The sequence below is a fragment of the Methylobacterium sp. CM6241 genome, from assembly GCF_054817845.1.
This window is the reverse complement of sequence record NZ_CM139246.1, coordinates 1,952,526-2,065,263: the sequence shown is the minus strand read 5'-3', so window position 1 is coordinate 2,065,263 and position 112,738 is coordinate 1,952,526. Positions and strand designations below refer to the sequence as shown.

Sequence of the window (112,738 nt, the reverse complement as noted above, 5' to 3'; positions counted from 1 at the left end):
CGACGTCGATGGGCGCGCCAAGCTGGTCGGCCTCTGTTTCGGGCACCAGATCCTGGCGGCGGCATTCGGCGGCACGGTGGAGAAATCGGCCAAGGGATGGGGCATCGGCCTCCACACCTATGACCTGTTCGAACGGGCGGACTGGATGGACGACGCGACCCGCATCTCTGTGCCGGCGATCCATCAGGATCAGGTCGTCGTTCCTCCGGCGGATGCCCGCATCCTCGGCGGCAACGCCTTCACGCCCTACGGCATCCTGTCTTACCCGCAACACCGGGCGATCTCGTTCCAGGTCCACCCGGAATTCGAGAGCGAGTACGCCACGGCCCTCATTGCAGGACACCGACCCGCTGTGCCTCATGACGAGGCGTTCCAGGCAGCAGCCGTTTCGTCACTGCGCGGCGAAAGCGATGCTCCCCGCGTGGGCGGCTGGATCCGCCGCTTCCTGCAATCGAGATAATCACCGTCCGGGGCTGGCTCACGAGCCGCGTTGCCAGGACGATTGGTGCGGGCGGTCGGAATCGAACCGACACTCTGTCACCAGAACCGGATTTTGAGTCCGGCGCGTCTACCAGTTCCACCACGCCCGCAACATCCGCCTCATGGCACAGGATCGCGCCGACGGCCAGAGGGGTTTTACAGCGAGACCGCGCCGCGGTGGTTCCCGCTCGCAAGTCCGGCCGGGTTGTGCTCAAAGGGCCTCGCGCCCTCCCCTATCGGATAGAAGCTCTTCATGATCCGCCGCCTTTACGAGTGGATACTCGCGCTCGCGGGCAAGCCATCGGCCCCCTACGCGCTCGGTGCGGTGGCGTTCTCGGAGAGCTCGTTCTTTCCGGTCCCCCCCGACGTGATGCTGGTGCCGATGGCGGTGAGCCGGCCCGACAAGGTCTGGTTCTACGCGACGATCACCACCCTGTCGTCGGTGGCCGGCGGGCTGCTCGGCTACGCCATCGGCGCGCTGCTCTACGATTCCATCGGGGTCTGGCTGTTCTCGCTCTATGGGTTGAACGAGAAGGCGGCGAGCTTTCAGGCTTCCTACGCTCAGTACGGTCACTGGGTGATCCTGCTGAAGGGCCTGACACCGATCCCGTTCAAGCTGGTGACCATCACGTCGGGCTTCGCCCATTACGACCTGTTCTGGTTCGTCCTGCTCTCGCTCATCACACGAGGCGCGCGCTTCTTTCTCCTCGCTGGGCTTCTGAAGCGCTACGGCGTATCCATTCGCGCCGTCCTCGACCGGCATCTGAACGTCGTCGCGGCCATCACGGTGGCCGTCATCATCCTCGGCTTCGTCCTGTTCAAGGTGCTGCTGTGATCGATTACTCCACCCTTCTCCGTCTTCGCCGGGCCGCGCTGGCGGTCCTGATCGGGTCTGTCCTGGCGATTGCCGGCGCGTTCTATTTTCAGTGGGTTCTCGGCTACGTGCCGTGCAAGCTCTGCCTGACGGAGCGCCTGCCTTATTACGCGGCCATTCCGCTGGCCCTGCTGGCCCTGTTCACCCCGGAGCGCGTGACGCGGCTGATCCTCGGGATCGCTGCTCTCGGCCTGCTCTATGGTGCGGGCCTCAGCGTCTATCACGCCGGTGCGGAATGGGCGCTCTGGGCCGGGCCGTCCGATTGCGGCGGCGGCAGCGGTGCCAATCCCAGCGATGTCGGGGATTTCCTCGATACCCTAAAGGCGACACGAGTCGCCGATTGCTCCACCGCTGCCTGGCGCTTCCTCGGCATCTCGCTGGCCGGCTGGAATGCGGCCATCGCCTTCATCCTGGCCTCCATCGCCGGAACGGCCGCCCTCAAACGCTGAACGGGCGGCGGCGAATCTTCAGTTGAGGTCGCCGGGCAAGGCAGGGAGCGGGGCGACGTCGATCCCCTCCTCCACGAGGGCACGGGCCTCGGAAGGGCTGGCGACGCCGTAGATCGGGCGAGACTCGGCCTCGCCGTAATGCATGCGCCGCGCTTCTTCGGGGAATTGCGGACCGACATTGTCGGCCGTCCGGATCACGTGCTCGCGGACCGCTCGCATCAGTGCGCGCAGCTGCCGCTCTGGCTCCGCCATCGGCAGTCGCTCAGCCGACGGTGCGGCGGCAGGATCGGTGGGCGACGCTTCTGCGAGGGCGCGGTTCGGACCGGGCAGCTGAGCCACGGTCTTCGCCAGCGCCGGCGCCATCATGGCCTTGGCGACCCGGGTCGAGCCGCAAGCGAGACATTCCACGAGACCGTCCGCCGCCTGAGCGTCGTAGGAATCGCTCGAGCGAAACCAGCCCTCGAAATCGTGTCCGTTATCGCAGACGAGCGTGTAGCGGATCATGGGCGGGATTGGACCGGACGCATGGTCACCCAGCCCGCCCGACGCGCTCGACCGTGAAGGGGCGCGCATGTTTGAGGGCTGGAATCCGCCCCCTCGCCTCTATGACGCGGGCAAGGTCGATTTCGGCAAGGATCACGCCGGGCTCGGCACCGCCGGCATCCGCCAGCACCTTGCCCCAGGGATCGACGATGATCGAGTGGCCGTAGGTCTCGCGTCCGTCCTCGTGGCGACCGCCTTGAGCGGCCGAGATCATGAACGATCCGGTCTCGATGGCGCGGGCGCGGTGGAGGACATGCCAGTGCGCCTCGCCCGTCTGCTTGGTGAAACAGGCCGGAGCGCTGAGAATCGTCGCACCGGCTTCCGCCAGAGCCCGGTACAGGGCCGGGAAACGCAGGTCGTAGCAGATCGCGATCCCGAGGGGCGCCCAGGGCGTTTCGGCGACGACCGCGCAGGCACCGCCGGTATAGGTGTTCGATTCGCGCCAGCGCTCGCCATTGGGAAGGTCCACGTCATAGAGGTGGAGCTTGTCGTAGGAGGCGGTGATCGCGCCTTCCGCATCGATGAGGAAAGCGCGGTTCGCGATCTTGTCGCCGTTCCGCACGGCCAGCGAGCCGATATGGACGACGATGCCGCGCTCGCGGGCCACATCGCGCAGGGCGGCGAGGGTCACGTCCTCGTCCTGCTCGCGCACATTGGCAAACAGGCTGGCTTTATCCCGCTCCACCAGCGAGGTCATTTCCGGTGTCTGTACGTAGTCCGCCCCCTGGGACGCAGCCTCTCGCACAAGGGCGACGGCGGCATCCCGATTGGCAAGCGGATCGCGCCCGGACCGCATCTGGACACAGGCCGCGACGAAGCGAGGCTCGGTCTTGTCCTGTTCCGTCGGCGAACCGTCGCTCATGATTGCGGCGCCTGGGTCGACAGAAGCGGATCGAGCTTGCCCGACCGGTCGAGGGCGTAGAGGTCGTCGCAACCACCCACATGCGTCTCGCCGATGAAGATCTGCGGCACGCTGGTTCGGCCGCCCGCACGCTGGGTCATGGCCGCACGGGAGCCGACAGTCTTCTCGACGTCGACCTCCGTGAAGGTCACGCCCTTCTCGCGCAGCAAGGTCTTGGCGGCGGTGCAGTAAGGGCACCAGGCTGTCGTGTAGATGGTCACCGGAGGCATGGTTTGCAGACGTCCCGCTTCGCTCCCCTGAGCATATAGGGGAATGGCGGACGTCTTCCTACCGCGAAGGCGTCATTGCGCCGACGCGCGAATCGGTTTCAGGCCGCCAGCAGCTTCTCGACCTCGTTGACGAGGTCACGCAGGTGGAAGGGCTTCGACAGCACCTTCGCGTCCTTCGGAGCCTTCGAATCCGGGTTCAGGGCAACCGCCGCGAAGCCCGTGATGAACATGACCTTGATGTCCGGATCGAGTTCGGTGGCGCGGCGCGCCAGCTCGATCCCGTCCATTTCCGGCATCACGATATCGGTCAGGAGCAATTCGAAGGGCTCCTCGCGCAGGCGGTTATAGGCCGAGAGGCCGTTATCGAACGACAGCACGTCATAGCCGGCATTCTGCAACGCCTTGGCCAGGAACCGGCGCATGTCGTTGTCGTCTTCGGCCAGGAGGATCTTCATCGGTCGGTGTCCCGCACCCTTGAGTCGCTGTGTTCTTTTCATAAAGCGCAGACTTGGTAAACAAGGTGTTGAGATTGGCACCCGGACCGGGTGCAGGACGGCACACCGATCACTTCGCGACGGGGGGTGTCGCAGTGGACACGCACCGTCACACGCCGCAAAGTGTGGCCATGCGTTTCCCTTCCAGCACCTGGGCGCACACGCCGCGATGACCGAGCCTAGCCCTCGCTGGAATGCAGCGAATCCGGGAGACTTCGTACCGCCCTTCGCCATCGACGAGCCGGGCGAGCACACGCTTCCGTTCGTGTTCAACACGCCTCATTCCGGGGCGGTCTATCCGAAAGCCTTCCTCGCGGGCTCACGCCTCGACCCGTTGGCGCTCCGCCGCTCGGAAGACGCCTATGTCGACCGCCTGTTCGCGCCCGTGGTCGATCTCGGCGCGCCGCTCATGCGAGCGAACTTCCCACGGGCCTATCTCGACGTGAATCGCGAGCCCTACGAGCTCGACCCGCGCATGTTCGACGGGCGGCTTCCGCCTTTCGCCAACACGCGGTCCATGCGTGTCGCTGGCGGCCTCGGCACGGTGCCGAGGGTGGTGGCCGATGGTCAGGAGATCTACCGCACGCGGCTCCCCGTGGAGGAAGCGGTCGCGCGGATCGAGGAGCTCTACAAACCGTATCACCGTACCCTGCGCGGCCTCATCCAGCGCACCGCACGTGCCTTCGGCCACGCCATCCTGATCGATTGCCATTCGATGCCGTCCTCGAGCCTCCCCCGCGACGAGGATGCGAAGGCCGATTTCGTGCTGGGCGACAGGTTCGGGACGAGCTGCACGCCGATCCTGATCGCCGCGTTCGAGCATCATCTGCGCGCGCGCGGTTTCCGCACCCTACGCAACAAGCCCTATGCGGGCGGGTTCATCACCGAACATTACGGAGAGCCGAATATCGGCCGCCACGCGCTTCAGATCGAGATCAACCGTGGGCTCTATATGAACGAGAGCAACCTCGCGGTGACGCAGGGGTTCGCGGATCTGGTCTGGACGCTACGCGAGGTGGTGAAGGCGGTGGCCGAGGAAATGGACAGCCTGACACTCCGCAGGATCGCCGCCGAGTAGACGGGATGGGTTCTGCCGCGCGTATCGCGCGAGCAGACGTCCCAAATCACAAACCGCCAAATCACAAACCGATTTCCCAAGAAAAAAGGCCGCTCCGAAGAGCGGCCCGAAGTCTAGGGAGGAAACGCCCAAGAAGGGCTACGGGACCGCGACGCCATCGCGATCTCGCAATGCACAAAGTACAGTGCGCCGCACAAAGCGCAAGAGTGTTTCGCCGTCGAAAGTCTGCACTCGGTGCATGCCATGCCCGCGTCGCACGCACCGTACGGCGCAGCTTGCAGGTCTTGGCTCGACAGTCCCGGTTTGCGCGTACTCCTCCCGAGCCTTCCCTCAATGTTCCTTGAGCAGCCGGGCGATCTCGGCCTTGAGCGGCTCGGCGAGTTCCTTGCGCTGCAGTGCGTAGGCGATGTTCGCCGTGAGGAAGCCGAGCTTGGAACCGGTATCGTAGGTCCGGCCTTCGTAATGCATGCCGAAGAAGGATTGCTTCTCGGCCAGCCTGATCATCGCGTCGGTCAGCTGGATCTCACCGCCGGTCCCCTTCTCGCCCTTCTCCAGGATCGAGAAGATCTCTGGCTGCAGGATGTAGCGCCCGGAGATGATGAAGTTCGATGGCGCGGTGCCCTGTTTGGGCTTCTCGACCATGCCGTTGATCTCGAAGGTCTGCCCATAGGTCTCACCGACGCCGACGATACCGTATTGATGCGTCTCCTCCGGCTTGACCTCCTCCACGGCGATGACGTTGCCGCCATGGCGCTCGTAGGCGGAAAGCATCTGCTGCATGCAGCCCTTGCTCAGCATGTCGGGCAGCAGCACGGCGAAGGGCTCGTCGCCGACGATCTCGCGGGCACACCAGACCGCATGGCCGAGGCCGAGAGGAGCCTGCTGGCGGGTGAAGCTCGTTTGCCCGGCAGGCGGAAGATCCTGCTTCAACTCTTCGTAGATCGCCTCCTTGCCGCGCTCCTGCAGCATGCGGTCGAGTTCGAAGGCGATGTCGAAATGATCTTCGATCACGGCCTTGCCGCGGCCGGTGACGAAGATGAAATGCTCGATCCCGGCCTCGCGCGCCTCGTCCACCACATGCTGGACGACCGGCCGGTCGACCACGGTGAGCATTTCCTTCGGGACGGCCTTGGTGGCGGGCAGGAAGCGGGTACCCAACCCTGCGACAGGCAGGACGGCTTTACGAATCGGTTTCATCAAGCGGGACCCGGTCTCTTAAAATGCGGTGGGAACAACCCGGAGGCGAGGGACGATAGCACGTTGTCGTGATGGAGCGAGCAAGAACAAAACCATTTCCACGCCCGACTCAGCCTAAAGCGCCACATGATCACACGGAGGGTTTGAGGTATATCTTCCGCGACGTGCGCGGGAATGGAAGTGGGGCCATGGCGATTCTGGTGACGGGCGGCGCGGGATATATCGGCAGCCACATGGTGCTGGCGTTGCTGGATGCCGGCCACAAGGACATCGTCGTCATAGATGATTTGTCCACCGGCTTCGATTGGGTGCTTCCCCCCGACGTGACGCTGGTGGTGGGCGATGTGGCCGATCAGGCCCTGGTGAAACGGGTCATCGCCGAACACGGAATCGATGTGCTGGCGCATTTCGCCGCTAAGATCGTGGTGCCGGATTCGGTGGCCGACCCGCTCGGCTACTATCTGGCCAACACGGTCAAGACCCGGGCGCTCATCGAGGCTGCGGTGCATGGCGGGGTGAAGCACGTCATCTTCTCCTCCACTGCCGCAATCTACGGCGAGCCCGAAATCGTCCCGGTGCCGGAGGACCTCGTGGCCGCGCCGATCAACCCCTACGGCCGCTCGAAACTCATGAGCGAGTGGATGATCGACGACGCGGCCAAGGCCCACGGCTTCAGCTACGTCATCCTGCGTTACTTCAATGTCGCGGGTGCCGATCCTCGCGGACGCAGCGGCCAATCTTCAAGCGAAGCCACCCATCTCATCAAGGTCGCCACTCAGGCGGCGCTGGGCCGGCGCAGTCATCTGAGCGTGTTCGGTACGGATTACCCCACCCGCGACGGCTCGTGCCTCCGCGATTACATCCAGGTTTCCGATCTCGCCGATGCCCATTGCGTCGCCATCGATCATCTACGTTCGGGTGGCGCGAGCAAGACGCTCAATTGCGGCTACGGGCGCGGTTACTCGGTCCTCGAGGTGATCGAGGTGGTCAAGCGCATTTCGGGCCGTGATTTCGACGTGAGGCTGTCGCCGCGCAGGCCCGGCGACCCGGCGCAGATCGTGGCGAAGGCCGACCGGATCCGCGCTGAATTGGGCTGGCAGCCACGTTACGACGACCTCGACGGGATCGTGGCCCAGGCCCTCGCCTGGGAAGAGACCCTGGCTCGGCGCAACCGCCTATGAAGACGGCCCTCCGCGCCGCCATCGCCCTCTGCGCATTTCTTGCAACGGAGAGTAGGGCCCAGGATTCTGCCCGGCCGGCACCGCCTGCCAAACCGGATGCGGCGGTAAACGCCTCGTTTCGCAGCTTCGTCGATGCCCTACGGCCCGATGCCGAGGCGCGCGGGGTCAGTGCCGCGACCTTCGACGCGGCGTTTCGCGGCGTGTCTTCGCCCGATCCCGGCATCCTCGCCAAGTCCACCGCTCAAGGGGAGTTCGGACGCCCCGTCTGGGACTATCTCGTCGGTGCGGTCTCGACCGGGCGGATCGCACGGGGCCGCTCACAAGCGGCCCGTCTGTCCACCACGCTGGCGGCGATCGAAGCCCGGACGGGCGTCCCGCGCTGGATCGTCCTCGCCTTCTGGGGGGTCGAGTCGGATTTCGGAGCGAGCGGCGGGACCGTTCCGACCATCCGTGCCCTCGCGACCCTGGCGCAGGCGCGCTTTCGCGGCACGCTGTTCCGGAACGAGCTCCTCGACGCATTGACCATTCTGCAGCGCGGCGACATCGCCCCCGAGGCGATGAAGGGATCCTGGGCCGGCGCCATGGGCCAGACCCAGTTCCTCCCATCGACCTTTCTCAAACATGCGGTGGATTTCGATGGGGACGGTCACCGAGACATCTGGCGATCGGAGCCGGATGCCCTGGCTTCCATCGCCGGCTATCTCCGGTCTCTCGGCTGGAACCGCGACCTGTCCTGGGGCTATGCCGTGACGCTTCCCGGCGGATTCGACCTGACGACGTATCGGGCGGACCTGTCGGACTTCGCCAGACGGGGCGTCCGCAGGATCGATGGCGAGGCGCTGCCGGGATCGGGTGCGGCCAGCCTGTTCCTGCCCGGCGGCTCGGGCGGCCCGGTCTTCCTGATCACCGACAATTTCGAGGTGATCAGGGGCTACAACACCTCGGATTCCTATGCGCTCGCCGTCGGCCATCTCGCCGACCGTCTTGCCGGCGGGCCGCCACTGGCGGCACCTTGGCCGACCGGCGCGCCACGCCTCGACAAAGCGGGCCTGCAGGCCCTGCAGAAAGCCCTGACGACCCGAAACCTCTATGCCGGCGATGCGGATGGCCGCGCCGGGCCAAAGATGCGGGAGGCGGTCCGCCAATATCAGATCAAGGAAGGTCTGGTGGCCGACGGCTACGCCACGCCCAGCCTTCTGGAGCACATCACGGCGCGCCCCTGAGGCTTCGCCTCGTGAGGCGGATTTAGACGCGGGGCCGATCGTCCGATAGGATGGCACGGTCTCGTCCTTCGACGATCAGCAGGCAGGTCGCAGCGTGGCACCAAGGACAGTCAAGAACGTAGCGTACGGGGTGGCCGTTGCGGGGCAGGTGAGGGACGCTCTTCTCCGTGTCTGCCTCCTCACCTTGTTCGCGACGCCCCTGCTCTTCGCCTCTGGCCCGTTCGCCGCGGCGCAATGGGGCGATTCCTACGATACCCCTCGCGGCGATTCCTACTACGCGCCGCGCCGCCGGCCGCGCGAGGAGGGAGATTACGGTGGCCGCCAAGCCAACCGGCGCTACGCCCCTCCCCCGCAGGAGGCGCCGCGTCAGTTCTACTGGCCCTGGGAAGATCGTCCGCAGCAGGTACAACCGACCCCGGCCCCGGTGCCATCGGCCCGACCCACCCGGCCGCGGCCACCGACGATCGGGGAGAGCCAGCGCTCCTATACGAGGCGGCCGCGTCCGGCCCCCGTGGTCGCCCAGCCGAAACCGGTCCAGCCGAAGGCGGAGCCGTCGATCCGCATCGCGGTCTTCGGCGATTCCCTGGCGAACTCTCTCGGCCGTGGCCTCGATGACGTGTTCGAGGACAATGCCGACGTGGCGATCCTCGACCGTTCGAAGGCCGATAGCGGTCTCGTCCGGAAAGACGTGGTCGACTGGCCTAAGGCGGCGGAGGATTTTCTGAAAACCAGCCCGAAAGTCGCCTACGCGGTCGTGATGCTCGGCGCCAACGACCGCCAGCCGATCAGGGAGGGGAACGAGACCGTGGAACCGGGAACGGAACGCTGGCGCGAGATCTACCGCGACCGCGTCGATGCCCTGGCCAAGGTCTTCGCCGCCCAAAAGATTCCCTTTATCTGGGTCGGCGCGCCGCCGATGCGCAGCGAGCCGCTGACGAAGGACATCGCCACCATCAACGACCTCATCCGCGACCGCGTGGCGAAGGCGGGCGGGACTTATGTCGACATCTGGCCGGGCTTCGTCGACGACCGCAACCGCTTCACCATGACGGGCCCCGACCTGGAGGGGCAGGAGGCCAAGCTGCGGACATCGGACGGCGTGCATTTCACCAAGGCGGGCTCCCGCAAGGTCGCGCATTTCGCCGATGTCGAGCTCAAGCGTCTCATGGGCACGAACCCCACGGAGGCGCCGACGGTGGCGCCCGTAGCGACGGTTCCGGGTCCCCTCCTGGACGGTGAGGCCCCGAAGCTCGATGACACCGCGGCGATCGATCGCCAGATCACCTCGATGCTGCCGAGCCTGCCGGAGCCCCCGGGCATCCCCGCCCTGCCGGTGAAACCGGCGGCTGGCCCGGTCATTCCCCTCGGCCGTGCAGAGGTGACGCCGGGCGGGACTCTAATGAGCGGGCGGCCGCGCGACGGCGACGCATCGGGGAACGTGGAGCGGGTGCTTCAGCGTGGCTCGGCGCCGATGCCACAGCCGGGCCGGGCCGACGATTTCAAATGGCCGCCGGGCTGATCCCGGCACGTCTGCGCCGGGTAGTGCGAAGAGATCCGGTGCCGGGGCTCGGCATGGAGCCGGCCCCGGACCTTGGTTTCAGCGCGGCAGGACGCTCGATCCCATCAGGGCTTCGTCGATCGAGCGAGCCGCCTGGCGACCTTCGCGAATCGCCCATACGACCAGGGACTGGCCACGGCGCATGTCACCGGCGGCATAGATCTTCTCGTTGGACGTCCGATAATCGAGTTCGTTGGCGGTGACGTTGCCGCGCTTGTCCATGACGACGCCGGATTCCTCGAGTAGGCCCTTGCGAACCGAACCGGCGAAACCGATGGCAAGGAACACCAGATCGGCCGGCAGGGTGAACTCACCGCCGGGGATGGGCTGGCGCTTCTCATCCACGCGGGTGCAGACCACGCCGGTGAGCTTACCCTTCTTGTTGCCTTCCAGGCGCAGGGTGGCGGCCTGGAACTCGCGCTCGGCGCCTTCGGCCTGGCTCGAAGAGGTCCGCATCTTGGTCGGCCAGTAGGGCCAGACCGAGAGCTTGTCCTCGCGCTCGGGCGGGCGCGGTCGGATGTCGAGCTGCGTCACCGAGAGGGCGCCCTGGCGGAAGGACGTGCCGACGCAATCCGACGCCGTATCGCCGCCACCGATCACGACGACGTTCTTGGCGGTGGCGAGGATCGGCAATTCGCCGTTGCCCGGCATCGGCTCGGCGCCGACACGCCGGTTCGATTGGACGAGGAACGGCATCGCGTAATGCACGCCGGCGAGTTCCTGGCCGGGGAGCTGCGGGTTGCGCGGATCTTCGGCGCCGCCGGCGAAGAGCACCGCGTCGAACTCGGCGGTGAGTTCGTCGAGCGGCTTCGTCACGCCGACATTGACGCCGTAATGGAAGGTCACGCCCTCCGCTTCCATCTGCTTCACGCGCCGGTCGATATGGCGCTTCTCCATCTTGAAGTCGGGGATGCCATAGCGCAGCAGACCACCGGCCTTCGGCTCACGCTCAAAGACATGAACGTCATGGCCGGCGCGCGCGAGCTGCTGCGCAGCGGCCATGCCTGCCGGTCCCGAGCCGATGACGGCGACCTTCTTGCCGGTGCGGGACGCAGGAATTTCCGGCTTCACCCAACCGTTGTTCCAGGCGCGGTCGGCAATGGCCTGCTCGATCGTCTTGATCGCGACGGGCTGGTTCTCGAGGTTGAGGGTGCAGGCCTCCTCGCACGGCGCCGGGCAGACGCGGCCGGTGAATTCGGGGAAATTGTTGGTCGAATGGAGGTTGCGCGCGGCCTCCTCCCAATCCGACTGGAAGACGAGCTCGTTCCAGTCCGGGATCTGGTTATGCACGGGGCAGCCAGTCGGCCCATGGCAGAACGGGATTCCGCAATCCATGCAGCGCGCGGCCTGCTTCTTCAGGTCGTGCTCATCGAGGGGCAGCGTGAACTCGCGGAAGTGCCGCACGCGGTCCGCTGCGAGCTGGTACTTCTGCTCCTGCCGGTCGAACTCGAGGAAACCCGTGATCTTGCCCATCGTGATCGTCTTTCGCGAGTCTGTCTGATCCGTCGAGCGGCGGTTGACCGGCCCGGTCCGCCTCAGCTCGTCATCCCTGTTGTGCCGCCCGGTGCCGCCGACTAACCCGTCTTCAGCCTGTGGTCGACGTGCTCGAAAACATTCGTGCAACGGGTGAGCCACGCCCTTATCGACGGTCTCGCCGCGAGGTCGAATCCGCCCTCATCGGCCCATTGCGTATAGGCGAAGAGCGACACGTCCGCGACGCTGGGCTCTTCTCCAACCAGCCACTCGACACCGCCGAGATGGCGCTCCATCACATCCAAAGCCGCTTCGCCGCGTGCCACACGGGCCGGATCGCGCGCCTCCTTCGGCTTGCCGAGGTAGCGCATGTCGAACCGGCAGACCGCGATGGCGGGCTCGTGGCTGTACTGTTCCCAGAACAGCCACTCGTCCATCTTCGCCGCGAGGAACGCGTCACACGGGATCAACGCGCTCCCGCGGGAAAGATAGCGGATGATCGCGTTCGATTGGGCCAGACACCGGCCGTCCTCGAATTCGACCCCCGGCACCTGCCCCGCCGGAAAGCGGGACAGGTAGTCGAGTGTTCGGCTTTCGCCCTTCAGAATGTCGATCGGCACCCAGCGATAGGAGAGGCGGAGGTAATCGGCGACGATCTTGACCTTGAGACAATTGCCCGAGACGAGATCACCGTAGATCCGCATACCGGCCTCACTCAGCCGCCACCGGCATCCGCGCCATCTCCATTTCGCGCAGGGCGCGGCGGTATTCCACCGGCATCACCTTCACGAACTTAGTGCGGTAACCCGCCCAATCATCGAGGATCGCCTTGGCACGCGGGGACCCCGTGTACTTCAGGTGATTGGTGATGAGCTGGCTCAGCCGCTCCTCGTCGTGCCCGGACATGTCGGCCAGGATATCGACGCGGCCCTTGGTCTCGAGGTCGCCATCCTGGTGGAAGCGACGCATGACGTCGTCCTCCTCCTCGATGGGCTCCAGATCGACCATCGAGAGATTGCAGCGCGCGGCGAAGGAGCCGTCCGCATCCAGCACGTAGGCGATGCCGCCCGACATGCCGGCCGCGAAGTTACGCCCGGTTTCGCCGATGGACACCACGACGCCGCCGGTCATGTACTCGCAGCCATGGTCGCCCATGCCTTCGACCACCGTGATGGCGCCGGAATTCCGTACGGCGAAGCGTTCGCCGGCCGAACCGCGAATGTAGCATTCGCCCGCGATGGCCCCGTAGAGCACCGTGTTGCCGGCCATGATCGTCCGCCCGGCGGGTGACCGCAACGCGTCGCTCGGCCGGATGATCAGCTTACCACCCGAGAGCCCCTTGCCGACGTAATCGTTGGCATGACCCGTCAGAACCACGGTGATACCGGCGGCCAGCCATGCCCCGAAGCTCTGGCCGGCGGTGCCGGACAGGTTCACCGTGATGGTGTCGTCGGGCAATCCCTCATGGCCGTAGCGCTTGGCGACGACGCCCGAGAGCATCGCCCCAGCCGTGCGGTCCGAGTTCCGGATCACCTCGTTGAGCACCACCGGCTCGGCGGTCTCGATGGCCGCCTTGGCGCCCTCGATCAGGCGGCGGTCGAGTACCGTGTCGATCGGGTGCTTCTGCTTCTCCGTATGGCGGATCGCCACGTCGGGGCCGACATCGGGACGGTGGAAGAGCTTCGAGAAATCGAGGCCCCGCGCCTTCCAGTGGTTGATGACCTCCAGTGTGTCGAGGAAGTCGGCGCGACCGATGAGGTCTTCGAGCTTGGTGTAGCCCATCTCCGCCATCAGCTCGCGCAACTCCTCCGCCACGAAGAAGAAGTAGTTCACCACGTGCTCCGGCGTGCCCTTGAAGCGCTTGCGCAGGACGGGGTCCTGCGTCGCCACGCCCACCGGACAGGTGTTCAGGTGGCACTTGCGCATCATGATGCAGCCGGCCGCGATGAGCGGCGCGGTGGAGAAGCCGAACTGGTCGGCGCCGAGCAGAGCCGCGACGAGCACGTCCCGGCCCGTGCGGATGCCGCCATCGGCCTGAAGCACGACACGACCGCGCAGATGGCTGAGCACCAGGGTCTGCTGGGTCTCGGCGAGACCCGTCTCCCATGGCCCGCCCGCGTGCTTGATGGAGGTCAGCGGCGCCGCGCCGGTGCCGCCGTCGAAGCCCGAGATGGTGATGTGGTCGGCGCGCGCCTTGGCGACGCCGGTGGCGACCGTGCCGACACCGACCTCGGAGACGAGCTTCACCGACACATCGGCGGCCGGATTGACGTTCTTCAGGTCGAAGATCAGCTGGGCGAGATCCTCGATCGAGTAGATGTCGTGATGCGGCGGCGGCGAGATCAGGCCGACGCCAGGAGTGGCGTAGCGGACCTTGGCGATCTTGGCGTCGACCTTGTGGCCGGGCAGCTGGCCGCCCTCACCGGGCTTGGCGCCCTGCGAGACCTTGATCTGCATCATGTCGGCATTGACGAGATACTCCGTCGTCACGCCGAAGCGACCGGAGGCCACCTGCTTGATCGCCGAGCGACGCGAACGGCCGTCGGCCATCGGCTTGAACCGCTCGACCTCCTCGCCGCCCTCACCGGAATTCGAACGGCCGCCGAACGAGTTCACCGCGATGGCGAGGGTCTCGTGGGCTTCCTTGGAGATGGAACCGTAGGACATCGCGCCCGTGGCGAAGCGCTTGACGATGTCCACGGCCGGCTCGACCTCGGAGATGTCAACGGGCGCCCGGCCGAGCTCGGCCGCCTGCTTGATGCGGAACAGGCCGCGGATGGTCTTGAGGTGGTTCTCCTGCTCGTTCACGAGCCGGGCATATTCACGGTAGCGCTCGGGCAGGCCGAGACGCACCGCATGCTGCAGGGTGGCCACCGAATCCGGTGTCCAGGTATGGCTCTCACCGCGCAGGCGGTAGGCATATTCGCCGCCGACATCGAGGGCGTGACGGAACACCGGAGCGTCGCCGAACGCGTCGGCATGGCGACGGGCAGTCTCCTCGGCGACCTCGGCCATGCCGATGCCTTCGATCGTGGTCTTCGTGCCGAAGAAGTCACGGGCCACGAAGGACGAGTTCAGGCCGATCGCGTCGAAGATCTGCGCGCCGCAATAAGACTGGTAGGTCGAGATGCCCATCTTGGACATGACCTTGAGCAGGCCCTTATCGATCGACTTGATGTAGCGATAGACGATCTCGTCGTCGGTGAGATCCGGCGGGAACTCGTCCTTCATCGCGATCACCGTCTCGAAGGCGAGATAGGGGTTGATCGCCTCGGCGCCGTAGCCCGCGAGACACGCGAAGTGATGCACCTCGCGCGGCTCGCCGGACTCGACAACGAGACCGACGGAGGTCCGAAGTCCCTTGCGGATCAGGTAGTTGTGCACCGCAGCCGTGGCCAGCAGGGCCGGGATCGCGATACGGTCCGGCCCGACGCCGCGGTCGGTCAGGATGATGATGTTGTAGCCGCCGCGCACCGCCGCCTCGGCCCGGTCGCACAGCCGGTCGACCGCGCCTTCCATGGCGACGGCGCCGGACTCGGCCGGGAAGGTCATGTCGAGGGTCTTGGTGTCGAAACGGTCCTCGAAATGGGAGATCGAGCGGATCTTCTCGAGGTCCCCATTGGTCAGGATCGGCTGACGGACCTCGAGGCGCTTCTTGCGGGAAGCCCCCTCCATGTCGAGCAGGTTCGGGCGCGGCCCGATGAACGAGACGAGGCTCATCACGGCCTCCTCGCGGATCGGGTCGATCGCCGGATTGGTGACCTGCGCGAAGTTCTGCTTGAAATAGGTGTAGAGGGGCTTGGGCTTATCGGAGAGGGCCGAGAGTGGCGTATCGGTTCCCATGGAGCCGACCGCCTCCTGGCCGGTGACGGCCATGGGGGCCATCAGCAGCTTGAGGTCTTCCTGGCTGTAGCCGAACGCCTGCTGCCGATCGAGCAGCGACACGTCGGAGCGCGAGGCGCGCGGGATGACGGGCTTCAGGTCCTCCAGAACGATCTGGGTGTTCTTGACCCATTGTGCGTAGGGATTGGCCGCGGCGAGCTCGCTCTTGATCTCCTCGTCGGAGATGATGCGACCCTTCTTCAGGTCGATGAGCAGCATGCGGCCGGGCTGCAGGCGCCAGGATTCGACGATGCTCTCGTCCGGGATCGGCAGAACGCCTATCTCGGAGGCCAACACGACGAGGCCGTCTTCCGTGACGATGTAGCGGGCGGGGCGCAGGCCGTTGCGGTCGAGGGTCGCGCCGATCTGGCGGCCATCGGTGAAACAGACGGCTGCGGGGCCGTCCCACGGCTCCATCAGGGCGGCGTGATACTCGTAGAACGCCTTGCGCTCCTCGCTCATGAGGGGATTGCCGGCCCAGGCCTCCGGGATCAGCATCATCATGGCATGGGCGAGCGAGTAGCCGCCCTGCACGAGGAATTCGAGCGCGTTGTCGAAACAGGCCGTGTCGGACTGGCCCTCGTAGGAGATCGGCCAGAGCTTCGAGATGTCGTTGCCGAACAGATCCGAATCGACGCTGGCCTGACGCGCCGCCATCCAGTTCACGTTGCCGCGCAGGGTGTTGATCTCGCCGTTATGGGCGACCATCCGGTAGGGGTGCGACAGCTGCCAGGTCGGGAAGGTGTTGGTGGCGAAACGCTGGTGCACGAGGGCGAGGCCCGAGACATAGCGCTCGTCCTGCAGATCCTTGAAGTAATGGCCGAGCTGCGTGACCAGAACCATGCCCTTGTAGACGATGGTCCGGGTCGAGACGGAGACCGGGTAATAGGCCTTCACGCGCGGATCGTTGAGGCCGTAGACCTTGTTCGAGATGACCTTGCGCGCGATGAACAGACGGCGCTCGAAAGCGTCTTCGTCCGTGATCGCGGCCGGGCGGCCGATGAAGACCTGCTTGTGGTGCGGCTCCGTCTCCTTGACGCGCACACCGAGGTCGCTCGAATCCACCGGCACGTCGCGCCAGCCGAGGAAGGGGAGCCCTTCGTCCTGGAGGGACTTCTCGACGATCTCCTCGACGATGCGGCGGCCTTCCTCGTCCTTCGGCATGAAGAACTGGCCGACACCGTAATGGCCGGGCTCGGGCAAAGCGATGCCGAGGCCCTCGCACTCTTCCTTCAGGAGGAAATGCGGGATGTGGGTGAGGATGCCGCAGCCGTCGCCCATCTTGGGATCGGCGCCGACGGCGCCGCGATGGTCGATGTTCTCGAGGATGAGCAGGCCCTGAGCCACGATGGCATGGGTGCGCCGGTCATGCATGTCCGCGACGAAGCCGACACCGCAGGCATCGCCCTCGCGGGCCGGATCGTAAAGACCCTGCTTATGCGGCAGGGCGGAATCGCGAACGACGAGCGGCGCGACGCCGTCCCGCGTGGCGGGGATCGGGTTCTGGACGATCCCGGCAACCTCAGATGCGGCCATGCTCATAACCCCTCAGCCTCATTCGTCCGTGCCCGCATGCGAGCATGTTTCATGCCCGAATGCCATCCGGCACTCAGGCCCCTACCTCGACGCGGTCGGATTCGTGCAGGATCTTCGGTAAGGAAGCGCCCGCACTCCGCGGGCTCAACGCCGGCTTGAGTTCAAGCCGTGCGGGCCCGGATCGCCGTAATGGCGACCGGCTTGGAATCTCGTTTTTTCGTGAGATTCGACACCCGCTCGAGACCTTCCGCGTTCCTCGACGGCAATTGTCCTCGGAGACGAATCGCCGCCGGAACACCCTGCCAAAAATGGGACAGCCGTACTGTCCTAATTACGGAAGGTGACAGATTTTAAACGCTCCAGCAAGAGGCTCACGCGCGTGATGGACAGGTTTGATGTGCGCTGCGACCATGCATACATTTTGAGGTCAACAACACGGGCTGATGCTGACAGCGGGATCGGTGACAGGGCCGAGAAACCGACGGATACCGATCGCCCGCGACTTGCCGCGCTTCACCCGCATTCCCGCCCCAATCGGGCGCTCTACAGGGCTCGCCAAGCACAAGCGGCATGCGGGGTGATGGACCGCACGGAGACCTCCATAGACCTGCGTCAACAGTAGGCTACGGAACGAACGACCAAGCAAGACGAGGCACCATGGAATCGAGCCGCAGGGCGCCTGTGCGCTCCCATAAGTTCAGCCGGTCTCAGATCGGCCTGACCATGCTGGCGGGGTTCATCTCCATGTCGGCCCTCGGGACTGTCACCGCTCAAGCGCAATACGGTTACGAGCCCGACCTTATCCTTCCCCCTCGCGCCGTCGTATGGCGCCTGAACGACCGCGGCTTCACCGAGGTGACGCGGCCACGATTCGACGGCCGTGCCTATATCGTCGAAGCGACGGGCCCCTATGGCGACAGGGTGCGGCTCTTCGTGGATGCACGGGACGGCGCGGTCCTCGACCGCCAACGTCTGGGTGCACCGTTGCCGCCTGCGCCGATTCCGGTCGCCCGTCCGGCGGCGCCCGGCTATGGCTGGACCGAGGCGGACGAGCAGCCCCGTCAACCGATGCGCGAGGCGGCAAGGCCTGTTCCCCCCGGCAGGATCCCGAACGGAGATGGTGTGAGCCGGCAGCCGCGATTCGACGTGGCGGCGCGCCCAGACGCCCCTGCCCGCGCGGAACCCGCCGATCGCAACCCGTTGGGGCTGAACCCCGATGCCCGCACCGGCGACGCGAGACGCCCGGTAGAACCGGCGCCTGCCCGCAAAGTCACCAGGTTGGCCCCGCCGGCGAAGCCGGTAGCGCCCCGGCTCGCTCCGGAAGCCCCCTCCCCGGCCGCGACGGACGCAACGTCCGATGCCCGGACCACCACGCCTCCGGTTGCCGCCATCGAGCAGCCGAAGGTCGAACCCTCGACACCCGCCGCGAATCAGCCCCGCCGAGACGCCGCGCAGGCTCCCTCGCCCAAGGCTCAGGCGTGGAGCGATCCGCCTGCGGACAGGAAAGCCGTTCGGGTCATCGGTGGCGCGACGGTCGTACCGGGATCGACCGACAAGGATCAGCAAGGCGACCGTCCGGCCGAGTAGCCGACGTCATCATCGCTACCGAGACGAACAAAGGCGTCGAGCGACGAAGGCTCGGCGCCTTTTTCTTGAACACGCTCGCGGCCAATCAGCCAGCATCGCTCGCGCCGGCGCCCTGTAGATGGGGGTCGTTCGTGGCCGCCCGGACGGGGCTGTCGCTCTGGCTCGGCGAAGTCGTGATCGCCTTCAACGCCAGCGGGTCGAGGTTGCTTCCCTCGGTCGGGCCATAGGCTTCGAGGGCACGGCGCATCTTCGGCGTCCAGAATGCCACGATGTGCTTGTGGATACCCGCCACGGCTTCGTCATCCGGATAGGATCTGAAAAAGCCGGCGATCTGGTTCGCCATGCGGACGAGCTTGTCGTTGGTGGTCAGGGCGCTCATGGGACTGGCTCTGTCGACGGGTGAAGGATCGGCCGCGCGCGACTTAGCGTTCGGCGGCAAGACGAAGACGTTCACGGCCGGAAAAGACCGTGAGGGTGTCCGACCGGGCGATGGCGCAGAGCGTGATGTCGTGCAGTCGCGCCCGGTCGATGGCCAGGGAGGTCGGGGCGGAGATCGCCACCAGAACGGCAGCGCCGAAAGTCGCAGTCTTCTCCACCATCTCGAACGAGCAGCGGCTGGTGATGACGACGAAGCCATCGTTGGGATCGGTCCCGGCGCGCATCAGCGCACCGATCAGCTTGTCGAGACCGTTATGGCGCCCGACATCCTCGCGGACGGCGAGAAGATTGCCGTCCCGATCCGCCCAGGCCGCGGCATGGACGGCGCGGGTCGTGTGGTTGAGTACCTGCGCATCGCCCATTCCGAGCAGGGCGCGCTGGATCGATTCGATCCCGACTACCTGCATCGCATGAGCACGCGGCTCCGCCTTCGGCAGGGCCGCGAGATCGTCGATGCCGCAGACGCCGCATCCGGTGCGACCGCTGATGGCGCGTTTCCGGGCAAGATGCTCGCGCAGTCGCCCCGGAGCGAGATCCACGACGAGGCGCAATCCCCCGTCTCCGTCCTCGACCTGGACCGACCTGATCTCGTCTGCGGACTCGACGATCCCCTCGGTGAGGCTGAACCCGTAGGCGAAATCCTCGAGGTCGGACGGGGTCGTCATCATGACGGCGTAGGGCACGCTGCCAAAGACGAGGTTGATGGGCATCTCGACGGCAAGATCGCGATGCCCTTCGCGGGCCATGGGATCGTCGTAGGCCACGACCATGGTCGGCACACGCCGGCTCGTCGGAGCCGGCGTGTCGGTGTCGTTCAGATCGTTCCGTTCACTCGGCAGCATTCAATTGCGTCGCGATTCTCGTGAGCGAGAAGTCCTCCTCGAAGAACTTCGCCTGCCAATCCGACGGACGGTTCGTCCGCCGCACCTGTACCGCCGTCACCTTATACTCGGGGCAGTTGGTGGCCCAGTCCGAGTAGTCGGTGGTGATGACATTGGCACCGGTCTTGGCATGGTGGAACGTGGTGTAGACCACGCCCGGCTGCATCCGCTCGGAGACGATCGCCTTCAGGGCGATGTCGCCGGAGCGGCTCTCGAGAGCCACGAGATCGCCGTCGAGAATGCCGCGAACCTCGGCATCGAACGGGTGGATCTCCAGCACGTCCTCCTCGTGCCAGCGCGAGTTCTCCGTGCGGCGCGTCTGTGCGCCGACATTGTACTGCGACAGGATGCGGCCGGTGGTGAGGATGAGCGGGAAGCGCGGTCCGGTGCGCTCCTCGGTCGCCACGTACTCGGTGATCATGAACTTGCCGAGGCCGCGAACGAACCGGTCCACGTGCATCATCGGCGTACCGTTGGGAGCGGCGTCGTTGCACGGCCACTGGATCGAGCCGAGTTCGTCGATCTTGGCGAAGCTCACGCCCTTGAAGCTCGGGGTGAGCGAGGCGATCTCGTCCATGATCTCGCTCGGATGCGAGTAGTTCATCGGATAGCCGAGGGCGTTCGAGAGCAGCATCGTGCCCTCCCAATCACCGACGCCCGAGAGCGGAGGCATCACCTTGCGGACGCGGGAGATGCGACGCTCGGCATTGGTGAAGGTACCGTCCTTCTCAAGGAACGACGCGCCCGGCAGGAAGACATGGGCATATTTCGCCGTCTCGTTCAGGAAGATGTCCTGAACGACGATGCATTCCATCGCCATCAGGCCGGCGGTGACGTGGTGCGTGTCGGGGTCCGACTGGGCGATGTCCTCGCCCTGGATGTACATGCCCTTGAAGGCGCCATCGACGGCCTCGTCGAGCATGTTGGTGATGCGCAGGCCCGGATCCTTGTCGAGGGAAACGCCCCAGAGCGATTCGAAGGTCTCGCGGGTGGCGTCGTCCGACACGTGGCGGTAGCCCGGCAGTTCGTGCGGGAACGAGCCCATGTCGCACGAGCCCTGGACGTTGTTCTGTCCGCGCAGCGGGTTCACGCCGGCGCCCAGCATGCCGATATTGCCGGTGGCCATGGCGATGTTGGCCATGCCCATGACCATGGTCGAGCCCTGGCTGTGCTCGGTGACGCCGAGACCGTAATAGATGCCCGCGGCCCCGCCGGTGGCGTAGAGGCGGGCGGCGCCCCGGATGTCCTCGGGGTTCACGCCGATCTTGTCGGCCTGGGCCTCGGGCGAATGACGCTCCTCGGCGATGAAACGAGCCCAGGATTCGAAATCGTTGAGGTCGCAGCGCTCCCGCACATAGGCCTCGTCGATCAGCCCTTCCGTGACGATGACATGCGCCATCGCGTTGATGAAGGCGACGTTGGAGCCGGGCTTCAGCGGCAGATGGTAATCGGCCTCGATATGGGGCGACTTCACCAGGTCGATTCTGCGCGGATCGGCGACGATGAGCTTGGCGCCCTCACGCAGGCGCTTCTTCATCCGCGAGCCGAAAACCGGGTGACCGTCGGTCGGGTTCGCGCCGATGACGAGGATCACGTCAGAATGCGCCACCGAGGCGAAATCCTGCGTGCCGGCCGACGTGCCGAGCGTCGACATCAGGCCGTAGCCGGTGGGCGAGTGGCAGACGCGGGCGCAGGTATCGACGTTGTTGTTGCCGAAGGCAGCGCGCACGAGCTTCTGGACGAGGTAGGCTTCCTCGTTGGTGCAGCGCGACGAGGTGATGCCGCCCACGGAATCCTTGCCGTACTGGGCCTGGATCCGCTTGAACTCGGACGCGGCGCGATCGATCGCGACCTCCCACGACACTTCCTGCCAGGGGTCCGTGATCTTGTCGCGGATCATCGGCTTGGTGATGCGGTCCTTGTGGGTGGCGTAGCCGTAGGCGAAGCGGCCCTTGACGCAGGAATGGCCGTCATTGGCCTTGCCGCCCTTGTAGGGGACCATGCGTACGATGCGGGTGCCCTGCATCTCGGCCTTGAACGAGCAGCCGACGCCGCAATAGGCGCAGGTGGTGATCTCGGAATGGTCCGGCTGGCCATGCTCGATGATCGACTTCTCCTGAAGCGTCGCCGTCGGGCAGGCCTGGACGCAGGCGCCACAGGAGACACATTCGGAGTTGAAGAAGTCGGTGGGGCCGGCGGCCACGCGGCTGTCGAAGCCACGGCCCGAAATCGTGAGCGCGAAGGTGCCCTGCGTCTCTTCGCAAGCGCGGACGCAGCGATTGCAGACGATGCACTTCGACGGATCGTAGGTGAAATACGGGTTGGACGTGTCCTTGGCCAGGTACTGGTCCGAAGACGGCTTCACGTGATTGGCGCCGTCATAGCCGTAGCGCACGTCGCGCAGGCCGACCGCGCCGGCCATGTCCTGCAACTCGCAATCGCCGTTGGCGGCACAGGTCAGGCAGTCGAGCGGGTGATCGGAGATGTAGAGCTCCATCACGCCCTTGCGGAGCTTGGCGAGCTTATCCGTCTGGGTCGAGACCACCATGCCGTTCTCGGCCGGGGTCGTGCAGGAGGCGGGCGTGCCGCGCCGCCCCTCGATCTCCACGAGACAGAGACGGCAAGAGCCGAAGGCTTCCAGCGAATCGGTGGCGCAGAGCTTGGGGATCTGCGTGCCGGCATGCATCGCCGCCGCCATCACCGAGGTGCCGGCGGGAACGGTCACGCTCATGCCGTCGATGGTGAGCGTGACGGTCTGCTCGTTCACCCGGATCGGGGTGCCGTAATCGATCTCTTTGATGAGGGCCATGGGTCGCGCCTCCTTATTCAGCGGCCACGGACATCGGTCCGCGCTGCTGGAAATCCTCGGGGAAATGGGTGATCGCGCTCATGACGGGCATCGGGGTGAGCCCGCCCATGGCGCAGAGCGACCCGTCGGTCATGACGTCGCAAAGGTCGGCCACGACGGCGAGATTCTCGGTGGGGCGGATGCCGGCGATGACCTTGTCCATCGTCTCGACGCCGCGCGTCGCGCCGATGCGGCAGGGGGTGCACTTTCCGCAGGATTCCACCGCGCAGAACTCGAAAGCGAAGCGGGCCTGTTTGGCCATGTCGACGGTGTCGTCGAACACGACAATGCCGCCATGGCCGACGAGGCCCTTCTTGGCCGCCATCGCCTCGTAATCGAGGGGCGTGTCGAGGAGATGGTCGGGGAAGTAGGCCCCGAGCGGGCCGCCGACCTGGACCGCCCGGACCGGACGGCCGCTCTGCGTGCCGCCACCGAAATCCTCGATGATCTCGCGCAGGGTGATGCCGAACGCGAACTCGATGAGGCCGCCATGCTTGATGTTGCCGGCGAGCTGGATCGCCAGCGTGCCGAGCGAACGGCCCATGCCGTAATCGGCATATGCCTTGGCACCGTGCTCCAGGATGTAGGGCACGGCCGTGAAGGTCATGACGTTGTTGACGAGGGTCGGCTGGCCGAGGAAGCCCTTCAGTGCCGGGATCGGCGGCTTGGCCCGGACGATGCCGCGACGTCCCTCCAGGCTCTCCAGCAGCGAGGTCTCCTCGCCGCAGATATAGGCGCCGGCGCCCAGGCGCACTTCGAGGTGGAAGGCCTTGCCCGAGCCCGCCACGTTGTCGCCGAGATAGCCGGCGGCCTTGGCATTGACGATCGCTTCCTTCAGCGTCGCGAAAGCCTGCGGATATTCCGAGCGCAGATAGATGTAGCCGCGCGTGGCCCCCGTCGCGATGCCCGCGATGGTCATGCCCTCGATGAGGTTGAAGGGATCGCCCTCCATCATCATACGGTCTGCGAAGGTGCCCGAATCGCCCTCGTCGGCATTGCAGACGACGTATTTCTGCTCGGACTGGGCGAGCATCACCGTGTTCCACTTGATGCCGGCGGGGAAGCCGGCACCGCCGCGTCCGCGCAGGCCGGAATCGCGCACCTGCGCCACGATACCGGCGGCATCGAGCTTCAGCGCGGCATCCAGGCCGTTATAGCCGCCATGCGCCCGGTAATCCTCCACCGAGACGGGATCGATCACGCCGCAGCGATGGAAGGTCAGGCGCTGCTGCCGGGCGAGATACGGCATCTCCTCGGGCTTGCCGAGGCGAAGGGCATGTTCGCCGCCATTCACCAAGCCGGCATCGAGAAGGCTGTCGACATCGCCGGGAGTGACGGGACCGTAGGCGATGCGGCCCTCCGGCGTCGCGACCTCGACCATGGGCTCCAGCCACAGCATCCCACGCGAGCCCGTGCGGACGATGGTGACGTCGAGACCGCGGCGCTCGGCGCCGGCGAAAATCGCGCGGGCGACACGGTTGGCGCCGAGACCGAGCGCGACGGCGTCGCGCGGGACATAAATGGTGATGCTCACGACTTCATCTCCGTGAGGGCCGATTCCAGGGAATCTGCGGTGAGGCGCGCCAGCGGCTCATCGTCGACCAGGGCGCCCGGGCCGTTGGCGCAAAGCCCGAGGCAGTAGACCGGCTCCACCGTGATCTGGCCGTCCGGCGTCGTGCCGTGCCAATCGATGCCGAGGCGGGCGAGGATATCGGCGTGGAGAGCGTCCGATCCCATGGCCTGGCAGGCCTCTGCGCGGCACAGCTTCACCTGATGCTTGCCCGAGGGGGCACGGCGGAAGTCGTGGTAGAACGTGATGCAGCCATGCACCTCGGCCCGCGACAGGTTCAGCGCGTCCGCGATGAGCGGAACAGCGCCCTCGTCGACGTAACCAAAGGTTTCCTGCAAGGCGTGGAGGATGGGGAGCGTGGCGCCTTCGAGATGCGTATGGTCGGCGATGATGCCGGCCGCACGCTGCGCGCTCCATGGCTCATGCTGCAGCATTGTTCCTACCCGGATGAACTTGTTGTCATTCCAAGGTGGTATATCTCCACCCATGAATCAATCGTCCGGTTCGGTCGTTCAACAATGCTTTTTTGTTATAATTCCATTGTGCGGCGCAAAAACTCAGAGTGACGAGATGTTTTCGGCGATCGTCGGTGCGATCGCCTGCCCCTCCACGATGAGCGCGGCACAGAGCGGTGTCATTGGATCGCGCTCCGGCACGACGAGCCCGATCATGTGGCTGACATCGGGTTCGACGATGGGCACGGAGCGGACCCGCTCACTGAGGCGGAAACTGTCGGCAAGAACGGCGGGCATCACGCTGGCCCATTTGGCCGTGCGGACATGGGTCAACAAGACGATCATCGAGTTCGACTGCAGCAACGGTTCCGCATTCCATCCGGCATTCTGGAGATGCCGGTCAACGATGCGGCGGTTCTGCATATCTGGCGTCAGAAGACAGAGAGGAAGACGGCCGACCTCGTCCCAGGTCACCGAATCCCGCATTCCGTAGATGCCGTCGACCGCCGTGAGCAGGCGGTAGCGCTCGCGATAGAGCGGTACGGCAATGACTTTTCCGAGCGGCTCGTTCTCCAGATAGGTGATCCCGGCATCGATCTCGTGGTCGGCGATCAGCCGGCCGATCTCGCCGGAGGTGGTGGATTGCACCGAGAATCGCACGTCGGGATGGCGGGCGCGGAATGGGGTGGTCAACGAGGCGACGATCGGCGTGGCAGTGGGAATCGCCGCAAGGCGAAGAGTGCCCGACAATCCCCGACGCAAGCTCGCGACTTCCTCCCGCATGGCGCGCGCATCACCGACGATCCGGCGCGCCCAGTCGAGAACACGCTCACCTTCCGGGGTGAAACCCTGGAATCGGGACCCGCGCTCCACCAGCAGGACGCCGAGCCGCTCTTCGAGCTGCTTCACTCCAGCCGAGAGCGTCTGCTGGGAAACGTTGCAGAATTGCGCGGCCCGGCCGAAATGCCGCTCGCGAGCCAGGGCTAGGAGGAATTCGAGGCGTTCGATCACCGCCACGACCTTATGGTGTTCATCCCCGAATTCGCTTCCCGGAATATGCGCCCGCATGTCTCCCGCGGAGCCGGTCACTCTCCATAGCGGGAACCGCGCTATACTGGCGAGGGATTCACGGTCGAAGACGGCGGCAATACAAATTTAAGTTTGCCGTCGAGCAAAATTGCTTTGAATCTCCCCAGTCATTCGGGCTCCACGGGTGCTGCACTACGGGGAAAGGCACAACCATGCGACGCTGTTGCGGTTGCGCCATCGACCTCCATGTGGTCTGACACCCGCAATGGCGACCCGGATTTCACATCCGAGGTCCGCCTTTCCCGTTAAGCGAGGACTTGCGCGCGACGTCAAAAGTCGCAAGACGCTTCGGGACGACGTAGAACGATACCAAAGGGGAGCCACGAGAGGCACATGCGGACCACGCAGGCGCAACACCGGTCATCATGGGGACTTGCTGCGGGCGCTCTTGCTGCGCTCGGCACCACCCTCGTTTCTTCAGCTGCCCTGGCGGCCGGCATCGGCCAGCCCGAGCCGTGGCAGATGGACCGTCAGGTCGCCGTCACCGAGAACGCGCGGGACATCCACACGTTCGAGCAGGGGATGCATTGGCTCTCCTTCGGCATCTCGGCCTTCGTGCTGGGATTGATCATCTACTGCATCTTCAAGTTCAACGCGAAGGCCAACCCGGTCCCCTCGAAGACCACGCACAACACCATGATCGAAGTGGCCTGGACGATCGTCCCGGTGCTGATCCTGGTGGCGGTCGCCATCCCCTCGTTCCGCCTGCTCCGCACCCAGCTCTCGGATCCGAAGGCCGACGTCATCGTCAAGGTGATCGGCCATGCCTGGTACTGGTCCTACGAGTACCCGGCGGTCGAGAATGGCGGTGGCTTCACCTTCGACGCCAATATCGACGAAGAGAAGCAGCCCAAGCTGCTCGGCACCGACAACGACATGGTCGTTCCGGTGAACAAGATCGTGAAGATCCAGGTGACCGCCGCCGACGTGCTGCATTCCTGGGCGATGCCGTCCTTCGGCTTCAAGATCGACGCGATCCCCGGCCGCCTGAACCAGTTCTGGTTCAAGGCCGAGCGTGAGGGCACCTATCACGGCCAGTGCTCCGAGCTCTGCGGCGCCCGCCACGCCTACATGCCCATCACGGTGCAGGTGGTGAGCGACGAAGCCTATGCGGCCTGGCTCGCAGAGGGGAAGACCAAGTTCGCCCGCCTCGACGACGGTTCGAAGTTCGCAGAAGCCAAGTAGCGGCTTTTTCCGGCGCCGCTCGACGGCTCCGGCTGGACCGGCCCTTGATCGGGCCGGTTCATTCGCAAATCGAGAGATTTAGAGAAACCTGAACAGGGTCTGCATCGATGGCAACCGCCACAGCACAATCAGGGCATCACGACGCCCACGCCTCCCATACGCCGTCCTTCTTCGCCCGTTGGTTCCTGTCGACCAACCATAAGGACATCGGCACTCTTTACCTCCTGTTCGCGTTCTGCGCGGGCATCATCGGCGCGTTCCTCTCCTTCGGCATCCGCATGGAGATGGAAGAGCCCGGCCTGCAGTACTTCTCGAATCCCGGCACCTACAACGTGTTCGTGACCGGCCACGGTCTCATCATGGTGTTCTTCATGGTGATGCCGGCGCTCATCGGCGGCTTCGGCAACTGGTTCGTGCCCCTCATGATCGGCGCGCCGGACATGGCGTTCCCGCGCATGAACAACATCTCGTTCTGGCTCACCGTCTCCGGCTTCGCGAGCCTTCTCTGCTCGCTCTTCGTCGAAGGCGCGCCGGGAACGTCAGGCGCCGGCACCGGCTGGACCGTCTATCCGCCGCTCTCGACCTCGGGCCATCCCGGTCCCTCCGTCGATTTCGCGATCTTCGCCCTTCACCTTTCCGGTGCTGGCTCGATCCTCGGCGCCATCAACTTCATCACCACCATCCTGAACATGCGCGCGCCGGGCATGACCCTGCACAAGATGCCGCTGTTCGCCTGGGCTGAGCTCGTCACCGCGTTCCTGCTGCTCCTGTCGCTCCCGGTCCTCGCCGGCGCGATCACGATGCTGCTCACCGACCGCAACTTCGGCACGACCTTCTTCGATCCGGCCGGCGGTGGTGATCCGGTGCTCTACCAGCACCTGTTCTGGTTCTTCGGTCACCCCGAAGTGTACATCATGATCCTGCCGGCCTTCGGCATCGTCTCGCACATCATCTCGACCTTCTCGCGCAAGCCCGTCTTCGGCTACCTCGCCATGGCCTACGCCATGGTCGCCATCGGCGTCGTCGGCTTCGTCGTGTGGGCCCACCACATGTACACGGTCGGCCTGTCGCTGCAGACGCAATCCTACTTCGTCTTCGCCACGATGGTCATCGCGGTGCCCACCGGCGTGAAGATCTTCTCCTGGATCGCGACGATGTGGGGTGGCTCGATCCGCTTCACCGCCGCCATGCACTGGGCGGTCGGCTTCATCTTCCTCTTCACGGTCGGCGGCGTCACCGGCGTCGTGCTAGCGAACTCGGCGGTCGATAAGTACCTGCACGACACCTATTACGTCGTCGCCCACTTCCACTACGTGCTGTCGCTCGGCGCCGTGTTCATCATCTTCGCCGGTGTCTACTACTGGTTCCCGAAGATGACCGGCTACGTCATCCCGGAATGGGCCGGCAAGCTGCACTTCTGGCTCGCCTTCATCGGTGCGAACATCCTGTTCTTCCCGATGCACTTCCTGGGACTGGCCGGCATGCCGCGTCGCTACGCCGATTACCCGGAGGCCTTCGCCGGCTGGCACAAGGTCTCGACCTGGGGCGGTCATATCTTCGCCCTCGGCATGGTGGTGTTCTTCATCGGCGTCGTTCTCGCCTTCCGCTCGAAGGTCCGCGCGGCAGACAATCCCTGGGGCGAAGGCGCCACCACCCTCGAGTGGACGCTCTCCTCCCCGCCGCCCTTCCACCAGTTCGAGACCCTCCCGACCATCGTCGACGAGCACGGTCACTAAGACACGAACCGAAACGATACGGATTGCGAGGACCGCGCCAGCGGTCCTCGCTCTTTCCCGGATGCCTCTTCCAGCGAGGGGCGTCCCGCAAAGGGCGGCGCCTCAGACGGCGTGATCCCACCCCCGGCCAGACCGACAACAGCATCAGGTACCTATGACGAGCCTGTCGAACAGCGTATCCGCTGCCGCCGAGCCGCAAGATTTCGCCCCCGCCCCGATGATGGTGGGCGGCGAGGTCTCGGACTTCTTCGCGCTCCTGAAGCCCCGCGTGATGGTGCTGGTGATCTTCACGGCGCTGGTCGGCATGGTGGTGTCCCATGTCCAGATCCAGCCGGTCGTCGGAGTGATCTCCCTCCTCATGATCGCGGTGGGCGCCGGTGCCTCCGGCTGTCTCAACATGTGGTGGGACGCCGATATCGACGCGGTGATGACCCGCACGGCGACGCGCCCGATCCCCGACGGCCGTATCCAGCCCGGTGAAGCCCTGGCCTTCGGCCTCGTCCTGTCGGTGGGTTCGGTCCTGGTGCTCGGCCTCGCCTCGAATTGGCTGGCCGCCTCGCTGCTCGCCTTCACGATCGTGTTCTACGCGGTCGTCTACTCCATGTGGCTGAAGCGGGCGACGCCGCAGAACATCGTCATCGGCGGCGCCGCCGGCGCCCTCCCCCCGATGATCGGCCAGGCTGCCGTGTCGGGATCGGTGGGCATCGAATCGACGGTCCTGTTCCTCATCATCTTCATCTGGACGCCGCCGCATTTCTGGGCGCTCGCGCTCATCAAGGCAGGGGAATACGCCAAGGCCGGCATCCCGATGATGCCGAACGTCGCCGGGCCTCAATCCACACGGCGCCAAATCATCTACTACTCGATCCTGCTGTTCCCGGTGGGCCTCGCCCCTGTCTTCCTCGGCTTCGGCGGATGGCTCTACGGCGTCACCGCCTTCCTCGGCGGCCTCGGGATGCTGGCCTTCAGCGTCCACGTCTACCGCAACCGTGAGGGCGAGGCGGAGCGCAAGGCCGCGCTCGGCATGTTCGGCTTCTCGATCCTCTACCTCTTCCTGCTGTTCTCGGCGGTCTTGGCCGAGCAGGGCCTGGGACTGTTCCGCGCGGTGCTCGCGTGACCTCGGTGCCGGGTAAATCCACTCCGCCGCGGCAGCTGACGCCCGAAGAGCGCCAGCGCCAGCGCAGGCGCTCCATCGCCATCGCCACGGTGCTGTTCGTCCTCGTGGCCATCTTCTACGCTTTGACCATCGCCAAGCTCGGACCGCAGATCCTCAATCGCCCGCTGTGACCGCATCGACCGGGTCGTTCAGCGAAGAAAGTCGGACGTCATCATGACCGACAAGAAAAGCCCACGAAGCGGCAATCCAAACCGCAAGGCCTCGGTCACGGCCCTCGCCTGCGCGGGTCTGGCGGTGGGCATGATCGGCTTGGCCTTCGCCTCGGCGCCGCTCTACGACATGTTCTGCAAGGCCACCGGCTTTGACGGCACGCCACGCGTCGGGCTCGCATCGACACAGGTCGCCACGGATGACAGCATGGTCGTCCATCTCGACACGAACGTCGCGTCGACCCTGCCTTGGCGCTTCGTCGCCGAGACTCCGAAGATCGAAGTTCGCCTCGGCGAGACGAAGACCGTGTTCTTCCGGGTCAAGAATACGGGGACGACCCCCTCGACGGGGATCGCGACCTACAACGTTCAGCCGGGACTGATGGGGAGCTTCTTCGTGAAGATCCAATGCTTCTGCTTCAACGAGCAGACGCTTCAGCCCGGGGAGACGATGGATTTCCCGGTGGTGTTCTACATCGATCCGGCCGTGAGAGCCGACTCGAACACCGCCCACCTTCAGGAGCTGACGCTCTCCTACACGTATTTCGCGTCGAAGAATGGCCAACCCTCGGCCGCGCTCGCGACGACGGACGGCAAGAATACGAAAACCAATTTCTGAGGCCATCAAAAATTTTGGCGGGACGCGTTTTCGACGCGCCAGATTTTTGAGGTCTCAAGCGTGACAACACTGCGCCGTCCCGATTAAGGGTTCCGGTGTAGCCGAACGTTCAGAAGGTCAGAGCCGTTCGCGGCATTGGGCCCGGGGTGAGGAGAAGAGTTAAGATGGCCGAGGCGCACGCCAAGAATCACGACTTCCATATCTTGAGCCCGAGCCCTTGGCCGCTGTTGGGTGCCTTCTCCGGCTTCCTCATGGCGTTCGGCGCCGTGTTCTGGATGAAGAGCCTTCAGATCGGCACGCTCAGCCCCGGTCCCTACATCTTCGGCGCCGGAACGATCGGCGTGCTCTACGTGATGTTCGCCTGGTGGCGTGACGTCGTCCACGAGGCGAATGCCGGCGACCACACCCGCGTCGTGCAGCTTCACCACCGCTACGGCATGATCATGTTCATCGCCTCCGAGGTGATGTTCTTCGCCGCCTGGTTCTGGGCCTATTTCGAGGCCGCCCTCTACACGGCCGATCCGATCCAGACCACGCGCCTGGACTTCACGGGCGGCACCTGGCCGCCGAAGGGTATCGAGGCGTTCGATCCCTGGCATCTGCCGTTGCTCAACACCCTGATCCTGCTGACCTCGGGCACCACCATCACCTGGGCTCACCACGCCCTGCTCAACAACGACCGTAAGGGTCTGAAATACGGCCTGTGGCTCACGATCATCCTTGGCGTGCTGTTCACGGCCTGCCAGGCCTATGAGTACAGCCACGCGCATTTCGGCTTCTCGGGCAGCATCTACTCGGCCACCTTCTTCATGGCGACGGGCTTCCACGGCGCGCACGTCATCATCGGGACGATCTTCCTCGCGATCTGCCTTTACCGGGTCTATCTCGGCCAATTCACGGTCCAGCAGCATCTCGGTTTCGAGTTCGCCGCTTGGTACTGGCACTTCGTGGATGTGGTCTGGCTGTTCCTGTTCGCTTCGATCTACGTCTGGGGCGCCGGCACGGCGGCTCACTGAGGCGTCGGCTCGATCAGGGCCGAACGGTACGGCGAAGCGACACAGGTATGAGAAACAGGGCGGCGCGAGCCGCCCTTTTTCGTGCGATGGATCGTTCGGTTTCCCATATGCGGCAGAGGACAGACATGTCCGTCGCCGAGGAGCATGCATCGTGAATCAGCAGCGGCCGCTACCGCCTCCCATCCCGACCGGATTGCGTTGCCGCTGCCCCCGCTGCGGCGAGGGTGCGATGTTCGACGGATTCCTGACCTTCAAACCGTCCTGCGAGGTCTGCGGTCTCGACTACTCGACCTTCAATGCCGGCGACGGGCCGGCCTTCTTCGTCATGTCCATCGTCGGCATCGTCGTCGTCGGGCTGGCGCTTTGGCTCGAAATCACCTTCGAACCGCCGATCTGGGTCCATGCCTCCGTGGCCATCACCCTCTCGGTCGGTCTCAGCCTGCTGCTGGTTCGACCGTTGAAGGGGATGCTCGCCGCCTTGCAGTTCGCCAATAAAGCCGAGGAGGGGCGCTTTCGCTGATGTCGACGGAAGTTCGTCCCGGTGCCCTGCGGTCGCTGATCGCCCCGGGCATCGTCTCGCTGATCTGCCTTGCCATTCTGCTGAGCCTTGGAATCTGGCAGTTGCAGCGGAAGGGCGAGAAGGAAGCCCTGATCGGCCGCATCGTGGCCCGTTCGCGTGTCGAGCCTCCCGCGCCTCTCCCGGCGCGCGGGGATTGGGACCTGGCGCGGGACGAGTTCAAGCGCGTGCGGGTGACAGGGACGCTGCTGAACGACCAAGAGACGTTGGTCCACGGTCTCGCGGCCGGCGCCGTACCCGGCAATGCCCTGCAGGGTTTTTACGTACTGACGCCACTGAAGCGGGATGACGATGGAAGCCTCGTCATCATCAACCGTGGCTTCGTCCCCACCGAATTGAAAAGTACGGCGCGGCGCCCAACAGGGCAGATCGCCGGATCGACGACGATCACCGGTATGCTGCGCGGTCCGGAGACCCGCACCATGTTCGTGCCGCCGCCGGAGCCCGCCAAGGGCGAGTGGTTCCATCGCGACATCGACGGCATCGCTGTGGCTCGGGGGCTGACCGTGATGCCGTACCTCATCGAGGCGGATGCCACGCCCAATCCCGGCGGCTGGCCGAAGGGGGGACAACTCCGGGTCGATCTTCCCAACAACCACATGCAATACGCCTTCACGTGGTTCGGCATCGCGGCCTGCCTCGTCGGCGTCTTCGGCGTCTTCGCCTGGAAACGTCTCTCCGACATGGGGGACGATACGGCAGCGAACCCGGCCCGCTAGCGCTGGCGCTTCGTCGACGATGATGATCCGCTCTTGCCGGCGGCAAGCGCCGCGCTATCCTGCATAGGGTCGCCCCGATTGCGGAGTGTGATTCATGCGTGCTGTCTCCTCCCTGCTGATCGGTCTCCTGTCTCTGGCCGCGATTCATTGGGCCTCGCCGGCCCATGCCGCCGACGAAGCGGCGAAGCTGAAAGCTCGGGCGGCGGTGGAGCGGCAGATCGAGGCGTTCCACAAAGACGACGCGGCGACGGCCTATGCCCAGGCCGCCCCGTCGATCCAAGGGATGTTCACCTCGCCCGAGACATTCATCGAGATGGTGCGGAAGGGATACGCCGCCGTCTACCGCGCCCGCAGCTTCAGCATCGATCGTGTGGAAGAGAGTGGCGAGGATGGCATCTCCCTCGGCGTCAAGCTGCAGGACGAAAACGGCATCGACTGGATGGCGCTCTATAGTCTCGAGAAGCAGAGCGACGGCGATTGGCGGATCAGCGGATGCCGCCTCGCCAAGGCGCCGGGCATCAGTGCATGAGACGAACCCTTATGCCTGCTTTTCGACGTCGTTATTGTCTATCGAGCGAATAGAAGCTGGATCGGGCAATTTAGCGGCATTATCCTTTGTCGTTTCCTTTACCACCAATCCTGTCCGAAAAGCTTCTCGCATTGGGCCTGTGTAATGCCTGATATGGTCCCAATCCGAAGCTTTCATTGTATTGTTCCAAACAGGTGAAAGTAAGAACAGCTTTTTGGCAAATTGCTTCCTTCGAAGGACACTAATAACATGTCCATTGTCGCCGCCGCGCTTAACCTTGTCTTTTGACGGAATGAGCCTTTCGGCAAGAATGGTTCGGAGAAACTCCGGCGCGATGCTTTTGCTGCCTCCTCTGAGCAAAATCATCCCGGCATTTGGACGAAAGCTATGCCCTAATGCCAAGAAAATATCATGTCTACGGTTGTCTGCCACCAGCCGATGAAAGGGCGGACAGGTCTTCATAACCTCTGCATCGGTATCGATGATCATCACAGCTTCGCGACTTTCTATGATGTCGATTGCAGCTTGATGCTTACTCCAAGTCGGCAACGCATCTGGAATCAATTTTTCTGTAACCTTTTTATATTCGTAACCATAACGCTCCGCACATCTCACCTGAGTATTTGTGAAATCGAGATCAAAATCACCGTCATATCCAACACTCACATTGATGATCGTACACGACATGATCTGAGCAACTTGTTTTGACTATGGATGTTTCAGCCTAGTTTAAATGGAATCCTTGCTCAAGGTAGAATGCCCTTGAAAGTGAGCATATCGCATCTTACGACGGCACGGGCCACGTATCGGCAAACGCTTCATTGGTCAGAAGGCGTTTTGTGAGAGAAACTCGATCCGACAGAGATACGCTTGCCGTATGTGGCCGAGCCGGCAAACTGGTTTGCCTCACCCTTACCTGATCCTGAATGAGAGACGCCTGCGACAGCAGCGCCCGCGACAGGGCGGCAATTTCCCGCTTTCGACAGACCGACCCACATCGTGTAGACCGGCGCCCTTCCCGGAGGCCCCTTTGCTACACGTTTCGACCCGCGGCGCCGCGGCGCCCCTCAGCTTTTCCGATGCTCTCCTCGCCGGTCTCGCCCGCGACGGCGGTTTGTACCTGCCCGAGAGCTGGCCGCAGATTTCCCGTGACGCGATCGCCGGACTGGCGGGACAGCGTTATGCCGATGCGGCCAAGCTCGTCCTGCGGCCGCTGATCGACGGCGAGATCGCGGATGCCGATCTCGACCGGATGATCGAGGAATCCTACGCCACGTTCCGCCACCCGGCGGTGTGCCCGCTGGTGCAGCTCGACGACAACCTGTTTCTGTTGGAGCTCTTCCACGGTCCGACGCTGGCGTTCAAGGACGTGGCGATGCAGCTTCTCGGCCGGTTGATGGACCACGTCCTGCGGTCCCGCGGCTCGCGCGCCACCATCGTCGGCGCCACCTCGGGCGATACCGGCAGCGCCGCCGTCGAGGCTTTCCGCGGGCTCGATCAGGTCGATATCTTCATCCTGTTTCCCTATGGCCGCGTCTCCGAGGTGCAGCGCCGCCAGATGACCTCGGTGGGGGCGGACAATGTCCACGCCATCGCCATCGACGGTAACTTCGACGATTGCCAGAACATCGTCAAAGCGTTGTTCCAGCACGCGGATTTCGCCGACGAGCTGAGGCTCTCCGGCGTCAACTCGATCAACTGGGCGCGAGTCGCCGCGCAGGCGGTCTATTACTTCACCAGCGCCGTGGCCCTGGGCGCTCCGCACCGCCCGGTCTCCTTCGCGGTGCCGACAGGCAATTTCGGCGACATCCTCGCCGGGTGGGTCGCCAAACGCATGGGCCTTCCCATCGAACGCCTCATGATCGGCACCAACGCCAACGATATCCTGGCCCGCACCCTGGAACACGGTGCCTACGAGGTTCGCGGTGTTCAGCCGACCACCTCGCCCTCCATGGACATCCAGATCTCGTCGAATTTCGAGCGGCTCCTGTTCGAGGCCCTGGGCCGCGATGCGTCGAGCCTGTCGCGGCTGATGGCGGGATTGAAGCAATCGGGCGGTTTCCATCTCGACGAGACGGTACTCAAAGCCGTCCGCGACGAGTTCGACGCGGCCTCGGTCCCCGAAGAGGCCGTCATCGCCGAGATCGCACGGGTGCATCGGGAGATCGGCATGGTCATCGACCCGCACACCGCCATCGGCGTTCATGCCGGCCGCCGCCTTCTCGAGAAGGATGCGAAGACGCCGGTCGTCGCCCTGGCCACCGCTCATCCGGCCAAGTTTCCGGATGCGGTCTCCCAGGCGACGGGCGGCCTTCGCCCCGTGCTGCCGCCGCATCTCGCCGACCTGCTGGATCGGAAGGAGCGCTTCGACCGCGTCGCCAACGACCAGGCGGCGGTGGAAGCCTTCATCCGCACACATTCACGCATCACGGCCGGGAACTGAGACAGCATGAACCAGCATTTCGCGACCCATGGCGCCTCTCCCGGCCTGAAAGTATCCCGCCTCTCCAACGGCATCACCGTCACCACGGAGACCATGCCGGGTGTCGCGACCGCGACACTGGGAGTTTGGGTGGGCGCCGGATCGCGCCACGAGCGGGCCGATGAGGGCGGCCTCAGCCATCTCATCGAGCATATGGCGTTCAAGGGAACCGAGACCCGCTCCGCCCGCCGGATCGCCGAGGACATCGAGAATGTCGGTGGCGACATCAATGCCGCCACCAGCGCTGAAGGAACCAGCTACACCGCGCGCGTGCTCGGCGAGGATGCCGGCGTCGCCCTCGACGTGATCGGCGACATCCTCACGCGATCGGTCTTCGACGCGGGCGAGCTCGCCCGCGAGAAGGGGGTGATCCTTCAGGAATACGCCGCCATCGAGGATACGCCGGACGACGTGGTCTACGAGGCCTTCACCGCGGCGGCTTTCCCGGATCAGCCGATCGGCCGTCCGATCATCGGCACGCCGCAGACCATCGCGAGCTTCGACCGCGATGCCATCGACGCCTATCTCGCCCGCGAATACACCCCGGACCGCATCGTCGTGGCCGCAGCGGGCGCCATCTCCCACGAGGCCATCGTCGAGGCGGCCGAGCACCATTTCGGCGGGATGCCGGCGACGGTCGCCCCGGAAATGGTCCCCGGCACCTATGTCGGCGGTGAGAAGCGGATCCAAAAAAAGCTCGAACAGGCCAATCTCGTGCTGGGACTGCCCGGCCTCTCCTTTCGCGACGAAGGCTATTACGCCCTTCACATGTTCGCGCAGGTGCTTGGCGGCGGTCTCACCTCACGGCTCTGGCACGAGGTGCGCGAGACCCGCGGCCTCGCCTACGAGATCCAGGCGTTCCACTGGTCCTTCGTCGATTGCGGCCTGTTCGGCATTGGCGCCGGCACGTCCGGCTCGGATCTCGCCGAACTCGTCGACGTGACCCTGGCCGCCACGGCGAAGGCGGCGCGTGACGCGGATTCGGTCGAGGTCGCCCGCGCCAAGGCCCAGGTGAAGGTGGCTTTGCTGTCGGCCCTGGAGACCCCCGGCGGTCGGATCGAACGCAATGCCCGCCAGATGCTGGCCTGGGGCCGGGTGATCCCGCCGCCGGAGGTCATCGCCAAGATCGATGCTGTCACCGTGGACGATGTGAGAGCGGCGGGTTTGCGTCTGCTCTCGGGCGCTCCGACGCTGGCGGCGATCGGGCCGATCAAGAAGCTTCCTTCCCTGGAGAAGATGAGGGGCGTGCTTCAGGCAAGCTGAGCAGCGTTCCCGGTTCGACACGGATGCGCCGGACCGGGACCAGGAAAACGGAAAGTTCCTGGTCGGAATGGGTCCTGCCCCGTCAATGCCGCCGCGCGCAGCATTTTGGCGGTGAAGCTCCACCATCGTGAAGCGTTACCGGCTTGTTTTGGCCGCAAAGGAGCGCGATCCCATCCTCCTCGGCGCTACGCCAAGAAGCAGTGGGTGCCGCAATGCGAGGCAGACCGCTCGCCTTGTCCGTGGACCCCCCCGCCGGTACGACTGGGCTACAAGCTGAGCCGTATTCCTCATCAGTGCCCGCCCGGCCGGAACACTCGCCCGTTGCGCAGATCCCTCTACGTCCTCAACGTTTTCGTCTCCCTGCTGATCGGCATCCTGGCAACGGGAGCGCCGGCTTCGGCCGTGGAAGCCGTGCGGGTGACCCTCGACGCCCCGGCCATCGACCTGACGCCGATGATCGAGCGCTACCGCTCCGATGGCGACCTGATCCAGATCTCCACCGCTCCCGGCAAGGACGGCATCGTCCGCCGCATCGTGGTGAAGGCTCGCGATAGCGGCGCACGACCGGACTGGATGGTGTTCGCGCTCACCAATGACACCGACGAGCAGATCGACCGGGTTCTCGTGGCCCCGCATTTCCGCCTCGTCGGGTCGGGGGTGATCTGGCCGGATCTGGGAGGCTCGCGCATCGCCGCGATCACGGCGAGCCAGGGCATCCGGCCCGAACGCGACGAGAACCCAGAAGCCGACCAGTTCGTCATCACCCTCGATCCCGGCGCGACCGTGACCTTCGTGGCCGAGTTGCATGGGCCGAACGTGCCGCAGGTCTATCTCTGGGACCAGGAAGCCTACCGCAAGAAATCCACCGGCCTGACGCTCTACAAGGGCATCATCATCGGTATTGCCGGCCTTCTCGCCCTGTTCCTCACGATCATCTTCGTGGTGAAGGGTGCGATCATCTTTCCGGCGGCCGCGGCTTTGGCCTGGGCCGTTCTCGCCTATGCCTGTATCGACTTTGGCTTTCTGCAGCGGGTCTTTCCCGTCACCGAGGTGGCCGAGCGGGTCTATCGCGCATCCGCCGAGGCCGTGCTCGGCGCGACGCTCCTCGTTTTCCTTTTCGCCTATCTCAACCTCAGCCGCTGGCATGTACGCTACGGCCACGTGGCGTTCTTCTGGCTCGCCTTTCTCGCCGGCCTCGTCGGCCTTGCGGTCTTCGATCCGCCGGTAGCGGCCGGCGTTGCCCGCATCTCCATCGCCGCCGTCGCCGGCGTCGGCCTGCTGCTGATCGTCTATCTCGCCATTCATAACGGCTACGACCGCGCGATCCTTCTCGTACCCACCTGGTTCCTCCTCCTCGTCTGGGTCGTGGCTGCGGGCTTCGCCATCACCGGACAGATCGGCAGCGACCTCGTCCAACCGGCCCTGATCGGCGGTCTCGTCCTGATCGTCATGCTCATCGGCTTCACGGTGATGCAGCACGCCTTCACCGGGGGCGGGATGACCCATTCCCTGGTCTCCGACACAGAGCGCCGCGCTTTGGCCCTGACGGGCGCCGGCGATGTGGTGTTCGATTGGGATGTTCCGGGAGACCGGGTCTTCGCCGGCCAGGAGATCGAGAGCCAGCTCGGCCTGAAGCGCGGCACCCTGGAAGGCCCGGCCTCGAACTGGCTCGGCCTTGTCCATCCCTTCGACGTGGACCGCTATTCGACGGCGCTGGACACGGTGATCGAAGAGCGGCGCGGTCGCATCGTTCACGATTTCCGCCTCCGCTCCACGGAAGGCCTCTATGTCTGGTACCGGCTGAAGGCCCGGCCGGTGATCGGGCCGGACGGCGAAGTCATTCGCATCGTCGGCACCATCTCGGACGTTACCGAAGTGAAGACGGCCGAGGAGCGCCTGCTCTACGACGCGATCCATGACAGCCTCACCGGCCTGCCCAACCGCGAATTGTTCAACGACCGCCTCGACGCCGCCCTCGCCTTCGCGAGTCAGGATGCGCGCCTGAAGCCGACGACGATCCTCCTCGACGTCGACCGGTTCAAGGCGATCAACGATGCTATCGGCCTCTCGGCCGGCGATTCGATCCTGCTCACCCTGTCGCGCCGTCTCGGCCGGCTGCTGCGCCCTCAGGATACCTTGGCCCGCATCGCCGGGGACGAGTTCGGACTGATCCTGCTGTCGGAGCGGGAGCCCGACCGCATCATCGCCTTCACGGACATGATCCGCCGGGCGATCGCCACGCCCATCACCTATGCCGACCGCGAGATCTTCCTCACGGTCTCGGTGGGGATCGTCCTGCACGAGGTCGGAACTGCCCTCAAACGCGAGGACGTGTTCAAGAACGCCGAGATCGCCATGATCCAGGCCAAGCGCAACGGCGGCGACCGCACCGAAGTATTTCGTGCCTCCATGCGCAACGACCGCAGCGACCGGCTGATGCTCGAAGCCGACCTGCAGCGGGCGATCGAGCGCAACGAATTGAAGGTGCTGTTCCAGCCCGTCGTCCGCCTCGAGGACCGCACGGTGGCGGGTTTCGAGACGGTCCTGCGCTGGGATCACGCCAAGCTCGGCCGCATCCCCTCCTCCACCTTCATGCCGATCGCGGAGGAGAGCGGCTTCGTCGTCACGCTGGGCATCTTCGCGTTGGAGCGCACCGCCCTCGAACTCGCGGCCTGGCAGCGATCGCTCGATGTCGATCCCCCGATCTTCGCCTGCGTGAACGTGTCCTCGCGGCAGATCCTCCGACACGACCTGCTTCATGACGTGAAGACGATCATGGCCCGGTCGGGCGTCCTTCCCGGTTCGCTCAAGCTCGAATTCGGCGAGGGTCTGGTGATGGAGAACCCGGAATATGCGGCCCAGATGCTGAGCCGCATCCACGAACTCGGCGCCGGCCTGTCGCTGGACGATTTCGGCACCGGTTACTCGGCCCTGTCCTATCTCCAGCGATTCCCGTTCGACACGATCAAGATCGACCCGACATTCGTGCGCCAGATGGCGGGCGGGCAATCGGTCATGCTGCGCTCCATCGTGAAGATGGCCCAGGAACTCGGCCTCGCCATCATCGCTGATGGGGCGGAGAACGAATCCGACGCGCAGACCCTGGCCGAGTTCGGTTGCGAATACGCCCAGGGGACGGCATTCGGCGATCCGATGTCGATGCTTCAGGCCCGCCAATTGGTCGGCGCGGCGCCGGAAGCGGCCTGATCGTCAAACCGTCACGGTTGGATTAAACGTCCCTTAACCATGATCGCGCATCGTCACGATCGAGATGGATCGAACGGCGCGGCATGACCTGCCGTTCGTCAGGAGGCGGGCGTGATGGCCGAAGCGGCATTGCGATTAGGCAACGAATTCGGTCACGGCGAGGATTTCGGCTCGGATATCGTCAGGCGTCTGATGGCCCGACCGATCCGCACCGGCGTCACCCCGAAGCGCGCGGACGCCTCCCCGGTGGCTTTGCCAGCCGAGCCGGTAGTGGAGGCGGTCGAAGAGATCGCTCTCGACACCGATCTGGCACGGCTGCGTTCAGAGATCCTGGTGATGAAGGCGGTGCTGCGGGCCGAGCGGGAAGAGAACGCCGGCATCCGCGCCAGCGTCGAACGCCTTGCCGGACCGGAGCCGCTGTCGCCGGAAGCCCGTGCCGTGCGCGACCGCTGGGCCGCCCTCGTGGACAAGCTTCTCGACGGACCTCGTTGAGGTTTCCGCCATCGGCCGGCGCACGTCACCCGACACCGGCCTCCTTTCGACTTCTCTCATCCTCCGAGGCTCGACCATGAGCGCGCGCTGCTCGCTTGTCGTCAACGGCAAGGCCGTGCGGGTCTCGACCGGCGATACGCCGCTCGAAGCCGCCCTTGCCGACGGCGTCATCGCCCCCACGACCGGTCTGCACGGTTCCCATCTTCTCGGACAGGGTTCCAACCCTTCGCCGCGCCGGGCGCAGGCCCGTCTGCACCGGGCCGAACCCGTCAAGCTCTCTTCACTCCGCCCCTCCAAGGCGGGCGAAAGCCTCGTCTTCGCCGAAGTGAAGCCGGCCGCGCAGGCGCGTCGGGTCGGCACGGTCACGCAGATCGCGCCGCTCGGCGCCCATGTGATCGAGGTCGTCGTCACGATCACGCGCCGACTCGATCTCGAGCCCGGTCACCAGGTGACCGCCACGTTCGAAGGCTTCGAGCCGATCGACGTGAGCCCGACCCTGCGCCTCGACGGTACGACGGAGCTCAACGAGCTCGTCTTCCACCTCCGCCTCGGACATGCATGCAACGCGGTCACTCATGCCCTCGGCGAGGAAATCCTTCTCGGACATCCGGTCAAGATCAAGGGGCCGGTCGGGCGCGGCTATTATCGCCCCGGCGGCGGCCGACTGCTGCTGGTGGGCCGGGAGACGGGCTTCGCCCCGATCTGGTCGATTGCCCGGGCGGCGCGCTACATCGAGCCCAACCGCGAGATCGTGGTGGTGATCGGCGCCAGCGATCCCCTCGACCTGTACATGCGTCCGTCGCTCGATTGGCTCAAGGCCACGGGTGTGTCGCGCATCACTCTCGTCGCCGACAGGATGAGGCAGCGGCCTCCGGACGTGCGTCCCGGCCCCCTCACGGCGCATCTCAGTGGCCTGAAGACCACCGATGTCGTGCATGTGGCGGGGGATACCTCCACCGTGGGCGCCGTCGAGGTTCTGGCTGCGGGTGCCGGAGCGCGGTGCTACCCGATCCTGATCCCGCCGGGTCTTTAGCCGCGAAGCGTCGCTGTGAGCGGCGCCGATCCCGGCCGATCGCGATCAGCCGGTTCGGCGGATGAGAGGACAACCATGAGCCCACTCGCCGCCGCCAGATATCAAGCGTTTTCCTCGACAGCTTCCGCCGACCCGCGAAACCCGGTGGCCAGCACGTAGAGCTCGCTCGAATCGGCACGGCTCGCCGAAGGCTTCACGTGGCGCACCAGGGTGAAGTCGCGCTTCAGGTCGGCGAGCAGGGTACCCTCAGTCCCACCCTGGAAGACCTTGGCGAGATAGGTGCCTCCGGGCGCCAGCACCTCGCGGGCGAATTCCGCGGCGGTCTCGGCCAGGCCGATGATGCGCAGATGGTCCGTCTGCTTGTGGCCGGTGGTGTTGGCCGCCATGTCGGACATGACGATATCGGCCTGACCGCCGAGGAGATCGATCAGCCTCTTCGGAGCGTCGGGATCGAGAAAGTCCAGGGTGATGAACTCGACGCCGACCATCGGCTCGATTTCGAGCAGATCGATGCCGACGATACGGCCGCTCGGCCCAACGATCTTGGCGGCGACCTGAGACCAGCCTCCGGGCGCCGCGCCCAGATCGATGATCTTCTGGTTCGGCTTCAGGATCTTGAAACGCTCGTCGATCTCGATGAGCTTGAAGGCCGCGCGCGAGCGGTAGCCCTCGCGCTTGGCCCGCGCCACGTAGGGATCGTTGAGTTGCCGTTCGAGCCACCGCTTCTGAGAGGCAGTGCGGCCGCGCCCCGTCTTCACCCGCTGCTTGAGATCGCCTCGCAACCCGCCGCCCGCGCCACGCCTGTCGGTCAACGGTAGCCTCCGCGGCGCCAGACGCCGTCTTCGCGCATCATGTTCATCAAGAGACCTTCGCGCAGCCCCCGGTCGGCGATGCGAAGCCGTTCGGAGGGGAATGCCCGGCGGATCGCTTCCAGAATGGCGCAACCCGCAAGGACGAGATCGGCGCGATCGCGGCCGATACAGGGATTGTCTGCCCGCTGGTCCAGGCGGGTGTCGAGCAAATCGTCGATGGCATCGCTCACGTCGCCATCGCTCATCCACAGCCCATCGACGCGGCGGCGCTCGTAGCGCGCGAGGCGCAGATGCATGGCGGCAAGGGTCGTCACCGTTCCCGAGGTGCCGAGAAGATGGAAATGCCGGGCATTCGCGGCGGGTGCGGCGCGGATGGCGAAGCGCGACAGCATGTCGGCCACCTCCTCCACCATGCCCTCGAACATCAGGCGTGTGACGTCGGCGGCACCGTGCCGCTCGGCCAGCGTCACGACGCCGACGGGAAGCGAATCCCAAGCGCGGATTCGCAAGGTGGGGTCCGCCGACGGGTTCGTGGCCGCGCCATCGAGCCAGGCGATTTCCGTGGACCCGCCGCCGATATCGAAGATGACGACCGATTCGGAGTAAGGATCGGCCAGGGCCGCACAACCGGTGACCGCAAGATAGGCCTCGGTCTGCCGGTCGACGATCTCGAGGTCGAGGCCCACCTCGTCCCGTACGCGCGCCACGAAATCGGCCCCGTTCACGGCGAGCCGGCACGCCTCGGTGGCGATGATCTTGGCACGGGCGACGCCACGCGATTCCATCTTGGCGCGGCAGACCCGCAAAGCCTCCAGCGTTCGCTCCACGGCGGCATCGCTGAGACGATCGGACGTCCCGAGCCCCTCACCGAGGCGGACGATCCGGGAAAACGCGTCGATCACGCGAAACCCGTGGGAGGCAGGCTCGGCGATCAGCAGGCGGCAATTGTTGGTCCCCAGGTCGAGGGCGGCATAGGTGTTACGCCGTCCGGGGCGAAATCCCGCCGCCGGTGAACGACCCGTATCCGGCATGGCGGGGGCGGCATTCGGTGAAGTCGTGCCGGCCATGGGGCGGGCCGGCGTCATGGCGGCGCTCTCTTCCCTCATCGGCCTTGCCGGAATCCTCGATCGTGGCCCCACCGGATAGGCCGGCCATCATTCGATAGGAAGCCTACAGGCCTTGGGCGTCAGTGCAAAGCCTCGATCTATGATCGGCTTAGAGACCTTTGCCGGCAGCCGATATTCTGGGGACAGGCCGCAGCAGGCTCTTCACCTGGGAGAACGGTCTCGGCCGATTGATGACTTCGTCCAGACGCGACCACAAGGTCTTCGGTGAGAAAGGCTTGGCGATGATCTCGTTGACCCCGAGGGAGATGGCGCGGTCCACGACGTTGCGGCGGGGCTGAGCCAGCATCAGGATGATCGGCACGGTGGGCGACGGCGAGGTGGTGGGGGTGCGCGCGAGCCGGATGAACTCCTCGCCCGACAGAATCGCCAGATCCCAATCGATGATCGTGATGTCCGGCTTGCTCTCCGCCAACACGCCGAGCGCCTCCGCACCATCGGGGGCTTCGAGGACGCGTTTGATCCCCACGCGCATCAGCATGTCGCGAACGATTCGGCGGATATAGAGGCTCTCGTCGACGACGAGGGCCGAAAGATCCGGAAATGATGGGGTAGCGATCATCGGACAGGGGTTCCGGGCAACCTGTTTTCGCAGATGCCTCGGCGCATCTTAACGGCCATCGATTTGCATTTTCCTAACGCGACCGAAAAAAATTCGAGACGCGAAGTCGTTCAGCCGCATGACATTTGGGGATTCTGTACGCACTGCCCTGCCGGCGCGCCGGGGCGCTTCGCCCGGACTTGATTGCGTAATCTGCCGCAGGAAATCAGAGGAACCTTACCGAGAGCGTCGACAAGCATCTTGCGATGAAGCCCAGATTCAGTCAGGACTATGGCGTTATTCTTGGTCACCGCTGCCGAGAGTGATGATAGTGTGGTGAAGCGCCCGTCTGGGACGGCGCGCACCCGGTATTCGATGAAAGATGGTCGGCGGACGGTTTTTGCGAGCTTTCGATGGGACGTGGTCGTGATTTCAGGGGGCCGCAGAAGCGCGGTTTCGATGAGGGTGGTGCCGAGCCTCGCTGGCCGGATCAGGCACCCCCGAGCGGTGGCTTTGGCGGTGGGTACGGCGGTGGCGGCGGCGGTTTCGATCGCGGTCCGGCCCGTGCGGCAGCCGCTCCCTCTGGGCCGGAGCGCGACGCGACGGTCAAGTGGTTCAACAAGGAGAAAGGCTTCGGTTTCGTCGAACTGGCTGACGGTTCGGGCGATGCGTTCCTTCACATCCGCGCTGTCGAGGCCGCCGGCCATGCCGACCTCCTCCCCGGCACGCGCCTGACCGTCCACACCGCGCAGGGCCAGAAGGGTCCGCAGGTGACGGACGTGACCAGCGTCGACACGTCGACGGCCGAAGCCGAGCCCCCGCGTCGTGCACCTGCACCCCGCGCCGGTGGTTTCGGCGGCGGTGACCGCTTCAGCGGCGGTGGCGGCGGCTACGGCGGCGGCAACGATCGCTTCGGCGGCGGTGGCGGAGCCGGCGGCGGTGGTGGTCGTTTCGCCAGCGGACCCTCGGTGGAAATGAGCGGCACCGTGAAGTGGTACGATCCGGCCAAGGGCTTCGGCTTCGTCTCCGTGAATGACGGTGGCAAGGACGTGTTCGTGCACCGTTCGGCTCTGTCGCGCGCTGGGCTCGAGTCCCTCGCCGAAGGCCAGCAGGTCACCCTCAGCGTGATCGACGGTCAGAAGGGCCGCGAGGCCCAGAGCATCAACGCCGATTACTGATCGACGTCGATGCCTCTCGAGAAGGTCGCGTTCGCGGGGCCTTCGAGATCATCGAAGAGACATGACGGCGGCCTTCGGGTCGCCGTTTTTCGTCGTCAGCATCGTCGGAACGACCCGATGACAGGATCCGGCCCGTCGATCCGGTGAGACATTTCAGGTGCTGAGAGCAGCGATGCGTGCCGTCTTCTTGACGATGAGCTTGTGCCTGCAACTGGCTTTCAGCGGCTTGGCGAAGGCCGAGGATTTCACTGGCTTCTATGCCGGCGTGAATGCAGGCTACGCTTTCGGACGCGAACGAAACGCTACAAGCCCCGACCTGCCCTCCCTGTCATCGTCGCCCAAGGCGGACGAGAGGGCCCTACCGCCCAGCGCCGTCCAAGCCTCCGAGGCGATGAGAAGCGGGCGACCCAAAGCGGCTATGCCGACGACGATCCGCTGACGGGCGGGCACGCCATCGACAACACGATCCTGGCTGCCTTGCGACTCGGTTCGTCATCGCCCGCCAGCCGCATCGCCCCGTCGATGCGCTGAAGCGACCGCACCTGCGCGTCACGCGCCTCTCCGCCCTTGAGAAGCGGGAGCATGGCCTCGCCCAAGCGGCCGGGGGTGCATTCGGCCTGGATGAATTCGGGCATGGCATTCTCGCCGAGGATCAGATTCGGCAACACGATGGTCGGCACCTGGATGAGCCGCCGTGCCACCGCCTCCTCCAGCCGCGAAACTTTATAGGCCACCACCATCGGCACGCCGGCGAGAGCGAGTTCGAGGGTGACCGTGCCCGAAGCCGCCAGAGCGGCACGAGATCGCCGGAAGGCCGCGTATTTCGCCGCCTCCCCGTGCACGATGGTCACCGGCCGCGACCAGGACAGGGCCAGGCGCTCGATCATCGCACGATGGCGCGTGACCGCCGGGAGCACGGCATCGATCGGCCCGTAGCGCTGGACGAGCAGATCCAGGGTGGCACCGAAGACCGGCATCAGCCGCTCGATTTCGGAACGGCGCGAGCCGGGCAGGATCACGAGGGTCGGGGGCGTCCCCTCACGAGCCGCCGCCTCATCGGCTTTCGGGCGCAATTCGGAGAGTCGCTCGATGAGCGGATGCCCGACATAGGTACAGTCCGGGCCGCCGAGCCTGCGATGCGCGTCCGGCTCGAAGGGCAGGAGCGCCATGACGTGGTCGATGAAAGGCCGCATCTTGGCTGCGCGCCAGGGTCTCCACGCCCAGACGCTGGGAGAGACGTAATCGACGATGGGAAGGCTCGGCAGGCGCTTTCGCACCCGTGAGGCCACGGCGTGGGTGAAACCGGGACTGTCGATGATGACGAGAATGTCGGGACGCGATTCGACGATGTCGCGCACGGTCTGCCGAATGCGGCGCAGGAGGGTGCGCAGGCGCGCAGCCACGGGCAGGTAGCCCATCACCGCTACGTCATCGAGGGGAAACAGGGAGACGAAGCCCTGCGCCGCCATGGCCTCGCCACCGACCCCACCGAACGCCACAGGCCCATCGGAGAGGTCCGACAGCGCCCGCATCAGCTTGGCGCCGAGCTGATCGCCGGAATCCTCGCCGGCGACGAGCCAAATTCGTTTGGACGGCGTGGTCGTCATGCCGCGATTCATGCCTCGATCCGCAAACCGATGAGGAACAGTCCCGCGCGGTCGGCCTCGGCCACCGTGGCGTTCCTGTCGATGATGAGGGTGTAACCGGCCTGAATGGCGATGCCGGCACAACCGGCCGCGGCGGCGGCCTTGACCGTGCGCGGACCGATGGCCGGCAGGTCGACCCGCAGATCCTGGCCCGTCTTGGCGAGTTTGACCAGCACGGTGCCCGGCTGGGCTGAGCCTAATCCGAAGGGCTTGCGGCCGAGGGCGCGCGCACGGGCGAGCATCCGGTCCGTTCCCTCGGGTCCCTCCACCGCGAGCGCCCGTTGCGCCGCCACGACGATGGCCTGGCCGACATCATGGGCGGCCAGCGCCGCGAGAATATTGCAGCCGGTCGCGATGGATGCCTGAGCCGCGAGGTCAGGAGCGAGCCGGCCGAGTTGCCCCTCCGGGCTCAGGAGGTCCGGCGCCACGTCATGGATGCCGACGACGCGGTGGCCGTTATCCTCAAGGAGGACGAGGGCGCCCCGTAGCAACCGGTCGTCCCCTCCCCCCGAGATGGCTCTGAGCGCCTCGCGGTTCCGCAACGCCGCCGCGGCATTGAGGATCGCCGCCGGATTGGGGCGTGAGACTCCGCCCACCGGTATGACGCAGGCCGGCCCCCAGGCCTCCAGGATGGCCAGCGCACCGGCAATGTCGAGGAGATCGACCGTGGCGTCGGCTCGCGCGCGCATCGGACGTTCGGCGAAGCCGCGAATGGCCAGCACCCGAAACGAGCGCCCCGCCCTGTCGAGAGAGTCGGCCACCAGTTCGGGAAGCCGGCCGGCCCCCGCCACCAGAACCAGACGCTCTTCCGGATGCGGATCGAGGAGGGACACCGGCTGGAGAGAGGCGGTCAAGCCGAGCCCGAATTCTCACGCGGGGTGCAGATCGAGCGCTTACCGCCCTCACGGATGAAGGCGATGATCTCCGCCACCGCACGATGCGACTCGAACTCCGCCGCCACGTCCTCGACGCGCTCCATCAAGGTGCCCTCCTGGGCGAAGAGCAGGCGATAGGCCCGGCGCAGGGCATGGATGTCCTCACGCGCGAAACCACGGCGCTGCAGCCCGATGATGTTGAGGCCAGACAGATACGCGCGATTGCCGAGCGCCATGCCGTAGGGGATGCAATCGTTCTCCAATCCGGAGAGACCGCCGACGAAAGCATGGGCACCGACCCGCGCGAACTGAATCACCGCGGCGCCGCCACCGAGGATCGCGTGGTCACCAACGGTGCAATGGCCCGCGAGCATGACGTTATTGGAGAAGACGACACCATCGCCCACACGGCAATCGTGGCCCACATGGGAATTGGCGAGGAAGGTACACTTGTCGCCCACGGTCGTCTCGAGCCCGCCTCCGGCGGTCCCGGGATTCATGGTGACGCCTTCACGGATCAGGCAATCGGCGCCGATGGTCAGCGTCGACACCTCGCCGCGAAATTTCAGATCCTGCGGCGGGTGTCCGATGGAGGCGAAGGGATAGAGCTTGGTGCGGGCACCGATGCCGGTTCGCCCGGCCACGACGACATGGCTGATGAGTTCGCAGCCTTCACCCAGGACCACATCCGGTCCGACATGACAGAAGGGGCCGATGCGGACACCTTCGCCGATCGTGGCTCCATCCTCGACAACGGAACTCGGATGGATTTCAGCCACGTCGCTCACTCCGTCACCAGCATGGCACCGATCTCGGCTTCCGCCACGAGGGTGTCGCCCACGCGGGCCTCGCCCCGGAACCACCACATGGTCCGGCGCTGGTTCATCTTCGTCATATGATACCGCACCGTGTCACCCGGTACGACGGGCTTGCGGAACTTGCACTTGTCGATGGTCATGAAGAAGACCTGCTTGGCCCGCATGTCGTCTGTCTTGATGTGCTGGCAGCAGATGGCGCCGGCGGTCTGGGCCATGCCCTCGATCAGCAGAACACCCGGAAAGACCGGCAGACCGGGAAAATGCCCGGTGAATTGCGGCTCGTTGAACGACACGTTCTTGATGCCGATGCAGGAACGGTCCCCGTCGATCTCGATGATCCGGTCGATCATCAGGAACGGATAGCGATGGGGCAGAAGTTCCAGGATCTTCTGGATGTCGGCCGAGCCCAGATCTTTCGGCATGTCACTCATCGATCGAACAATCCCATGGCGCGCCGGCGCCCCTGACGCCTCGCCTCATCCCCTGAAAAATGGAATGTTCTCTTCGGCATAAACGCCACCCGATGCAAGTCTTGCGGCCGCGAAGTCTTGCGGAGGGATGACGTCGGCGATCCGAGACCGGTCGGCAATCCCATGCGACCGGTCTTGGATCTCTCTCAATCCTTCTGCGGCTCGCTCGTGTCGCGCCCGGACTTCTCCGCGAGCCGGGCCAGGGCCGTGAGTTCACGGAACCAAGTGCGCACGGGCTTTGCCGGCGTACCGCCCCAACGACTTCCGGGCGGGACGTCGCGGTTGACGTTCGAGGAACCGGCGATCTGCGAGCCCATGCCGATCCGGAGGTGCCCGACCACGCCGACCTGACCGCCGAGCACCACGTAATCCTCCAGCGTGGTCGAGCCGGAAATGCCGACTCCGGAGACGATGACGCAGTGGCGGCCGATGACCACGTTATGGGCGATCTGGACGAGGTTATCGATCTTGGTCCCCTCCCCGATCGTGGTGTCGCGGCCGGCGCCGCGATCGATCGTGGTGTTGGCACCGATCTCAACATCGTCCTGCACGATGACGCGGCCGGTCTGGGGAACCTTGAGGTGCCCGCCCGGCCCCATGGCGAAACCGAACCCGTCCTGGCCGAGGCGCGCACCAGGATGGAGGATCACGCGGTTGCCGACCAGCGCATAGGCCAGGGTCGCCCCCGCACCGATGGAACAGTCGCGGCCGATGCAGACATTCGGACCGATGACGGCGTTCGGTCCAATGACGGTCCCCGAACCGATTTCGGCACCGGGACCGATCACGGCGCCAGGATCGACGATCACGCCGTCTTCAAGATGCGCCTTGGGATGGACATGGGCGCCCGGTGATACGCCCTCGGTGGCGAATTGCGAAAGCGGCCGCATGGCCTCCGGGTGGAAGCGCGCCAACAGGCCGGCATAGACCCGGTAGGGATCGCGCGTGACGAGCGCCACCGTGGATGCGGGAACCTTGGCCGCGAAGCGCGGCGAGACGAGGCACGCCAGCGCCTTCGTCTGGGCCAGGACATCGCCGTAACGGGCATTGTCCATATAGGCGAGGTCGCTCGGGCCGGCAGTCTCAAGAGGAGACGCGCCGCTGACCATCAGCTGAGAATCCGCTCCCTCGGGGAGCGAAATGCCTGCAGCCCCGGCGATGTCACCGAGGCTGAGGGCCGTGCTGGATGCGAAGAAGATGGGATCAGACATGATGCGACAACGCACGGGCTTCGAGAATGAAGCCCGTGCGTCTTGGCTCAGAAGCGCGAACCGCCGGAGAAGCGGAAGGCCTGGATCTGATCCTTGCCGACGCGACCGAGGTAGTCGCCCTGGGCATTGTAGATCTTCTGGCCTTCGTCCTTGGTCAGGGCATAGGCGTAATCGAAGCGGATCGGGCCGAGCGGCGAGTTCCACAGGATGGAGGCACCGATCGAGGAGCGGATCGTCATCTTGTCGCGGACGTTCAGGCATTCCGGCTCGACCGTAATCGCTCCAGTGCCAAGCGCCGTGTAGGCACAGGCGCCGCCGGGGGCGGTGCCGTTGATGATGGCAGCGCCATTGCTATCGCTGTCACCGTTCACGTTAAACTGCGTGCGGCTGTTATAACCGAACAGCGTACCGGCATCGGCGAAGACGGCGCCCTTCAGGCCCAAATCACGCGGAATACCGTAGATCGGGAACTGAACTTCGAGCGTACCGCCGAAGTAGGTTGTGCCACCGACGGCGTTCGAGCGTGAGTCGGCGCTGCCGACGTCGCGCGGACCGATACCGTTGGGCGCGAAGCCGCGAACGAGCGACGGGCCGAGGAAGTACTGATCGGTGATGCGCAGCTTTTCGTCGGTGAGCGGCGAGATATGGCCGCCCTGGAAGCGGGCAAAGCCCACCACGTCCTCGTAGAACTCCTTATAGTAGCGCATGTCGCCGGCCACGCGGAAGAACTTCGAGTCGCCACCGAGACCGGCGATTTCGGGCTTCAACTCGGCGTAGAGGCCGTTCCGTGGCTGAGCAAGGTTATCCAGCGTTGAATAGGCCAAGGTTACGCCGGCAAGCGAAGTGAGCGTACTGCCAACGGAACCCTTAAGAGCTATAGAGGCTTCGCCGTCGAGCGCACAGTTCGGGTAAAGGGATAGGCCAGTCCCAAAATACGGATTCGGATTGTTCGTACCGGGAATTAAAGCTGGCTGATTCGTATTCGTATAGCCCGGGATCGGGTTCGAACAGTCGTTATACGGCCGCTTGGTGCTGTTCGGGATCGTCAACTCGGTGTTGTAGAGCGAGTAGCGCAGCGTGACGCCGAACTCTTCCGTGATCGGCAGGCCGACGCGGATCTGACCGCCGTAAACGGTGGTCTCGTAGCGCGAGTAGCGGGTCAGATCGCTGTACTTGTAGAAGGCGTCGAAGCCGGCGGCGAGACGATAGCCGAGGAAGTATGGCTCGGTGAACGAGAAATCGACGCCGCGCGAGTACTGGCCGCCGGTGCCGGCGACACGGACGTACTGACCACGACCGAGGAAGTTCGACTCGGAGACCGAGACTTCGCCGATGATGCCGTCCTGGGTGGAGTAGCCGCCTGCCACCGAGAACGAACCCGTGGGCTGATCCTCGACATCGATGTTGATGATCACGCGGTCGGCGGAAGAGCCCGGCTCGTTGGAGAAGCGGACCTTCTTGAAGAAGCCGAGGCCATTGAGGCGACGCTCGGCACGATCGGTCAGGACGCGGTTATAGGCGTCGCCCTCGGTGATATCGAGCTCGCGGCGGATGACATAGTCGCGGGTACGAGTGTTGCCGCGGATGTTGATGCGCTCGACATAGACGCGCGGGCCGTCTTCGACGACGAAGCCGAGCGCCACGGTGTGGGTGGCGCGGTCGCGCTGGCCGGTCGGGCGAACCTGGGCGAAGGGGAAGCCCTGACGGGCGACCTGGTTGGTCACGCCGGAGAGGGTCTTCTCCACGTCCTCGGCATTGTAGACGTCGCCCACGGCAGCGCGGACCTCGCCGTCGAGGATCTGGGTGTCGACACCCGGCAGACGCGAATCGATGGCCACGGCACCGACGGTGTATTGCTGACCCTCGTCCACCGTCACGGTGATGACCCAGCCGGCATCGCCTTCGCCTTCGACGTAGCGCGCATCGGCATTCACCACTCGGAAATCGGCATAGCCGTTCTTCAGGTAGTAGCGGCGCACGAGGTCGAGATCGTTGGTGATCCGGTCAGGATCATAGACGTCGGATGTCTTGATGAACGAGAGGAAGTTCATCTCCGACGAGCTCATCAGCTCGCGCAGCTTGCTCTCGGAATAGGCGCTGTTCCCGACGAAGTTGATCGCCTTGATGCCGGTCTTGTCGCCTTCCTCGATCACGTAGATCAGGTCGATACGGCCATTCGGCAGATCGACGGTGCGGAAGCTGACCTTGGCGGTGCCGCGGCCGGCGCGGCGGTAGATTTCGCGGATGCGCTGAAGATCAGCCTGGACGATGCCCTCGCTGAAACCGCCGCGGGCCTTCGCCTCGACCTCGGCTTCGAGCGTCCCCTTCTCGACCTTCTTGTTCCCCTCGAACACGACCCGGTTGATCAGGTTGTTCTCGCGAACCGTCACCACCGTCCCGGCGCCGCTGCGCGAGACCTTGACGTCGGAGAACATGCCGCTCGCCAGCAGGTTGCGGCGGGCCTCTTCGGGAGATCCGGAGGCCGTACCGGTCACGTAGGACCGGATCGTGTCGGCATCGACGCGCTTGTTACCCTGGACGACGATCTGCTGCGCCTGAGCCGTGCCGCCCAGAACCAGCCCTGCGGCCGCGGCAGCGACTAGGACGATGGTCCGTTCGGCCGACTTACGCCGGCGCTTCCCCGTCATCGACATCATGTAATCGCCCGTCTCTATTTATTAACAGTCCGGGTTTGCACCCGCAGACAGGCGGTCGTTATCCGACCGTCCCGTCACCTGGTCCCAAGCTCAGCTTCTACCGAGTTTCCCGAGCGAAGCAAACGCTCGGACCTGGGCTGTAGGGGGGATTTTGGGGAGACGTGGCCTTCCGGTCACTTAACGGTTCCCGTTCATCGCTCGATAAGGTGAATCAATCGTCAATTTGCAGCAAAAAGCCCGCTCCGGTGACCGGGCGGGCTTTTCGAATGTCGAGTGCAATCAATATGTTGTGGAGAAATCCACAACCTTGCGAGAGGCCTGCTCCGAGCGGCCGCCGAGACGGCGTCGTCCGGTCAGGAGCCCCGGCCGGACCAGGACGCACCGAGGTTCAGGATATCGTTCCAGGCGGCGAACAGCATGAGGAACAGGACCAGTGCGAGCCCGATCCGGAACCCGATCTCCTGGGTCTTCTCGCTCAGCGGGCGGCCGCGAACGGCCTCGAACGCGTAGAACAACAGGTGCCCGCCATCGAGGAGGGGAACCGGAAAAAGGTTAAGCAGGCCGATCGAGACGGAGAGAAGCGCCACGAGGCCGATGAGCCCCCCGACGCCACCGACCTTGGCGACCTCGCCCGAGACGCGCGCGATCCCGATCGGACCGGAGAGCTGATCGGCGGACTCGCGGCCCGTCACCAGCTTGCCGAGGTAGTTCATCGTGCGGTCGACGACGAAATAGGTCTCCGACACGCCGAGCCCGAGGGATTGGAACAGGCCGTAATGCCGAACCTGGGCATCGGCACCGTTCGGCCCCTTGATGCCGAGGCGGCCGAGGCGATGCTTACCGAACGGGGTCCGCTCTTCCACCGCGTCGGGCACGGCGGTCAGGGTCTTGGTCTCGCCGCCGCGATCCACGGTGACGGCGAGGCTGGCGCCGGCGCTTCCGGAAACGGTGCGCTGCATGTCAAGAAAGTTGGTGACACTCGCCCCGTCGATGGACGTGACCACGTCGCCGGGCTGGAATCCGGCACGCTCCGCGGCGCTGCCCGGCATCACGCCATCGATGCGCGGCGGAAGCTCGTAGCGGCCGACGAAGTAGATCGCCCCGGCGAAAAGCGCGATGGCGAGGAGGAAGTTGGCGATGGGGCCGGCAGCCACGATCGCCGCCCGCTTACCCAGGCTCTGCGTGGGAAAGCTCGTCGCACGCTCCTGAGGCGTCATCCGCGCCAGGGCGGCGGGATCGGCCACGCTGGCGCCATTGGCGTCGCCATGGAACTTGACGTAGCCGCCGAGCGGGATCGCCGACACCTTCCAGCGTGTGCCGTGACGGTCGTTGAAGCCGAACAGTTCGGGACCGAAGCCGATGGAGAAGGCGTGAACGCCGACGCCGCACCAGCGACCGACGAGGAAATGGCCCATCTCGTGGACGAAGACCACGATGCTGAGCACGATGACGAAGGGGATCACCGACCCGAAGAAGCCGGAGGCGGTTCCCCCCATCGAAGCTAGAAAGTCCATTCGTCGATCCTCAGGGCCTCGCGAGGGGCCAACACACGTCCATAGCAGATCGGATCGCGGACGAGCGAACGCAAACCGGGCGGGGCCGGTGAGATCGTCGCATGCGGCTCTCCCGTCCCCGCTTTCCTCGGTGGACGGTTAAGGGCCGGGCGATGACGACCGCATCAATGCCCGCCTCCCGCTGGCGCGACAGCGCGCGGCCGGCGGATCAGCGGGGTCGCGCAGGCCATGGCGAGGAAAAGGAAGGTCAGAACCAGGAAGACGTCGGTGAAGCCCATCACCAGCCCCTGCATCCGCACCGTGTTCATCATCGCCTTCAGAGCCATGGCATTTCCATCGAGGCCGAGGGCATCGAACTGCCGGCGGGTCATGTCGAGCCGTTCCAGCACGGCATTGTTCGTCCAGGTGAAGCGTTCGTGCAGCCGGGCGAGGTGCAGATCCCATCGGTCGTTCAACACGGTGTTGATGAGGGCGAGGCCCACCGCCCCGCCGAGGTTGCGGGTGAGGTTGTAGAGGCCGGACGCGTTCTTCATCCGCGCAGGCGGAAGCGTGCCGAGCGCGATGTTGTTGATTGGGATCATGCACAGCATCAGCGAGCAGCCGCGCAGGACCTGGGGCAGCAGCAATTCCCAGAAGTCCCAGTCCTTGGTCAGCCCGGTGACGATCCAGGTGCCGGCGGCGAAGCCGGTGAAGCCGATCCCCATGAGGATGCGCGGATCGACCTTGCCCGAGAAGCGGCCGGCGATGGGCGCGGTGGCGAACATGCACAAACCGGAGACGAACATCGTCTCGCCGATCTGCAGAGCCGAGTAGCCGCGCACCCGCCCGAGATAGACCGGGTAGAGGTAGGTCAGGCCATAGAGCCCGATGCCGAGAACGAAGCTGAAGATGCAGCCCGCCGCGAAGTTGCGGTCGGAGAAGGCGCGCAGGTCGACGATGGGCTCAGCCGCCGTGAGCGCGCGCCAGAAGAAGGCGATACCGCCGGCGACGCAGATGATGGCGCAGGCGAAGACCGCCTCGTCCTGAAGCCAATCGTGATTCGGCCCCTCCTCCAGCACGTATTCGAGGCAGCCGAGGAAGGCGGCCATGAAGGCGAGACCGAACCAGTCGAAGCGCTTGAACAGGTCGAGGTTGGGCTCGTCGAAATCCACGAGCAGATAGGTCGAGACGGTGACGACGATGCCCGGCACCACGTTGATGAGAAACAGCCAGTGCCAGTCGAACGCATCCGTCAGGTAGCCGCCCACCGTCGGACCGATCGTAGGGGCGAGCGTCGCCACGAGGCCGATCATCGGCGAGACGATGGGACGCTTGGAGGGCGGGAAGATCGTGAAGGCCGAGGCGAAGACGGTGGGGATCATGCCGCCGCCGATGAAGCCTTGCAGCGCGCGCCACAGGATCATCTCGTTGATCGAGGTCGAGGTCGCGCACATCAGGCTCATCAGGGTGAACCCACCCGCCGAGACCACGAACATCCAGCGGGTGGAGATCACCCGGGAGAGGAAGCCCGATAGGGGAATCGCGATGACCTCGGCGATGAGGTAGCTGGTCTGGACCCAGGGGATCTCATCGCCCGAGGCCGAGAGCCCCGCCTGGATCTCGGCCAGCGACGCCGAGACGATCTGGATATCCAGAATAGCCATGAACATCCCGAACACCATGCAGACGAAGGCCACCATGCGGCGGCGATCGAGGGGCGGCTCGGCGGCGGGTGCGGGCGCGATGGTGGCGGTATCGGCCATGATCGGCCCCTAATGCCGCCACGCCGTGCGGACGGGTTCGTCCTCGCCACGGGTATCGACGCGCACGGTGACGGAGAGGCCGGGACGCAGGAGCCCTTCCCGCGCCACGTCCGCCGGCACATGGATGCGCACCGGCAGGCGTTGCACGATCTTGGTGAAGTTGCCGGTGGCGTTGTCGGGCGGCAGCAGGCTGAAGACGGAGCCCGAGGCCGGGGATAGCGATTCGACCTCGCCGACGATGTCACGGCCCGGATAGGCATCCACTGCGATGTGGACCTGCTGGCCGGCATGCATCCGCTCGACCTGCGTCTCCTTGAAGTTCGCGTCGACCCGCACGCTCTCCAAGGGGACCAAGGCCGCGATGCGCGAGCCCGGCGCAACATAGGCGCCCGCCTCCACCGCCTTGTTGCCGACGACGCCGTCGAAGGGCGCATGGATCACCGTAAAGGCGAGGTCGCGGTCGGCCCTGTCCTCGGCGGTCTTCAACTCGGCCGCGAGCCCTTCCGCCTCCCGGCCCTGAGCCCGCAGAACCTCGACATTAGCCTTCATCATGGCGAGGTTCGCCTCGGCTCCTTTCACCGTGGCCTCGGTGCGGTTGCGATCGGCCAGGGCCTGCTCAATCCGCGATTTGGCGACGAAATCGACCTTCTCCAGCTGCTGCTGCCGGGCATAATCGGCAGCGGCGCGGATGGAATCGGCCTTGGCCGCATCGATCTGCGCCGCGCTCTGGAGGAGTTGCGCCTGTGCGGCCTCCACCTGCCGGCCGATGCGGGCGATGGTAGCCTGCTGAGTCAGGAGCTTGTCATGCGCGGCTTGGGCGGCGAGGCGATAATCGCCGTCGTCGAGGCGGGCAATCACGTCGCCCTGCTTCACCGCCTGCCCGTTCATCACCGGCACGGCGGCGAGGTAGCCGGGAACCTTGGCCGCCAGGATCGAGATGTCGGCCTGGACGTAGGCATCGTCGGTGGAGACGAAGAAGCGCCCGACTGTCCACCATTCGTAGCCCTTGTAGCCGCCGCCCGCGAGCGCGAGCGTGAGCACGGTCAGCATCATGGCCTTGCGGAGCAACCGCCGCTTCGGCGGCGTTGCCACCGTGGCGGCGACCGGCACCGGGGAATGCGCAACGACCGAAGTCGCTAGCGGCGCTGCGTCGTTCGGCAGGTCACCGCTGCCAGAGGCGGCAGGATGACTGCCTTCGTCACGGAGAGACATGGTCTGATCCCGGGGTCAATGAATTGACCGAACCGTTCGGTCATCGGCATCAGGTTGACCGACGCCGCGAGTTCCCCTTAGGTATGATGACTGAACGGTTCGGTCAATTGGGGTGAGCGGTGAGTGCAGTCCAGGCAGAGCGCCCGACGATCGAGAAGGCGAGCACCCGCTCCGCGCCGGAGACGGATAAACGTCGGCAGATCCTCGACGGCGCACGCTCGGTCTTCATGGCCTCTGGTTTCGACGGTGCCAGCATGGGCGAGATCGCGAAGGCGGCCGGCGTCTCGAAAGGCACGCTCTACGTCTATTTCGACAGCAAGGAGGCTCTGTTCGAGGCTCTGACGCTGGAGGAAAAGCGCTGCCTCGCCGAGGCTCTGTTCCAGTTCGATGCCGACGATCCGGATGTACGCGGCGCGCTCACCCGCCTGGGGCAGAGCTACCTCGTCCACATGATACGCCCGGACCACGTGGCGATCATCCGCATGGTGATCGGCGCGACAGAGAAGTTTCCACGCTTCGGCCAGGCCTTCTACGAAGCGGGACCGGCGCAGGGCGTCGCGAGGCTCACCGCCTATCTCGACCGTCATGTCGCGGCGGGCCGCCTGCGCCGCGCCGATACGGAACTCGCGGCCAAGCACTTCCTGCATCTGTGCCAGGCGGGCTTACTCACGCGGCTGCTCTTCGCGGCGGGCGGTCCGGTGACCGAAGCCGAAATCGGGACCCGCGTGACCGAAGCCATCCGTGTGTTCTTCGCGGCCTATGGACCCGAGGATTGACGACCCGCCGCATGACGAGAGGTCACGCTTGATTCAGGCGATCCGGGCAAGGTCGGCCCGCGACGCGACCGGAACGGCAGGTCACCCCTTATGCGAATCCTGGTTCTCGGAGGCTACGGCCTCATCGGCTCGGCCGTGGTCTCCCGCTGCCTCGCCGCCGGGCATGCGGTAACGGGTCTCGGGCGAGACGTCCGGGCGGCGCGCCTGCACCGTCCCGAAGCAGATTGGATCGAGCACGACATCGCCCGGCTCGTCGCGCCGGAGGATTGGAGCGACACGCTGCGGGGCATCGATGCCGTGGTGAATTGCGCGGGCGCCCTGCAGGACGGCCCGCGCGACGATGTCCGCGCTCTTCAGGCGACCGCCATGTGCGCCCTGTTTGCCCGTTGCCATCAGCTGGGTATCGTGCGCGTCGTCCAGGTCTCGGCGGCGGGAGCCGCTCTGAACGCCGCCACCGAATTCATGCGCAGCAAGGCGGAAGCTGATTCGAACCTCGCCTCCCTCGATCTCGATTGCGTGATCCTGAGACCGGGACTGGTCCTGTCGCCGATCTCGTACGGGGCGACCGGCCTCATCCGTGCGTTGGCATCGCTCCCGGTCGCCTTCACCGGCATGTCCGATCTGCAGCCGATCCAGACCGTCCATGTGGACGATGTGGCGGAGGCGGTCCTGCTCGCGGTCGAGGGCCGGATTGGTCCGCGCGCGAGCTACGACCTCGTCGAGGAGCGGGGCCACTCCCTCGCGGAGATCGTCGCGGCCTTTCGCGCCCGACTCGGACGCCCCACCGCCGCATTCGCGCTGCCGATGCCCTCCCCGCTCCTTCGCCTCGGGTTCCGCATCGGGGACCTTGTCGGCCGTCTCGGCTGGCGGACGCCCATCCGCACCACGGCATTGATCCAGATCGAGGCCGGCGTGACCGGGGACCCGACCGCCTGGATGCAGGTCACCGGGGCTCCGCTTTCCTCGCTGTCGGACAGCCTTCGCCGGATGCCATTCGGCGTGCAGGAACGTTGGTTCGGCCGGCTCTGGCTACTGAAGCCGGCCATCCTCGCCACGCTTTCGCTGTTCTGGCTGCTCTCGGGGCTGATCGCCCTGACGCATCTCGACGCCGCCATGGCAGCGATGACCGCCCACGGCATCGATGCGGCGACCGCGCGTGTCACGGTGCTCGCCGGCATCCTCGTCGACCTAGCGCTGGGGGGAGCGATCCTTGTCAGGCGCACCATGCCGCTCGCCGCCCTCGGCATGGCGGCGATGACGGGGATCTACCTCTTCTTCGGCTCGGCCATCGCCGCCGGCCTCTGGCTCGATCCCCTGGGCGCCTATCTCAAGACCCTGCCGGGAGCGATGCTAGCCCTCGTGGCCTACGCGCTGGCCGACGAGCGCTGACCCCGATGGAGTACGTCGATCTCCTGCGCTGGCTGCACGTCATCGGCGCGACGATCCTGCTCGGCACCGGAACCGGCATCGCCTTCTTCATGACGATGGCGCACCGCACGGGGCGGCCCGATCTGATCGCCCATGTGGCGGGGACGGTGGTCGTCGCCGACCTGCTCTTCACGGCGACGGCGGCGTTCATCCAACCGGTGACGGGCTGGCTCCTGGCGCGCGCGGTGGGCTGGCCCCTCGCCGAAGGCTGGATTGCCCTGTCGTTGATTCTCTACGTCGTCATCGGCTTGTTCTGGCTGCCAGTGGTCAGAATCCAGATGATCCTGCGCGACCTCGCCATGGCTGCAGCCCGATCAGGGATACCCCTCCCACCGCGCTACCATGCTCTCTACCGGATCTGGTTCACCTGCGGTTTTCCCGCCTTCGCCGCCATGCTCGGCATCGTCTGGCTGATGACGGCGAAACCGCGATTCGCCCTGTTCTGAGTGGACCTCAGGCGGCCGATGGGAGCGCCTTGGCGCTCCAGGCGCGGACATGGGCGTCGATGGCCAGAGCCTCGTCCACATCGGCCGGCGCGCTGCGATACTCGGAGGCGAAATGTTCGCAGGCCCGCTCCACCAGTTCGGCGATGCCGTAGAAGCCGATCTCGCCGCGGATGAAGGCGGCCACCGCGATCTCGTTGGCGGCGTTCATCACCGTCGGGGCGGCACCGCCCTCCGCGAGCGCGGCGCGTGCGATGCGCAGGCAGGGGAAACGCGCCTCGTCCGCCGCCTCGAAGGTGAGGCTGCCGACGGCGGCGAGATCGAGGGAGCGTCCCCGCTCGATGGTCAGACGGTCGCCGAGGCCGAGGCAATGGGCGATGGGGACGCGCATGTCCGGCATGGCGAGGCCCGCCGTCACGGCGCCGTCGCGCCAGGTGATGAGGCCATGCACGATCGATTGCGGATGCACGATCACGTCGAGGCGCTCAGCCTCGATGGCGAACAGGTGATGCGCCTCGATGAGTTCGAGGCCCTTGTTCATCAGCGAGGCCGAATCGATGTTGATCTTCATTCCCATCGACCAGGTCGGATGAGCCGCCGCCTCGGTGGGCGAAGCCGCGGCGATGCGTTCCTTCGTCCAAGTGCGGAACGGGCCGCCGGAAGCGGTGATGGTCATCTTGGTCACGTCCGAGACGCGACCGTCCCCAAGCGCCTGGGCCAGGGCGTTGTGCTCGGAATCGACCGGCAGCAGCGTCGCCTTGAACCGCGCGGCATCGCGCATGAAGGCGTCGCCGGCGCAGACGAGGCTCTCCTTGTTGGCAAGGGCGACGGTACGGCCGAGGCGCAAGGCCGCATGGGTGGGGCGCAGCCCCGCCGCACCGCTCACCGCCGCCACGACGATATCGGCGTCACGGGCCACGGCTTCGAGGACGGCGCTGTCGCCTGCCCCGTTGGCGATGCCGGTGCCGGACAGCGCCTCGCGCAGGGCGGGTCCCTGGCTCTCGTCGGCGAGCGCGGCGAAATCCGCGCCGATCTCACGGGCGAGCTTTGCCAAAGCGGCGGCATCGCGGCCACCGACGAGGGCGCCGATCCGGAAGCGCTCGGGATGCTGGGCCAGCAGGTCGGTGGTGGAACGACCGATGGACCCGGTGGCGCCGAGGATGGTGACGGTATGGGTCAACGGATCGATTCCTTCAGACCACCGCCAAGCGGTGGGCAACGAGATAAAGGCCGGCGAGCACGGCCACGGCGAAGAAGCCGTCGAGCCGATCCATGACACCGCCATGGCCCGGGATCGAACGGCCCGAATCCTTCACGCCGTAATGCCGCTTGAGCCCCGATTCGGCGAGGTCGCCGGCCTGGCTCAGGATGGACGCGAGGGCGCTGGTGATGGCGACCGCGACGAGGGGTGCGTTCGCCAGACTGCTCCACCCCTGCGAGCGCGCGGCCATCACCAGCAGGGTGCCGGCGGCGATGCCCGCCGCGAGACCGCCGAGTGAGCCGGACCACGTCTTCTTGGGGCTCACCGAAGGCATCAGCTTCGGCCCGCCGAAAGTACGGCCTGTGATGTAGGCGACGATGTCGGTGGACCAGACTACGGCGAACATCCAGGCCGGCCCGAAGATGCCGATGGCCGGGTCGTCGCGCAGAGCCGGGGGAACCAGGGCCAGCACCGCGGCACTGAGAAAGCCGATCACAACGCGGCCCCGTCCGCCCGAATCCCGGACGATCACGACCAGCGAGACGAGGGTCAGAACCGCGACCGCGAGCCAGACCAGTGCCGGAGCATCCAGGCGCAGGCAGAGGGCGAGGGCGAACAGCCCCAGGCCCGTAATCGCAACGGTAGGCCTGAGCGGCGCGATCCGACTGATTGTGATCCATTCGCCCGCGAAGACGATGCCGGCGATGAGCCAGATGGCGGCGAAGGCCCAGCCGCCGAGGAACAGCGTGGTCAGCACGATGGTCGCCAGTACGATGGCGGACGCCGTGCGAAGCTGGAATTCGCGGCCGCCGAGGGGGCCGCGCCTCGGCGCGGATGCCGCGTCGCCGGGCGAGACCATCACCCGGCCTTGCCGCTGAGGCCACCGAAGCGGCGATCACGGCGATGATACTCATCGATGGCCGCATGGAAGCAGGCGTGATCGAAATCCGGCCAGAATTCCGGCACAATCACGTATTCGGCGTAGGCCGTCTGCCATGTGAGGAAGTTCGACAAACGCTGCTCGCCCGAGGTCCGGATGACGAGGTCGGGATCGGGGATGCCGGTGGTGTCGAGGGCTTGGGCGATGGCCTCGAGGCCGATCTCGGCCGGGCTCATCCGCCCGTCGGCCACTGCCTGGGCCAGGGTCCGGACCGCCCGCAGGATCTCCTGGCGCCCGCCGTAATTGAAGGCGATCACCAAGGTGAGGCCGGTATTGCCGCGGGTCCGCGACTCGGCCTCGTCGAGCAGCGCGGCGATATCGGTGCTCAGGCCCTCGCGGGCGCCGATGATCTTGACGCGCACGTTGTTGCCGTGGAGCTCGGCGAGGTCGCGGCGCACGAACAGCTTCAACAGGCCCATGAGATCGGCGATCTCGGCCGGCGGCCGGCGCCAGTTCTCGGAGGAGAAGCTGTAGATCGTCAGGTAGGAGACGCCGAGTTCGATCGCGGAGCGGACCGCGCGCCGGACGGCCTCGACGCCGCGGCGATGCCCCTCCACCCGCGGCAGACCACGGCGCGCAGCCCAGCGGCCGTTGCCATCCATGATGATGGCCACATGAGCCGGCGCCGCCGGACGGGTGACGGGAGACGGGCCTGACCCCGAAGTCTCGGTATCGCGCGAGGCGAGGCCGACCGCGACGCTGGCGGTGTCCCTATCCCCGGCCGCAGATACCTCGATCTGACGCGCGCCCTCTGAGCGACCCAACGCGCTTCTCCCCGTCCCTGATTCCGTCGATTCCATACCTGTCCACAACTTAGACCTGCATGATTTCCTTTTCCTTGGAGGCGAGAACGCCGTCGATGTCGGCGATGTGCTGGTCGGTCACCTTCTGCACTTCGGTGGCCTGACGCTTCTCGTCGTCCTCGCTGATGGCGCTTTCCTTCTCAAGCTTCTTGAGATGATCGAGCGCATCGCGGCGGACGTGGCGGACCGCGACGCGGGCCTCCTCGGTATATTTGTGAGCGACCTTGACCATTTCCTTGCGGCGCTGCTCGTTCATCTCCGGAACGCGCAGGCGGATGGTCTGACCCTCGGTCTGAGGGTTCAGGCCGAGATCGGATTCACGAATCGCCTTCTCCACGGCGGCGACCATGCTGCGGTCCCAGACCGAGATCGACAGGAGGCGCGGCTCGGGCACGCTCACCGTGGCGACCTGGGCCATCGGCATGGACGACCCATAGGCATCGACATTGATCGGGTCGAGAATGCTCGGGGTCGCGCGTCCGGTGCGCAGAGAGCCGAGATCCTTCGACAGCGCGCTGACGGCGCCCTGCATCCGGCGCTTGATATCGTTCAGGTCGAACTCTGGGGTCGCCATACTGTGTGTCCCGACGAGAATGAGAGAAAAGGCGTTGGGCCGCCGGGGCCCGTGCGTGCGGCCTCAATGAACCAAAATCCGACAGGTCGCAAATGGCGTTCGCGCGCGCGGCGGATCAAATCGACCATGCGAGGCGGCTTCGCGATCTGCCTATCGCGCGACCGGCTTCCTCTCCGCTAGTCCCGGCGGGCCGGAGCGCTGGACGAAATGGTTTGCATCGAGCTCCGTGAACGCCTGGAGCAGCGCGATGATGGCTCCCGCCGACATCTCCGTAGGGTCGAACTTCGCAGTGGGACCGTATTGGAGATAGAGGGCGTTGAGGGCCTCCGAGCGGCCTGCATAGCCGACCATCCATCCCCGCAACGCACGCTGCTGTAACGGAACGGCAGAGACGAGAACCATGCCGCTGTGACGGCTGTCCGCCGCCAGCGCCCAGAGCTGCTCCGAGATCGTCGACGTCTCGCCCTCCATGGCCTGGAGGAAGAAATCCTCGTTGAACACGAGGGCGCCCGTCATGCCCGACGCATGATCGTAGCGGTTGCAGGAGGCCAGGATGTCCCTGACCATGTCACGCATCGAACCACCCGTCAGCTTGACGAGATTCCGGCTATAGAAAACGAACTGCGACAAGGGCATCGACTATGCTCGGCAGCCGCATCGGGCAGGCGGCAGGCGTTCCCTTTCACAGGAAGAGCGAAAATCCTCAAGAAACCCTGATGCCGAAATCGAGCGAGCAACTGGGAAGCCGCTGCGCATCAACTCGCAACGACGAACCCGATACTTGAGATACTATGTCGTCAGGGCACGACGTGCGTCGAAGGAGCGTTCCCCGTGAGGATCGCGGTGACCGAACTCGGGGCATGAACAGAGCCGACGACGATGGAGATGCGGCTCTCGCGGGCCAGCGCAAAGGCGGCGGTATCCATGATCTTGAGGTCGCGCGCGATGGCATCGTCATGGGTCAGGCGGTCGTAGCGCACCGCCGAGGGATCTTTCTTCGGATCGGCCGAATAGACGCCATCGACCTGGGTCGCCTTGAGCACGGCGCCGCAGCGCAGCTCGGCCGCGCGGAGCACGGCGGCGGTATCGGTGGTAAAATACGGGTTGCCGGTGCCTCCGGCCAGCACCACCACCTGGCCCTTGTCGAGATGGTGCAGAGCCGGCTGACGCGCATAAGTCTCGCAGATCGTCGGCATCGACACCGCGGACATCGTCCGGGCGGGCACGCCGGCGGCATTGAGGGCCGTCTCGAGGGCGAGGGAGTTCATCACCGTGGCGATCATGCCCAGCGAGTCGCCGGTGGCGCGATCGATCCACCCCGCCGACGAGATGCGCGCGCCTCGGATCATGTTACCGCCCCCGACCACGAGAGCGACCTGGAAGCCGGCCTCCAGGGTCTTGGCGATATCGTCCGCCAGGCCCGCCAGGAGCGGGGGATGCAGCCAGTACCCGTCCGGGGCGGCCAGGGCCTCGCCCGACAGCTTCACGAGGACGCGGCGAAACGGTTTGGTCTCCGGCATGGCGCCAGTCCCCTCAAGCACCGGCGCAAGGCCGAACGATTCAATCGGAAGCGCCCGCTGTCTATCGCAAGGCGGTCGCGAAGGTCGAGGGGCAGGAGCGTCTTAGTGTGTCATCTCGGGGATCGGTCGCCGGACCTGTGGAGAGACGAGGCGGGATCGATGGTCGGAAAACGCGGAACGGGCGGCGGCATCGCTGCCACCGCCCGTCCCAGGAAACAGTTGTCGATCCAGAAGGTTGGCGGCGTCAGCCGCGCGCGGCAGCCGCGACTTCGGTGGCGAAATCGGGAGCCTCTTCCTTCTCGATGCCCTCGCCGAGCGCGTAGCGCACGAAAGCAGTGAGCTTCACCGGCGCGCCGGCCTTGCCCTCGGCTTCCTTCAGCACCTGCGTGATCGTCTTCGAGCCGTCATGCACGAAGGGCTGCTCCAGGAGGGTGACCTCCTTGTAGTAGCTCTTCAGGCCGCTCTCGACGATCTTGGCGAGGACGTGGTCCGGCTTGCCGGCATTCTTCTCGCGCAGGATGTTGCTCTCGCGCTCGAGCACGGCCTGATCGACGCCAGCGGCATCCAGCGCAACCGGGTTCGTCGCAGCGACGTGCATGGCGATCTGACGGCCGAGGGTGGAGAGAACCTCCACGTCGCCTTCGGATTCGAGCGCGACCAGCACGCCGATCTTGCCGAGGCCGTCGGCGACCTGAGCGTGGACGTAGGACGCGATCACGCCCTTGGTCACGTCGAGCTTGGCCACGCGGCGCAGGGTCATGTTCTCGCCGATCGTGGCGATGAGGCTGGAGAGCGACTCCTTGACCGTGGTCGAACCACCGGGGAAGTGAGCGGCCTCGAGGCCTTCGAGCGAACCGTCGGTGTCGAGGGCGAGCTTGGCGGCTTCGCGGGCGAAGGCCTGGAAGCTGTCGTTGCGCGCAACGAAGTCGGTCTCGGAATTCACCTCGACGATGGCGGCGTGATGGCCCGACGATTCGACGGCGACGAGGCCCTCGGCGGCGACGCGGCCGGCCTTCTTGGCGGCCTTGGCCAGGCCCTTCTTGCGCAGCCAGTCGACGGCGGCTTCGATGTCGCCATCCGTCTCGTTCAGCGCGCCCTTGCAGTCCATCATGCCCGCGCCGGTCTTTTCGCGGAGCTCTTTCACCAATGCGGCGGTGATGTTGGCCATGGCGAGTCCTCTCTTCGGGTCTGTCTCAAATGATAAAGGAGCCCGGCGCTAGGAGCGCCGGGCTTCGTGGATTGGTTCGACGTCATCGGCGGCATCCCGTCACCGGGATGCCTGGGCGATCAGGCGGCGGCAGCAGCCTCGGCGAAGCCACGGGCCTGGTCGACCCAGCCATCGCGGCTGATGCGGCCGTTGAGCTTCAGATCGGCATCGACCTTGGCGACCTCGGCATCGGTCATCGCGGCGATCTGCCAGTAATGGTAGACGCCGGCATCGTTGAGCTTCTGGACGATCTGCGGTCCGGCGCCATGGAGCTTGGACAGGTCGTCCGGAGCGCCGCGGGGAGCCGAGAGCAGTTCGAAATGCTCGGTGGATTCCACCAGAGCGGCCACGTCGGCGGGATCGAGAGCGCCGGACTCGACCGAGAGAGCAGCCTCTTCCTCGGGAAGCTCTTCGGCAGTCGGAGCCTCGGAGGCACCGAGGTCGATGCCGCTGGAGCCCTGGCCGCGGGAGATACCGTCGATGGCGGCGCGGGCGATGAGGTCGCAATAGAGCGAGATCGCGCGGCCGGCATCGTCGTTCGCGGGCACGACGTAGGTGATGCCGTCGGGGTTGCAGTTGGTGTCGACGATGGCCGCCACCGGGATCCCGAGGCGCTGGGCCTCCTTGATCGCGAGCTGCTCCTTGTTGGTGTCGATCACGAACAGCAGGTCGGGCACGCCGCCCATGTCCTTGATGCCGCCGAGAGCCTTCTCGAGCTTGTCCTTCTCACGGGACAGCATCAGGCGCTCTTTCTTGGTGAGGCCCTGGCCGCCGCCTTCGAGGGTCTCGTCGACCTTGCGCAGACGGGCGATCGAGCCCGAAATGGTCTTCCAGTTGGTCAGCATGCCGCCGAGCCAACGGGAATTGACGTAGTACTGGGCCGAACGCTTGGCGGCTTCCGCGATCGTATCGGCGGCCTGACGCTTGGTGCCGACGAACAGCACACGGCCGCCCTTGGCGACGGTGTCGCTCACGGCCTGCAGGGCCTGGTGAAGGGCCGGCACAGTCTGGGCGAGATCGATGATGTGGATGTTGTTGCGGGTACCGAAGATGTAGGTCTGCATCTTCGGGTTCCAGCGGTGAGACTGGTGTCCGAAATGGGCGCCCGCTTCGAGGAGCTGACGCATCGTGAAATCAACGGCCATGATCGTTTTCTCTTCCGGTTGATGCCGCCGCGGAGGAAGCGACCGACCCTCGAAAGGGACGATCACCGGAAACGCCTCATTCAGGCATGAGGCCGGCTCCGCGTGTGGAATGGGCGGGGCCTTAGCAGAGGATATCCGCCGAGGCAAGACGATGGGAGTTCAGTTGCGCCCGTGGCGCTGAATCCAGAGGAACACCAGCGTTCCGCCGAGAAAGAACGGGCCGAGTACGATCCACGGGACGAGACTCGGCCAAAAGACCCAGACATCCGTTTCGAGACGACAGTTCTCGTATTCGGAGAACCAATCCCACAGCCATCGCCGCTTCCGCCGATGATCCTTTGTATCGCAGAAGGTCACGCCCCATAGGAGGGCGCTCAGAATCTGCCAGTGTGCAAAGCCCCAGATCGCGCAGAGGCCGAGCACGTAACCCAGGTCTCGCCAGAACCTCCGCCCGTCCGAGTTCGGCATCGCCAGTCGCCCCGCTTCGTCCCACCGAGACGGCCTGAGCGAATCAGGCCGCCGACGCCTCGCCGAACAAGGCCGCGACATCCGTCTCGTTGAGGATGCGGTAGGCTCCGGCTTCGAGATCGGCCGGCAGGGTCAGGCCGCCGATCCGGTCGCGATGCAGGGCGGTGACGTGGTTGCCGAGCGCCGCGAACATGCGGCGGACCTGATGATAGCGGCCCTCGTGAAGGGTCACGACCACATGGGTCTCGTCCTCGACCTCCATCTCCACCGGCAGGAGGGGCTTGTCCTCTCCTTCGAGCAGCATCGATCCGCTCCCCAGCACCATGACCTCGTCGCCCTTGAGCGGACGGTCGAGGGCGACGCGGTAGCGCTTGGCGACCTTCGATTTCGGCGAGATCACCTTGTGCAGGAACGGCCCGTCGTCGGTGAGCAACAGGAGACCCGAAGTCTCCTTGTCGAGGCGGCCGATGGTGGAGAGGGCCGGATCACGCCGGCGCCAGCGCTCGGGAAGGAGCCCATAGACGAGGGGGCCGGCCTCCTTGTGGGAGCATGTCACGCCGAGCGGCTTGTTCATCACCAGGGCGAGGCCCGGCGGCGGATCCAGGGGATCGCCATCCACGACCATGCGCTGTGACAGATCAGGCGTCGCGGTGATGCGCTGACTGGCATCGCGCAGAGGCGCATCGTCGAGCACGACGAGGCCGGCTTTGGCGAGAAGGCCGATCTCCCTGCGCGAGCCGTATCCGAGATTCGCCAGCAGGCGATCGAGCCTGAGGCTCGGGCTCTTGCTCAACGACCGGTGCTCACTTTCACGTTCCGTGGTTTCACTTGCGCGCTTCGTAGATCTTGTAGCCGCCGGCCGAGGCCTTGAGCGTGACGTTCCTGAAGGCGGCGTTCAGCGGCGCCTCGTAGGGCAGATGCGCGTTGGCGGTGAGCCAGAGCGTGCCGCCGGGCCTCAGGGTCTCGGCAGCGCGGCGGATGAAGACTTCGCCGAGGAAACGGTCCTCGATCCCACCATCGTGGAAGGGCGGGTTCATGACGACGAAGTCGAGGCGCTCCAGCACTACGTCGGCCGAACGGATATCGGCCCAGCGAATATCCGCGCGCGGGTCACCGACATTGCGGCGGGCCATCTCCACGGCGCGCCGGTCGATGTCGATGAGGGTCAGTGCGGTCACGCCCTGGGAGGCCAGGACGGCGCGGGCAAGGACGCCGATCCCGCAGCCGAAATCCGCACCCCGGCCCGAAAGCGACGGCAGGTTGGCCAGGAGCAAAGCGGTGCCCGGGTCGAGCCGGTCCCAGGAGAAGACGCCGGGCTGCGTGCAGAGGGCGAGGTTGTCGATGTGGCGCGGCGCGCCTTCCTGGATCACCTCGTCGAGGTCGATGATCGCGGCGGGTCGGGCGACCTCGCAGATCCGATGATGCCGCTTGGCCGTCTCGGCCGGCTCACAGCCGAATTCCTTCAGCTCGCGGCCGAGACGGGCCCCACCCTTATCCTTCGGCGCAAGCGCGCGCAGGCGCCCACCCGGACGCAAGGCGCGCAGAGATAGGGACAAGGCATAGCGACGCTCGATCGTCCCCGCCGGGGCCAGCATGGTCACGCTCTCGAGGCTACCCTCGGCGATGTCCTCGAGGCGGACAGAACCGGGGATCAGCGGCGAGAGTTGGGCCGCCCCTGCGGACACGTCGGCCAGTTCGGGAGGAGGAGACCCATAGACAGCATCCGGGACGGTGGGAGCAGGCATCATTCATGGATCCGGCGCGACAGCGCGCGCGCCTCGAGAGTTGGGCGTTAAGAGGAAGGATATTGGGCGCCACGACTCGGAATCGAGTCCGGCTTCGCGATTGGTAGCCGGCGATGGCCCCGAAGAAAAGGTTATCTTCGCCAGATCCGATAAATTTACAAAATCGAGCGAATCGGTTGGCAACACCGTGTCAAGTCATTGCCAAGCTCTTCCATGCATAAACATCCCAAACAGGCCTCGTTCTTTAACCTGCGTTTCAAAAACGGCGACGCTGTGCGGAACGTTACTGCAAGTTATGCGGCAATGCAGCACGAAGCGGCTCTGGATACCTCGAACCGTATCGTGACGCACCAGCCCATCACCTATCCGCGCGGGAATTCGAGCCCCATCTCCCGATAGCGTGCCGGATCATCGGCCCAGTTCTCGCGCACCTTCACATGCAGGAACAGGTGGACGGGTTGATCGGCCGCCTCAGCGATCTCGCGCCGGGCCGCCTGCCCGATCGCCTTGATGGTCTGGCCGCCCTTGCCGAGCACGATGGAGCGCTGGCTCTCGCGCTCCACGAAGATCGTCTGCTCGATCCGCACCGAACCATCGGTCTTCACCACCCATTGGTCGGTCTCGACGGTGGAGCGGTAGGGCAGCTCCTCGTGGAGCCGGTCATAGAGCTTCTCGCGCGTGATCTCGGCGGCGAGCATGCGGAGCGGTGCATCCGAAACCTGATCCTCCGGGTAGAGCCAAGGGCCGGGCTGCATCATCCCCGCCAGGGTCTTCCTCAGCGTATCGATTCCGTCGCCGTTGAGCGCGGAGATCATGAACGTATGCGCGAAGGCGATGCGCTCGTTGAGCGAGGCAGCCAGGGCCAGCAGCCGGTCGCGCGGGATCAGGTCGATCTTGTTGAGGATCAGAGCCTTGGGTTGGCGCACCTCGGGCAGACGGGCGAGGATAGCCTCGACCTCCTCGGTGACGCCCTTGCGGGCATCGACCAGCAGGCAGACCGCGTCGGCATCGGCGGCACCGCTCCAGGCGGAATGCACCATCGCCCGGTCGAGGCGGCGCTTGGGCGCGAAGATGCCGGGCGTGTCCACCAGGATGATCTGGGCACTGCCCTCCATGACGATGCCGCGCACGAGTGCCCGGGTCGTCTGGACCTTGCGTGAGACGATGGAGACCTTGGTGCCCACGAGGCTGTTGAGCAGGGTCGACTTGCCGGCATTGGGTACGCCGATCAGGGCGACGAAGCCCGCGCTCGAATCGGCCGGGATGACCGGCAGCGGCTTGATCTCGGGCATTGGAGCCTGCCGGGGCAGGTCGTCTTCGTCGTCGAAATCGTTGTGATCGTCAGGCATCGGGGTCGCTCTCTTCACCGACGTCCGCCGACGTCTCCATTCCGTTCCGTGGGGTGACGCCGGCCTGAGGGCCCGTGCCGTGAACCTCGCGCTCGAGCACGAGGCGGGCGGCCTCCTGCTCGGCGAGGCGTTTCGAGGGGCCGGTGCCGTATCCGGGCTCGAGGCCCTCGACACGCGCGGCGATCCTGAAGACGGGGGCGTGGTCCGGGCCGGACCGCTCCACGACCTCGTAGACCGGGATCGGCAGGGCGCGCCCCATCGCCCATTCCTGCAAGGCGGATTTCGCGTCACGTCCGCGCGGTGCCGCCGTGTCGGTGCCGGGCGCGAAAGCCGTGGCCACGATGGCCTTCGCCGTCTCGTATCCGGCGTCGAGGAAGACCGCGCCGAGGATCGATTCGCAGGCATCGGCCAGGATCGTCTGGTTGCGGCGGCCGCCGCTTTGAATCTCTCCCGGGCCGAGGGCGAGATGGGGCCCGACATCCCAGGCCGTGGCGACCGAGGCACAGGTCTCCCGGCGCACGAGCCCGGCGAGACGCCGCGACAGGTCGCCTTCATCGGCCTGCGGGAAGGCTTCGTAGAGGAGGTCCGCGATGGCGAGGCCGAGCACACGGTCGCCGAGAAATTCGAGGCGCTGGTAGCTTCCCACCCGTCCGCCACCGCCGGCCTTGCTGACATGGGTCAGGGCCAGCGACAGAAGGCTACGGTCGGCGAAGACGTGGCCGATCCGCTCTTCGAGCACGTTCAGGCCGGGCTTGGGTCGCGGTGCGCGACGCGCCCGGCTGGAAGGACGCGTCTCCTCACTCACGGTCGATCGTCCTAATGGATGCTGCTGAAGATGCGGCCCCACCGCACCTTCGCCGGCCATTGCCAAATCTGCCAGGCCGGGGTGCCTTCGTCGATGGAGAAGAAGATCATCTCGGCGCGGCCGACGAAATTCTCGAACGGGACGAAGCCGACATTGGCGAGGTCGCGCGAATCCGTGGAATTGTCGCGGTTGTCGCCCATCATGAAATAGCGGCCGGGCGGCACGAGATAGGGCTCGGTGTTGTCCCAGTAGCCGTTATCGCCCTCGCGCTCGATCACCTGATGCACCACGCCATTCGGCAGGGTCTCGGTATATTGCTCGACCTTCGTTTCCTCGCCGTACGGACCGGTGGTCTCGTAGGGGGCGATACGCTCACGCTTCACCGCCACATCGTTGATGTAGAGAATGCCGGCCTTCATCTGGATCTTGTCGCCGGGCAGGCCGATGACGCGCTTGATGTAGTCGGTGGCATTGTCCTTCGGCAGTTTGAATACGGCGATGTCGCCGCGCTTGGGCTCGGCCGCCCAGATCCGGCCATCGGCCTTGAACGTCAGGTACTCGCTCAAGGGCAGCGAGTATTTGGAATATCCGTAGGAGTACTTGGACACGAACAGGTAGTCGCCCACGAGAAGCGTCGGAACCAGCGATCCCGAAGGAATGTTGAACGGCTGGAAGAGCAGCGTGCGCACAACGAGGGCGATCAGTAGCGCCTGGACGCCGACCTTGACCGTTTCCTTGATGCTCGCCCAGGCGCCCGTATCGGCCGCCCTCAGGTCTCGCTTCGTCTGGTGATCCACGCGCGCTCGTTCCATCTGTCTGCAATCTCCGGCTCGACGCGCGAACCCGATCGACTGTCGGTGATGACCGGCGGTCTAGACCATGCCGTCGGGAGCCGCAACGCGAGCAGTGGCCGGCTCAGCATCCGCCATCGGCGACGGCAGCGAGGAGGGCAAGGCCTCGATGATCACGAATGCTTGCGCCATGGGCGGATCGTCGGTGAGCGTCACGTGGATCTTGGCCGTGTGCCCGGCGGGAATCAGCGCCCGCAGACGCTCCGCCGCGCCCCCGGTGAGGCGCAGGGTCGGTGCCCCTCCCGGCAGGCTCACCACCTCCATGTCGCGCCAGAAAACGCCGTGGCTCATGCCGGTGCCGAGCGCCTTGGCACAGGCCTCCTTGGCGGCGAAGCGCCTCGCATAGGACGGTGCGCGGGCGGCGCGACGGTCCGACTTGGCGCGCTCGCCATCGGTATAGACCCGATGGGTGAAGCGCTCGCCGTAGCGCTCGAGGGACCGTTCGATCCGGCGGATGTCGCAGAGGTCCGAGCCGATGCCGACGATCATGCCGCGATCCCCGTCCGAGCCCGATCCATGGCGGCGCGCATGTCGCGGATCGCCTGAGCCAACCCGTGAAAGATCGCCTCGCCGATGAGCGAGTGGCCGATATTGAGTTCGGCGAGTTGCGGCAGCGCCGCCACCGGACCGACGCTGTCGAGGGCGAGACCGTGCCCGGCATGGACTTCGAGGCCGATTCCGGAGCCATAGGCGGCGGCCCGCGCGATGCGGGCAAGCTCATGCGCGACCCGTGCGCCGTCGCCCTCGGCGACCGCTTCGCAATAGCTTCCCGTATGAAGCTCGACCACCGGCGCCTCCAGGCGGAGCGCCGCGTCCATCACCGCCTCGTCGGGCTCGACGAACAGCGAAACGCGGATCCCGGCACTCGACAGGGCGGCGATTCGGGGCGCGAGATGGGCCGCCTGCCCGACGATGTCGAGGCCGCCCTCGGTGGTGCGCTCTTCGCGCTTCTCTGGAACGAGGCAGGAGGCGTGCGGCCGCAGGCGAGTGGCGATCCCCACCATCTCGTCGGTGGCCGCCATCTCGAAATTGAGCGGCACCGAGAGCCGCGCCATCAGCGCCTCGATATCCCCGTCACGGATATGCCGGCGGTCCTCGCGCAGATGCGCGGTGATGCCGTCCGCCCCGGCTTCGACGGCCAGTAGGGCGGCAGCGACGGGATCGGGATGGATGCCGCCGCGAGCGTTACGCACGGTGGCGACGTGGTCGATGTTCACGCCGAGGCGAAGGGGAACAGGTGCTTTGGCGGACATCAGGTAACTCCGGACGGCAGGCGCTTCCCGCGACGAAGGACGACCGGCAGGCGATGCGCACGGCCGTTTCGTCCCTAGATAGGGGTCAGGCGGCATTTTCGGGATAGGCGGCGCAATGGGAATTCTCGACGGGCTCTTCGGCCATGGCAGCGACCTCTCCCCGCAGGAGGTGCACGAGGCGCTCGGCGGCGTTCTCACCCAGGGCGAGACGGTGCAGGTGGCGTTCCGGGTGATCCGCGACCTCATCGTCTTCACCGATCGGCGGCTGATCCTGGTGGACAAGCAGGGCATGACCGGGCGCAAGGTCACCTACATGACCGTGCCCTACCGGGCGATCACCTGTTTCTCGGTGGAAACGGCGGGCAGTTTCGACTTCGATTCGGAACTGGCGATCTGGGTCTCGGGACGGCCCGAGCCGATCCGGAAGACGCTCAAGCGCGGCGCCGACATCCTCGGCATCCAGCAGGCCATCGCCGCCTCCCTCAGGTGATTCCTTCCTCGGGTGATCCCTCTCTCTGGCGATTCTTCTCCGGAACCGGAAAACCCGTGTGGGTGTTTGCCCTTAGACGGCAAACAAAACCGCACAGAAGAAACCCCGGAGGAACCCATGAGAGCCCTGAAACCCGCACTCCTCGCACTTCTCCTGACCGCCGGATCCACCGGCATTGCCCTTGCGGACAAGCCCGGCGCGGACTGGATGCCGGCCGAGCAGGTCAAGCAGAAGCTGATGGCGGCCGGCTATACCGACATCACCGAGTTCGAGGCGGATGACGGCCATTGGGAGGGCGAGGGCATGAAGAACGGCGTGAAGATGGAATTCCACGCCGATCCGAAAACCGGCGCCATCATTTCCGAGAAGCCCGACAAATAGGTCTTTCGACAGGTGAATAGGGACGGCGGCAGGATTGTCGCCGTCCCCGTCTCTGCTTAGGAGCGACCGACTGGCTCTGAGCGGATGGACAGCGCGTGATCGGCAATTTCGAGATCCTGGGCCGTCTCCTCCTCGCGGCATTGCTCGGCAGCGCCGTGGGTTTCGAGCGTGAGCGCCACGTCTGGGCGGCGGGTATGCGGACGCATATGCTCGTCTGCGTCGGCTCCTGCCTGATCGTCATCGTCTCGGCCTTCGGCTTCTCCGACATCCTCGGCACCCCGAACGTCAGCCTCGATCCCTCCCGCATGGCGGCGCAAGTGGTGTCCGGCATCGGCTTCCTCGGCGCCGGGACGATCATGCTTCGCGGGGAGATGGTGAAGGGTCTCACCACTGCGGCCGGACTCTGGGCCGTGGCCGCCATCGGCCTCGCTGCAGGAACCGGCCTCTATGTGGCGGCGACCGCTACGACCGTCATCGTGCTGCTGATCCTCGCTGGGATGAAGCCCCTGGAGAAGCGCTACCGCGAGCGGGCGCAGACGCGGACCCTCACCATCATGGCCAAGCGCGGGGTGATCACCATCGAGTCCCTGCGAACGATGTCCAGTCCCTTCGCCTCCCGCCTCGTACAATTCGTGGCGCAGCCGACGGAGGAGGACGGGATCGATACGATCGAGGTGTCCTACGTGCATATCCCGGATAAGAGCTTCGACGAGATCGTGACCGCGCTCCGGGCACGCGAGGGCGTGACGAGCGTCTCGTGAGACGTCAGCCCCGCGATTCGGGCAGGGCGAAGACAGTGAGCTGGCCGCCCAGCGCCGTGTAGCGCGACAGGCCGGCATAGCCGCCCACCGCGCCGGCTCCGTCCGCCGGATCGGTGAGGCCGGCAGCGAGCCCGATCCCTGCCCAGCCGCCGACGCCCGAGAGCACGGCGACGTATTGCCTGCCGCGATGGAGGTAGGTCGTCACGTTGCCGATGATGCCCGACGGCGTCTTGAACCGGTAGAGTTCGCGGCCCGTGCGCGCGTCGACGGCCTTCAGGTAGCCTTCCAGCGTTCCGTAGAACACCACGTCGCCGGCGGTAGCGAGGGCACCCGACCAGACCGAGAACGGCTCGGTGTTCGACCAGACGACCTTTCCCCCGGTGCCGTCCCAGGCGATGAAACGCCCGGTCTCCGGGCCGCTCTCATGCGGCTGGAGGGTGACGGTGGCGCCGACATAGGGAATGCCGGGGGTGTAGCTCACCTGGAACGGCTCGTAGCTCATGCAGATGTGGTTTGTGGGCACGTAGAACAGCTGCGTGTCGGGCGAATAGGCGGCAGGCTGCTCGTTCTTGGCGCCGATGGCACCGGGGCAGATCCCCACGGTGGTCTCGTCCTCACCCTTGGCTTCCGGTGAGTAGCGCGGATCGACCACCGGCCGACCATAGGTCTTGGAGCCCTTGTCCATGTCGACCTTGGAAGCCCAGTTCACCACCGGATCGAATTTTTCCGCCACCAGCAATTCGCCGGTGCTCCGATCCAACGTGTAGCCGAAGCCGTTACGATCGAAGTGGGTGAGGAGCGGACGATCCTTACCGTCGATCTTCTGATCCGTGAGGATCATCTCGTTGATGCCGTCGTAATCCCACTCGTCGTGCGGGGTCATCTGGTAGACCCACTTGGCCGCACCCGTGTCGGGGTTACGTGCCCAGATGGTCATCGACCACTTGTTGTCGCCCGGACGCTGCTTGGGGTTCCAGGTCGAGGGGTTGCCCGAGCCGTAATACATCAGGTCGAGCTTGGGATCGTAGGAGAACCAGCCCCAGGTGCAGCCGCCGCCCGTCTTCCACTGATCGCCTTCCCAGGTCTTCAGCGAGGAATCCTTGCCGACCGGCTTGCCGAGAGACGTCGTCTTCTCCGGGTCCATGATCATGTCGGCATCGGGGCCCTGGGAGTAGCCGCGCCACACCTTCTTGCCCGACTTGGAATCGTAGGCGGTGACGTGGCAGTTCACGCCGAACTCGCCGCCGGAGATGCCGACGATGATCTTGTCCTTGACCGGCAGAACCGTCGCGGTGTTGGTCTCACCCTTCTTCGGGTCGCCGTTGACGACGGACCAGTTCACCTTGCCGGACTTGGCGTCGAGCGAGACGACGGTGGTGTCGGCCTGGTGCAGGATGATCGCGCCGTCGGCATAGGCCAGGCCACGGTTGACCGTGTCACAGCACATCACCGGGATGACGCTCGGGTCCTGCTTGGGCTCGTACTTCCAGACGATCACGCCGTCCTTGTCGAGGTCCAGGGCGTAGACGATGTTCGGGAAGGGGGTGTGCACGTACATCATGTTGCCGATGACGAGCGGCGAGCCTTCGTGGCCGCGCAGGACACCGGTCGAGAACGTCCAGGCCACCTGCAACTGCTTCACGTTGCTGGCGTTGATCTGGTCGAGCTTCGAATAGCGCGTATTGGCGTAATCGACCGTCTGCAGCACGGGCTCGTCGGCGATGGCCGGGCCGGACGCAAAGAGACAGAGCAGGAGGGCCACGGCTCGTTTCATAGCTGACATCGGCGATCCTCCAACATGGCGTGCGCGTTCCGGCGGCTCCTCTATCATCGGATGCGGATCGATTCGCGGGCTTCCTTGCCGCTGGGATCGGGGCGATCATGTCTACCGTCATCCTTGCCATCCCGCCCGAACTCGTCTATGCGCCGCAGCTCGCGTTCGCTCCGGCTGGGGGCTGAACGGACGGTGCCGGCTTGTCCGGCATGCGGAGTTCGCTCCATCGTCCCGTGTCTCCGCCTTCGATCAACCGCTCGGGCCTTCAAACGGCTCGAAGGGCTTGGCGCCGGGTGAAACGCGTTGAACCGGCCCGACGATCGACATCCGCACATCCGTGCCGTCGGGCCCCTTTTGCTATGAAGGGCCCGTTATGCCTCTCTACGAACACGTCTTCCTGGCGCGCCAGGACGTGACGGCCCAGCAGGTCGAGACCATGGTCGAGACCTACAAGGGCGTCATCGAAGCCAATGGCGGCAAGGTCGAGAAGATCGAGATGTGGGGCGTGAAGTCCCTCGCCTACCGCATCAAGAAGAACCGCAAGGCGCATTTCACGCTCCTCAACGTCGACGCCCCCCCGGCGGCTCTCGCCGAGATGGAGCGCCAGATGCAGATCTCCGAGGACGTCCTGCGCTTCATGACTGTCCGCGTCGAAGAGCTCGAGTCCGAGCCGTCGGCGATGATGCAGAAGCGCGACCGCGACGACCGTAAGGATCGTGAGCGCGGCCGTCGTCGTGACGACGAAGGCTTCGGTGGTGGTGGATTCGGTGGCGACCGGGATCGTGGCGACCGCGGTGATCGCGGCGACCGTCCCGAGCGCAGCTTCGGCGGGGAGAACTAAGCCATGGGTTTCGGTGCTGGACCTGGTGCGGCTCCTGCCGCTGGTGGTGGTGGTGGTGGTGCGGGCGGCGGACGTCGTCCCTTCTTCCGTCGTCGCAAGACCTGCCCGTTCTCGGGCGCGAACGCTCCCAAGATCGACTACAAGGACGTCAAGCTCCTGTCGCGCTACGTCTCCGAGCGCGGCAAGATCGTGCCGTCGCGCATCACGGCGGTGTCGGCCAAGAAGCAGCGTGAACTCGCCCAGGCGATCAAGCGCGCCCGCTTCCTCGGCTTCCTCCCCTACGTGATCAAGTAAGACCATCGTCCTGGCTCGGTTCGATCCGGGCCAGGACGCCCGCCGCCCGCGCGGCGACGCAGAATCTTCACTTCCGCTGCCACAGGTCGGCGGAAACATTCTTCGTATCGGCCGCATGCGCGCTGCCGGACGTCGTTGGGGCGAAATGAAACGCCTCTAACCCTGCCCTTTTCGGGGACAGCGGGACAGCGGGATCGATGACACAGTTTCTCGGTATCGGCATCGGCGCGGGCCTCGTCTCCGCACTCCTCTTCGGCGTCCTGCTGAAGGGCACTTTGCTGTCGATCGTTCTCTACCTGCTCGCCCCGCTCCCGATCCTGATCGTGGGCCTCGGCTGGAGCCACAAGGCCGCCCTCGTCGCTGCGATCACGGGCGCCATCGCGCTCTCCTTCCTGCAGCCCTTCCTCGGCCTCGGCTTCCTCGCCTATCTGGCGCTGCCGGCCTGGTGGCTGGCCTATCTCGCCCTGCTCGGCCGCCCGAATGCCGACGGCACCATGGAATGGTACCCGACCGGGCGGCTTCTCGCCTGGACCGCCGGCACGGCCGGGCTCGCCTTCGTCGCCATCGCGGTCATCGCGTCGCCGAACTTCGAGACCTTCCAGACCCAGTTGCGCGGGATGACGCGCACGCTGGTGACGATGCAGGGCAAGACCCGTGCGACGCCCCCCGCCGCTGCACCTGCAGGAACCCCTTCGACGACGGGGAACCCCTCGGCCTCCGAGAGTCCCACGCCCACAGAGACGCCCGCGACCCAGGTGGAATCGGATACGAAGACGGCGCCCTCCGCCGAACCCGGCACCGACCAGCAGAACGCGGTGGCGGATGCCCTGGCGACGATCGCCCCCGGACTGGCGACGCAGGGTCTTGCCGTGCTGCTCACCTTCTATCTCTGGGCCGCGGGCCGAATCGTGCGCATTTCCGGCCGCTTGCCTCGGCCCTGGCCAGACATCCCCTCCACCGCGATGCCGCGCTCCGTCCTCGGCATCCTGGGAGCGGCCTTCGTGCTGGCCCTGGTGCCGGGCTATCCGGGCGTCCTCGGCGTTTGCCTCATCGGTGCGCTGACCGCCGCCTTCGCCATGCAGGGCCTCGCCGCCTTCCACGACCGCAGCCGTGGCCGGCCCGGACGCATGGCCCTCCTGTTCGGGCTCTATCTGATCCTGTTCTTCACGCAGGGCGTCGCCCTTTTCGCCCTGACGCTGTTCGGCCTCGCCGACACCGCCTTCAACCGGCGCCGTCCCAAGGAAGACGCCGGACGAACCTGAGGCCCGTCTCCCGCGTCACGCGGCCGGATCTCTCTCGACACACCCAACCCCAGCAAGGACCAAGATCATGGAAGTCATCCTCCTCGAGCGCGTCGCCAAACTCGGCCAGATGGGCGAGACCGTGAACGTGAAGCCGGGCTACGCCCGCAACTTCCTTCTCGCCCGCGGCAAGGCCCTGCGCGCCACCGCCGGCAACAAGAAGCACTTCGAGACCCAGCGCGCGCAGCTCGAAGCCCGCAACCTGGAGCGCAAGACCGAGGCCCAGTCCGTCGCCGAGACCCTCGAGGGCAAGAGCTTCGTGCTAATCCGTCAGTCGGGCGAGACCGGCGTGCTCTACGGTTCGGTCTCCACCCGCGATCTCGCCGAAGTCGTCACCGCCGAGGGCTTCACCGTCGGCCGCGATCAGTTCGCCCTCAACCAGCCGATCAAGACGCTGGGACTGCACAACGTGCCGGTGGTGCTGCACCCCGAGGTCGAGGTGACCGTCACCGTCAACGTCGCCCGTTCGCCGGAAGAGGCCGAGCGTCAGGCCCGCGGCGAATCGACCACCGAGCGTGAGGCGTTCAACCTCGACGACCTCGGCCTGGAAGTCGGCGCCGCTCTCGCCGAAGCCGGCGACGACCGCGAGTAAGCATCCCCGCGAGAGCGGTGGAGAACGGGGATCGTCGTCCGAAGGGGTTGACTGGTTCCCGATTTGTTCCAGCATAGCGCCTGTCATCCCGAAAGGGGTGGCAGGCGTTTTTCGTGTTCGGACACACGCACTCCATCCCACCCGGCCACCTCATCCTGAGGTGCCGGAGCACAGCGGAGGCCTCGAAGGAGGCCTCCAGTTCGCGCGTCGGGTTCCGAAGCCCTCCTTCGAGGCCCGCTGAAGCGGGCACCTCAGGATGAGGTGAGAGGGTGGCGCGAAAGGCGCGTCGCGCGAATCGGCTAAGGTTCGGCTAACCATGCCTGGGCCATGGTCTTGCGGTAGCGGAATGATGCGGCGACGGAATCGCCGCGCGGTGTCGAAGAAGTCGGAGCCTCGAGTCAGCCCATGGCCCTGCCCAACGCCCTGACGGCAAACCTACAGAGCGTCACGCAGGAGTTCCGCGTCGCGCCTCACAACATCGATGCGGAACAGGCGCTGCTCGGCGCCATTCTCGTCAACAACGACGCCTATTACCGGATCTCGGACTTCCTCCTGCCCGAGCATTTCATGGAGGATGTCCACCGCAAGATCTTCGAGGTCGCCGCCTCGCTGATCAAGGTCGGCAAGCTCGCGACCCCGATCACGCTCAAGACCTATCTCGGTGACGCCGATCTCGGCGGCCAGACGGTGATGCAGTATCTCGCCCGCCTCGCGGCCGAGGCGACCACCGTCATCAATGCGGGTGATTACGGCCGCACCATCTACGATCTCGCCATTCGCCGCCGGCTGATCACCATCGGCGAGGATCTGGTCAACGGTGCCTACGAAGCACCGGTGGAATCCTCGCCCCGCGACCAGATCGAGGGCACCGAGCGCCGGCTCTACGAGCTCGCCGAATCGGGCAAGTACGATGGCGGCTTCCAGAAATTTTCCGATGCGCTCACCGCCGCCGTGGACATGGCCGCCAAGGCCTACCAGCGCGACGGCAAGCTCTCGGGCATCGCCACAGGCCTGTCGGATCTCGACGCCAAGATGGGCGGTCTGCAATCCTCCGACTTGATCATCCTCGCCGGCCGCCCGGCCATGGGCAAGACCTCGCTGGTGACCAACATCGCCTTCAACGTCGCCAAGGCCTATCGGGGCGAGAAGCAGCCCGACGGGCGGATCGAGACCAAGAACGGCGGCATCGTCGGGTTCTTCTCCCTCGAAATGTCGGCCGAGCAGCTGGCGACCCGCATCATCGCCGAGCAATCGGGCGTGCCGTCCTACAAGATCCGCCGCGGCGACATCCGGCCGGAGGACTTCTACAAGATCACCGATGCCGCCCGGGACATGCAGACGATCCCGTTCTACATCGACCAGACCGGCGGCATCTCCATCGCGCAGCTCGCCGCCCGCGCCCGCCGCCTGAAGCGCCAGAAGGGTCTCGACCTCCTCATCATCGACTATCTGCAGCTGCTCTCCGGTTCGGGTAAGCGCAGCGACAACCGCGTGCAGGAGATGACCGAGATCACCACCGGCATGAAGGCGCTGGCCAAGGAACTCGCGGTGCCGATCATCGGCCTGTCGCAGCTCTCGCGTCAGGTGGAGAATCGCGACGACAAGCGCCCGCAGCTCTCCGACCTTCGCGAATCGGGCTCGATCGAGCAGGACGCCGACGTGGTGATGTTCGTGTTCCGCGAGGAATATTACGTCAACAACAAGAAGCCGCGCGAAGGCACGGAGGAGTTCTTCGCCTGGGAGGCGGAGATGAACCGCGTCCACGGCAAGGCCGAAGTCATCCTCGGCAAGCAGCGCCACGGCCCCACCGGCACGGTGGAGCTGCAGTTCGACGCCAACATCACGCGCTTCTCGGATCTGGCCAGCGAAGACCGGATGCCGGAGCGCATGTGATCGGTTCCATACCGCCGAGTGAGGGTGACCCTCTTCCTTCTTGTGGGGAGGAGTTGGAGGCGGGGATCGGTCCCCTAGCCTCAGCCAATCGAGGGGCCCCCAATCACCCCCGCTCCTAACCTCTCGCCACAAGGCTGAGATGGACGCGGCCCGCTTGAAAGAGTGGATGTAAATCCTTTAGCGCCGCCCTGAGGAGCGAAGGGCGCTACAGAGACCGTCGACTCTATGGTCCACCCTGCGAGAGACGGTAGACTCCGCTTCCTCACATGAGATTTGCAGGCAGCGGAGACTGCCCCATCACCGCGCTCGAACGAGATCCTGCAATGTCGATCGCTCATCCGGAGGCCGCCATTCACGGCGCCCGCCTCACCATCGACCTCGCGGCCATCGCCGAGAACTGGCGCCGGCTCGGCGCGCAGGCCCCGCATATCCCCTGCGCCGCCGTGGTGAAGGCCGACGCCTATGGCTGCGGCCTGGCCGTGGTCGCACCGGTCCTGTGGCAGGCCGGCTGCCGGACGTTCTTCGTCGCCCATGCGAGCGAGGCAGTCACCGCGCGGTCGCTCCTGCCGGACGCGACGATCTATGTCCTCAACGGCTTGGCTCCTGGCAGCGGCCCCACCCTCGCCGCGCACGCCCTGCGCCCAGTCCTCGGATCGCGCGAGGAACTCGACGAATGGGCGGCTCTGGGGGCGGAGATGGGCCGGCCGCTCGCCGCCGCCCTCCATGTCGATACGGGTATGAACCGCCTCGGCCTGACCGTACCCGAAGCCCTGGCTCTCGCCGGAGACCCGATCATCCCAGCGGCGGGGATCGACCTGCTGATGAGCCATCTCGTCAGTGCCGAACGGCCCGACGAGGCGATCAACCGACGCCAATGCGAGGACTTCGATGCGGTACGCCGCGCCTTTCCGGGCATTCCGGGTTCGCTCGCGAATTCTTCCGGCTGCTATCTCGGCGCAGGCATCGCGAACGACATGCTCCGGCCGGGCTACGCCCTGTTCGGCGGCAACCCGATGCCGTGGCGGTCGAACCCGATGCGGCCGGTCGTCCGCCTCGAAGCGCGGATCGCCCAGATCCGCGACGTGGAGACGGGGGACAGCGCCGGCTACAATTCCCGCTGGACCGCTCCCGGTCCGCGACGGCTCGCCACCCTCTCCATCGGCTATGCCGACGGGTATCCGCGCTCGGCGAGTGGTCGCGGCCATGCCCTCGTCGGCGGGGTGCCCTGCCCCATCGTCGGCCTGATCTCAATGGACCTCATCATCCTCGACGTCACCGATGCGCCTGAGGCCCGTCGCGGCGAACCGGCGGTTCTCATCGGTGATTCCCTCGATGTGGACAGTGTAGGCCACGCCGCCGGCACCATCGGCTACGAAATCCTGACCGGCCTTGGTTCACGATATGTTCGTCGTTATGTAGAGTCTACCGACTGATCCGGCGATTCCAAATCCACCGCCTCATCCTGAGGTGCCGAAGCGAAGCGTAGGCCTCGAAGGAGAACTCCAGATAGCGCCGCCGGCCCTGGAGGTCTCCTTCGAGGCCCGCTGGCGCGGTCACCTCAGGATGAGGGCGCGGGTTGGATGGCCGCAGACTGTCGTCCGTGCTTCCTCAAAAGGCGATCATGGCCAAGATCCACCAGACCTTCGTCTGCCAATCCTGCGGCGCCGTCTACAATCGCTGGCGCGGGCGCTGCGAAGCCTGCAACGGCTGGAACACGATCGTCGAGGAAACGGGCGCGAGCGGCCCGCAGGCCGGGCCGGTCAAGACGCGGCCGAGCCGGGCGCGGGGGCGGGTGTTTCCTCTGGAAGGGCTCACCGGCGAGGCCCGCGAGGCCCCGCGCATTCCCTCCGGCATCGGCGAGCTCGACCGGGTCACCGGCGGCGGCTTCGTGCGCGGCTCGGTGATTCTGCTCGGCGGCGATCCCGGCATCGGCAAGTCGACCCTGCTGATGCAGGCCACCGCCGCCATGGCGCGCACCGGCGAACGGGTCGTCTATATCTCCGGCGAGGAGGCGGTGGCGCAGGTGCGGCTACGGGCCGAGCGCCTCGGCCTGTCGAGCGCGTCGGTGGATCTCGCCGCCGAAACCAATGTCGAAGATATCGTCGAGACCCTCAGTCAGGGGCGCCCGCCGGCACTCGCCATCATCGATTCGATCCAGACCATGTGGACGGAGACGGTGGAATCCGCCCCCGGCACGGTGACCCAGGTCCGATCCTCGGCCCAATCGCTGATCCGCTTCGCCAAGACCACCGGGACGGCGGTGATCCTCGTCGGCCATGTGACGAAGGACGGTCAGATCGCCGGTCCCCGCGTGGTGGAGCACATGGTCGATGCCGTCGCCTCGTTCGAGGGCGACCAAGGCCATCACTTCCGTATCCTGCGCGCGGTGAAGAACCGCTTCGGCCCCACCGACGAGATCGGCGTGTTCGAGATGACCGATCGGGGCCTCGCGGAGGTGCCCAACCCCTCGGCGCTCTTCCTCGCGGGACGCGACCATGCGGCACCGGGCACGGCGGTCTTCGCCGGCATGGAGGGCACGCGGCCCCTGCTGGTGGAGATCCAGGCCCTGGTAGCGCCCTCTTCCCTCGGCACGCCGCGCCGCGCCGTGGTGGGCTGGGATCCCAACCGCCTGTCCATGGTGCTCGCGGTGCTCGAGGCTCATGGCGGTATCCGGCTCGGCACCCACGACGTCTATCTCAACGTCGCAGGGGGCCTGCGCATCACCGAACCGGCGGCGGATCTCGCGGTGGCAGCCGCCCTGGTGTCGTCGCTGTCGGGCGCGGCCCTGCCGGGTGAGACCGTCTATTTCGGCGAGATCGGTCTCTCGGGAGCGATCAGGCCGGTGGCGCAGGCACCGTCGCGGTTGAAGGAAGCGTTGAAGCTCGGCTTCGCCAAAGCCGTCACGCCACAGGGACGCAACGAGGTCGGCGACAATTCCCTACCCACGGAAGCCCTGCGCCACATTGCGGATCTCGTGGCCGGCATCGCCAGCGGCGCGCCCAAACGCGGCCGGCCCGAGCGCAACCCGGCGCGATACGAATACGAAGACGACGAGTGAGGCCGGCGAAGGGAGGGCGTACCGGAGGGTGACGGCCGAGTTTCCGCACGATATACAGGCGCGGCGGCGAGGGGGAGCCGCACGAGCAGGCCATCGTCAGCCCCTCTGCCCCGTGCGACCATACCAATCAATGCCGTTTTCCGTTCTCGATCTGGCCGTTCTCGGCATCGTCGTCATCTCGGCCCTTCTGGCCGCCGTCCGCGGCGCGACGCGCGAGGTTCTCGCCATCGTCGCCTGGGTCGCCGCCGCCGCGGTCGCGTGGAAGCTCTATCCCCTGCTGCTGCCCACGGTGAGCCAGCACGTCTCCAACGCCACCGTGGCGCTGGTGGCCTCCATCGCCACCATCTTCCTCCTCACCCTCGTCATCGTCTCGATCATCACGGTGAAAGTCTCCGACATGATCCTCGATTCGCGCATCGGCGCGATCGACCGGTCCCTCGGCTTCGTCTTCGGCGCTGGGCGCGGCTTCCTCATCTGCGTGATCGGCTGGGTGTTCCTGGCCTGGCTGGTCCAGGGCAAGATGCCTGATTGGGCAGCGCAGGCCCGCAGCCGCCCGATGCTCGAGAAATCGGGCGACGCGCTGGTGGCGCAGCTGCCGGAGAACCCGGAAGGGTTCCTGAAGCAGTTCAAGAAAGCCAAGGGCGACGGCACGGCGGACCCGGTCGAGCCGGCCGGTGAGGGCGATACGGCGCCCGCGCAACGCCGGACGGAGTCGCCTGCACGACGCTGACCTTCTCACGCAGCGCGTCTGATCTGCGTGGCAAGCCGCTTGGTTGCGGAACCAAGGCCGACTAAATGACGGCTTCTTGCAGGAAGCAGCCGTCGTCATAAAACGGTCGCAGGATGCAAGCCGGTCCGTGGACGGTGCCGAAACCGGCAGCGGCGGGCCACCTTAGGATCGCAGAACCAGATGTCAGCACGCAGCGCGAGCGCCCGCCATTCGGTCGACGTGGTGGATGGGCTGGACCGGGACGGGGACACGCTGCGCGAGGAGTGCGGCGTCTTCGGCATTTTCGGCCATCCGGACGCCTCAGCCATCGTGGCGCTCGGCCTCCACGCCCTCCAGCACCGGGGCCAGGAGGCGGCAGGCATCGTCTCCTTCGACGGGCACATCTTCCATTCCGAACGCCGGCCCGGCCTCGTCGGCGATTCGTTCTCCGACCGCTCCACCATCGAGCACCTCGAAGGCTCGGCCGCCATCGGCCACGTGCGCTACTCGACGACCGGAGGCACGATCCTCCGCAACGTCCAGCCGCTCTTCGCCGAACTCGCCAGCGGCGGCCTCGCGGTGGCCCATAACGGCAACCTCACCAACGCCCTCTCCATCCGCCGCGATCTCGTCCGCGACGGCGCGATCACGCAGTCGACCTCCGACACGGAAGTGATCCTGCACCTCGCCGCCCGCAGCCGCGCGCCCCTGATCGTCGAGCGCTTCACCGAAGCCCTGCGGCAGGTCCAGGGCGCCTACGCCATCGTGGCGCTGACCAACAAGAAGCTCATCGGTGCCCGCGACCCCCTCGGCATCCGCCCGCTGGTCATCGGCGAACTCGACGGCCGCTACATCCTCGCCTCGGAAACCTGTGCTCTCGACATTATCGGCGCGAAGTTCATCCGCGACGTGGAGAACGGCGAGATCGTCGTCATCTCCGAGGAGGGCATCGAATCGATCCGGTTCGCGCCGGCGCAGCCGATGCGCCCCTGTATCTTCGAGTACATCTACTTCGCCCGGCCGGATTCCGTGGTGAACGGCAAGAGCGTCTATTCCGTCCGCAAGAATATCGGCCACGAACTGGCCCGCGAATCCGCCACCGCCGCCGATGTGGTGATTCCGGTGCCGGATTCCGGCGTGCCGGCAGCCCTCGGCTTCGCGCAGGAGACCGGCCTGCCCTTCGAGATGGGCATCATCCGCAACCATTATGTCGGGCGCACCTTCATCCAGCCGACCCAGTCGGTGCGTGAACTCGGCGTGCGGATGAAGCATTCGGCCAACCGCGCCGTGGTGGAAGGCAAGCGCATCGTCCTCGTGGACGACAGCCTCGTTCGCGGGACCACATCGGTGAAGATCGTGCGGATGATGCGCGAGGCCGGTGCCAAGGAAGTGCATTTCCGCATCGCCTCGCCGCCGATCACCTATCCGGATTTCTACGGCATCGACACGCCTGAGCGCGAGAAGCTGCTCGCCGCCACCCACGACCTCGAAGGCATGCGCCGCTATATCGGCGCGGACTCCCTGGCCTTCCTGTCGATCGAGGGGCTGTACAAGGCCATGGGCGAGGAGAGCCGGAATGAATCCTGCCCGCAATATACCGATCACTGCTTCACGGGCGACTACCCGACCGGCCTGACCGACCTCGCCATCGCCGGGCCGAAGCGTCTCGCGATGCTCGCCGAAGCGGATTGATTCGACCGATGACGACGAAGCCCCTCGACGGCCGCATCGCCCTCGTCACCGGCTGCTCGCGCGGCATCGGCCGGGCGGCGGCCCTGGCCCTCGCCGAGGCCGGCGCGCACATCGTGGCCGTCGCCAGGACGCAAGGGGCGCTGGAAGAACTGGACGACGCGATCCGGCAGGCGGGTTCGAGTGCAACGCTGGTTCCCCTCGACCTGACCGATTTCGATGCGATCGACCGGCTCGGCCTAAGCATCTACGAGCGCTGGCAGAAACTCGACGTGGTCGTGGGCAATGCCGGCATCCTCGGCAATCTGACGCCCCTCGGCCACGTGACGCCCAAGACCTGGACGCAGGTGATGGACATCAACGTCACCGCCAACTGGCGCTTGCTCCGCTCCGTCGACCCGCTGTTGCGGAGGTCGGATGCGGGCCGCGCCATCTTCGTCACCTCCGGCGCCGCGCAGAAATGCAAGGCCTATTGGGGGCCGTACTCGGTCTCGAAGGCCGCTCTCGACGCCCTGGTGCGGACCTATGCGGCGGAGACCGAGACCACGCCGATCAAGGCCATGCTGCTCAATCCCGGCCCCCTCCGTACATCCATGCGCAAGGCGGCGATGCCGGGCGAGGACGAGACGACACTGAAGACTCCGGACGACCTCGCCCCGCATTTCGTGCGGCTCGCGAGCCCGGATTGGGATCAATCGGGCAAGATCTACGATTTCCCCAGCGACCGGGTGCTGACGCCGCAGATGGCGGCTTAGCTTTTCTGTCACCCATAACCTGCCCGCGACCTCATCCTGAGGTGCTGGAGCGAAGCGAAGGCCTCGAAGGAGGGCTCCAGGACTCGCAGTGCGGTCTGGAGCCCTCCTTCGAGGCCACTTCGCGGCACCTCAGGATGAGGTCGGTGGCGGGAGTGACCCGCCTTCATTGAGGTTTCCATCATGATCGACGTTCGCTGCATCTGCGCCATCGGCCTGCGCGGCCAGTTGGGCCTCAACGGGCACCTGCCGTGGGAGGGCAACACCGATCCGCTCTTCGTCGAGGACGTGACGCGCTTCTTCGCACTGACCATGGGGCACGTGCTGATCGCCGGGCCGAAAACCGTGGCCTCCGTGCCGGACTTCGCCTTCAAGGACCGCACCATCGACGTCATCCGCAGCCACGAGGACCCGGAAGAGGTGCTCAAGCGCTATCCGGGCCGGCGCATCTTCGTCGGCGGCGGCATCACGGTCTGGAACGTCTACGCCAAGTACATCCAGAACTGGGACATCACCCGCCTGCCCTATGACGGCGAGGCCGACCGCTGGTTCGATCCGGCCTGGCTGGTGGGTGGCGCATTGCGAAGCTGAGGAGCAACGACCTTTCGCCCTACGAGTTGATGGAGGTCGCTCGCAGGATGATGGCATGACCGCGCATAGCTACCGTTTCGGCATCGAGGAGGAATACTTCCTGGCCGATGCCGAGACGCGAGGGACGCCGCGGCGGTCGGTGAAGCCGTTCCATACCGAAGCGAGCGAGCGTCTGCCCGAGATCGGGCGCGAGATGTTGCAGTGTCAGGTAGAGGTCTGCACCCCGCCCTCCACGGAGTTCGGCGAGGCGCGCGAGATCCTCGCCGGGCAGCGCGATGCCCTCGGGCGGCTGGCCAAGAAACACGAGCTTATGGTCTTCGCCGCCGGCACCCATCCGGTGGCGGATTGGGCGCGGCAATTGCCGACGAAGGGCGAGCGCTATCGCGGCATCCTCAAGGATGTGGGCCTCGCCGGCCGCCGCAGCCTGATCTGTGGCATGCATGTCCATGTGGAAGTGCCCGATCCCGCGGCCCGGATCGACCTGATGAACCGGCTTCTGCCGTTCCAGCCCCTGCTCTTCGCGCTCTCGGCCTCGTCGCCGTTCTGGCAGGGCAAGCCGACGGGGCTCACCGCCTACCGCCTGAGTGCCTTCGGTGAATTGCCCAGAACGGGGTTGCCACAGCTCTTCTCCGGTCCGGAGGCATATGAGCGCTATCTGCGGATCATGACCAAGGCCGGTTCGATCCAGGATGCCAGCTTCCTGTGGTGGTCGCTTCGTCCGTCGATCAAGTTTCCCACGCTGGAGCTTCGCGTGGCGGATTCCTGCACCCGGCTCGAGGATGCTCTCACGGTGGCGGCACTCTTCCGCTGCCTCGTGCGCTGCGTCGTGCGCCAGCCGGACCTCAACGCCGATCTCGACGGCGTCTCTCTCGCCCTGGCCGAGGAAAACCTCTGGCGCACCCAGCGCAGCGGCACCGAGGCCGAGATCATCGACGAAACCAGTGAGGATGCCCTCCCCTTCGCCGACGCCCTCGACAAGGTCCTGGCCCTCATCGATGCGGATGCCGATGCGCTCGGCTGCGGCGCGGAGGTGGAGCGCGCCCGCACCATCGTGGCGAAGGGCACCAGCGCCGACCGCCAGATCGCCGTGTTCGAAGCCGCGCGCGAGAAGGGTCGCACCAACCGCCAGGGACTGGACGACGTGGTGGATTGGCTGAGCGAAACGACCTGCGGGTCGTGAGGTTCAGCCCTTGTTGTCCTTGTCGAACGGGTTCTTCGAGGTGCGCAGGGACAGACGGATCGGCACGCCGGGCAGGTCGAAAGCCTCGCGCAGGTTGTTGACGAGATAGCGCGTGTAGGATTTCGGCAGGCCGTCGAGCTGGTTGCCGAACAGGGCGAAGTGCGGCGGGCGGCTCTTCACCTGGGTGGCGTAGCGGATCTTGATGCGGCGGCCGGCGACCGCCGGCGGTGGGTTGCGCTGGGTCGCCGCGCTGAGCCAATCGTTGATCTTGGAGGTGGAGACGCGGCGGTTCCAGACCTCGAATGTCTCGGTCACGGCCTTCATCAGCGCGTCGATGCCGTCACCGGCCAACCCCGACAATGGAACCACGGAGACACCGCGCACCTGCGGTAGCAGGCGGGTGCAATCCTCCCGCAGCTTCTTCAGCAGGCCGGGCTGGTCCGCCACGAGATCCCACTTGTTGAGGCCGATGACCACAGCCCTGCCCTCGCTCTCGATGAGATCGATGATGGTCAGGTCCTGCTTCTCGAACGGGATCGTGGCATCGAGAAGCACCACCACCACCTCGGCGAAGCGCACGGCGCGCAGGCCGTCCGACACGGCGAGCTTTTCGAGCTTGTCGTCGATGCGGGCCTTGCGGCGCATGCCGGCGGTGTCGTGGAGCTTGATGCGGCGCCCGCGCCATTCCCAGTCGAGGGAAATCGAATCCCGGGTGATGCCCGCCTCGGGGCCGACGAGCAGGCGCTCCTCGCCGAGCATCCGGTTGATGAGCGTGGACTTGCCGGCATTGGGGCGGCCGACGATGGCGACCTTCAGCGAGCGATTCGACGGGTCGTCGTCGTATCCCTCCTCCTCGTCGTCGAGCTTGGGCAGAGCCTCGGTGAGTGCGTCATGCAGCTCGCCGATGCCCTCGCCATGTTCGGCCGAGAACGGGATCGGGTCGCCGAGGCCGAGGGAGAACGCCTCGTAGGCGCCGGACAGGCCGGTGCCGCCCTCGGCCTTGTTGGCGACGAGCACCACCGGGCAGCCGGCCCGGCGCACCAGTTCGGCGAAGGGCTGGTCGGCGGGGAGGATGCCGGCGCGGGCATCGATGACGAACAGCACGACGTCGGCTTCGAGGATCGCGGCTTCGGTCTGTGCGCGCATGCGGCCGAGCAGCGAATCGGCATCGGCCTGTTCGAGCCCCGCCGTGTCGATGATGCGAAACACCAATCCGCCGAAGTTGACGTCGCCCTCGCGCCGGTCGCGGGTCACGCCGGGGCGATCGTCCACGAGGGCGAGCTTCTTGCCCACCAGACGGTTGAAGAGGGTCGACTTGCCGACATTCGGCCGTCCGACGATAGCGACGGTCGGCATGTCCATGGTGGTCTCGATTCAGTCGTCGTACGGAGAAAATTCGTCGTGCAGGCGTCGTGCCGAAATTCGGCTCAGCGCGTCACGGGCGGGGGTGCGGCCGGCTCGGAAGCGGGAGCCGCGGTCACCGTGACCGGACCGCCGGCCACGAGGGCAGCATAGACCTCGATACGCTGGCGCAGGTTCGCCGGCGTCTGCGGATCGGCGACGATCTGGTCGAACCAGCGCCCGGCGGCATCGTATTCGCCGCGCTTCAGCGCCACGAGTCCGAGCATTTCGCGAGCGGTGTGGCGGAACGCGCCGGTCGGGGCGGCGAGCCCCTGGAGACTGGCGAGCGCGGTATCGGGATTCTGCTGGTCGAGTCGGATCAGGGCGGCGCGCAGGCGGGCGAGGTCGCGCAGGCCATCGCTGAGCTGGGTGTCGGCGGCCAGCGCATCGTACTCGGTCGCGCCGGCGGCGGCGTCGCGCTTGGCGGTCTCGGTGGCGGAGCGGAACCGGGCCAGCATCCGGTAACCGCCCGGTGCATCGGCTTCCAGCGCCTCGAAGGCTTTGTCGGCCTCCATACCCTTGCCATCCTTGGCGAGACGATTGGCGGCCTCGAACTTCTCCGACGCCGCTTCCGCACGAACGCGCTGATCGTGCTGCCAGTAGCGATAGCCCCCGACGCCGGCCACGACGAGAATCGCAACAGCGATGATCAGACCACTGTAGCGCTTCCAGATCCGGGCGACCTGATCACGGCGATAGTCTTCGTTGACCTCGCGGATGAACTCGTTGTTCTCGGCCATATCGTCTCACGCCGACCGCGATACGATCGACGGCCTTGAGGAAAATCCAAGCCCGGCGCGTAGCACAGCGCAGCCGGCTTGGCGACTGGATAGCTTGGAGAGCGGCGAGCGGTGAGTGCGGCCGGTCTCAGGCCTGCCCCGGCCAGGCCGCCACGCCGATGAGCAACGGGTGGAGATATTTGGCGAAGGCGAACCAGACGACGAAGCCGACAACGAGTGCGATCGCATCGTTGCGCCAGCCGGCCGGGGCCGCGACGGCGCCGTGCTGGGCGGCCACCGCGCCAGCCGACAGGGCGCGGCGCTTGGCGTTGATCCTGGCGATCACTGCCCAGGCGAGGAAGCTACCGAACAGCAGGATCGAGCCGAGGTCGCCATTGGCGAGGAGATGGGCCGTCGCCCAGATCTTCACCGCCAGCAGCATCGGGTGCTTGGCCCGCGCCCGGATGTGGCCGGGCAGGTAGGCGGAGGCCAGAGCGATGAAGGCGAGGAGCGTCAGCAGCAGCGCGAGATGGCGCGTCCAGACCGGCGGGTTCCAGACCTGGATGTAGCCATCCGCGCGGTATTGTCCGAAACCATAGGCGATGAGCACGATGCCGACGATCGACAGCACGGTATAGCCGAGCTTGAACCGGCTCTCGCCCACCTCGTCGATGACGCCCGCGCGCTTTGTCCTCAACATGGAAAAGGCATGCGTGCCGAGGAACAGCACGAGACCGAGGATGAGGATGAGCATGAAGGGCCTTCGAATCGAGCCTGTGGATCGCGGGAGCCGCGCCAGGCCGGGTGAAGCAGACTGTAACGGTTCAAAACCCAAACCGGCGCGGATGTCCAGGCTCATCCGATGACGCGGCTTCTCGCGCTCCTCCTGCTCGTCCTGCTTCCTCAAGAGGTCGCGGCGCGGTCCGAACCGCCGCTTTCCGCCCTCACTCTCGTCGGAGCGCCGACGACGATCTTCAAGGCCGGTCGCGATGCCTGCGACGGGGCGGACGTGCCGGACGCCTCCGCCCGAGCCTTCCGCGACTCAGCGGGCGGCATCGCCCTGTTCGGCATGCATTACCGCAACCGGGCCCTGCGCGGACCGAGCCTCGACCAGTTGAAGCTCGACTGCGCCGTGGGGCTCGATTCCGGCGAGAAGGCCGATCCGGCGGCCTATGACGACCGCTCCTGGATCACGGCCACATGGACCGACGACGGCAAGGCCGTCTCGGCCCTCCTCCACCACGAGTACCAGGCCAACGAGCACGAGGGCCGCTGCCGCTCGAAAGTCTATATCGAGTGCTGGTACAACACGATCGTCGCCGCCTCCTCCGGTGATGGCGGGCGCAGCTTCACCCGCGCCAGGCCCCCTGCGGTGGTGGCCGGGGCGCCGTTCCGTCAGGAGGTCGGACAGGGCCGGCAGCGGGGCTTCTTCAATCCATCGAACATCGTTGCGGACGGGCGCTGGCACTACGTGCTGATTGCCACCACCGGCTGGTCTTCCGGCGGCAGCGAGCAATCCGCCGGGGCCTGCCTGTTCCGCACCGACACGCTGTCCGATCCGACGCGCTGGCGGGCCTGGACCGGGCTCGGCTTCACCGCCGCCTTCCCCGATCCCTACACCAAGCCGACCCTGCTCACCGAACCATGCAAGCCGTTGGAGCCGTTCGGCCTGCCCGTGGGCGCAGTGGTGCGCCACCGCGGCACGGGGGCCTGGATCGCCGTCTTCATGGCCGCGGCCGGCGCCAAGGTTCCGCAATCCGGTTTCTACTGGACGACGTCACGCGACCTCCTCACCTGGGATCAGCCGCGCCTGCTCCTCGCTGGCTCCACGCTCTACGACGATCCCTGCACGGCCAAGGGCGACCTCATCGCTTATCCGTCGATTCTCGATCCACAGGCGACCGGCCGCAACTTCGACGATGTGGGCGACACCGCCCTCCTCACCTACGTGACGCTGCGCCGGGAGGGCTGCCAGGTGACCTCGGACCGGGACCTCGTCCGCAGACCATTGGCGCTCAAGGTCTGGCCGTAAGGCGGAAGCGGATCGTCATCACGGCCGGCCCGTATTCGGCATGGGGCGGACTTCGCCACCGAGATCGTGCCAGTGGAGAGGAACCCGCCGGGCCGGCGGCATCGCACGTCTCCGTGTCAGAACTTCACCAGTTCCACGCGCCGGTTCTTCGCCCTGCCCTCCTCGCTGCCATTGGAGGCGACCGGGCTGGCGGCCCCGAAGCCCTTGGCTCTCAGCCTCTCCTTCGCGACGCCCGACGCGATGAGCCTGGCCATGACCGCCCTGGCGCGGCCATCGGAGAGCGACTGGTTGTACCCGTCGGACCCGGTCTCGTCGGTGTAGCCGTTGATCGCCAGCTTGAGACCGGGATTCGTCTTCAGCAGGCTCGTCACCGCTTCGATCTGAGCCGCGGAATCCGGCAGGATCGCGGTCTTGTCGGTGGCGAAATTGACATGGATCACCGCCCGCCCGGTCTTGTCGATGTCCTGTTTCAGCTGCTCGGCGGGCAGCAGGGAGGCGGTCTGGGCGAACGGCTTCGTCTCGAGGATGGTCCAGCTCGCGTTGCTGCTGCCGGGGACGAAATGCACCCAGATCTGCCGGTCCGGACGGCGGATCACCCATGTCTGCGTCCGTTCGGAGTAGACGTTGCCGAGGCCTTCATACATGCCCATCTTGACCTCCTCCGGCAGGGTATCGGTCACTGAGGTGGGCATCTGGCTGTCGGTGAGCTTTCGTCCGCCCGCCTGGGTCAGCACGGCCTCGATGTTCTTCTTCAACTCATAGGACGAGTAGGTCTTACCGTCCTTGGCGCCGATGAGGGACAGGAAGACCTTGCCGTCGACATCGTGGAGCGCGGTGCCCGTCCAGAACGGAAAATGCCCGAATTCGCGGGACTCTGGCGGGTTCACCGGCTGGTAGCCCGCGGGCAGCGCGAAATAAGGAAAGCCGCCGAGGGGCACGGTCGAGACGGGAATGTCGTCGAGCGCCACGGCGCCCGGTATGGTCCCTCCCCCGGGAGACGATGGACCCGCGACCGGCTCGGCCCTGCTTTCGCTCACGGCATAGGTGAGCGCCAACAGAATCCAGACCAGCTTCAATGCTCTCATCATCCACTCCGGCACGATGACGGCGCCGACAGACCGGGCCGTCGTCGACGGACACTCGGGAAGGCAGGCCTTCAGGGGGCGGCAAGAGATGCCACCCCGGCGCCCGGTGTCGAGTCGGACGGATGTCCGATGGACCCCGACCGCCCCCTTTGCCGACCACGCGACCTTGCTGCCCTCGGCCGCACTGGCTATATTACTGGATACATCTGGAGCCGATCATGGGAAGTTCGCAGAATCGCGCCATCCGGAATTATCGCTCTCGCCTTGGCGAGCGTGGCCTCGCGCGTTTCGAAGTGCTCGGACGAGATACCGATCGCGACCTCATCCGGTCGCTCGCCAGACGCTTGTCCGAAGACACGCCCGAAGCCTCGGAGCTTCGTGCGACCGTCAGCCAGTCGATCGCTGGCGCTCCGCCCAAACCAGGCGGCATCCTCGCTGCGTTGCGGCGTTCGCCCCTGGTGAATGCGGAACTCGATCTTTCCCGCCCCCTTGAAGAGGGACGCAAGGTCGACTTATGACGCGCTATCTCTTGGACACCAACATCATCAGCAACGTCGTCAAGCCGCAGCCGTCGGACTCACTTCTGGCGTGGATGTCGACTCAGCGCGATGAGGACCTATTCATCGCGTCATTGACCGTCGCTGAAATCCGCCGCGGGATTTTGGAGAAGCCACGGGGGAAAAAGCGCGAGGCGCTCGAGAGATGGTTCTCCGGACCGGAAGGACCCCAAGCGCTGTTTATGGGCCGTGTCCTCTCGTTCGACGACAAAGCAGGCCTGATCTGGGCACAGCTGATGGCGGCGGGGAAAGCGGCCGGCAACCCGCGCAGCGGGCTCGACATGATCATCGCCGCAATCGCCGGTGCGAATGACTGCGTGGTCGTCACCGACAACGAAAAGGATTTCGCCGGAGTCGAAATCCTCAATCCTATGCGCGGAGCGATCTGATGCGGCGCCGGAATCCCGAAGGGCTCGAAACGGCGAATTTTATCCCACTCTCTCAGCGTGTCGTGGAGCGATCCGGCGCAACGACGGCATCAGGGGGAAGGGCGGCCCTTCACTCCCACTCGATGGTGCTTATCAGCCTTAGCTGTTTGATTTATATGGAAAAAATTTTCTTCGCTCTGAAAGCTTCCGTCGCTGAGACCGTCAAACGGGTATGGCTCTTGATTTCAAAAAGAAATTTGGGCGATTTGCAGATTTCTCGCTTTCGCAGACAATCGATATCAATCGGTCAACTTCTTCCGATCCTCCATCAGCCGTAGGTCTACCGACGTAATCAAAAATTACCGTCAGGCTTTAGCGGTGACAACCTAAAGAGACCCGGTCAACAATTAAGGTCCGCTCATCTCTGAGCAAAAAACTCACAGCCTTTCATTCGATTTCCAGAGCGCCATTTACTCCGTTGGCATCATCGATATCGACCAACTCGGCCAGCCGTTCAAAAGTCGCGATCAAGACCTCTATGAGGCGATCATAGAGATCGGTCAGTCCCACGCTGGCGTCGATGCCCAGCCGATCCACCACGGTTCTAAACACGGCACGCTGCCTCTCGGCCGAGGTCAGATGCGAGTAGGCGACCCGCAGGTCGTAGAGCACGTAGAGTGGGCTCAACAGGCTGTTGATGTCTTCCCCGGGTAGCGCGCGCTCCAACAAGCTTTGAAGGCGCTTGAGGCTGCCGAGGCTCTTAGGGTCACCGCCCAACGACTTGAGCACTTCCCCTAGCGCGGCGTTGTCGAAAGACTCGATGTAGATCTTGTTGAGGGTGTCGGCGACGTGGCGCCGCTCCTTCTCGGTGTCGACGACGGGCCCATTGAACGCAAGGGCTAGGTTCATGACCTCATCGTCCAGATGCGCGATCTTCTTGGTGAAGCGCTTGACATTCGCTTCGATGAAGGCCGACCTGGCCTTAAACAGGCGATCCTCCCGCGAGACCGCTGTGAAAACGCATTCGATCTGGCCTTCATAAAACTCGCTGCCGATCGAATGGTCGGAGGGGACGTTCTCCGAGCGGAGATAATACTGCTCGGATTCCGGCATCTTCGCGATGTCGCCCAACCACATTACCACCAGGCCGTTCTTGTTGATGCCGAACGAGATGTATTCCTCACCGGTATAGATCGTCCCGTAGGTCGTGGACGCGAATTGCACCCGATACGACGGCGAATTATCGTATTTAAGCAGAACGTCCCGCTTAAAGAATACGGGCGTCAGAAACCCAACGTCGAATGGTCGATGGAGGCCGGGGATGTAAAAATAGTCGTCAGGGTCATAAAGGAACGGCACCTTGGCGAATTTGAACTCGTTTTTGCGCTTCTTTCGCACGCAGGCGAAAACGGGCGAACCGGCTTCGACCGCGCGTTTATGGCAATCGATCAGCGCCAAACGGGATAAATCCGGTAGGTGGTCCTTACTGCAAGCTGAGCACCTAAGGACCGGCAGCCCATCGATTTGAATGCGAACGCCGGAGAATTCCTCGTCGTATCGGGAAAACTCCAAGTCGAGCAGCTTGCCGCAGTCGTCGCAGTAATTTCTCTGAACGAAGCCCGCCTCGGGGATGAGGTCTTTGATGTGCATCGTTTATCAGCTCGTCATAGGGTTTCGCGCAGGCGCTCGTTCACCGATTCCGGTTCCAAGAGGGCAAGAACGCGTCAGAATCACGAGCAGAAAGCGTGATCATTTTGCCGACTTCCGGCGTGTGCGCAGGCAGGTTCTCAATTTGCTTTTTAGCCTTCATCGACCATGATCCCATTCCTAACCTCTGCGTTTGGGCATATGCTTCCAAGAGGGGCACACCAGGGCTTCATCGCTAATCAACTTTTGGCTTAGACGCTTCGCTCCGGACAAGATAGTAAGTCATAGAAGGGTCCGCCGTGCCCGGGATTTCGACCGTCGCATTTTTTTGCGCAACAAGATTCAACTCGGCGAGTGCGGGACTAACGGCGTCATAGACGGTTTGTGTACATCCGAGCTCGTCGCGGTCGAAAACTTTCTCGATTTTGAAGGTCTGACTCACTGCCAGACTCAAAGGATCAATTTGTTCTTTGTAAGAAACCTCCCCAAGATGGACAAGCCGACGCGCTTTAAGAGCGCCTAACAGAACCGTTTGATCTGGTTGAGAGTGATGAGGCTGGTCGCGAGGCTGGTGAAGGCCTCGTAGATGTCTGCACGTCGCTCGTAGCGGACGGGCAGGCGGCGGAAGCGGTTGAACCACGCGTGGGTACGCTCGACGACCCAACGATGCCGACCGAGTTTCTCGCTGCTTTCGATACCCTTCCGCGCGATGCGCGGGACGATGCCCCGCGCCCGGCACTCATGGCGGCGGGGTCGGGCATCGTAGGCCTTGTCGGCGTGCAGCTTGTCCGGACGGCGTCGCGGTCGCCCTCGTCGACCACTCCGCAGAGGCGGAATGGCATCGAGGGTGGCCGCCATCATGACGGTGTCGTGTCTGTTGGCCCCGCTCAGGCAGAAGCCGAGCGGCGTGCCGCGCGCGTCGGTGACGAGGTGGCGCTTCGTGCCCGGCTTCCCCCGGTCCGTCGGGTTCGGGCCGGTGGCAGACCCCCTTTTTTAGCCGGGACAGACGCGCTGTCCAGGCAAGCCCGGTTCCAGTCGATCTCACCCGCTGCGTGCAGGCGCTCCAGCAGCACGTGATGCAGGCGGCTCCATACGCCCGCCGCTTGCCAGTCCCGCAGCCGCCGCCAGCAACTCATGCCGGAGCCGCAGCCCATCTCGGCCGGTAGCATCTCCCACGGCAGACCCGAGCGCAGCACGAACAGGATGCCCGTCAGGGCGGCCCGGTTCTCGATCGGACGACGCCCGCCCTTCGGACGGGGCCGAGGTGGCGGGAGGAGCGGAGCGATCTCATCCCAGAGATCATCGGGGAGAAGCGGTCTGGCCATGCCAAACCAACGCTGAACTTCCAGCTTCGTGCCGTTCTGTTAGACGCTCTAAGATCGAAATCCGACAACCGCTCATCTAAGGAATCATCCTCAATATCGATCCTGCGGCTCTCGAGATTCTCAGGATACTCGTCTCGAAGGCCCTCCAGATTGCGAGTCAGTTGTTGCGACCATCTAAAGACATCGCGAAACGCCGAAAAAATCAGAAGGGCAGCGTCACCGATAGTCTTGCTAAACGCAACATAGTTCTCTGGATAAATTTCACCGATCGACTGTATAACTGCGGTCTGAAACCATTCCACACGTAGATCACCTTCGGCATTGCCATATTTGGCGTTGAAGGCCGTGTTCCCGCGCAAATCAGCAAGCACGATATAATAAAGACCGGGTCGGAAGAGGGTTGAAGCTTCCATTTGGCGGACGCGCTTAATTGCATCGACCGCTGGCACGCGAGCATAAATCGGAATATTACTGAGAGCACCTTTGGGAAGATTGAGATATCGCTCCAACCCTTCGACATCGTCGTAGAGATCAAAATTGCTCGTCATCGCCCCCCCAGCTCCGTATAAAACTACCGTCAGACCCAGCGTTTCAATCTGACGGTAGTTTTCTCGACCGCTCGTTTCGGCCCACAAACTACCGTCAAAAACACCGTCTAAAGTTTTTGCTGCCCCGGATGCATTTTCGCAGTTCGGAATACACTCTACGGGAAATCAATAACTTAGAAAAAGGCGACAGGTCGATTGACGATGCACCGTGGATATTAGCCGAACCATCCCATAACCCTCTATTTTTCCTACGCTATTCCCCTCCAGAGCCCCCCTCAGTATCCCACACCCCTCACTCCCACTCGATCGTGCCGGGCGGCTTCGAGGTGATGTCGTAGGTCACCCGGTTGATGCCCTTCACCTCGTTGATGATGCGGGTGGCGACGCGGCCGAGGAAGGCCATGTCGAAGGGGTAGAAATCCGCCGTCATACCGTCGACGGAGGTGACTGCGCGGAGAGCACAGACATGGTCGTAGGTGCGGCCGTCGCCCATCACGCCCACCGTCTTCACCGGCAGGATCACCGCGAAGGCCTGCCAGATCGTGTCGTAGAGGCCGGCCTTGCGGATCTCGTCGAGATAGATCGCATCGGCTTTCCGCAAAGCCTCCAGCTTCTCGGCCGTGATGGTGCCGGGGCAGCGGATAGCGAGGCCGGGGCCGGGGAACGGGTGGCGGCCGACGAAGGCCTCGGGCAGGCCGAGCTCCTTGCCGAGCACCCGGACCTCGTCCTTGAACAACTCGCGCAGGGGCTCGACGAGCTGCATGTTCATGCGCTCGGGCAGGCCGCCGACATTGTGGTGGCTCTTGATCGTCACCGAGGGGCCGCCGGTGAAGGACACGCTCTCGATCACGTCGGGGTAGAGCGTCCCCTGGGCGAGGAACGCCGCGCCGCCGATCTTCTTCGCCTCCTCGTCGAACACGTCGATGAACAGGCGGCCGATGGTCTTGCGCTTGATCTCCGGGTCGCTGACGCCTTCGAGCTCGCCGAGGAACAGCTCCTGCGCCTGAACATGGACCAGGGGGATGTTGTAATGGTCGCGGAACAGCCGCACGACCTCATCGGCCTCGCCCATGCGGAGCAGGCCGTGATCGACGAAGACGCAGGTCAGCTGGTCGCCGATCGCCTCGTGGATCAGCACCGCCGCGACCGAGGAATCGACGCCGCCCGACAGGCCGCAGATCACCCGCTCCTTGCCGACCTGCTCGCGGATCTTGGCGATGGCCTCCTCGCGGTAGGCGCCCATGGTCCAGTCACCGGTGCAGCCGGCGATGTCGCGCACGAAGTTGCGGATCAGCAGGGCGCCGTGCGGGGTATGGGCCACCTCCGGGTGGAACTGGACCGCGTAGTAGTTGCGCGACTCGTCGGCCACCGCCGCGAAGGGCGCGTTCTTCGACAGGGCGACGGTGGTGAAACCGTCGGGGAGCTTGGTCACCCGGTCGCCGTGGCTCATCCAGACCGGATAATGCTCGCCCACATGCCAGACGCCCTTAAACAGGGGACAGTCCGAAATGATCTCGATCTCGGCGCGGCCGAACTCGGCATGGTGCCCGCCCTCGACCTCGCCGCCGAGCTGGGCCGCCATGGTCTGCTGGCCGTAACAGATGCCGAAGACCGGTACGCCCGAATCGAACACCACCTGGGGCGTGCGGGGCGAGGCCTCGGTCGTCACCGATTCGGGGCCGCCGGAGAGGATCACACCCTTCGGCTTCGATTCGGCGAAGGCCTCGGCCGCCTTGGTGAAGGGGACGATCTCGCAATAGACCCCCTCCTCACGCACGCGCCGTGCGATGAGCTGGGTCACCTGGCTGCCGAAATCGACGATGAGGATCTTATCGTGGTCGGTATTCATGGATCGGAGTTAGACGAGGCCCCGCCATGGTGCAACGCGCAGCGTCCGCAGGGCACACGTCGCCCACATGCATCGGGCGTGGCCTCTGCCTAGCGAAAGACGGAAGGCGGGATAATTAACAAAGGATTCACACAATCTGCGCGATTCATCCCGCCCTTCCAACAGACAGGAGCTTACGCAATGAGAGCAACCCTCTTCGGATTGGCAGCCATCACCCTCGCCGGCATCGGCTCGGCATCGGCTCTGCCGCTCGCCGGCATGACCCTTTCCGCTCCCGCCACCGCGATCGAGCAGGTGCGGGTCGTCTCGCGCACCGTCGTCAGGGGCCCCCGTTGCCGGACGGTCGTGACGAAGCGTCGGGGTCCATATGGCCGGGTGACGATGGTGCGTACGCGCCGCTGCTTCTGAGCACCGACCTTCGCGCCATCGACTCGGTGGCGCGAAGGCGCTGCTGGAATGGCTCGCTCTCAGAGCCATTCCAGCGGCTTTCACGCCTGGAGGAAGCCACGATGGCGACGGTGTCGTCGGCCGCCCGGCAAGGAGGGCTGGCGGTCGAGGCGCATCAGCCGCGGCGTTCCAGAGTGGCGACGTAGAAGCCGTCCGTGCCCGTGAGGGCCGGACTCATCTGCAGGCCGTGCTCGGTGAACCGCACCACCCCGGCGAGGCCCGGCGCATGGTCGGCGGCGATCTTCTCGGCCGGTAGGACCGTCAGCCCGCCATTCGCCCGTGCGAGGATGCCGTCGATGGCGGCGTCGTTCTCCTCCCGCAGCAGGGAGCAGGTGATGTAGGTGATCCGCCCGCCCGGCCGCACCAGGCGCGAGGCCCGGTCGAGCACCTCGGCCTGGTCCGTGACACGCGCGCTGAGGGAGCCGGGACGCAGCCGCCACTTGGCGTCGGGATTGCGCCGCCATGTCCCCGAGCCGGTGCAGGGCGCGTCGACCACCACCCGGTCCACGGTACCGTCGAGGTCGCCGAGCACATCGGCCCGCGCGCGTCCGGCGCGCGGAGTGCGGATCTCGGCCTCGGCACCGGAGCGGCGCAGCCGGTCATGAATCGGCGCGAGCCGGCGTGGGTCGTCGTCGGTGGCGATGAGCCGCCCACCATTGCCCATCATCGCCGCGAGGGCGAGGGTCTTGCCGCCGCCGCCCGCGCAGAGATCGACCACGGTCTCGCCGGCGCGCGCGCCGGTCAGGGCGCCGGCGATCTGGGAGCCCTCGTCCTGGATCTCGTACCAGCCGTCAAGGAATTCCGGCTCCACATGCAGGGCGGGACCTCGACCATCCTCGCCGATGGGAATGCGCAGGCCATTCGGGGCATGCGGCGTCACCGCCGGCGTCAGATGCGCGAGCCCGGCCAGGGCCGTCTCGCGATCGCGCTTGAGGGTGTTGACCCGGATATCGAGGGGCGCGCGGCGGGCGAGCGCACGCAGCTCATCGAGCAAGGTATCGCCGAACAGGTGGCCGAGTGAAGGCAGGATCCAGTCCGGCACGTCGCCGGCCACATGGGGCGGTGCATCGGCGAGCGAGCCCTCGGTGACTGCCTTGCGCTCCGCATCGGTCAGGGGATCGGGCGCGAAGCGCTCGCCGGAGAACAGCTCGGCGATGGTGGGCGCCGCGAGTCCGTGCTGCAGCCGCAGCATGCCGATGAGGATGGCGCGCGGGGCCTCGTCCCCCATGATCCAGGCGGATGAAGCCCGGCGGCGCAGGGCGTCGTAGACGAGGCTCGCGATGGCCGCGCGGTCGCCGGAACCGGCGAAGCGATGGGCGAGGCCCCAATCCTTGAGGGCATCCGCGGCCGGACGGCGTCGCCCGGCAATGTCGGCGAGCACTTCGATGGCGGCGGAGAGACGGGCGGGAGGGGTCAGGACGAAATCCTCAAGGTTAGGGAAGGGTGACCGCGGTCGATCGTCGCCGCGATACGGTCACGCTTTGAGCCGGGGTTGGACACATTACAGCCGAGCTTCCGGCGAGATCAGCCCTCAGACAGGCAGGGTGGCGGATCTGTCTCGTGGCCTTGCTGCGCCAGAGCCCACTGCGTCAACGTACGGAGCTTCGCAATCGTCATGTCGCCCATCATTCCCCTGACCCTCGCGGGCATCGTCCTCATGAGCGTCGCCGCCTGCTCCACCGCCCCCGCCATCGATCTGACGCCTCCGCCCCAGCGCCCCTACGATGCAAAAACTCAGCTGGAATACGGCAACCCGCCCCCGCCGCCGCCGGCCCCGCGCTACTGAGCGACCGACTTTCGGGGCCGCCGCTTAGGACGCCTCACGGGCGCGGCGGTTCTCGTAGGCCTTCAGATGCGTGTAGACCCGGTCGAGCATCGGGTGCGCGCCCTCTCGCCCGCGGGAGATGAGATCGCCGATGATGTGATCGGCCTCGATCCGCGCCTGGTTTTCGATGTCACGCAGCATCGAGGCGGTGAAGGCCGACCCCTGCGCGGTCAGCGTCGCCTGCGTGTTCCGCATCACCTTGTCCCGTGGCGCATATCCGGCATCCTCGGCGATCCCACGGCATTCCTCCATCAGCGCCTCGATGAAGGCGAGACCGCCCGACGCGGCGACGATGTCGCCGACCGTCGACCGCATCAGGCAGGTCGCCCCGGCGAGGGTCGCCAGGAACGTCCACTTCTCCCACATTTCGAGAACCATCGCCTCGCTCAGACGGGCCTGGAACGCGACGCCCTGCATCAAGGTTTCGATCCGCTCCACCCGCTCGGAAGGGCCGCCGGCCCGCTCGCCATAGGTGAGGCTATGGAGCGGGCTCATCATGCGGATCTCGCCATCCGCCGTCACCGTCGCCGCGATGGCGCAGGAGCCGCCGAGAACCCGCTCCGGCCCGAAAGCGGCGTCGAGGATGTCGAGATGGCGCAAGCCGTTGAGGACGGGCAGCACAAGCGTCGTGGGACCGACGGCCGGTGCCACGTCGGCGATGGCGGCGTCGAGGTCGTAGGCCTTGCAGCTGAGGAGGACGATATCGAAGCCGCCGCCCTTCCCCGCCGCGAGATCGGCGGCCGTGAGCGTCGCCGGTTCGGCGATGTGAACGTCGCCCACAGGGCTTTTCACCCGGAGCCCCGACGCGGCCAGAGCCTCGGCCCGGGCCGGCCGCACGAGGAAGGTGACGTCCTTGCCCGCCTCGACGAGGCGCGCTCCGAAATATCCGCCGGTTGCACCGGCGCCGACGACGAGCACGCGCATGGGACGATCCTCAACCTCGATAAGTCTCCCTCTTTACCGGACGAGGGCGGCGACTTTCCAGGCGTGAACGGAAATTCCGAACCTCAGACCCCGATCGGAGCGAGGAAGACGCGCACCGCGAAGACGATCCACATCACCAAAAGCACCAGCGCCCCGAGCGTGTAGGCCTGGAAGCGGTAGGGGACGTGGTTCGAGGTGACGTAGACGCCCGCATGAATGGCGCGGGACGCGACGAAGATCCAGGCCAGGACCACGAAGAGAAGATCGGCCTTCTTCGTGTAGAGGGCCAGCGGCACCAGTGCGAAGAACAGCACCGGCAGCTCGAACTGGTTCGAGAACGCATTGGCTGCCTGCTGCGCGCGGGGCGGCCAGTTGCGCTGGCCCATCGAGACCTCGCCGGCCTTCACCGAGCCGGCCCTGACCTCCGCCAGGCGCACGCGGCCGAGCCAAAACATCAGCACGAAGATCAGCAGAACCTGCGCGAAGACGGGGGCGAGGATGGCCTGGACGGTCATGAAGAAGCCTGTTGGTCCGCATCACCGGCCGAGGGCGGCGAGCGGACCGTCGCAGGCGAGCACGATGGCGGGCGGTTTAAACGGGTTGGACGAACGGTGGATGAGGCGCGCGACACTCGGCCATGCGTCTGACCCGATCAGCACGCCATCGAGGCCGAATGCCAGTCCGATCCGCGCCGCCACCGGCCAAAGCCGGGCGACGGGACGGATCGGACTGCGTTTCGCGCTCAGGCGCGGCTGGGGTAGTTCGGGCTCTCGCGGGTGATGGTCACGTCATGGACGTGGCTCTCGCGCAGGCCTGCATTGGTAATGCGGACGAACTGCGCCTTGTCCTGGAACTCGGGGATGGTCGGCGCGCCGACATAGCCCATGGCCGCACGCAGGCCGCCGGCGAGCTGGTGCAGCACCGCCGCCACCGGTCCCTTGTAGGGCACCTGACCTTCGATCCCCTCGGGGACGAGCTTGTGGGTGTCGCTGACCTCGGCCTGGAAGTAGCGGTCGGCCGAGCCGCGCGCCATGGCGCCCACCGAGCCCATGCCCCGGTAGCTCTTGTAGGAGCGGCCCTGGTGCAGGAACACCTCCCCCGGCGCCTCGTCGGTTCCGGCGAGCAGCGAGCCCAGCATCGCCACGGAAGCACCGGCCGCGATCGCCTTGGCGAGATCGCCCGAGAACTTGATTCCGCCATCGGCGATGACCGGCACGTCGGCCCGGTCGGCCGCCTCTACCGCTTCCATCAGAGCGGTGAGCTGGGGCACGCCGACGCCGGCCACGATGCGGGTGGTGCAGATCGAACCCGGGCCGATACCGACCTTGATCGCATCCGCGCCGGCATCGATCAGCGCCTGGGCGCCGTCGCGGGTGGCGACGTTGCCGGCCACGATCTGCACGGTGTTGGAGAGCTGCTTCACCCGGCGCACGGCGTCGAGCACCTTGATCGAATGACCGTGGGCGGTGTCGACCACGATCACGTCGCAGCCGGCATCGATGAGACGCTCGGCCCGCTCGAAACCGTTATCGCCGGTGGTGGTGGCGGCGGCGACCCGGAGGCGGCCCTGCTCGTCCTTCACCGCGCCCGGATAGGCCACCTGCTTCTCGATGTCCTTCACCGTGATCAGGCCGATGCAGCGGTAATGGTCGTCGACCACGAGAAGCTTCTCGATGCGGAACTGATGAAGCAGGCGCTTGGCCTCCTCCTGGTTCACGCCCTCGCGCACGGTGATGAGCCGGTCGCGGGTCATCAGCTCGGCGACGGTCTCGGAGGGGTTCGTCGCGAAGCGCACGTCGCGGTTGGTGAGGATGCCGACGAGCTTGCCGCGCGAGCCGTTGGGGCCGCGCTCCACCACCGGAATGCCGGAGATGCGGTTCTGCTTCATCAGCGAGAACGCGTCCGCCAGGGTCTCGTCGGGATGGATGGTGATCGGGTTGAGCACCATGCCCGATTCGTACTTCTTGACGAGGCGGACCTGCTCGGCCTGCTCGGCCGGCTCGAGATTGCGGTGGATCACGCCCATGCCGCCGTTCTGGGCCATGGCGATGGCCATGGGCGCCTCGGTGACGGTGTCCATGGCCGAGGCCAGGATCGGCATGTTGAGGTGGATCGAGCGGGTCAGCCGCGACGCGATGCTGACCTCGGTGGGCATCACCGAGGATGCGGCGGGGCGGAGAAGCACGTCGTCGAAGGTCAGGCCCTCGATGATGGAATCCGCGGTGATACGAGCCATGTGCCAACTCCCGAAACGGTGAGAGGCGCCGGACTGGAAACAGCTGTCGGCGCCGAATGCGTTGGCACGGCGCAGTATCATGGGGCCGGACCCTGCGCAAAGGCAGGATCGCGGCATCGCAATGGAAAACTCAGTTGATCGGGTCGCGGGGGCCCTTGTCGGTCCATTCCGGCGGCAGGCCGATATAGTCGCCGACCATACCGTCGATGCCGGGCGCGCGGCCGAACTGCTCGCAATCCGGATCGAGCGGAGCCTCGCCGAGGGTGGTGATGCGGATACGATTCCAGCTCGGGATCGACAGCGGCTCCTTGAACGGGTCGCGTCCGGTCACGAGGAGCGTGCCGAAATCCTGGCCGAATTCACCCGCCAAGTCGTAGGCGTCCCCGGCCGCCGAGAAGCGGGCCTGGTTGGTGAAGGCGTTGGCGCCGCCACCCCAGATCATCGCCGCCCGCTGCTGGTGACGGCTGTCGAGGGCTTCGGCCTCGATGGTGATGCTGCCGAGGCCGATGGGAATACGCGGGATCGGCACGCGGCCGACAGCAGTGGCGAAACCGACGCCGAGCTGGGACGCGACGGTGATTCCCGCCGAGGTGGCGATGGTCGCGCCGGCGGCCGGGACGTTGGTGAGTTCCACACGGGTGACGGCGGACCGGATCGTGAGATCGGCCTTCTTGGTGGAGACCACGTCGTAGCGCAGCGACAACTCGTAGCAGAGCGCACGGTCGGCCGCGTTGGCGATCAGGCGGCGCTCGACGCTGTTGAGACCGGGGCCGGAGATCGATTCCGGAAACGCCGCCGGGATGATGCGGACCGTCCGCGTCGCCGCGAGGGTCGGCTGATCTGCATAGAGTTTCGCCCCGGTCGCCACTTCGGTGCTTCCATTGAGGCGGTCGTAGCGGGTGAGCGACCCGCTTTCATTGAGAATGACGGTGCCGCAACCGGCGACCATGAGCAGCAGGCCCAGAGCCCCACCGATGAGGGGCGAGCGTCGACAGGTTTCGAACCGCGAGGGCATTCAATATCTTTCGCGCAAAATGGCGGCGGTGGCTCGCTCGACCGACGTGATACGAGACAGCCGAATTGTTGCTGAGCTTAAGGCCGTATCGACGCCCCCGAAAGCCGGCCATGCCGGCCTGACGACTTGAAGCCCGCACCTGTGGCTCGTGGGTCACGGTCGTCCACCACGTGCGACACCGCACGCCTCATCCACAGCCACCATCATTTGTGTGCATGTTCGTTCGAGAGCCGAGTTGCGCCCCCCTCGACGCCGTGACGGAACCGGGCAGCCTTAGCCGCGCTACCTACGCGATCCCCATGCGCCCATCCCAAATCGTCCCCCTCGTCGTTGCAACGGCCCTGTTCATGGAGAACACCGATTCCACGGTGATCGCCACGGCCCTGCCGGCCATCGCCCGCAGCCTCGGCGAGGATCCGATCGCCCTGAAGCTCGCGCTCACGGCGTATCTCGTCAGCCTCGCGATCTTCATCCCAATCAGCGGCTGGATGGCCGACCGCTATGGCGCGCGCACGATCTTTCGCGCCGCCCTCGTGGTGTTCATGGCGGGGTCGCTGGCCTGCGCCGCGTCCGATTCGCTCGGCGCCTTCGTCGCCGCGCGCGCGTTCCAGGGCATTGGCGGGGCGATGATGGTGCCGGTCGGCCGTCTCGTCATCCTCCGGGCGGTGCCGAAGAGCGAACTCGTCAGCGCCCTCGCCTACCTGACGATCCCGGCCCTGATCGGCCCGATCATGGGGCCGCCGCTGGGTGGGTTGATCACGACCTACCTCGACTGGCGCTGGATCTTCTTCATCAACATCCCGATCGGCCTGGCCGGAATCGTGCTGTCCACGATCTATTTCGAGAACATCCGCGAGCCGACCCGGCCGCCCCTCGACGTCCTCGGGTTCCTGCTATCCGGAACAGGACTCGCCACGCTGATGCTCGGCCTCGCCTCCCTCGGGCGTCATCTCCTGCCGGATTACGTGTCCTGGGGCTGCCTCGGCGGCGGCGCGATCCTGCTCGCGCTCTACCTCGCCCATTCCCGCCGGGTCGAGCATCCGGTGATCCGCCTCGATCTGCTGAGATACCCGACCTTCCGGGCGGCGGTGACGGGCGGCAGCCTGTTCCGCATCGGCACCGGGGCGATCCCGTTCCTGCTGCCGCTGATGCTGCAGATCGGCTTCGGCCTCGATCCGCTGCAATCGGGCCTTCTCACCTTCGCCGCGGCGGCCGGCGCGCTCCTCATCAAGATCATCGGGCCGCGCATCCTGCGAGCCTACGGCTTCCGCCGGGTGATGCTGTTCAACGCCGTCGTCGCCTCTTGCTTCCTCGCGGTGAACGGCCTGTTCACGGCGCAGACGCCGCATTGGCTCATCATCGGCATCCTGCTGGTCGGCGGCTGCGTCAGGTCGCTGCAATTCACCTGCGTCAACGCCATCGCGTATGCCGATCTCGACAAGCGGGAGATGAGTTCGGCGACGAGCCTGGCGAGCGTGGCGCAGCAATTGTCGCTCAGCCTCGGCGTCTCCATCGGAGCCCTGGCACTGGAGACGGCCGCGTCGCAGCATGGCCGCACAACCATCGAGGCCGGCGATTTCTCGCCCGCCTTCCTCACCGTCGCGCTGATCTCGTCCGCTTCCCTCTTCGCCTTCCTGCGGCTGAAGCCAGATGCGGGCGCGGAGGTGTCGGGTCAGCGTCTCGCGTCGAAGGGCGTTTAGGCCGCCGCGCGGCTCGACGGCCGGGCGGGGCTGCGCTTCGGCCCCTTCGCGGATTTCGCATTGGCGTTGGCGGATTGCGGCCGGGCAGGCGCGCGCACGGGCGCTTCGCGGCTGGATTGGCGCCAGCCCTGCCAGCTCCAAGCCCCCGGACCGGTGAGGGCATAGATCAGGAAGCCACCGGCGAGGCCGAGATCGGCGAGGAACAGAGTGCGCTCGGTCATCGCCGAGGCGCCGGAATAGGCCCAGAACCCGTGCAGCAGCACCGCCATCGCGACGGCGAACCCCGCCAGGGCGAAACCGGTGATACGCGGCAGGACGCCGAGGATCAGCGCCAACGGCCCGAAGACCTGGACCACCACGGCTGCGGTGGCGACGGCGTTGGGTGACGGCATCCCGGCCCCGGCCAGCGCCAGCGCGAAGCCCGAGACGTTGAGCGCACGCGCGATGCCGGTGGGCAGCAGCGCCGCCGCCAGCAACAGGCGCGACGCAAGGAGGATTCCGTCCTGGCTCCGACCGAACACGCGCGAACTCCGTCCCTGACCCATCGAGATCGGGAGAATGCGCGAGACCGGCTGAAGACGGCGTTAAGGGGTGTCAACCGGGCTCATTCACCTGGGGAAACAGGCGAATCGGACATGGCTATGGAGAGGGGAACAAGATCGGCCCGTAATCCTGGGCGCCATGCAGGATGTGGACGATGTCGATCGTCGCGGCACCGACACGATAGAACATGAGATAGTTTCCATACGTCCGGACCCGGATGCCCCTGCGCTCGTATCGCCGCACAACGGGGAAACCGAGAGGCGCATCGGCCAGACGTTCGGAACAGGCGATCAACGCCTGGACGAAAGCGGCGGCGCGAGCCGGATTGTCGCTGGAAATGTAATCGCCGATCCGTTCCAGATCCGCTTCGGCGGTTTCGGCGAAGACGACGATCATGCCTCGGTGACGGTCGACCGGTTGCCGTACCGTGTCGCCAGACGCGCGGCGACTTCGCTTGCCGGGTTGAGCCGGCCTTCATCGGCATCGGCAAGTCCGCGCTCGATGGCAGCGTCGAGCGCCGCCAGTCGATTCTCCCGCTCCTCCAAGAGGCGCACGCCCTCGCGCAACACGTCGCTACGGGATTGGAAGCGCCCGTTCTCCACGAGTGTTGAAACGTAGCTCTCGATCCTGGGGCCGAGGTCGGCACTTATCGGCATCGCCGCCGCTCCATGTCTACCGGAGGTCATGGTCTAGGACCGGTCATCGCCCGATCATCGCTATCAGGTATCCCCTATGCGGCGAAGGACATTTCGCCGACGCGCCGCTCCCCCCCGACGAAACCGGCTGAAGACGGCGTTAAAGCTTGGAGCCGGCGCTCACTCGCCCGGGGAGCGACGCTCCGCCTTCGCCAGCGAGCGCTCATGCAGCAGAACTGCGAGCCAGCCGAGGCCGACGGCGAGTAACGGCGTGAAGACGAAGGCGATCGCGTAGGAGGTGCTCATTGATCGAGCCCTTTCAGGACACGGCGTGCAGCCAGATGTAGGCCTCCGGCGCCGAGAATCCAAACGAGGACGCCGCCGATCATCTCGAACGGCCCAGACAGGGCTCGAAAATTTCCTACATTGTACAGGAAGCCCGCGACCGGCGTGGCGATCCCGACCGTGAAGCACGCCGTCGAGGCCCGGTCCAACGCGTTGGCGAGCAGCTTCGTCTGCTCGATCATAGATGGCTTCATCGGATCGCCCGCTTTTCCATCAACGACAAGCGTGGCAGACTCGAAGTTCAACTTATGGTCGCCGTCGAACCGGTGCGTTCCTCACCCCGACACCCCACCCCGGAACAACCGCCCGCGCTCGGTCCAGGCGACGACGAGAAGCGCGGAGCCACCGAGTCCGGCATAGCCGATACCGAGGGGAAGCACGGTGCCGTCGAAGGCCTGGCCGATGACGAAACCGCAGAAAGCGCCGAGGATCGTCGTGTAGAAACCGAGGAAGGACGAGGCCGTGCCGGCGATCTCGCCGAGGGGCTGCAGGGCCAGCGCGTTGAAGTTCGGCATGGCGAAGCTGATCATGAACTGGTTGCAGGCGAGCACCGTCAGGAACAGCCACAAAGGCGGATGCCCGGCATAGGCGAGACCGATTGCGACCTGGGTCAGCGCCACCGCCACGAACAGGGTGAGCCCCACATGCGAGAGCGGTCGCATCCCGAGCCGTCGCACCAGGCGGGCATTGACCAGCGTCGCCGCCCCCATGGCCCCGGCCACGAGGGCGAAGGCGAGCGGGAACAGCGCGCCGAGCTGGTAGAGCCCGGTAT

General features: G+C 65.7%; 111 protein-coding genes and 1 tRNA gene (2 of these 112 only partly in view). 48 read left to right on the top strand and 64 right to left on the bottom strand.

All coding sequences use genetic code 11. The annotated features are described in order from the left end of the window. Window positions 1–460: the 3' portion of a glutamine amidotransferase-related protein gene (locus ACYQR9_RS09595; RefSeq protein WP_461229425.1), read on the top strand. The gene continues 239 nt to the left of window position 1, outside the view; the window shows 460 of its 699 coding nt (coding positions 240–699); its start codon lies beyond the left edge, outside the window; the stop codon is at window positions 458–460. 43 nt (window positions 461–503) lie between these two features. On the opposite strand, the gene ACYQR9_RS09590 is transcribed toward ACYQR9_RS09595, so the two are convergent. Further along, window positions 504–590, bottom strand: a tRNA-Leu gene (locus tag ACYQR9_RS09590). Between the two features lie 143 nt (window positions 591–733). On the opposite strand from ACYQR9_RS09590, the gene ACYQR9_RS09585 reads away from it, so the two are divergent. Next, entirely contained in the window at window positions 734–1,315 is a 582-nt protein-coding gene (locus ACYQR9_RS09585) for a YqaA family protein (RefSeq protein ID WP_227436446.1), read from the top strand. Next, window positions 1,312–1,803 (top strand): disulfide bond formation protein B, encoded by a 492-nt coding sequence (locus ACYQR9_RS09580; RefSeq protein WP_207411543.1) that lies wholly within the window; start codon window positions 1,312–1,314, stop codon window positions 1,801–1,803. The genes ACYQR9_RS09585 and ACYQR9_RS09580 overlap by 4 nt, the downstream gene beginning before the upstream one ends. 18 nt (window positions 1,804–1,821) lie before the next feature. On the opposite strand, the gene ACYQR9_RS09575 is transcribed toward ACYQR9_RS09580, so the two are convergent. The 4 genes from ACYQR9_RS09575 to cpdR form a co-directional block, all read right to left on the bottom strand. Continuing rightward, complete coding sequence (locus tag ACYQR9_RS09575; protein WP_311275023.1) at window positions 1,822–2,307, bottom strand: DUF1178 family protein; 486 nt, start codon at window positions 2,305–2,307, stop codon at window positions 1,822–1,824. A gap of 25 nt (window positions 2,308–2,332) precedes the next feature. Further along, the gene (locus ACYQR9_RS09570) at window positions 2,333–3,208 is read right to left on the bottom strand and encodes a carbon-nitrogen hydrolase family protein (RefSeq protein WP_461229424.1); all 876 of its coding nucleotides are present in this window, start codon (window positions 3,206–3,208) and stop codon (window positions 2,333–2,335) included. Next, entirely contained in the window at window positions 3,205–3,477 is a 273-nt protein-coding gene (grxC, locus tag ACYQR9_RS09565; RefSeq protein ID WP_461229423.1) for a glutaredoxin 3, read from the bottom strand. The genes ACYQR9_RS09570 and grxC overlap by 4 nt, the downstream gene beginning before the upstream one ends. Before the next feature lie 98 nt (window positions 3,478–3,575). Further along, complete coding sequence (gene cpdR / locus ACYQR9_RS09560) at window positions 3,576–3,932, bottom strand: cell cycle two-component system response regulator CpdR (RefSeq protein ID WP_003603128.1); 357 nt, start codon at window positions 3,930–3,932, stop codon at window positions 3,576–3,578. A 208-nt stretch (window positions 3,933–4,140) separates the two neighbouring features. Here cpdR and ACYQR9_RS09555 point away from each other — a divergent pair, with 208 nt between their 5' ends. Beyond that, complete coding sequence (locus tag ACYQR9_RS09555) at window positions 4,141–5,049, top strand: N-formylglutamate amidohydrolase (protein ID WP_207411539.1); 909 nt, start codon at window positions 4,141–4,143, stop codon at window positions 5,047–5,049. A 330-nt stretch (window positions 5,050–5,379) separates the two neighbouring features. Here the strand turns inward: ACYQR9_RS09555 and galU are convergent, their stop codons facing one another. Further along, entirely contained in the window at window positions 5,380–6,246 is an 867-nt protein-coding gene (gene galU, locus ACYQR9_RS09550) for a UTP--glucose-1-phosphate uridylyltransferase GalU (RefSeq protein ID WP_461229422.1), read from the bottom strand. Window positions 6,247–6,434: 188 nt separating this feature from the next. Here galU and galE point away from each other — a divergent pair, with 188 nt between their 5' ends. The 3 genes from galE to ACYQR9_RS09535 all read left to right on the top strand — a co-directional run bounded on the left by galE (window position 6,435) and on the right by ACYQR9_RS09535 (window position 10,169). Continuing rightward, complete coding sequence (gene galE / locus ACYQR9_RS09545) at window positions 6,435–7,427, top strand: UDP-glucose 4-epimerase GalE (protein WP_419951864.1); 993 nt, start codon at window positions 6,435–6,437, stop codon at window positions 7,425–7,427. Beyond that, window positions 7,424–8,650, top strand: a complete 1,227-nt coding sequence (locus ACYQR9_RS09540; RefSeq protein WP_461229421.1) for a lytic murein transglycosylase — start codon at window positions 7,424–7,426, stop codon at window positions 8,648–8,650. The genes galE and ACYQR9_RS09540 overlap by 4 nt, the downstream gene beginning before the upstream one ends. Before the next feature lie 148 nt (window positions 8,651–8,798). After that, window positions 8,799–10,169 carry an SGNH/GDSL hydrolase family protein gene (locus tag ACYQR9_RS09535; RefSeq protein WP_461229420.1) on the top strand — a complete coding sequence of 457 codons (1,371 nt, stop codon included), beginning with the start codon at window positions 8,799–8,801 and terminating at the stop codon, window positions 10,167–10,169. A gap of 78 nt (window positions 10,170–10,247) precedes the next feature. On the opposite strand, the gene ACYQR9_RS09530 is transcribed toward ACYQR9_RS09535, so the two are convergent. From ACYQR9_RS09530 to gltB, 3 genes are all read right to left on the bottom strand, one after another. Further along, complete coding sequence (locus tag ACYQR9_RS09530; RefSeq protein WP_461229419.1) at window positions 10,248–11,681, bottom strand: glutamate synthase subunit beta; 1,434 nt, start codon at window positions 11,679–11,681, stop codon at window positions 10,248–10,250. A gap of 101 nt (window positions 11,682–11,782) precedes the next feature. After that, window positions 11,783–12,385 carry a glutathione S-transferase family protein gene (locus tag ACYQR9_RS09525; protein ID WP_461229418.1) on the bottom strand — a complete coding sequence of 201 codons (603 nt, stop codon included), beginning with the start codon at window positions 12,383–12,385 and terminating at the stop codon, window positions 11,783–11,785. 7 nt (window positions 12,386–12,392) lie between these two features. Next, window positions 12,393–17,105: a glutamate synthase large subunit gene (gene gltB, locus ACYQR9_RS09520; RefSeq protein WP_461229417.1), complete on the bottom strand. Its 4,713-nt coding sequence runs from the start codon at window positions 17,103–17,105 to the stop codon at window positions 12,393–12,395. A gap of 651 nt (window positions 17,106–17,756) precedes the next feature. Between gltB and ACYQR9_RS09515 the strand changes: the two genes are divergently transcribed. Next, on the top strand, window positions 17,757–18,686 hold the full coding sequence (locus ACYQR9_RS09515) for a hypothetical protein (RefSeq protein WP_461229416.1): 930 nt from the start codon (window positions 17,757–17,759) through the stop codon (window positions 18,684–18,686). 85 nt (window positions 18,687–18,771) lie between these two features. Here ACYQR9_RS09515 and ACYQR9_RS09510 read toward each other — a convergent pair whose 3' ends face one another. The 6 genes from ACYQR9_RS09510 to ACYQR9_RS09485 form a co-directional block, all read right to left on the bottom strand. Beyond that, a complete protein-coding gene (locus ACYQR9_RS09510; protein ID WP_207411533.1) occupies window positions 18,772–19,065 on the bottom strand; it encodes a formate dehydrogenase subunit delta in 294 nt (97 codons plus the stop codon). Between the two features lie 43 nt (window positions 19,066–19,108). Continuing rightward, entirely contained in the window at window positions 19,109–19,966 is an 858-nt protein-coding gene (gene fdhD / locus ACYQR9_RS09505; protein ID WP_461229415.1) for a formate dehydrogenase accessory sulfurtransferase FdhD, read from the bottom strand. Beyond that, window positions 19,953–22,814, bottom strand: a complete 2,862-nt coding sequence (gene fdhF, locus ACYQR9_RS09500) for a formate dehydrogenase subunit alpha (protein ID WP_207411531.1) — start codon at window positions 22,812–22,814, stop codon at window positions 19,953–19,955. The genes fdhD and fdhF overlap by 14 nt, the downstream gene beginning before the upstream one ends. Window positions 22,815–22,827: 13 nt before the next feature. Next, complete coding sequence (locus ACYQR9_RS09495; RefSeq protein ID WP_056431425.1) at window positions 22,828–24,387, bottom strand: formate dehydrogenase beta subunit; 1,560 nt, start codon at window positions 24,385–24,387, stop codon at window positions 22,828–22,830. Continuing rightward, window positions 24,384–24,857 (bottom strand): formate dehydrogenase subunit gamma, encoded by a 474-nt coding sequence (locus ACYQR9_RS09490; RefSeq protein WP_018044994.1) that lies wholly within the window; start codon window positions 24,855–24,857, stop codon window positions 24,384–24,386. The genes ACYQR9_RS09495 and ACYQR9_RS09490 overlap by 4 nt, the downstream gene beginning before the upstream one ends. A gap of 123 nt (window positions 24,858–24,980) precedes the next feature. Then, complete coding sequence (locus ACYQR9_RS09485) at window positions 24,981–25,889, bottom strand: LysR family transcriptional regulator (protein ID WP_056431607.1); 909 nt, start codon at window positions 25,887–25,889, stop codon at window positions 24,981–24,983. Between the two features lie 411 nt (window positions 25,890–26,300). On the opposite strand from ACYQR9_RS09485, the gene coxB reads away from it, so the two are divergent. From coxB to ACYQR9_RS09440, 9 genes are all read left to right on the top strand, one after another. Further along, window positions 26,301–27,152, top strand: coding sequence for a cytochrome c oxidase subunit II (gene coxB, locus ACYQR9_RS09480; RefSeq protein ID WP_207411529.1), 852 nt, complete (start codon window positions 26,301–26,303; stop codon window positions 27,150–27,152). 107 nt (window positions 27,153–27,259) lie between these two features. Then, the gene (gene ctaD, locus ACYQR9_RS09475; protein WP_056452074.1) at window positions 27,260–28,888 is read left to right on the top strand and encodes a cytochrome c oxidase subunit I; all 1,629 of its coding nucleotides are present in this window, start codon (window positions 27,260–27,262) and stop codon (window positions 28,886–28,888) included. Window positions 28,889–29,042: 154 nt separating this feature from the next. Next, a complete protein-coding gene (locus tag ACYQR9_RS09470; RefSeq protein WP_461229414.1) occupies window positions 29,043–30,005 on the top strand; it encodes a heme o synthase in 963 nt (320 codons plus the stop codon). After that, window positions 30,002–30,175, top strand: a complete 174-nt coding sequence (locus ACYQR9_RS09465; RefSeq protein ID WP_056431437.1) for a hypothetical protein — start codon at window positions 30,002–30,004, stop codon at window positions 30,173–30,175. Before ACYQR9_RS09470 ends, ACYQR9_RS09465 begins: the two co-directional genes overlap by 4 nt. A gap of 43 nt (window positions 30,176–30,218) precedes the next feature. Then, window positions 30,219–30,833, top strand: a complete 615-nt coding sequence (locus tag ACYQR9_RS09460) for a cytochrome c oxidase assembly protein (protein WP_461229413.1) — start codon at window positions 30,219–30,221, stop codon at window positions 30,831–30,833. A gap of 164 nt (window positions 30,834–30,997) precedes the next feature. Further along, the gene (locus tag ACYQR9_RS09455) at window positions 30,998–31,849 is read left to right on the top strand and encodes a cytochrome c oxidase subunit 3 (RefSeq protein ID WP_056431442.1); all 852 of its coding nucleotides are present in this window, start codon (window positions 30,998–31,000) and stop codon (window positions 31,847–31,849) included. Window positions 31,850–32,000: 151 nt separating this feature from the next. Next, window positions 32,001–32,369 carry a DUF983 domain-containing protein gene (locus tag ACYQR9_RS09450; RefSeq protein ID WP_207411527.1) on the top strand — a complete coding sequence of 123 codons (369 nt, stop codon included), beginning with the start codon at window positions 32,001–32,003 and terminating at the stop codon, window positions 32,367–32,369. Then, window positions 32,369–33,145: an SURF1 family protein gene (locus tag ACYQR9_RS09445; protein ID WP_461229412.1), complete on the top strand. Its 777-nt coding sequence runs from the start codon at window positions 32,369–32,371 to the stop codon at window positions 33,143–33,145. The genes ACYQR9_RS09450 and ACYQR9_RS09445 overlap by 1 nt, the downstream gene beginning before the upstream one ends. 94 nt (window positions 33,146–33,239) lie before the next feature. Continuing rightward, the gene (locus ACYQR9_RS09440; RefSeq protein ID WP_461229411.1) at window positions 33,240–33,674 is read left to right on the top strand and encodes a DUF4864 domain-containing protein; all 435 of its coding nucleotides are present in this window, start codon (window positions 33,240–33,242) and stop codon (window positions 33,672–33,674) included. Between the two features lie 9 nt (window positions 33,675–33,683). Here the strand turns inward: ACYQR9_RS09440 and ACYQR9_RS09435 are convergent, their stop codons facing one another. After that, on the bottom strand, window positions 33,684–34,340 hold the full coding sequence (locus ACYQR9_RS09435; protein WP_461229410.1) for a hypothetical protein: 657 nt from the start codon (window positions 34,338–34,340) through the stop codon (window positions 33,684–33,686). Window positions 34,341–34,704: 364 nt separating this feature from the next. Here ACYQR9_RS09435 and thrC point away from each other — a divergent pair, with 364 nt between their 5' ends. From thrC to ACYQR9_RS09410, 5 genes are all read left to right on the top strand, one after another. Continuing rightward, complete coding sequence (thrC, locus tag ACYQR9_RS09430) at window positions 34,705–36,117, top strand: threonine synthase (RefSeq protein WP_461229409.1); 1,413 nt, start codon at window positions 34,705–34,707, stop codon at window positions 36,115–36,117. A 6-nt stretch (window positions 36,118–36,123) separates the two neighbouring features. Continuing rightward, window positions 36,124–37,419 carry a M16 family metallopeptidase gene (locus ACYQR9_RS09425; protein ID WP_207411523.1) on the top strand — a complete coding sequence of 432 codons (1,296 nt, stop codon included), beginning with the start codon at window positions 36,124–36,126 and terminating at the stop codon, window positions 37,417–37,419. 321 nt (window positions 37,420–37,740) lie between these two features. Then, window positions 37,741–40,626, top strand: coding sequence for an EAL domain-containing protein (locus ACYQR9_RS09420; protein ID WP_461229408.1), 2,886 nt, complete (start codon window positions 37,741–37,743; stop codon window positions 40,624–40,626). A 114-nt stretch (window positions 40,627–40,740) separates the two neighbouring features. Then, the gene (locus ACYQR9_RS09415; RefSeq protein WP_461229764.1) at window positions 40,741–41,118 is read left to right on the top strand and encodes a hypothetical protein; all 378 of its coding nucleotides are present in this window, start codon (window positions 40,741–40,743) and stop codon (window positions 41,116–41,118) included. A gap of 76 nt (window positions 41,119–41,194) precedes the next feature. After that, the gene (locus ACYQR9_RS09410; RefSeq protein ID WP_056431466.1) at window positions 41,195–42,151 is read left to right on the top strand and encodes a ferredoxin reductase domain-containing protein; all 957 of its coding nucleotides are present in this window, start codon (window positions 41,195–41,197) and stop codon (window positions 42,149–42,151) included. Between the two features lie 101 nt (window positions 42,152–42,252). Here the strand turns inward: ACYQR9_RS09410 and ACYQR9_RS09405 are convergent, their stop codons facing one another. The 3 genes from ACYQR9_RS09405 to ACYQR9_RS09395 all read right to left on the bottom strand — a co-directional run bounded on the left by ACYQR9_RS09405 (window position 42,253) and on the right by ACYQR9_RS09395 (window position 44,649). Beyond that, window positions 42,253–42,963, bottom strand: coding sequence for an RlmE family RNA methyltransferase (locus ACYQR9_RS09405; RefSeq protein ID WP_461229407.1), 711 nt, complete (start codon window positions 42,961–42,963; stop codon window positions 42,253–42,255). After that, window positions 42,960–43,994 (bottom strand): Ppx/GppA phosphatase family protein, encoded by a 1,035-nt coding sequence (locus ACYQR9_RS09400; RefSeq protein WP_461225149.1) that lies wholly within the window; start codon window positions 43,992–43,994, stop codon window positions 42,960–42,962. The genes ACYQR9_RS09405 and ACYQR9_RS09400 overlap by 4 nt, the downstream gene beginning before the upstream one ends. A 184-nt stretch (window positions 43,995–44,178) precedes the next feature. Further along, on the bottom strand, window positions 44,179–44,649 hold the full coding sequence (locus ACYQR9_RS09395) for a response regulator (RefSeq protein ID WP_207411518.1): 471 nt from the start codon (window positions 44,647–44,649) through the stop codon (window positions 44,179–44,181). Between the two features lie 392 nt (window positions 44,650–45,041). On the opposite strand from ACYQR9_RS09395, the gene ACYQR9_RS09390 reads away from it, so the two are divergent. Next, complete coding sequence (locus ACYQR9_RS09390; protein WP_056431479.1) at window positions 45,042–45,806, top strand: cold-shock protein; 765 nt, start codon at window positions 45,042–45,044, stop codon at window positions 45,804–45,806. A gap of 172 nt (window positions 45,807–45,978) precedes the next feature. After that, entirely contained in the window at window positions 45,979–46,245 is a 267-nt protein-coding gene (locus tag ACYQR9_RS09385; protein ID WP_207411517.1) for a hypothetical protein, read from the top strand. On the opposite strand, the gene lpxB is transcribed toward ACYQR9_RS09385, so the two are convergent. The 9 genes from lpxB to ACYQR9_RS09340 form a co-directional block, all read right to left on the bottom strand. Further along, window positions 46,223–47,413, bottom strand: a complete 1,191-nt coding sequence (gene lpxB / locus ACYQR9_RS09380) for a lipid-A-disaccharide synthase (protein ID WP_461229406.1) — start codon at window positions 47,411–47,413, stop codon at window positions 46,223–46,225. The two genes, ACYQR9_RS09385 and lpxB, sit on opposite strands and share 23 nt — an antisense overlap. Before the next feature lie 8 nt (window positions 47,414–47,421). Further along, the gene (locus ACYQR9_RS09375; protein ID WP_461220853.1) at window positions 47,422–48,306 is read right to left on the bottom strand and encodes an LpxI family protein; all 885 of its coding nucleotides are present in this window, start codon (window positions 48,304–48,306) and stop codon (window positions 47,422–47,424) included. Next, entirely contained in the window at window positions 48,303–49,115 is an 813-nt protein-coding gene (gene lpxA / locus ACYQR9_RS09370; protein ID WP_405030586.1) for an acyl-ACP--UDP-N-acetylglucosamine O-acyltransferase, read from the bottom strand. Before lpxA ends, ACYQR9_RS09375 begins: the two co-directional genes overlap by 4 nt. Then, a complete protein-coding gene (gene fabZ, locus ACYQR9_RS09365; protein ID WP_405030585.1) occupies window positions 49,112–49,567 on the bottom strand; it encodes a 3-hydroxyacyl-ACP dehydratase FabZ in 456 nt (151 codons plus the stop codon). The genes lpxA and fabZ overlap by 4 nt, the downstream gene beginning before the upstream one ends. 194 nt (window positions 49,568–49,761) lie before the next feature. Then, window positions 49,762–50,826 (bottom strand): UDP-3-O-(3-hydroxymyristoyl)glucosamine N-acyltransferase, encoded by a 1,065-nt coding sequence (gene lpxD / locus ACYQR9_RS09360; protein WP_461229405.1) that lies wholly within the window; start codon window positions 50,824–50,826, stop codon window positions 49,762–49,764. 47 nt (window positions 50,827–50,873) lie between these two features. Beyond that, a complete protein-coding gene (gene bamA, locus ACYQR9_RS09355) occupies window positions 50,874–53,483 on the bottom strand; it encodes an outer membrane protein assembly factor BamA (protein ID WP_461229404.1) in 2,610 nt (869 codons plus the stop codon). Between the two features lie 353 nt (window positions 53,484–53,836). Further along, window positions 53,837–54,997: an RIP metalloprotease RseP gene (rseP, locus tag ACYQR9_RS09350; protein ID WP_056431493.1), complete on the bottom strand. Its 1,161-nt coding sequence runs from the start codon at window positions 54,995–54,997 to the stop codon at window positions 53,837–53,839. A gap of 164 nt (window positions 54,998–55,161) precedes the next feature. After that, on the bottom strand, window positions 55,162–56,739 hold the full coding sequence (locus ACYQR9_RS09345) for a DHA2 family efflux MFS transporter permease subunit (protein ID WP_461229403.1): 1,578 nt from the start codon (window positions 56,737–56,739) through the stop codon (window positions 55,162–55,164). Window positions 56,740–56,748: 9 nt separating this feature from the next. Beyond that, window positions 56,749–57,951: an HlyD family secretion protein gene (locus tag ACYQR9_RS09340; protein ID WP_461229402.1), complete on the bottom strand. Its 1,203-nt coding sequence runs from the start codon at window positions 57,949–57,951 to the stop codon at window positions 56,749–56,751. A gap of 119 nt (window positions 57,952–58,070) precedes the next feature. Between ACYQR9_RS09340 and ACYQR9_RS09335 the strand changes: the two genes are divergently transcribed. The 3 genes from ACYQR9_RS09335 (at window position 58,071) to ACYQR9_RS09325 (ending at window position 60,601) form a co-directional block, all read left to right on the top strand. Beyond that, window positions 58,071–58,727, top strand: a complete 657-nt coding sequence (locus ACYQR9_RS09335) for a TetR/AcrR family transcriptional regulator (protein WP_461229401.1) — start codon at window positions 58,071–58,073, stop codon at window positions 58,725–58,727. A 90-nt stretch (window positions 58,728–58,817) separates the two neighbouring features. Further along, entirely contained in the window at window positions 58,818–60,116 is a 1,299-nt protein-coding gene (locus tag ACYQR9_RS09330; protein ID WP_461229400.1) for an SDR family oxidoreductase, read from the top strand. A gap of 5 nt (window positions 60,117–60,121) precedes the next feature. Then, on the top strand, window positions 60,122–60,601 hold the full coding sequence (locus ACYQR9_RS09325; protein WP_207411508.1) for a DUF2269 family protein: 480 nt from the start codon (window positions 60,122–60,124) through the stop codon (window positions 60,599–60,601). A 7-nt stretch (window positions 60,602–60,608) separates the two neighbouring features. Here ACYQR9_RS09325 and dxr read toward each other — a convergent pair whose 3' ends face one another. The 16 genes from dxr to ACYQR9_RS09245 form a co-directional block, all read right to left on the bottom strand. Next, window positions 60,609–61,778, bottom strand: a complete 1,170-nt coding sequence (dxr, locus tag ACYQR9_RS09320) for a 1-deoxy-D-xylulose-5-phosphate reductoisomerase (protein WP_461229399.1) — start codon at window positions 61,776–61,778, stop codon at window positions 60,609–60,611. 13 nt (window positions 61,779–61,791) lie between these two features. Next, a complete protein-coding gene (locus tag ACYQR9_RS09315) occupies window positions 61,792–62,658 on the bottom strand; it encodes a phosphatidate cytidylyltransferase (protein ID WP_461229763.1) in 867 nt (288 codons plus the stop codon). Beyond that, window positions 62,658–63,503 (bottom strand): isoprenyl transferase, encoded by an 846-nt coding sequence (locus ACYQR9_RS09310; RefSeq protein ID WP_056431515.1) that lies wholly within the window; start codon window positions 63,501–63,503, stop codon window positions 62,658–62,660. The genes ACYQR9_RS09315 and ACYQR9_RS09310 overlap by 1 nt, the downstream gene beginning before the upstream one ends. Before the next feature lie 49 nt (window positions 63,504–63,552). Then, window positions 63,553–64,116: a ribosome recycling factor gene (gene frr / locus ACYQR9_RS09305; protein ID WP_056431517.1), complete on the bottom strand. Its 564-nt coding sequence runs from the start codon at window positions 64,114–64,116 to the stop codon at window positions 63,553–63,555. Between the two features lie 150 nt (window positions 64,117–64,266). Next, the gene (locus ACYQR9_RS09300; RefSeq protein ID WP_461229398.1) at window positions 64,267–64,746 is read right to left on the bottom strand and encodes a BLUF domain-containing protein; all 480 of its coding nucleotides are present in this window, start codon (window positions 64,744–64,746) and stop codon (window positions 64,267–64,269) included. 167 nt (window positions 64,747–64,913) lie between these two features. Beyond that, window positions 64,914–65,636: a UMP kinase gene (pyrH, locus tag ACYQR9_RS09295; protein WP_461229397.1), complete on the bottom strand. Its 723-nt coding sequence runs from the start codon at window positions 65,634–65,636 to the stop codon at window positions 64,914–64,916. Window positions 65,637–65,880: 244 nt separating this feature from the next. After that, the gene (tsf, locus tag ACYQR9_RS09290; RefSeq protein WP_056431526.1) at window positions 65,881–66,804 is read right to left on the bottom strand and encodes a translation elongation factor Ts; all 924 of its coding nucleotides are present in this window, start codon (window positions 66,802–66,804) and stop codon (window positions 65,881–65,883) included. A gap of 119 nt (window positions 66,805–66,923) precedes the next feature. After that, window positions 66,924–67,988, bottom strand: coding sequence for a 30S ribosomal protein S2 (locus ACYQR9_RS09285; RefSeq protein WP_056431618.1), 1,065 nt, complete (start codon window positions 67,986–67,988; stop codon window positions 66,924–66,926). 159 nt (window positions 67,989–68,147) lie between these two features. Continuing rightward, the gene (locus ACYQR9_RS09280; RefSeq protein ID WP_461229396.1) at window positions 68,148–68,411 is read right to left on the bottom strand and encodes a hypothetical protein; all 264 of its coding nucleotides are present in this window, start codon (window positions 68,409–68,411) and stop codon (window positions 68,148–68,150) included. 88 nt (window positions 68,412–68,499) lie between these two features. Further along, entirely contained in the window at window positions 68,500–69,249 is a 750-nt protein-coding gene (locus tag ACYQR9_RS09275; protein WP_207411503.1) for a pseudouridine synthase, read from the bottom strand. Between the two features lie 31 nt (window positions 69,250–69,280). After that, window positions 69,281–70,204 carry a class I SAM-dependent methyltransferase gene (locus tag ACYQR9_RS09270; RefSeq protein ID WP_156467874.1) on the bottom strand — a complete coding sequence of 308 codons (924 nt, stop codon included), beginning with the start codon at window positions 70,202–70,204 and terminating at the stop codon, window positions 69,281–69,283. 359 nt (window positions 70,205–70,563) lie between these two features. Next, window positions 70,564–71,493 (bottom strand): GTPase Era, encoded by a 930-nt coding sequence (gene era, locus ACYQR9_RS09265; RefSeq protein WP_156467881.1) that lies wholly within the window; start codon window positions 71,491–71,493, stop codon window positions 70,564–70,566. 49 nt (window positions 71,494–71,542) lie between these two features. Beyond that, window positions 71,543–72,355, bottom strand: a complete 813-nt coding sequence (gene rnc, locus ACYQR9_RS09260; RefSeq protein WP_461220869.1) for a ribonuclease III — start codon at window positions 72,353–72,355, stop codon at window positions 71,543–71,545. 11 nt (window positions 72,356–72,366) lie between these two features. Continuing rightward, a complete protein-coding gene (gene lepB, locus ACYQR9_RS09255; RefSeq protein ID WP_461229395.1) occupies window positions 72,367–73,167 on the bottom strand; it encodes a signal peptidase I in 801 nt (266 codons plus the stop codon). A gap of 60 nt (window positions 73,168–73,227) precedes the next feature. Then, complete coding sequence (gene acpS / locus ACYQR9_RS09250; RefSeq protein ID WP_056431542.1) at window positions 73,228–73,695, bottom strand: holo-ACP synthase; 468 nt, start codon at window positions 73,693–73,695, stop codon at window positions 73,228–73,230. Next, on the bottom strand, window positions 73,692–74,459 hold the full coding sequence (locus ACYQR9_RS09245) for a pyridoxine 5'-phosphate synthase (protein ID WP_461229394.1): 768 nt from the start codon (window positions 74,457–74,459) through the stop codon (window positions 73,692–73,694). The genes acpS and ACYQR9_RS09245 overlap by 4 nt, the downstream gene beginning before the upstream one ends. A 115-nt stretch (window positions 74,460–74,574) precedes the next feature. Between ACYQR9_RS09245 and ACYQR9_RS09240 the strand changes: the two genes are divergently transcribed. From ACYQR9_RS09240 to ACYQR9_RS09230, 3 genes are all read left to right on the top strand, one after another. Next, window positions 74,575–74,949 carry a PH domain-containing protein gene (locus ACYQR9_RS09240; RefSeq protein ID WP_056431548.1) on the top strand — a complete coding sequence of 125 codons (375 nt, stop codon included), beginning with the start codon at window positions 74,575–74,577 and terminating at the stop codon, window positions 74,947–74,949. A 117-nt stretch (window positions 74,950–75,066) separates the two neighbouring features. Beyond that, window positions 75,067–75,330, top strand: coding sequence for a PepSY domain-containing protein (locus ACYQR9_RS09235; RefSeq protein ID WP_156467875.1), 264 nt, complete (start codon window positions 75,067–75,069; stop codon window positions 75,328–75,330). Window positions 75,331–75,425: 95 nt separating this feature from the next. After that, window positions 75,426–76,091: an MgtC/SapB family protein gene (locus tag ACYQR9_RS09230; RefSeq protein ID WP_461229393.1), complete on the top strand. Its 666-nt coding sequence runs from the start codon at window positions 75,426–75,428 to the stop codon at window positions 76,089–76,091. A 4-nt stretch (window positions 76,092–76,095) separates the two neighbouring features. Here ACYQR9_RS09230 and xoxF5 read toward each other — a convergent pair whose 3' ends face one another. Beyond that, entirely contained in the window at window positions 76,096–77,865 is a 1,770-nt protein-coding gene (gene xoxF5, locus ACYQR9_RS09225; RefSeq protein WP_461229762.1) for a lanthanide-dependent methanol dehydrogenase XoxF5, read from the bottom strand. Window positions 77,866–78,238: 373 nt separating this feature from the next. Between xoxF5 and rpsF the strand changes: the two genes are divergently transcribed. The 12 genes from rpsF (at window position 78,239) to ACYQR9_RS09165 (ending at window position 90,765) form a co-directional block, all read left to right on the top strand. Further along, window positions 78,239–78,706 (top strand): 30S ribosomal protein S6, encoded by a 468-nt coding sequence (gene rpsF, locus ACYQR9_RS09220; RefSeq protein WP_018045048.1) that lies wholly within the window; start codon window positions 78,239–78,241, stop codon window positions 78,704–78,706. Between the two features lie 3 nt (window positions 78,707–78,709). Then, window positions 78,710–79,000 carry a 30S ribosomal protein S18 gene (rpsR, locus tag ACYQR9_RS09215; RefSeq protein ID WP_461229392.1) on the top strand — a complete coding sequence of 97 codons (291 nt, stop codon included), beginning with the start codon at window positions 78,710–78,712 and terminating at the stop codon, window positions 78,998–79,000. Window positions 79,001–79,197: 197 nt separating this feature from the next. Then, window positions 79,198–80,262, top strand: coding sequence for a hypothetical protein (locus ACYQR9_RS09210; RefSeq protein WP_461229391.1), 1,065 nt, complete (start codon window positions 79,198–79,200; stop codon window positions 80,260–80,262). 67 nt (window positions 80,263–80,329) lie between these two features. Next, window positions 80,330–80,893 (top strand): 50S ribosomal protein L9, encoded by a 564-nt coding sequence (gene rplI / locus ACYQR9_RS09205; protein WP_056140488.1) that lies wholly within the window; start codon window positions 80,330–80,332, stop codon window positions 80,891–80,893. 405 nt (window positions 80,894–81,298) lie between these two features. Next, window positions 81,299–82,786 (top strand): replicative DNA helicase, encoded by a 1,488-nt coding sequence (locus tag ACYQR9_RS09200; protein ID WP_056254796.1) that lies wholly within the window; start codon window positions 81,299–81,301, stop codon window positions 82,784–82,786. 266 nt (window positions 82,787–83,052) lie between these two features. Beyond that, on the top strand, window positions 83,053–84,219 hold the full coding sequence (gene alr, locus ACYQR9_RS09195) for an alanine racemase (protein ID WP_461229390.1): 1,167 nt from the start codon (window positions 83,053–83,055) through the stop codon (window positions 84,217–84,219). A 188-nt stretch (window positions 84,220–84,407) separates the two neighbouring features. After that, the gene (gene radA, locus ACYQR9_RS09190; RefSeq protein WP_207413177.1) at window positions 84,408–85,844 is read left to right on the top strand and encodes a DNA repair protein RadA; all 1,437 of its coding nucleotides are present in this window, start codon (window positions 84,408–84,410) and stop codon (window positions 85,842–85,844) included. Between the two features lie 130 nt (window positions 85,845–85,974). After that, window positions 85,975–86,574, top strand: a complete 600-nt coding sequence (locus ACYQR9_RS09185; protein ID WP_419951895.1) for a CvpA family protein — start codon at window positions 85,975–85,977, stop codon at window positions 86,572–86,574. 180 nt (window positions 86,575–86,754) lie between these two features. Beyond that, window positions 86,755–88,245: an amidophosphoribosyltransferase gene (gene purF / locus ACYQR9_RS09180; RefSeq protein WP_018045057.1), complete on the top strand. Its 1,491-nt coding sequence runs from the start codon at window positions 86,755–86,757 to the stop codon at window positions 88,243–88,245. 8 nt (window positions 88,246–88,253) lie between these two features. Then, window positions 88,254–88,997 carry an SDR family NAD(P)-dependent oxidoreductase gene (locus tag ACYQR9_RS09175; protein ID WP_461229389.1) on the top strand — a complete coding sequence of 248 codons (744 nt, stop codon included), beginning with the start codon at window positions 88,254–88,256 and terminating at the stop codon, window positions 88,995–88,997. Between the two features lie 180 nt (window positions 88,998–89,177). Then, a complete protein-coding gene (locus ACYQR9_RS09170; protein ID WP_056432367.1) occupies window positions 89,178–89,585 on the top strand; it encodes a dihydrofolate reductase in 408 nt (135 codons plus the stop codon). 55 nt (window positions 89,586–89,640) lie between these two features. Further along, window positions 89,641–90,765: a carboxylate-amine ligase gene (locus tag ACYQR9_RS09165; RefSeq protein ID WP_461229388.1), complete on the top strand. Its 1,125-nt coding sequence runs from the start codon at window positions 89,641–89,643 to the stop codon at window positions 90,763–90,765. 3 nt (window positions 90,766–90,768) lie between these two features. Here ACYQR9_RS09165 and der read toward each other — a convergent pair whose 3' ends face one another. The 3 genes from der to ACYQR9_RS09150 form a co-directional block, all read right to left on the bottom strand. Beyond that, window positions 90,769–92,127 carry a ribosome biogenesis GTPase Der gene (gene der, locus ACYQR9_RS09160; RefSeq protein WP_056432361.1) on the bottom strand — a complete coding sequence of 453 codons (1,359 nt, stop codon included), beginning with the start codon at window positions 92,125–92,127 and terminating at the stop codon, window positions 90,769–90,771. Window positions 92,128–92,192: 65 nt separating this feature from the next. Beyond that, a complete protein-coding gene (locus tag ACYQR9_RS09155; protein ID WP_461229387.1) occupies window positions 92,193–92,906 on the bottom strand; it encodes a tetratricopeptide repeat protein in 714 nt (237 codons plus the stop codon). Between the two features lie 127 nt (window positions 92,907–93,033). Then, on the bottom strand, window positions 93,034–93,639 hold the full coding sequence (locus tag ACYQR9_RS09150) for an NnrU family protein (protein ID WP_461229386.1): 606 nt from the start codon (window positions 93,637–93,639) through the stop codon (window positions 93,034–93,036). Between the two features lie 108 nt (window positions 93,640–93,747). Between ACYQR9_RS09150 and ACYQR9_RS09145 the strand changes: the two genes are divergently transcribed. Then, window positions 93,748–94,917 (top strand): hypothetical protein, encoded by a 1,170-nt coding sequence (locus ACYQR9_RS09145; protein WP_461229385.1) that lies wholly within the window; start codon window positions 93,748–93,750, stop codon window positions 94,915–94,917. A 116-nt stretch (window positions 94,918–95,033) separates the two neighbouring features. On the opposite strand, the gene ACYQR9_RS09140 is transcribed toward ACYQR9_RS09145, so the two are convergent. Beyond that, entirely contained in the window at window positions 95,034–96,005 is a 972-nt protein-coding gene (locus ACYQR9_RS09140; RefSeq protein WP_461229384.1) for an OmpA family protein, read from the bottom strand. 215 nt (window positions 96,006–96,220) lie between these two features. Here ACYQR9_RS09140 and ACYQR9_RS09135 point away from each other — a divergent pair, with 215 nt between their 5' ends. Together ACYQR9_RS09135 and ACYQR9_RS09130 are read left to right on the top strand one after the other, a co-directional pair. Further along, complete coding sequence (locus tag ACYQR9_RS09135; RefSeq protein ID WP_056432350.1) at window positions 96,221–96,520, top strand: hypothetical protein; 300 nt, start codon at window positions 96,221–96,223, stop codon at window positions 96,518–96,520. Beyond that, on the top strand, window positions 96,517–96,948 hold the full coding sequence (locus ACYQR9_RS09130) for a PIN domain-containing protein (RefSeq protein WP_461229383.1): 432 nt from the start codon (window positions 96,517–96,519) through the stop codon (window positions 96,946–96,948). Before ACYQR9_RS09135 ends, ACYQR9_RS09130 begins: the two co-directional genes overlap by 4 nt. A gap of 426 nt (window positions 96,949–97,374) precedes the next feature. On the opposite strand, the gene ACYQR9_RS09125 is transcribed toward ACYQR9_RS09130, so the two are convergent. The 4 genes from ACYQR9_RS09125 to guaA form a co-directional block, all read right to left on the bottom strand. After that, a complete protein-coding gene (locus ACYQR9_RS09125; protein WP_461229382.1) occupies window positions 97,375–98,577 on the bottom strand; it encodes a hypothetical protein in 1,203 nt (400 codons plus the stop codon). A 516-nt stretch (window positions 98,578–99,093) separates the two neighbouring features. Continuing rightward, a protein-coding gene (locus ACYQR9_RS09120) for an IS5 family transposase (protein ID WP_461228637.1) occupies window positions 99,094–99,899 on the bottom strand; the annotation gives its coding sequence in 2 pieces (ribosomal slippage) (window positions 99,094–99,569 and window positions 99,569–99,899; 807 coding nt in all). Beyond that, entirely contained in the window at window positions 99,785–100,447 is a 663-nt protein-coding gene (locus ACYQR9_RS09115; RefSeq protein WP_461229381.1) for a hypothetical protein, read from the bottom strand. The genes ACYQR9_RS09120 and ACYQR9_RS09115 overlap by 115 nt, the downstream gene beginning before the upstream one ends. A gap of 292 nt (window positions 100,448–100,739) precedes the next feature. After that, window positions 100,740–102,296: a glutamine-hydrolyzing GMP synthase gene (guaA, locus tag ACYQR9_RS09110; protein ID WP_056432343.1), complete on the bottom strand. Its 1,557-nt coding sequence runs from the start codon at window positions 102,294–102,296 to the stop codon at window positions 100,740–100,742. A gap of 180 nt (window positions 102,297–102,476) precedes the next feature. Between guaA and ACYQR9_RS09105 the strand changes: the two genes are divergently transcribed. Next, on the top strand, window positions 102,477–102,704 hold the full coding sequence (locus ACYQR9_RS09105; RefSeq protein WP_461229380.1) for a hypothetical protein: 228 nt from the start codon (window positions 102,477–102,479) through the stop codon (window positions 102,702–102,704). Between the two features lie 154 nt (window positions 102,705–102,858). Here the strand turns inward: ACYQR9_RS09105 and ACYQR9_RS09100 are convergent, their stop codons facing one another. Next, on the bottom strand, window positions 102,859–104,160 hold the full coding sequence (locus ACYQR9_RS09100) for an RsmB/NOP family class I SAM-dependent RNA methyltransferase (protein WP_461229761.1): 1,302 nt from the start codon (window positions 104,158–104,160) through the stop codon (window positions 102,859–102,861). A 198-nt stretch (window positions 104,161–104,358) separates the two neighbouring features. Between ACYQR9_RS09100 and ACYQR9_RS09095 the strand changes: the two genes are divergently transcribed. Then, on the top strand, window positions 104,359–104,529 hold the full coding sequence (locus ACYQR9_RS09095) for a hypothetical protein (RefSeq protein ID WP_461229379.1): 171 nt from the start codon (window positions 104,359–104,361) through the stop codon (window positions 104,527–104,529). 24 nt (window positions 104,530–104,553) lie between these two features. On the opposite strand, the gene panE is transcribed toward ACYQR9_RS09095, so the two are convergent. The 4 genes from panE to ACYQR9_RS09075 form a co-directional block, all read right to left on the bottom strand. Further along, a complete protein-coding gene (gene panE, locus ACYQR9_RS09090) occupies window positions 104,554–105,492 on the bottom strand; it encodes a 2-dehydropantoate 2-reductase (protein ID WP_461229378.1) in 939 nt (312 codons plus the stop codon). Between the two features lie 83 nt (window positions 105,493–105,575). Beyond that, entirely contained in the window at window positions 105,576–106,007 is a 432-nt protein-coding gene (locus tag ACYQR9_RS09085) for an MAPEG family protein (RefSeq protein ID WP_207413196.1), read from the bottom strand. Between the two features lie 227 nt (window positions 106,008–106,234). Continuing rightward, window positions 106,235–107,728 carry an IMP dehydrogenase gene (gene guaB, locus ACYQR9_RS09080; RefSeq protein WP_056432325.1) on the bottom strand — a complete coding sequence of 498 codons (1,494 nt, stop codon included), beginning with the start codon at window positions 107,726–107,728 and terminating at the stop codon, window positions 106,235–106,237. A gap of 130 nt (window positions 107,729–107,858) precedes the next feature. Beyond that, on the bottom strand, window positions 107,859–108,743 hold the full coding sequence (locus ACYQR9_RS09075) for a DUF3313 domain-containing protein (RefSeq protein WP_207413198.1): 885 nt from the start codon (window positions 108,741–108,743) through the stop codon (window positions 107,859–107,861). Window positions 108,744–109,042: 299 nt separating this feature from the next. Here ACYQR9_RS09075 and ACYQR9_RS09070 point away from each other — a divergent pair, with 299 nt between their 5' ends. Next, on the top strand, window positions 109,043–110,443 hold the full coding sequence (locus ACYQR9_RS09070) for a DHA2 family efflux MFS transporter permease subunit (protein ID WP_461229377.1): 1,401 nt from the start codon (window positions 109,043–109,045) through the stop codon (window positions 110,441–110,443). Here the strand turns inward: ACYQR9_RS09070 and ACYQR9_RS09065 are convergent. The 6 genes from ACYQR9_RS09065 to ACYQR9_RS09040 form a co-directional block, all read right to left on the bottom strand. Continuing rightward, on the bottom strand, window positions 110,440–110,964 hold the full coding sequence (locus ACYQR9_RS09065) for a DoxX family protein (RefSeq protein ID WP_311274124.1): 525 nt from the start codon (window positions 110,962–110,964) through the stop codon (window positions 110,440–110,442). The genes ACYQR9_RS09070 and ACYQR9_RS09065 overlap by 4 nt on opposite strands. 118 nt (window positions 110,965–111,082) lie before the next feature. Continuing rightward, entirely contained in the window at window positions 111,083–111,382 is a 300-nt protein-coding gene (locus ACYQR9_RS09060; RefSeq protein ID WP_461229376.1) for a type II toxin-antitoxin system RelE/ParE family toxin, read from the bottom strand. After that, window positions 111,379–111,642, bottom strand: coding sequence for a type II toxin-antitoxin system ParD family antitoxin (locus tag ACYQR9_RS09055; RefSeq protein WP_419951909.1), 264 nt, complete (start codon window positions 111,640–111,642; stop codon window positions 111,379–111,381). Before ACYQR9_RS09055 ends, ACYQR9_RS09060 begins: the two co-directional genes overlap by 4 nt. 159 nt (window positions 111,643–111,801) lie before the next feature. After that, window positions 111,802–111,927, bottom strand: a complete 126-nt coding sequence (locus tag ACYQR9_RS09050) for a hypothetical protein (protein WP_461229375.1) — start codon at window positions 111,925–111,927, stop codon at window positions 111,802–111,804. Next, entirely contained in the window at window positions 111,924–112,160 is a 237-nt protein-coding gene (locus ACYQR9_RS09045) for a hypothetical protein (protein ID WP_207413236.1), read from the bottom strand. Before ACYQR9_RS09045 ends, ACYQR9_RS09050 begins: the two co-directional genes overlap by 4 nt. Window positions 112,161–112,241: 81 nt before the next feature. Further along, on the bottom strand, window positions 112,242–112,738 hold the 3' end of the coding sequence (locus ACYQR9_RS09040; RefSeq protein ID WP_461229760.1) for a multidrug effflux MFS transporter. It continues 670 nt past the right edge of the window; only the last 497 of its 1,167 coding nucleotides appear in the window; its start codon lies off the right edge, out of view; its stop codon occupies window positions 112,242–112,244.

Bases quoted from the DNA above. Each gene is read 5' to 3' on its own strand.
- ACYQR9_RS09585 (WP_227436446.1), top strand. From the start codon at position 734: ATGATCCGCCGCCTTTACGAGTGGATACTCGCGCTCGCGGGCAAGCCA.
- ACYQR9_RS09575 (WP_311275023.1), bottom strand. From the start codon at position 2,307: ATGATCCGCTACACGCTCGTCTGCGATAACGGACACGATTTCGAGGGC.
- ACYQR9_RS09570 (WP_461229424.1), bottom strand. From the start codon at position 3,208: ATGAGCGACGGTTCGCCGACGGAACAGGACAAGACCGAGCCTCGCTTC.
- grxC (WP_461229423.1), bottom strand. From the start codon at position 3,477: ATGCCTCCGGTGACCATCTACACGACAGCCTGGTGCCCTTACTGCACC.
- cpdR (WP_003603128.1), bottom strand. From the start codon at position 3,932: ATGAAGATCCTCCTGGCCGAAGACGACAACGACATGCGCCGGTTCCTG.
- ACYQR9_RS09555 (WP_207411539.1), top strand. From the start codon at position 4,141: ATGACCGAGCCTAGCCCTCGCTGGAATGCAGCGAATCCGGGAGACTTC.
- galU (WP_461229422.1), bottom strand. From the start codon at position 6,246: ATGAAACCGATTCGTAAAGCCGTCCTGCCTGTCGCAGGGTTGGGTACC.
- galE (WP_419951864.1), top strand. From the start codon at position 6,435: ATGGCGATTCTGGTGACGGGCGGCGCGGGATATATCGGCAGCCACATG.
- ACYQR9_RS09540 (WP_461229421.1), top strand. From the start codon at position 7,424: ATGAAGACGGCCCTCCGCGCCGCCATCGCCCTCTGCGCATTTCTTGCA.
- ACYQR9_RS09530 (WP_461229419.1), bottom strand. From the start codon at position 11,681: ATGGGCAAGATCACGGGTTTCCTCGAGTTCGACCGGCAGGAGCAGAAG.
- ACYQR9_RS09525 (WP_461229418.1), bottom strand. From the start codon at position 12,385: ATGCGGATCTACGGTGATCTCGTCTCGGGCAATTGTCTCAAGGTCAAG.
- gltB (WP_461229417.1), bottom strand. From the start codon at position 17,105: ATGAGCATGGCCGCATCTGAGGTTGCCGGGATCGTCCAGAACCCGATC.
- ACYQR9_RS09515 (WP_461229416.1), top strand. From the start codon at position 17,757: ATGGAATCGAGCCGCAGGGCGCCTGTGCGCTCCCATAAGTTCAGCCGG.
- ACYQR9_RS09510 (WP_207411533.1), bottom strand. From the start codon at position 19,065: ATGAGCGCCCTGACCACCAACGACAAGCTCGTCCGCATGGCGAACCAG.
- fdhD (WP_461229415.1), bottom strand. From the start codon at position 19,966: ATGCTGCCGAGTGAACGGAACGATCTGAACGACACCGACACGCCGGCT.
- fdhF (WP_207411531.1), bottom strand. From the start codon at position 22,814: ATGGCCCTCATCAAAGAGATCGATTACGGCACCCCGATCCGGGTGAAC.
- ACYQR9_RS09490 (WP_018044994.1), bottom strand. From the start codon at position 24,857: ATGCTGCAGCATGAGCCATGGAGCGCGCAGCGTGCGGCCGGCATCATC.
- coxB (WP_207411529.1), top strand. From the start codon at position 26,301: ATGCGGACCACGCAGGCGCAACACCGGTCATCATGGGGACTTGCTGCG.
- ctaD (WP_056452074.1), top strand. From the start codon at position 27,260: ATGGCAACCGCCACAGCACAATCAGGGCATCACGACGCCCACGCCTCC.
- ACYQR9_RS09470 (WP_461229414.1), top strand. From the start codon at position 29,043: ATGACGAGCCTGTCGAACAGCGTATCCGCTGCCGCCGAGCCGCAAGAT.
- ACYQR9_RS09460 (WP_461229413.1), top strand. From the start codon at position 30,219: ATGACCGACAAGAAAAGCCCACGAAGCGGCAATCCAAACCGCAAGGCC.
- ACYQR9_RS09455 (WP_056431442.1), top strand. From the start codon at position 30,998: ATGGCCGAGGCGCACGCCAAGAATCACGACTTCCATATCTTGAGCCCG.
- ACYQR9_RS09445 (WP_461229412.1), top strand. From the start codon at position 32,369: ATGTCGACGGAAGTTCGTCCCGGTGCCCTGCGGTCGCTGATCGCCCCG.
- ACYQR9_RS09440 (WP_461229411.1), top strand. From the start codon at position 33,240: ATGCGTGCTGTCTCCTCCCTGCTGATCGGTCTCCTGTCTCTGGCCGCG.
- ACYQR9_RS09425 (WP_207411523.1), top strand. From the start codon at position 36,124: ATGAACCAGCATTTCGCGACCCATGGCGCCTCTCCCGGCCTGAAAGTA.
- ACYQR9_RS09415 (WP_461229764.1), top strand. From the start codon at position 40,741: ATGGCCGAAGCGGCATTGCGATTAGGCAACGAATTCGGTCACGGCGAG.
- ACYQR9_RS09410 (WP_056431466.1), top strand. From the start codon at position 41,195: ATGAGCGCGCGCTGCTCGCTTGTCGTCAACGGCAAGGCCGTGCGGGTC.
- ACYQR9_RS09400 (WP_461225149.1), bottom strand. From the start codon at position 43,994: ATGCCGGATACGGGTCGTTCACCGGCGGCGGGATTTCGCCCCGGACGG.
- ACYQR9_RS09395 (WP_207411518.1), bottom strand. From the start codon at position 44,649: ATGATCGCTACCCCATCATTTCCGGATCTTTCGGCCCTCGTCGTCGAC.
- ACYQR9_RS09390 (WP_056431479.1), top strand. From the start codon at position 45,042: ATGGGACGTGGTCGTGATTTCAGGGGGCCGCAGAAGCGCGGTTTCGAT.
- ACYQR9_RS09385 (WP_207411517.1), top strand. From the start codon at position 45,979: ATGCGTGCCGTCTTCTTGACGATGAGCTTGTGCCTGCAACTGGCTTTC.
- lpxB (WP_461229406.1), bottom strand. From the start codon at position 47,413: ATGACGACCACGCCGTCCAAACGAATTTGGCTCGTCGCCGGCGAGGAT.
- fabZ (WP_405030585.1), bottom strand. From the start codon at position 49,567: ATGCCGAAAGATCTGGGCTCGGCCGACATCCAGAAGATCCTGGAACTT.
- lpxD (WP_461229405.1), bottom strand. From the start codon at position 50,826: ATGTCTGATCCCATCTTCTTCGCATCCAGCACGGCCCTCAGCCTCGGT.
- bamA (WP_461229404.1), bottom strand. From the start codon at position 53,483: ATGATGTCGATGACGGGGAAGCGCCGGCGTAAGTCGGCCGAACGGACC.
- rseP (WP_056431493.1), bottom strand. From the start codon at position 54,997: ATGGACTTTCTAGCTTCGATGGGGGGAACCGCCTCCGGCTTCTTCGGG.
- ACYQR9_RS09345 (WP_461229403.1), bottom strand. From the start codon at position 56,739: ATGGCCGATACCGCCACCATCGCGCCCGCACCCGCCGCCGAGCCGCCC.
- ACYQR9_RS09340 (WP_461229402.1), bottom strand. From the start codon at position 57,951: ATGTCTCTCCGTGACGAAGGCAGTCATCCTGCCGCCTCTGGCAGCGGT.
- ACYQR9_RS09330 (WP_461229400.1), top strand. From the start codon at position 58,818: ATGCGAATCCTGGTTCTCGGAGGCTACGGCCTCATCGGCTCGGCCGTG.
- ACYQR9_RS09325 (WP_207411508.1), top strand. From the start codon at position 60,122: ATGGAGTACGTCGATCTCCTGCGCTGGCTGCACGTCATCGGCGCGACG.
- ACYQR9_RS09315 (WP_461229763.1), bottom strand. From the start codon at position 62,658: ATGGTCTCGCCCGGCGACGCGGCATCCGCGCCGAGGCGCGGCCCCCTC.
- frr (WP_056431517.1), bottom strand. From the start codon at position 64,116: ATGGCGACCCCAGAGTTCGACCTGAACGATATCAAGCGCCGGATGCAG.
- pyrH (WP_461229397.1), bottom strand. From the start codon at position 65,636: ATGCCGGAGACCAAACCGTTTCGCCGCGTCCTCGTGAAGCTGTCGGGC.
- tsf (WP_056431526.1), bottom strand. From the start codon at position 66,804: ATGGCCAACATCACCGCCGCATTGGTGAAAGAGCTCCGCGAAAAGACC.
- ACYQR9_RS09285 (WP_056431618.1), bottom strand. From the start codon at position 67,988: ATGGCCGTTGATTTCACGATGCGTCAGCTCCTCGAAGCGGGCGCCCAT.
- ACYQR9_RS09270 (WP_156467874.1), bottom strand. From the start codon at position 70,204: ATGATGCCTGCTCCCACCGTCCCGGATGCTGTCTATGGGTCTCCTCCT.
- era (WP_156467881.1), bottom strand. From the start codon at position 71,493: ATGCCCGAGATCAAGCCGCTGCCGGTCATCCCGGCCGATTCGAGCGCG.
- lepB (WP_461229395.1), bottom strand. From the start codon at position 73,167: ATGGAACGAGCGCGCGTGGATCACCAGACGAAGCGAGACCTGAGGGCG.
- acpS (WP_056431542.1), bottom strand. From the start codon at position 73,695: ATGATCGTCGGCATCGGCTCGGACCTCTGCGACATCCGCCGGATCGAA.
- ACYQR9_RS09245 (WP_461229394.1), bottom strand. From the start codon at position 74,459: ATGTCCGCCAAAGCACCTGTTCCCCTTCGCCTCGGCGTGAACATCGAC.
- ACYQR9_RS09240 (WP_056431548.1), top strand. From the start codon at position 74,575: ATGGGAATTCTCGACGGGCTCTTCGGCCATGGCAGCGACCTCTCCCCG.
- ACYQR9_RS09235 (WP_156467875.1), top strand. From the start codon at position 75,067: ATGAGAGCCCTGAAACCCGCACTCCTCGCACTTCTCCTGACCGCCGGA.
- xoxF5 (WP_461229762.1), bottom strand. From the start codon at position 77,865: ATGAAACGAGCCGTGGCCCTCCTGCTCTGTCTCTTTGCGTCCGGCCCG.
- rpsF (WP_018045048.1), top strand. From the start codon at position 78,239: ATGCCTCTCTACGAACACGTCTTCCTGGCGCGCCAGGACGTGACGGCC.
- rpsR (WP_461229392.1), top strand. From the start codon at position 78,710: ATGGGTTTCGGTGCTGGACCTGGTGCGGCTCCTGCCGCTGGTGGTGGT.
- ACYQR9_RS09210 (WP_461229391.1), top strand. From the start codon at position 79,198: ATGACACAGTTTCTCGGTATCGGCATCGGCGCGGGCCTCGTCTCCGCA.
- rplI (WP_056140488.1), top strand. From the start codon at position 80,330: ATGGAAGTCATCCTCCTCGAGCGCGTCGCCAAACTCGGCCAGATGGGC.
- ACYQR9_RS09200 (WP_056254796.1), top strand. From the start codon at position 81,299: ATGGCCCTGCCCAACGCCCTGACGGCAAACCTACAGAGCGTCACGCAG.
- alr (WP_461229390.1), top strand. From the start codon at position 83,053: ATGAGATTTGCAGGCAGCGGAGACTGCCCCATCACCGCGCTCGAACGA.
- radA (WP_207413177.1), top strand. From the start codon at position 84,408: ATGGCCAAGATCCACCAGACCTTCGTCTGCCAATCCTGCGGCGCCGTC.
- ACYQR9_RS09185 (WP_419951895.1), top strand. From the start codon at position 85,975: ATGCCGTTTTCCGTTCTCGATCTGGCCGTTCTCGGCATCGTCGTCATC.
- purF (WP_018045057.1), top strand. From the start codon at position 86,755: ATGTCAGCACGCAGCGCGAGCGCCCGCCATTCGGTCGACGTGGTGGAT.
- ACYQR9_RS09175 (WP_461229389.1), top strand. From the start codon at position 88,254: ATGACGACGAAGCCCCTCGACGGCCGCATCGCCCTCGTCACCGGCTGC.
- ACYQR9_RS09170 (WP_056432367.1), top strand. From the start codon at position 89,178: ATGATCGACGTTCGCTGCATCTGCGCCATCGGCCTGCGCGGCCAGTTG.
- ACYQR9_RS09165 (WP_461229388.1), top strand. From the start codon at position 89,641: ATGACCGCGCATAGCTACCGTTTCGGCATCGAGGAGGAATACTTCCTG.
- der (WP_056432361.1), bottom strand. From the start codon at position 92,127: ATGGACATGCCGACCGTCGCTATCGTCGGACGGCCGAATGTCGGCAAG.
- ACYQR9_RS09155 (WP_461229387.1), bottom strand. From the start codon at position 92,906: ATGGCCGAGAACAACGAGTTCATCCGCGAGGTCAACGAAGACTATCGC.
- ACYQR9_RS09150 (WP_461229386.1), bottom strand. From the start codon at position 93,639: ATGCTCATCCTCATCCTCGGTCTCGTGCTGTTCCTCGGCACGCATGCC.
- ACYQR9_RS09145 (WP_461229385.1), top strand. From the start codon at position 93,748: ATGACGCGGCTTCTCGCGCTCCTCCTGCTCGTCCTGCTTCCTCAAGAG.
- ACYQR9_RS09140 (WP_461229384.1), bottom strand. From the start codon at position 96,005: ATGATGAGAGCATTGAAGCTGGTCTGGATTCTGTTGGCGCTCACCTAT.
- ACYQR9_RS09135 (WP_056432350.1), top strand. From the start codon at position 96,221: ATGGGAAGTTCGCAGAATCGCGCCATCCGGAATTATCGCTCTCGCCTT.
- ACYQR9_RS09130 (WP_461229383.1), top strand. From the start codon at position 96,517: ATGACGCGCTATCTCTTGGACACCAACATCATCAGCAACGTCGTCAAG.
- ACYQR9_RS09125 (WP_461229382.1), bottom strand. From the start codon at position 98,577: ATGCACATCAAAGACCTCATCCCCGAGGCGGGCTTCGTTCAGAGAAAT.
- ACYQR9_RS09115 (WP_461229381.1), bottom strand. From the start codon at position 100,447: ATGACGAGCAATTTTGATCTCTACGACGATGTCGAAGGGTTGGAGCGA.
- guaA (WP_056432343.1), bottom strand. From the start codon at position 102,296: ATGAATACCGACCACGATAAGATCCTCATCGTCGATTTCGGCAGCCAG.
- ACYQR9_RS09105 (WP_461229380.1), top strand. From the start codon at position 102,477: ATGAGAGCAACCCTCTTCGGATTGGCAGCCATCACCCTCGCCGGCATC.
- ACYQR9_RS09095 (WP_461229379.1), top strand. From the start codon at position 104,359: ATGTCGCCCATCATTCCCCTGACCCTCGCGGGCATCGTCCTCATGAGC.
- panE (WP_461229378.1), bottom strand. From the start codon at position 105,492: ATGCGCGTGCTCGTCGTCGGCGCCGGTGCAACCGGCGGATATTTCGGA.
- ACYQR9_RS09085 (WP_207413196.1), bottom strand. From the start codon at position 106,007: ATGACCGTCCAGGCCATCCTCGCCCCCGTCTTCGCGCAGGTTCTGCTG.
- guaB (WP_056432325.1), bottom strand. From the start codon at position 107,728: ATGGCTCGTATCACCGCGGATTCCATCATCGAGGGCCTGACCTTCGAC.
- ACYQR9_RS09075 (WP_207413198.1), bottom strand. From the start codon at position 108,743: ATGCCCTCGCGGTTCGAAACCTGTCGACGCTCGCCCCTCATCGGTGGG.
- ACYQR9_RS09070 (WP_461229377.1), top strand. From the start codon at position 109,043: ATGCGCCCATCCCAAATCGTCCCCCTCGTCGTTGCAACGGCCCTGTTC.
- ACYQR9_RS09060 (WP_461229376.1), bottom strand. From the start codon at position 111,382: ATGATCGTCGTCTTCGCCGAAACCGCCGAAGCGGATCTGGAACGGATC.
- ACYQR9_RS09055 (WP_419951909.1), bottom strand. From the start codon at position 111,642: ATGCCGATAAGTGCCGACCTCGGCCCCAGGATCGAGAGCTACGTTTCA.
- ACYQR9_RS09050 (WP_461229375.1), bottom strand. From the start codon at position 111,927: ATGAGCACCTCCTACGCGATCGCCTTCGTCTTCACGCCGTTACTCGCC.
- ACYQR9_RS09045 (WP_207413236.1), bottom strand. From the start codon at position 112,160: ATGAAGCCATCTATGATCGAGCAGACGAAGCTGCTCGCCAACGCGTTG.